90 protein-coding genes (2 of these 90 cut by a window edge) are annotated in these 115,343 nt (G+C 47.3%); 33 read left to right on the top strand and 57 right to left on the bottom strand.

The features are described 5' to 3' along the window. Both ydiJ and A1OO_RS18830 read right to left on the bottom strand, forming a co-directional pair. Positions 1-2,019: the 5' portion of a D-2-hydroxyglutarate dehydrogenase YdiJ gene (gene ydiJ, locus A1OO_RS18825; RefSeq protein WP_026023952.1), read on the bottom strand. It extends 1,035 nt beyond the left edge of the window; the window shows 2,019 of its 3,054 coding nt (coding positions 1-2,019); it begins with the start codon at positions 2,017-2,019; its stop codon lies beyond the left edge, outside the window. A gap of 194 nt (positions 2,020-2,213) precedes the next feature. Then, complete coding sequence (locus A1OO_RS18830; protein WP_241819183.1) at positions 2,214-3,650, bottom strand: bifunctional NUDIX hydrolase/phosphatase PAP2 family protein; 1,437 nt, start codon at positions 3,648-3,650, stop codon at positions 2,214-2,216. Between the two features lie 124 nt (positions 3,651-3,774). On the opposite strand from A1OO_RS18830, the gene A1OO_RS18835 reads away from it, so the two are divergent. Both A1OO_RS18835 and A1OO_RS18840 read left to right on the top strand, forming a co-directional pair. Continuing rightward, entirely contained in the window at positions 3,775-5,421 is a 1,647-nt protein-coding gene (locus A1OO_RS18835; RefSeq protein WP_017004080.1) for a VRR-NUC domain-containing protein, read from the top strand. 82 nt (positions 5,422-5,503) lie between these two features. Beyond that, entirely contained in the window at positions 5,504-5,914 is a 411-nt protein-coding gene (locus A1OO_RS18840) for a BLUF domain-containing protein (protein ID WP_016961429.1), read from the top strand. A gap of 81 nt (positions 5,915-5,995) precedes the next feature. Here A1OO_RS18840 and A1OO_RS18845 read toward each other — a convergent pair whose 3' ends face one another. The 3 genes from A1OO_RS18845 to A1OO_RS18855 all read right to left on the bottom strand — a co-directional run bounded on the left by A1OO_RS18845 (position 5,996) and on the right by A1OO_RS18855 (position 8,369). Continuing rightward, entirely contained in the window at positions 5,996-6,730 is a 735-nt protein-coding gene (locus A1OO_RS18845; RefSeq protein ID WP_016961428.1) for an MBL fold metallo-hydrolase, read from the bottom strand. Positions 6,731-6,787: 57 nt separating this feature from the next. After that, entirely contained in the window at positions 6,788-7,408 is a 621-nt protein-coding gene (locus A1OO_RS18850) for a hypothetical protein (protein WP_016961427.1), read from the bottom strand. A 211-nt stretch (positions 7,409-7,619) separates the two neighbouring features. Next, positions 7,620-8,369: a flagellar brake domain-containing protein gene (locus A1OO_RS18855; protein WP_017004082.1), complete on the bottom strand. Its 750-nt coding sequence runs from the start codon at positions 8,367-8,369 to the stop codon at positions 7,620-7,622. A 353-nt stretch (positions 8,370-8,722) separates the two neighbouring features. Between A1OO_RS18855 and A1OO_RS18860 the strand changes: the two genes are divergently transcribed. Next, positions 8,723-9,274: a hypothetical protein gene (locus A1OO_RS18860; RefSeq protein WP_241819184.1), complete on the top strand. Its 552-nt coding sequence runs from the start codon at positions 8,723-8,725 to the stop codon at positions 9,272-9,274. A gap of 57 nt (positions 9,275-9,331) precedes the next feature. Beyond that, complete coding sequence (locus tag A1OO_RS18865; protein ID WP_016961423.1) at positions 9,332-10,792, top strand: HD-GYP domain-containing protein; 1,461 nt, start codon at positions 9,332-9,334, stop codon at positions 10,790-10,792. Between the two features lie 81 nt (positions 10,793-10,873). On the opposite strand, the gene helD is transcribed toward A1OO_RS18865, so the two are convergent. Further along, positions 10,874-12,997 (bottom strand): DNA helicase IV, encoded by a 2,124-nt coding sequence (gene helD, locus A1OO_RS18870; RefSeq protein WP_016961422.1) that lies wholly within the window; start codon positions 12,995-12,997, stop codon positions 10,874-10,876. A 215-nt stretch (positions 12,998-13,212) separates the two neighbouring features. Here helD and yccS point away from each other — a divergent pair, with 215 nt between their 5' ends. The 3 genes from yccS to A1OO_RS18885 all read left to right on the top strand — a co-directional run bounded on the left by yccS (position 13,213) and on the right by A1OO_RS18885 (position 16,483). Continuing rightward, positions 13,213-15,387 carry a YccS family putative transporter gene (gene yccS, locus A1OO_RS18875; protein ID WP_026023953.1) on the top strand — a complete coding sequence of 725 codons (2,175 nt, stop codon included), beginning with the start codon at positions 13,213-13,215 and terminating at the stop codon, positions 15,385-15,387. A gap of 21 nt (positions 15,388-15,408) precedes the next feature. Next, the gene (locus A1OO_RS18880) at positions 15,409-15,678 is read left to right on the top strand and encodes a hypothetical protein (RefSeq protein WP_241819185.1); all 270 of its coding nucleotides are present in this window, start codon (positions 15,409-15,411) and stop codon (positions 15,676-15,678) included. Between the two features lie 304 nt (positions 15,679-15,982). After that, a complete protein-coding gene (locus A1OO_RS18885) occupies positions 15,983-16,483 on the top strand; it encodes a CPBP family intramembrane glutamic endopeptidase (RefSeq protein WP_017004085.1) in 501 nt (166 codons plus the stop codon). Between the two features lie 63 nt (positions 16,484-16,546). Here the strand turns inward: A1OO_RS18885 and A1OO_RS23665 are convergent, their stop codons facing one another. The 5 genes from A1OO_RS23665 to A1OO_RS18905 all read right to left on the bottom strand — a co-directional run bounded on the left by A1OO_RS23665 (position 16,547) and on the right by A1OO_RS18905 (position 30,801). Continuing rightward, positions 16,547-16,699: a hypothetical protein gene (locus A1OO_RS23665; protein WP_017004086.1), complete on the bottom strand. Its 153-nt coding sequence runs from the start codon at positions 16,697-16,699 to the stop codon at positions 16,547-16,549. Continuing rightward, positions 16,692-17,330 (bottom strand): hypothetical protein, encoded by a 639-nt coding sequence (locus A1OO_RS18890; RefSeq protein WP_017004087.1) that lies wholly within the window; start codon positions 17,328-17,330, stop codon positions 16,692-16,694. Before A1OO_RS18890 ends, A1OO_RS23665 begins: the two co-directional genes overlap by 8 nt. A 339-nt stretch (positions 17,331-17,669) precedes the next feature. Then, positions 17,670-18,146 (bottom strand): Dps family protein, encoded by a 477-nt coding sequence (locus tag A1OO_RS18895; RefSeq protein WP_017004089.1) that lies wholly within the window; start codon positions 18,144-18,146, stop codon positions 17,670-17,672. A gap of 145 nt (positions 18,147-18,291) precedes the next feature. After that, positions 18,292-19,032, bottom strand: a complete 741-nt coding sequence (locus A1OO_RS18900; protein ID WP_017004090.1) for a glycerophosphoryl diester phosphodiesterase — start codon at positions 19,030-19,032, stop codon at positions 18,292-18,294. 174 nt (positions 19,033-19,206) lie between these two features. Continuing rightward, positions 19,207-30,801: a retention module-containing protein gene (locus A1OO_RS18905; RefSeq protein ID WP_017004091.1), complete on the bottom strand. Its 11,595-nt coding sequence runs from the start codon at positions 30,799-30,801 to the stop codon at positions 19,207-19,209. Positions 30,802-31,238: 437 nt separating this feature from the next. Between A1OO_RS18905 and A1OO_RS18910 the strand changes: the two genes are divergently transcribed. Then, entirely contained in the window at positions 31,239-32,408 is a 1,170-nt protein-coding gene (locus A1OO_RS18910; protein ID WP_016961415.1) for a Card1-like endonuclease domain-containing protein, read from the top strand. A gap of 106 nt (positions 32,409-32,514) precedes the next feature. On the opposite strand, the gene udp is transcribed toward A1OO_RS18910, so the two are convergent. The 7 genes from udp to A1OO_RS18950 form a co-directional block, all read right to left on the bottom strand. Further along, complete coding sequence (gene udp / locus A1OO_RS18915) at positions 32,515-33,282, bottom strand: uridine phosphorylase (protein WP_016961414.1); 768 nt, start codon at positions 33,280-33,282, stop codon at positions 32,515-32,517. Between the two features lie 198 nt (positions 33,283-33,480). Next, entirely contained in the window at positions 33,481-35,961 is a 2,481-nt protein-coding gene (locus A1OO_RS18920) for a zinc/cadmium/mercury/lead-transporting ATPase (protein WP_017004093.1), read from the bottom strand. Between the two features lie 114 nt (positions 35,962-36,075). Next, positions 36,076-36,549, bottom strand: a complete 474-nt coding sequence (locus A1OO_RS18925) for a response regulator (RefSeq protein WP_017004094.1) — start codon at positions 36,547-36,549, stop codon at positions 36,076-36,078. An 88-nt stretch (positions 36,550-36,637) separates the two neighbouring features. Further along, complete coding sequence (locus tag A1OO_RS18930) at positions 36,638-38,053, bottom strand: SLC13 family permease (RefSeq protein WP_017004095.1); 1,416 nt, start codon at positions 38,051-38,053, stop codon at positions 36,638-36,640. 171 nt (positions 38,054-38,224) lie between these two features. Then, positions 38,225-39,703, bottom strand: a complete 1,479-nt coding sequence (locus A1OO_RS18935) for an MATE family efflux transporter (RefSeq protein ID WP_016961409.1) — start codon at positions 39,701-39,703, stop codon at positions 38,225-38,227. 171 nt (positions 39,704-39,874) lie between these two features. Continuing rightward, on the bottom strand, positions 39,875-40,294 hold the full coding sequence (locus tag A1OO_RS18940) for a CBS domain-containing protein (RefSeq protein WP_017004096.1): 420 nt from the start codon (positions 40,292-40,294) through the stop codon (positions 39,875-39,877). A gap of 262 nt (positions 40,295-40,556) precedes the next feature. Beyond that, positions 40,557-41,873 carry a DUF945 family protein gene (locus tag A1OO_RS18950; RefSeq protein WP_017004097.1) on the bottom strand — a complete coding sequence of 439 codons (1,317 nt, stop codon included), beginning with the start codon at positions 41,871-41,873 and terminating at the stop codon, positions 40,557-40,559. Positions 41,874-42,045: 172 nt separating this feature from the next. Between A1OO_RS18950 and A1OO_RS18955 the strand changes: the two genes are divergently transcribed. From A1OO_RS18955 to A1OO_RS18965, 3 genes are all read left to right on the top strand, one after another. Continuing rightward, positions 42,046-43,998 carry an ATP-binding protein gene (locus tag A1OO_RS18955; protein WP_017004098.1) on the top strand — a complete coding sequence of 651 codons (1,953 nt, stop codon included), beginning with the start codon at positions 42,046-42,048 and terminating at the stop codon, positions 43,996-43,998. Further along, positions 43,999-44,499, top strand: coding sequence for a response regulator (locus A1OO_RS18960; protein ID WP_017004099.1), 501 nt, complete (start codon positions 43,999-44,001; stop codon positions 44,497-44,499). A 191-nt stretch (positions 44,500-44,690) separates the two neighbouring features. Then, positions 44,691-45,248, top strand: a complete 558-nt coding sequence (locus A1OO_RS18965) for an outer membrane beta-barrel protein (protein ID WP_017004100.1) — start codon at positions 44,691-44,693, stop codon at positions 45,246-45,248. Between the two features lie 51 nt (positions 45,249-45,299). On the opposite strand, the gene A1OO_RS18970 is transcribed toward A1OO_RS18965, so the two are convergent. The 4 genes from A1OO_RS18970 to A1OO_RS18985 form a co-directional block, all read right to left on the bottom strand. After that, positions 45,300-45,692, bottom strand: a complete 393-nt coding sequence (locus A1OO_RS18970) for a hypothetical protein (protein WP_017004101.1) — start codon at positions 45,690-45,692, stop codon at positions 45,300-45,302. After that, entirely contained in the window at positions 45,692-46,180 is a 489-nt protein-coding gene (locus A1OO_RS18975) for a TetR/AcrR family transcriptional regulator (protein WP_017004102.1), read from the bottom strand. Before A1OO_RS18975 ends, A1OO_RS18970 begins: the two co-directional genes overlap by 1 nt. A 79-nt stretch (positions 46,181-46,259) precedes the next feature. Further along, positions 46,260-47,219: a DNA-binding transcriptional regulator DsdC gene (gene dsdC, locus A1OO_RS18980; protein ID WP_017004103.1), complete on the bottom strand. Its 960-nt coding sequence runs from the start codon at positions 47,217-47,219 to the stop codon at positions 46,260-46,262. A gap of 109 nt (positions 47,220-47,328) precedes the next feature. Beyond that, a complete protein-coding gene (locus tag A1OO_RS18985) occupies positions 47,329-47,913 on the bottom strand; it encodes a TfoX/Sxy family DNA transformation protein (protein ID WP_016961400.1) in 585 nt (194 codons plus the stop codon). 448 nt (positions 47,914-48,361) lie between these two features. Here A1OO_RS18985 and A1OO_RS18990 point away from each other — a divergent pair, with 448 nt between their 5' ends. Both A1OO_RS18990 and A1OO_RS18995 read left to right on the top strand, forming a co-directional pair. Continuing rightward, positions 48,362-49,282 (top strand): HDOD domain-containing protein, encoded by a 921-nt coding sequence (locus A1OO_RS18990; RefSeq protein WP_016961399.1) that lies wholly within the window; start codon positions 48,362-48,364, stop codon positions 49,280-49,282. 92 nt (positions 49,283-49,374) lie between these two features. Next, a complete protein-coding gene (locus tag A1OO_RS18995; protein WP_016961398.1) occupies positions 49,375-50,274 on the top strand; it encodes a lysine exporter LysO family protein in 900 nt (299 codons plus the stop codon). Positions 50,275-50,422: 148 nt separating this feature from the next. On the opposite strand, the gene ptsG is transcribed toward A1OO_RS18995, so the two are convergent. Further along, on the bottom strand, positions 50,423-51,856 hold the full coding sequence (gene ptsG, locus A1OO_RS19000) for a PTS glucose transporter subunit IIBC (protein ID WP_016961396.1): 1,434 nt from the start codon (positions 51,854-51,856) through the stop codon (positions 50,423-50,425). Between the two features lie 444 nt (positions 51,857-52,300). Between ptsG and A1OO_RS19005 the strand changes: the two genes are divergently transcribed. Beyond that, complete coding sequence (locus tag A1OO_RS19005) at positions 52,301-55,060, top strand: M16 family metallopeptidase (protein WP_017004104.1); 2,760 nt, start codon at positions 52,301-52,303, stop codon at positions 55,058-55,060. Between the two features lie 63 nt (positions 55,061-55,123). Here A1OO_RS19005 and A1OO_RS19010 read toward each other — a convergent pair whose 3' ends face one another. The 13 genes from A1OO_RS19010 to yceD form a co-directional block, all read right to left on the bottom strand. Continuing rightward, positions 55,124-55,900: a TatD family hydrolase gene (locus A1OO_RS19010; RefSeq protein ID WP_017004105.1), complete on the bottom strand. Its 777-nt coding sequence runs from the start codon at positions 55,898-55,900 to the stop codon at positions 55,124-55,126. A gap of 68 nt (positions 55,901-55,968) precedes the next feature. Continuing rightward, positions 55,969-56,934: a DNA polymerase III subunit delta' gene (holB, locus tag A1OO_RS19015; RefSeq protein ID WP_016961393.1), complete on the bottom strand. Its 966-nt coding sequence runs from the start codon at positions 56,932-56,934 to the stop codon at positions 55,969-55,971. Continuing rightward, on the bottom strand, positions 56,924-57,559 hold the full coding sequence (gene tmk / locus A1OO_RS19020) for a dTMP kinase (protein WP_016961392.1): 636 nt from the start codon (positions 57,557-57,559) through the stop codon (positions 56,924-56,926). The genes holB and tmk overlap by 11 nt, the downstream gene beginning before the upstream one ends. After that, positions 57,556-58,569 carry an endolytic transglycosylase MltG gene (gene mltG, locus A1OO_RS19025; RefSeq protein WP_017004106.1) on the bottom strand — a complete coding sequence of 338 codons (1,014 nt, stop codon included), beginning with the start codon at positions 58,567-58,569 and terminating at the stop codon, positions 57,556-57,558. The genes tmk and mltG overlap by 4 nt, the downstream gene beginning before the upstream one ends. Further along, positions 58,566-59,375: an aminodeoxychorismate lyase gene (gene pabC / locus A1OO_RS19030; protein WP_016961390.1), complete on the bottom strand. Its 810-nt coding sequence runs from the start codon at positions 59,373-59,375 to the stop codon at positions 58,566-58,568. Before pabC ends, mltG begins: the two co-directional genes overlap by 4 nt. 74 nt (positions 59,376-59,449) lie before the next feature. Further along, positions 59,450-60,688, bottom strand: coding sequence for a beta-ketoacyl-ACP synthase II (fabF, locus tag A1OO_RS19035; RefSeq protein WP_016961389.1), 1,239 nt, complete (start codon positions 60,686-60,688; stop codon positions 59,450-59,452). A gap of 96 nt (positions 60,689-60,784) precedes the next feature. Then, positions 60,785-61,021: an acyl carrier protein gene (acpP, locus tag A1OO_RS19040; protein WP_016961388.1), complete on the bottom strand. Its 237-nt coding sequence runs from the start codon at positions 61,019-61,021 to the stop codon at positions 60,785-60,787. Between the two features lie 157 nt (positions 61,022-61,178). Then, a complete protein-coding gene (gene fabG, locus A1OO_RS19045; RefSeq protein WP_016961387.1) occupies positions 61,179-61,913 on the bottom strand; it encodes a 3-oxoacyl-ACP reductase FabG in 735 nt (244 codons plus the stop codon). A 60-nt stretch (positions 61,914-61,973) separates the two neighbouring features. After that, positions 61,974-62,897 carry an ACP S-malonyltransferase gene (gene fabD / locus A1OO_RS19050; RefSeq protein WP_017004107.1) on the bottom strand — a complete coding sequence of 308 codons (924 nt, stop codon included), beginning with the start codon at positions 62,895-62,897 and terminating at the stop codon, positions 61,974-61,976. A 13-nt stretch (positions 62,898-62,910) separates the two neighbouring features. Further along, positions 62,911-63,876, bottom strand: coding sequence for a beta-ketoacyl-ACP synthase III (locus A1OO_RS19055; protein WP_016961385.1), 966 nt, complete (start codon positions 63,874-63,876; stop codon positions 62,911-62,913). A gap of 5 nt (positions 63,877-63,881) precedes the next feature. Next, the gene (gene plsX, locus A1OO_RS19060) at positions 63,882-64,907 is read right to left on the bottom strand and encodes a phosphate acyltransferase PlsX (protein WP_016961384.1); all 1,026 of its coding nucleotides are present in this window, start codon (positions 64,905-64,907) and stop codon (positions 63,882-63,884) included. A 9-nt stretch (positions 64,908-64,916) separates the two neighbouring features. Beyond that, the gene (rpmF, locus tag A1OO_RS19065) at positions 64,917-65,087 is read right to left on the bottom strand and encodes a 50S ribosomal protein L32 (protein ID WP_016961383.1); all 171 of its coding nucleotides are present in this window, start codon (positions 65,085-65,087) and stop codon (positions 64,917-64,919) included. Positions 65,088-65,092: 5 nt separating this feature from the next. After that, positions 65,093-65,623 (bottom strand): 23S rRNA accumulation protein YceD, encoded by a 531-nt coding sequence (gene yceD / locus A1OO_RS19070; RefSeq protein ID WP_016961382.1) that lies wholly within the window; start codon positions 65,621-65,623, stop codon positions 65,093-65,095. Positions 65,624-65,859: 236 nt separating this feature from the next. Between yceD and A1OO_RS19075 the strand changes: the two genes are divergently transcribed. After that, complete coding sequence (locus A1OO_RS19075; protein ID WP_017004108.1) at positions 65,860-66,444, top strand: Maf family protein; 585 nt, start codon at positions 65,860-65,862, stop codon at positions 66,442-66,444. Positions 66,445-66,536: 92 nt separating this feature from the next. Here the strand turns inward: A1OO_RS19075 and A1OO_RS19080 are convergent, their stop codons facing one another. Together A1OO_RS19080 and rluC are read right to left on the bottom strand one after the other, a co-directional pair. Continuing rightward, positions 66,537-67,178, bottom strand: a complete 642-nt coding sequence (locus A1OO_RS19080) for an HAD family hydrolase (RefSeq protein WP_017004109.1) — start codon at positions 67,176-67,178, stop codon at positions 66,537-66,539. After that, complete coding sequence (rluC, locus tag A1OO_RS19085) at positions 67,168-68,124, bottom strand: 23S rRNA pseudouridine(955/2504/2580) synthase RluC (protein WP_016961379.1); 957 nt, start codon at positions 68,122-68,124, stop codon at positions 67,168-67,170. Before rluC ends, A1OO_RS19080 begins: the two co-directional genes overlap by 11 nt. A gap of 520 nt (positions 68,125-68,644) precedes the next feature. Between rluC and rne the strand changes: the two genes are divergently transcribed. Both rne and A1OO_RS19095 read left to right on the top strand, forming a co-directional pair. Further along, positions 68,645-71,710: a ribonuclease E gene (rne, locus tag A1OO_RS19090; protein WP_017004110.1), complete on the top strand. Its 3,066-nt coding sequence runs from the start codon at positions 68,645-68,647 to the stop codon at positions 71,708-71,710. A gap of 352 nt (positions 71,711-72,062) precedes the next feature. Then, on the top strand, positions 72,063-73,619 hold the full coding sequence (locus A1OO_RS19095; RefSeq protein WP_017004111.1) for a SulP family inorganic anion transporter: 1,557 nt from the start codon (positions 72,063-72,065) through the stop codon (positions 73,617-73,619). A gap of 110 nt (positions 73,620-73,729) precedes the next feature. On the opposite strand, the gene A1OO_RS19100 is transcribed toward A1OO_RS19095, so the two are convergent. The 3 genes from A1OO_RS19100 to A1OO_RS19110 form a co-directional block, all read right to left on the bottom strand. Then, positions 73,730-74,242 (bottom strand): fasciclin domain-containing protein, encoded by a 513-nt coding sequence (locus tag A1OO_RS19100; protein ID WP_017004112.1) that lies wholly within the window; start codon positions 74,240-74,242, stop codon positions 73,730-73,732. A gap of 174 nt (positions 74,243-74,416) precedes the next feature. Beyond that, complete coding sequence (locus A1OO_RS19105) at positions 74,417-75,100, bottom strand: helix-turn-helix transcriptional regulator (protein ID WP_017004113.1); 684 nt, start codon at positions 75,098-75,100, stop codon at positions 74,417-74,419. A gap of 24 nt (positions 75,101-75,124) precedes the next feature. Continuing rightward, positions 75,125-75,442 carry a hypothetical protein gene (locus A1OO_RS19110; RefSeq protein ID WP_017004114.1) on the bottom strand — a complete coding sequence of 106 codons (318 nt, stop codon included), beginning with the start codon at positions 75,440-75,442 and terminating at the stop codon, positions 75,125-75,127. 134 nt (positions 75,443-75,576) lie between these two features. On the opposite strand from A1OO_RS19110, the gene miaE reads away from it, so the two are divergent. The 3 genes from miaE to A1OO_RS19125 all read left to right on the top strand — a co-directional run bounded on the left by miaE (position 75,577) and on the right by A1OO_RS19125 (position 77,921). Continuing rightward, positions 75,577-76,356 carry a tRNA isopentenyl-2-thiomethyl-A-37 hydroxylase MiaE gene (miaE, locus tag A1OO_RS19115; RefSeq protein WP_017004115.1) on the top strand — a complete coding sequence of 260 codons (780 nt, stop codon included), beginning with the start codon at positions 75,577-75,579 and terminating at the stop codon, positions 76,354-76,356. 153 nt (positions 76,357-76,509) lie between these two features. After that, positions 76,510-77,250 (top strand): sporulation protein, encoded by a 741-nt coding sequence (locus A1OO_RS19120; protein WP_017004116.1) that lies wholly within the window; start codon positions 76,510-76,512, stop codon positions 77,248-77,250. Positions 77,251-77,435: 185 nt separating this feature from the next. Next, complete coding sequence (locus A1OO_RS19125; RefSeq protein WP_016961371.1) at positions 77,436-77,921, top strand: acyl-CoA thioesterase; 486 nt, start codon at positions 77,436-77,438, stop codon at positions 77,919-77,921. Positions 77,922-78,014: 93 nt separating this feature from the next. Here the strand turns inward: A1OO_RS19125 and A1OO_RS19130 are convergent, their stop codons facing one another. Beyond that, on the bottom strand, positions 78,015-78,620 hold the full coding sequence (locus tag A1OO_RS19130; protein WP_016961370.1) for a TetR/AcrR family transcriptional regulator: 606 nt from the start codon (positions 78,618-78,620) through the stop codon (positions 78,015-78,017). A gap of 92 nt (positions 78,621-78,712) precedes the next feature. On the opposite strand from A1OO_RS19130, the gene A1OO_RS19135 reads away from it, so the two are divergent. After that, positions 78,713-79,735, top strand: coding sequence for an SDR family oxidoreductase (locus tag A1OO_RS19135; protein WP_016961369.1), 1,023 nt, complete (start codon positions 78,713-78,715; stop codon positions 79,733-79,735). A 138-nt stretch (positions 79,736-79,873) separates the two neighbouring features. Here A1OO_RS19135 and A1OO_RS19140 read toward each other — a convergent pair whose 3' ends face one another. From A1OO_RS19140 to A1OO_RS19150, 3 genes are read right to left on the bottom strand one after another with little or no spacing between them, the layout of a single operon-like run. Then, on the bottom strand, positions 79,874-81,385 hold the full coding sequence (locus A1OO_RS19140; protein WP_016961367.1) for a CoA-acylating methylmalonate-semialdehyde dehydrogenase: 1,512 nt from the start codon (positions 81,383-81,385) through the stop codon (positions 79,874-79,876). 23 nt (positions 81,386-81,408) lie between these two features. Next, positions 81,409-82,299, bottom strand: coding sequence for a myo-inosose-2 dehydratase (gene iolE / locus A1OO_RS19145; RefSeq protein WP_016961366.1), 891 nt, complete (start codon positions 82,297-82,299; stop codon positions 81,409-81,411). A gap of 13 nt (positions 82,300-82,312) precedes the next feature. Continuing rightward, complete coding sequence (locus tag A1OO_RS19150; RefSeq protein ID WP_017004117.1) at positions 82,313-84,250, bottom strand: bifunctional 5-dehydro-2-deoxygluconokinase/5-dehydro-2-deoxyphosphogluconate aldolase; 1,938 nt, start codon at positions 84,248-84,250, stop codon at positions 82,313-82,315. Between the two features lie 208 nt (positions 84,251-84,458). Between A1OO_RS19150 and A1OO_RS19155 the strand changes: the two genes are divergently transcribed. The 3 genes from A1OO_RS19155 (at position 84,459) to A1OO_RS19165 (ending at position 86,908) form a co-directional block, all read left to right on the top strand. Further along, a complete protein-coding gene (locus A1OO_RS19155; protein WP_017004118.1) occupies positions 84,459-85,055 on the top strand; it encodes a TetR/AcrR family transcriptional regulator in 597 nt (198 codons plus the stop codon). A gap of 140 nt (positions 85,056-85,195) precedes the next feature. Then, positions 85,196-86,230 (top strand): NADP-dependent oxidoreductase, encoded by a 1,035-nt coding sequence (locus A1OO_RS19160; RefSeq protein ID WP_016961363.1) that lies wholly within the window; start codon positions 85,196-85,198, stop codon positions 86,228-86,230. A gap of 201 nt (positions 86,231-86,431) precedes the next feature. Continuing rightward, entirely contained in the window at positions 86,432-86,908 is a 477-nt protein-coding gene (locus A1OO_RS19165; RefSeq protein ID WP_016961362.1) for a DM13 domain-containing protein, read from the top strand. Positions 86,909-87,033: 125 nt separating this feature from the next. Here the strand turns inward: A1OO_RS19165 and A1OO_RS19170 are convergent, their stop codons facing one another. After that, positions 87,034-89,577 (bottom strand): hypothetical protein, encoded by a 2,544-nt coding sequence (locus tag A1OO_RS19170; protein WP_017004120.1) that lies wholly within the window; start codon positions 89,575-89,577, stop codon positions 87,034-87,036. A 472-nt stretch (positions 89,578-90,049) separates the two neighbouring features. Between A1OO_RS19170 and A1OO_RS19175 the strand changes: the two genes are divergently transcribed. Together A1OO_RS19175 and A1OO_RS19180 are read left to right on the top strand one after the other, a co-directional pair. Continuing rightward, entirely contained in the window at positions 90,050-90,928 is an 879-nt protein-coding gene (locus A1OO_RS19175) for a patatin-like phospholipase family protein (protein WP_016961360.1), read from the top strand. Positions 90,929-91,157: 229 nt separating this feature from the next. Beyond that, positions 91,158-92,069: a DMT family transporter gene (locus A1OO_RS19180; protein ID WP_016961359.1), complete on the top strand. Its 912-nt coding sequence runs from the start codon at positions 91,158-91,160 to the stop codon at positions 92,067-92,069. A gap of 91 nt (positions 92,070-92,160) precedes the next feature. On the opposite strand, the gene A1OO_RS19185 is transcribed toward A1OO_RS19180, so the two are convergent. The 3 genes from A1OO_RS19185 to iolB form a co-directional block, all read right to left on the bottom strand. Beyond that, positions 92,161-92,727 (bottom strand): DNA-3-methyladenine glycosylase I, encoded by a 567-nt coding sequence (locus A1OO_RS19185; protein ID WP_016961358.1) that lies wholly within the window; start codon positions 92,725-92,727, stop codon positions 92,161-92,163. A gap of 290 nt (positions 92,728-93,017) precedes the next feature. Beyond that, positions 93,018-94,007 carry an inositol 2-dehydrogenase gene (iolG, locus tag A1OO_RS19190; protein WP_016961357.1) on the bottom strand — a complete coding sequence of 330 codons (990 nt, stop codon included), beginning with the start codon at positions 94,005-94,007 and terminating at the stop codon, positions 93,018-93,020. 82 nt (positions 94,008-94,089) lie between these two features. After that, entirely contained in the window at positions 94,090-94,920 is an 831-nt protein-coding gene (gene iolB / locus A1OO_RS19195) for a 5-deoxy-glucuronate isomerase (RefSeq protein WP_016961356.1), read from the bottom strand. Between the two features lie 173 nt (positions 94,921-95,093). On the opposite strand from iolB, the gene A1OO_RS19200 reads away from it, so the two are divergent. Then, on the top strand, positions 95,094-96,281 hold the full coding sequence (locus A1OO_RS19200) for a phytanoyl-CoA dioxygenase family protein (RefSeq protein WP_016961355.1): 1,188 nt from the start codon (positions 95,094-95,096) through the stop codon (positions 96,279-96,281). 92 nt (positions 96,282-96,373) lie between these two features. Here the strand turns inward: A1OO_RS19200 and A1OO_RS19205 are convergent, their stop codons facing one another. Further along, entirely contained in the window at positions 96,374-99,142 is a 2,769-nt protein-coding gene (locus A1OO_RS19205; RefSeq protein WP_016961354.1) for a calcium-binding protein, read from the bottom strand. A gap of 431 nt (positions 99,143-99,573) precedes the next feature. Further along, positions 99,574-100,941: an MATE family efflux transporter gene (locus A1OO_RS19210; protein ID WP_016961353.1), complete on the bottom strand. Its 1,368-nt coding sequence runs from the start codon at positions 100,939-100,941 to the stop codon at positions 99,574-99,576. Positions 100,942-101,237: 296 nt separating this feature from the next. On the opposite strand from A1OO_RS19210, the gene A1OO_RS19215 reads away from it, so the two are divergent. Continuing rightward, positions 101,238-103,190, top strand: a complete 1,953-nt coding sequence (locus tag A1OO_RS19215; RefSeq protein WP_017004122.1) for a HAMP domain-containing methyl-accepting chemotaxis protein — start codon at positions 101,238-101,240, stop codon at positions 103,188-103,190. A 48-nt stretch (positions 103,191-103,238) separates the two neighbouring features. Here the strand turns inward: A1OO_RS19215 and A1OO_RS19220 are convergent, their stop codons facing one another. From A1OO_RS19220 to A1OO_RS19245, 6 genes are all read right to left on the bottom strand, one after another. After that, on the bottom strand, positions 103,239-103,742 hold the full coding sequence (locus A1OO_RS19220; protein ID WP_016961351.1) for a M48 metallopeptidase family protein: 504 nt from the start codon (positions 103,740-103,742) through the stop codon (positions 103,239-103,241). A gap of 143 nt (positions 103,743-103,885) precedes the next feature. Beyond that, positions 103,886-104,932 (bottom strand): LacI family DNA-binding transcriptional regulator, encoded by a 1,047-nt coding sequence (locus A1OO_RS19225; RefSeq protein WP_017004124.1) that lies wholly within the window; start codon positions 104,930-104,932, stop codon positions 103,886-103,888. 281 nt (positions 104,933-105,213) lie between these two features. Next, entirely contained in the window at positions 105,214-106,128 is a 915-nt protein-coding gene (locus A1OO_RS19230) for a sugar ABC transporter substrate-binding protein (protein WP_016961348.1), read from the bottom strand. 175 nt (positions 106,129-106,303) lie between these two features. Then, a complete protein-coding gene (locus A1OO_RS19235; RefSeq protein ID WP_017004126.1) occupies positions 106,304-107,107 on the bottom strand; it encodes an ATP-binding cassette domain-containing protein in 804 nt (267 codons plus the stop codon). A gap of 37 nt (positions 107,108-107,144) precedes the next feature. Continuing rightward, a complete protein-coding gene (locus tag A1OO_RS19240) occupies positions 107,145-108,278 on the bottom strand; it encodes an ABC transporter permease (protein ID WP_017004127.1) in 1,134 nt (377 codons plus the stop codon). A gap of 78 nt (positions 108,279-108,356) precedes the next feature. After that, positions 108,357-109,247 carry a TIM barrel protein gene (locus A1OO_RS19245; RefSeq protein ID WP_017004128.1) on the bottom strand — a complete coding sequence of 297 codons (891 nt, stop codon included), beginning with the start codon at positions 109,245-109,247 and terminating at the stop codon, positions 108,357-108,359. A gap of 297 nt (positions 109,248-109,544) precedes the next feature. Here A1OO_RS19245 and iolD point away from each other — a divergent pair, with 297 nt between their 5' ends. The 5 genes from iolD to A1OO_RS19270 form a co-directional block, all read left to right on the top strand. Then, positions 109,545-111,398, top strand: a complete 1,854-nt coding sequence (gene iolD, locus A1OO_RS19250; protein ID WP_017004129.1) for a 3D-(3,5/4)-trihydroxycyclohexane-1,2-dione acylhydrolase (decyclizing) — start codon at positions 109,545-109,547, stop codon at positions 111,396-111,398. Between the two features lie 69 nt (positions 111,399-111,467). Next, a complete protein-coding gene (locus A1OO_RS19255; RefSeq protein ID WP_016961343.1) occupies positions 111,468-112,643 on the top strand; it encodes a Gfo/Idh/MocA family protein in 1,176 nt (391 codons plus the stop codon). Beyond that, a complete protein-coding gene (iolC, locus tag A1OO_RS19260) occupies positions 112,636-113,688 on the top strand; it encodes a 5-dehydro-2-deoxygluconokinase (RefSeq protein ID WP_017004130.1) in 1,053 nt (350 codons plus the stop codon). The genes A1OO_RS19255 and iolC overlap by 8 nt, the downstream gene beginning before the upstream one ends. 21 nt (positions 113,689-113,709) lie before the next feature. Beyond that, positions 113,710-114,567, top strand: coding sequence for a 5-deoxy-glucuronate isomerase (locus A1OO_RS19265; RefSeq protein WP_017004131.1), 858 nt, complete (start codon positions 113,710-113,712; stop codon positions 114,565-114,567). Positions 114,568-114,591: 24 nt separating this feature from the next. After that, positions 114,592-115,343: the 5' portion of a class II fructose-bisphosphate aldolase gene (locus A1OO_RS19270; RefSeq protein WP_017004132.1), read on the top strand. It continues 100 nt past the right edge of the window; 752 of the gene's 852 nt are visible here — the first part of the coding sequence; the start codon lies at positions 114,592-114,594; its stop codon lies off the right edge, out of view.

A 115,343-nucleotide genomic window follows, 5' to 3' on the forward strand; every position in this document is an offset into this window, starting at 1 on the left:
CAAACACCCGTTCATCGCTTCCATCACTTCGTGCGAGAAGTCGTAATCGTCTTTTTTTGCTAGCCAGGTGTTTTTGAAGCGAGCGACAATTTGACGTACTGATGGCGTTTTTTCGCTTAACTCTTTTTCCATCACCAATGGGTCAACACCCTGTTCGGCCAGAAGTCGCAGCCATTCACGCACAATGCCTGCACGGCCTTTTGGCGAGTGGCGACGGTCATAGGTGATTTTCATCGACGGACACATTGGCGAACTGGTGTCGTAGTTAAAGCAAAGCCCATTACCGTTACATTCCATTGCTTGACGGAAGCTATCACGGGTTACGATAGGGATTTGGCGATCGAGCGCACCGCGTTTCGGGCCTTCAACTTTGACTAAGGTGTCAGTGCTGTCATACGGGGTACAAATTTTACCTGGGTTCATTCGGTTGTCGGGATCAAACGCCGCTTTGACTTTGCGCAGTTCGTTAAACAGATCGTCGCCGAAAAATTCAGGCCCATATTCTGAACGGAAACCTTTGCCGTGTTCACCCCACATCAGGCCGCCATATTTCGCCACCAGCGCGACCACTTGATCGGAAATCGTCTTCATCAAGCGTTCTTGTTCAGGGTCACACAGATCAAGCGCAGGACGGACATGCAGTACACCCGCGTCAACGTGACCAAACATGCCGTAATCCAGATGATAACTATCGAGCAGAGCACGGAACTCAACAATGTAATCGGCAAGGTTTTCAGGAGGAACGCAGGTATCTTCGGCAAACGCGACAGGTTTGGCTGCACCTTTCGTTGCACCCAGTAAACCAACGGCTTTTTTGCGCATATTGTAGATGCGATTAATAGAAGCCAAATCATCACAAACCTGATAACCAATCACGCCTTGCTCGCCCGTCTGAACAAACACATCTAAGCGTTCTGTTAGCGCAGCAACTTGGGCAGCAATCTCTTCAATATCATTGCCGGCGAACTCGACAATATTAATGCCTTGCATCACTTTGCCAGGTACATCAGTCAGCAGTTCTTTTACTGTGTTCCAGACAATATCTTCGCGAGCAAGGTTCAAGACGCGAGAATCAACGGTTTCTACCGACAAGGCATTCGCTTCAACCATCACTGGTGCGCTTCTCAGCGCAGAGTCGAAGCTGTCGTACTTCACGTTGACCAGAGTGCGCGCTTTCGGGATTGGGGTGATGTTTAGTTTGGCTTCTGCAATAAAGGCCAGCGAGCCTTCTGCGCCGCAAAGTACACGGCCGATATCGAACGTGTCGTTTTCTGGCTCAAAGGCATTTTTGAGATCATACCCCGTCAGGAAACGGTTCAACGGCGGGAACTTAGCATCAATGTCTGCACGTTTTGAACGACAAATTTCCGAGACGGTTCTTAACGCATGGCCTGCAAAATCCTCTCGACCACTGGACGCAATTGCATCGATTGAAAGCCTGCTAGTGTCCAGGATAGAACCGTCAACCAACACCGCGGTAAGCCCGAGAACATGGTCGGAAGTTTTGCCATAACGCAGAGAACCTTGACCTGAAGCATCGGTATTAATCATACCGCCGACAGTGGCGCGATTACTGGTAGAAAGATCAGGAGAGAAGAAGAATCCATGGGGTCGCAGGGCATCATTGAGCGCATCTTTAATCACACCCGCCTGTACGCGTACCCAGCCTTCATCAACGTTGATTTCGAGGATTTCCCGCATATGGCGAGACATATCAACGACAATGTGTTGTGTCAGCGACTGACCATTTGTACCCGTACCACCCCCGCGCGCTGAAAAACGAATGTCGTTAAATTCGTCGTCCTTGCACAGCGAACCAATCAAAGATAAATCTTGAATAGACGTTGGAAAAACAACCGCTTGAGGCAGTAACTGATAAACGGAATTATCTGTTGCAACCGCGAGTCGGCTTGCGTAGAAGGTTTCTACATCACCTTGAAAGCCATTCTTTTTGAGCGCATCAAGATAGCGCCCAACAACTGGTTCAAGAATATGCTGGTGGGTAAGTGCTGGTAACATCATGCTCCCTGAGGCCAGTAAATACACCGTGGTTCCTTACGGTTGCTGGCAGATTGCGTTGAATTCGATGACCATCACTTTACCTCAGGTGTGAGGTGCATCAAAGTGGAAATGCAACCCTCACCAGAGGAAAAGCGGCTGAAAACACACAACTTAGCGGAAGAAAAGACGTGCCGTTTTCTTCTCGCGAGTTTTTAACGCATGACTTGACGGAAAACTCTTGGCGTCACCACCAAAATCCAAACCGCGATGGCCCAACCTGTCGCACAGTTCAATGCAACGATAACTTCATTAACCGCGTATTTCGCCGTCATGATGTTATCCATGAGTATCAACACCAGCACACCCACCGACGCCATAACGAAAAATGTCGCCTTCGCATGACGTCTAACCGCAGAAACATAAATCGGATAGATCTTTAAGCAAAGTAATGAGCAATATGTACCCAAACAAATTGCAGACAGATAAATGATGTGTGGTTTATGAATCCATAAGCCCAAAACAGCGGCAAACACAAACGAGAGCAACCAAAATCTGGACGACGTTAACACTCTCGTTCTGTTAGCAAATCGCCAGTTTCTAAGCTGGCGCAGCGCAAAGCTCGCACCAAGGCCAATGGAAAATCCAACCAACACATCCGACGGATAGTGCTCGCCCTGAATCAGGACCTTGCCACTCAATAACAAGACTGACACGACGCCTAACAATGCGAGTCCTCTTCTTCCACGCGAATGTTTTTCTTTCTCCCAAGTCAGCAATAGCCAGCTAAACAAAAAGGTGGTTAATGCCACCATGCTGCCAGGCAACGTATACCCCAACGTATCATGCTCACCAAAGACTGGGTCGATAAAATAAGGGCGAGGCACTTCGATAATCGTGGTCATTAGCAAAGTAAATACAGAGACAGCGAATAGACCCGCACCATAGATCAGTGTCGCGCGATGACCGTGATAAGATCGAATAAACACCAAAGATAAGAGAAAGAAGAGCGGTGTAATCAAGCTGCCCGCAGCAACAATGGCATTCGTGAAACGCGTGAAGGAGCGACTCCCCGCTCGATAATCGTGGAAAGACTGAAGTGCACTCAATTGACTGCGATAAAACGGTGTCAAATCTTCAGGCTCTCCAGGGGAGAACACGAAATCACTTGGGGTCACTAAAGGTACCCATTGAGGAAACATCCATTTGTGCTCAGGAAATCGATAGTGACTTCGAACGGCTGGCGTATTGGGTAGCAGCAAAACTCGGGTGACTTCTTTACCAAAATGGGGCGCAGACCAAGCCATCAGTACACGTCGACTATTTTCATCAATAAAATAGGGAGTGGGTGTTTTCAAGGTACAAGCAAAGATGGCTGAATTGTACGTACGCGCGATCATGTCGCCAATATCGACATGCAGCCCGGTTTCTTCAAACACTTCTCTTGTTGCGCCCATCTGCGGTGTTTCATCGCCGATGATAGAGCCTCCGGGAATGGAGTATTTCCCACTGATTGCCTCATCGATCATCAAAATATTGCCGTCACCATCAACAATCAAACAATCTGCCGCCTTTATGGGTAGCGTACTGTTAATTGCATTTACCGATGTGTTCGCTAACACATTGAACGCAAGAAGGATAAATAACCCCATGATTAAACGTAAAAATATCAAAAAAAACAAACCTCTTTCAAAATCAAACAAACCACATTCAATTGAATACTGCACCCATCGCCTGCCATAATCAGCTCAGTCGAATTAGATCGAACATTCCTTTATGCATCGCCAATACGCTGCCCAACCCGTTTTGTCACCTCGATACTATCTCGATAATTTCCTTTCCATTATCGATGTCGTATCTACGCGTTATGGCGATTTGCTGACCCAAACGGAGCAACGGTGGCTGTTTACCTTCTCTTCGCTTCCCTTAGACGCCAAGCTGCTCACTGTGCGCCTATTGTCGCGCAAAGGCTGCTGGTTTCGCCGCGACAAACTGCACTACGAAGAAATCGACGACATTGACAGCGCTATTCGCGATCTCGCTAAACACGGCTTTGTCACCGTGACTCGCACGCCTCCCTTTGTCATTGCTGCGGAACTGATGACCAAGCCAGAATTGCTGGAGCACTTCTCCGCGCATTCACTCAAAGCATCCGCTAAGAAAAGCGAATTAGTCGCCACCATTTTGGGATTACTTACGGAAGACGGTAATATCCCGCCACTGAACACAGACTGCTTATGTATGTCTCACGATGTGCTGCCTATTTTTCTGTTGTTGTACTTTGGCAACTCTCGACAAGACCTCAGCCAATTTGTTTTAAGTGACTTAGGTATTTACCGCTTCGAGAGCGTACCACTTCTTTATGCCGACAGACTGTTCAACTCCAGAGACCAAGTAGAAGATTGGCTATTTTTATCGACACTCAATGAAGACTACTGGCAATACAGCGAAAAAAAAGACATTCATTCAGCGCTAGCGCTGATCAACTCGCTGCCAAAGAAGCCATCTTGGCCGCCTTTGGCCCAAAAATGGGACAGGCTTGCCAATCGTTTGGCAAGGGATGCTGAACGCACCGGCGATTTTTCAACCGCCACTTTCTTATTTACACAATCAGGCTTACCTCCAGCACGCGAACGACTCGCCCGCATGGCTATCAAACTGGAAGACTGTCATTCGGCCAGTCAAGCTGTCGCCTCAATGCTCGAACACCCCATTAACGAAGATGAAAAAGACGTTGCTGACCGCCTTGCTCGACAGCTCGCCAAGAAAGTTTCCCCTCTTAGTTTGCCTTTTCACATTCAGCCCTTAGCTACCAGGCAATATGCAATAGAGACGCTTTCACTCACCCTTGAAGGGCGCGTTGAACGACTTGCGGCGAATGAATTTGAATCTCAAGGCTGGAAAGTCTGGTTCTGCGAAAATGCCGTGCTCAATGCCCTATTTGGTCTGGTGTTCTGGGATATCATCTTCGCCCCTATTAAAGGCGCATTTTTGAATCCCTTTCAGCGCTCTCCGAGAGACATGTATTCCCCTGAGTTTGCAAACCAAAGAAAAACATTGATCGATGAGAGGATCACCGATTTTACCAACGGCAGTTATTCAGTACTGGATATTTACGATGAGAAAGAAGGTATAGCAAACGAATGGGTACACTGGGGTATGGTTGATAGAAGCTTAGTTGAAGCGGCCTGTTCGACACTGGCATGTGACCAGATCATTGCCTGTTTGAATCGAATGCTATTTGATACGAAATCCAACCGATCCGGACATCCTGACTTGTTTATGGTGAAGGATGGTTGTTGCCAGTTTGTGGAAATTAAAGGTCCGGGTGACAAATTACAGCCACATCAAATCCGCTGGCTTAACTTTCTTAATGCGCACGACATCACAAGTAAAGTGCTTTACATTGAACCCTCTACTTAGTCGCCAACAGTCATGCATTTTTTCATTTTTAATACATACTTATAAGAAAGAATTGTTAGATGCGTGAATTGCGGAGATGGCGATGAGTAATACGTTAAAGCAGATTATTTATATTAGCAGTGCAGAGCACCCTTTCACTGATCTGGAACTCTCCAATATGTTGGCGGCCATCCGCAAAAACAATGAGCAACACAACGTAACAGGCATGCTTCTGTACAAGGACGGTGATTTCATTCAAGTGATAGAGGGCGAAGAAGAAGTACTCGAACCACTTTTTAAGGTTATCTGTAAAGATCACCGCCATTATTCCGTGGTTGAGTTAATGCGCAAAACCATTCCAGACAGACAATTCAAAAACTGGAGTATGGGATTTCATCATATCAATAGCGATGATCCAAGATTGGCCGAATTTAATCACTTCTTCGATGACACCATTAACCATCAAGTCGATGCGGGTGAAGCCCTTAATCTGTTGCTTGTTTTTAGAGAATAAATACAAAATAGAGACGTGAATAAAACAGAAAAGAGTGCACAATGCACTCTTTGCTAGTTTAAAGATATGATCCCTTGATCGCTACTTGATAGCGATACCTACATTAAGATCTTCAAACCAATCTAGAAATTTACCCACATTGTCACCCGTGAAAACACGTCCATGCTGCGGGCACATCATATCAATATCTAACAAACGCACGCGTCGTATCCAATCATTTTTTGCTTCATTCGACGGCATCCAGCGCTGGTGAAATCCGTGCATTTTCGGAATATGCTCTTCGAAATCTTCCACTTCAAGTGGCGCATCGTCATCTTCCAAAGCTGCACCAACATCACCACTCATGAGGATTTTCGCAACCGGATCATAAACATGATAATTGCCTGATGCATGAAGATAATGCGCGGGAATGAACTGAACTTCCACACCATTGATAACCAAACGCCCCCCTTCGTCAGCAATCGGTGCGTACTCAATGTTCTGCATACCAAAATGACGAATAAACCCTTCCCACAACCAAGGTGCATGCAATTTAGTGTCGAGCAAAGCCGTATCCCATAACCCGAGAGAGGAAATAATATCGGGGTCCTGATGAGACGCGAACAAATGATGGATTTGTGTGATTGGCACTTGTTTCACCACAGACGCGAGCATGGCAGAGAATATCTCCATACCACCGGGATCCATCAACAAGGCACTCTTCGGTGTGCGGATCATGTACTGGTTGGTATCAATGATTTTTTCAGGTTTAGACGGATCCCGACCAAACATAAACCATTGATGCGTTTCGCCAGAGTAAATTTCTTTTGTGATCATTTCAGCCTGTCTCCGGGACATGGTTGCCGTTGTAAATGGGGTTCACACTGCCTATGTCTAGTAGTAGTCGTCTGACAATTCGCGGCAAAGCGATTGAGAAAGCATAATGTGAACCTGGATGCGCTCTGCTGCTGTGGAGACATTGTCTGCAACCACATTGAGCCCCTCTTCAAACTTCTTGCCTGACTGCGATGCCTCAACACGCGACATGGCGGACAGAACAGACGCGGTTTTGATTTCACGAGCAAGGCTTTCAAGTAGCTCTGACAACTGAGCGACTTCTCGGTGAAAATGACGAAGCACTTTTGCGTGTTCCGCTTTCATCTGTTCGATAGGATCGATAATGCTTTGAACAAATTCTGACTCTCGGCTTATTGTCGCCGCCTGCATAAATCGGTCGATGGTTCGCTCGCTGCGTACAGCAACTGTTGCCAAACGACTAATGGTGACCGCTTTTAGGTTGATGACATCTGATGTTTTAACCGTTGTGTCAGCAAGCTGATCAATGAAATCTGTAATAGCACGAAAACCAGCTGCACCTTGACCTGCACGTAAAGCAAGTGCGCGGGCATTGCTAGCCGTCAACGATATATCGTTAGCAATCTCACGTGCTTTATACAATTCAGCAGCCACAACAGCAGCGGTCACAAAGTGGTTATCAACATTTAAGTCAGTCATGGATATATCTGATTTATTAGGGTCTTTGCTAAGTTTAGACAAGATCTAGCGTGTAATCAGAAATGAGACATCTTTTATTAAATATTTGATTCAAAGCATGTATCTCCTATTTTAATCGCCAACTTGTTTGCGAATTCCATAAAAAAAGCACCGTGAGTGTTCGGTGCTTTCTGCTGTCTTTTAATCACCTTCTATGGTGAGTTTTTAGCGGTTAGCTTGCACCTGGACCAGCATCTTTTTTAGGATTTTTGAACACGTATTTGGTGCCGTCGTAAATCAAGGTCGAAAGGAGTCGTCGGCAATTTGCCTTACCGGGTTCATCAAATATCATCCCGTATGTTTGTTTACCGCGTTTGGTTCGACCATTTTTCACGCCACCACTCAATGCGTAGGTATCGCCATTCGCCTTGTTAACAACCTCGAGAACAATCTTTTGGCCAACATCAAATTCGGGAGATATGGCGTCATAACTAAAGCCACAACCCCCAGACGATACGTCTGTCAATATCACGCCCAACTTACGATTCGACAGTTGAATGTCACCGGGTAACCGCAGCTCATAACGAACTTCATTTCTGAGTAGAACCAATTTTGCCTGCTGAGGTACAGGAAAAACGAGCACTTGAATAGGTCGTAAAACGACATGCGCGATGCGCGTTCTAAAACGTATTAACGCACCTTCCCCCTGCTCAGAGATCCCCTCAATGTCTACATTGAATCCTTCCATGAAGAATTCTTCATAATCTTTTTTGGTGAGTCTCGGCATGGTGAAAAAGATATGCTGCTGATCATCAAAACCAATAAAATTTGATTTAAAATTAAGGTGTTGTCCCAATGGGGTTACAATTTCAAGCGATGCTTCAGTGCCATGCTGAATGAAGTCCATGGCTTGAAGTCCCATGATCACGCGTTCTCTCGGTCGTGCCGGCGGCTTTTTCGCTGGTGCTGAGTTTGTATTCATTAATATCCCTCGCCGGAAATACACTTAGATGATGTTCAATGCTCGCGTTCTTCACGCGTAAATGATCATTTTCGCCAAAATGTCGGAAAAACTTACACACCAATTACTCTTGGTATTCAACAAAAACACTTTCTCTCATAGTTAGGTATAGGCAAGAGTTCAGTTAAATTCAATGTGGACAGTGCCAATTTTCAACAAATAAAGTTCATCTTTCACCTTGTAATTTAAAGGTTTTACTCATCTTTAACACAAAGACGAAGAACTACTAATGCGCCTTTTATTGGCTTTTGTGACTCAGAACATAAGAGAAACATCTGATTCATTTTTATAGTTTTATAAAGTTTATGAAGCAGATGTCTACACTTACACTATTCAGCGATATGAAATATACGTGGTGCGTATTGGCTATAAACGTAACAAAACGTCTCTATCTTTCATGGCTAATGGCGGTTAGTTTTGCGATCTGGCCGCTATTTATTGTGCCTACGATAAGCGCACAGCAATTGCATTATCCTGCGCCTCAAAATATGAAAGACGTGCTAGAAACCTTGGGATTTGAAGATCCTTGGACGGACATGAATGATGGAGAAAAACTCATCATTCACAACGGAGAAATCTGGCTGCGAGATGGTGATTACTTTGCCGTATTGGATGTCAGTGATACTAACGAAAATACAATGCGCTTATCACTAATGAATAATCTCACCGTATGCGCAAAGCTTGGTGTTGCGGTGACAGGCCAATCATCCTCAGACGTTTTCAGCACCTTTGGCACACTAACAAAAGATGCCCTTGTGAAACCCGAGCAACAAATGCTGGCTGGCAATGCACCGTTTCATTTTCATGTATTAGTGACAGAGTTATTGGCGGGAAGAACAACGATGCAGTGCGGTGTTAAACGCTAATAAAGACAGATTGGGCACTCACCTGCACCATTGAAAACAGAGAGAGAGAAAGCGGACATGACTGAAACTTCATTTGAGCAGCCCCCAAAAAGAGCTGCTATTCACTACATTGTCGCGGTCATTGTTTTTACTTTATATGGTGCAAAAGTTTGCCCATTCATCGATTCGTTACCGACGGCGGTTTTGCTTATTCAATCCGCCACCGTGTTTATTCTGCTCTTTTTTGTCCGTTTGATGCTTCGTGCGGTATATCACGCAGAGGTGAGCTTGCTGACCAACGTGGCCATTTTCACGCTCGCTGGTGTTGGCTTCGCGACATGGTATGGCACGCTTTATGGTTTTCCTTTAGACAGTAATCTCAAAGTGGCGCTGGGTATGACTTTACTGGGAATCGTGATCAGCCTAGATTTAGCCATTGATAATGCACGCTACAAGTCTGCCACCTCAACCAACGAAAACAATGCGCCACAAAAGTTCACCCCATTAGCTGGCCAAATTGGTTTGGGCGCCATGTTTTTGGTCGTGATGGTAACGGTGCTGCTTGGGCTGGTTGTCACTAAAGATTTACTTTGGCTGGTTGAGCATACTGAACACAAACCTGCTATTGCCGACATTGATAGCATTCTTAAAGAGTTTGTCTTTGTTGCACTCGTGGTTTTGGGTTATATCGCCGTCATTTCAAAAAACGCGACGCGTTTGATTCATCAGCAATTGGAACGTCAAACCCACGTCATGGTGCTCGCAGCTGACGGGCAATTAGAGCAAAGGCTGCCTTCAAACCACGCAGGAGAATTAGGCGTTATTGCGTATTACACAAACAAAATGCTGATTGATCTACACACCAGTTACGACGAGATAAACCGCACTCGAGATGCCACCATTATTGGACTTTCTACTTTGGCAGAAGTGCGAGACAACGAAACTGGTGCCCATATTCTGCGTACGCAAAACTATGTTCGCGCACTGGCTTACACATTGCGTAGACAAAGCAAATATGCGGCCTACCTCAGTGACGACACGATTGATCTGCTCTACAAATCAGCACCTCTTCATGATGTAGGAAAGGTGGGCATTCCGGACGCCATTTTGCTCAAGCCGGGCAAACTGACTGACGAAGAATTTGTCATCATGAAGACACATGCTCAGTTAGGTGCGGATGCGTTGTCGATGACAGAGAAAAGCGTTGAAGGCATTGCCTTCTTACGTTTTGCTCAAGAAATTGCCGCAACGCATCATGAGAAATGGGATGGTTCTGGTTACCCACTCGGGTTGGCGGGGGAAAAAATTCCGCTGTCAGGCCGCTTAATGGCACTGGCTGATGTGTACGATGCCTTGATCTCAAAACGGGTTTATAAACCCGCGTTTAGTCATGAAAAGGCCAAGGAGATCATCTTGCAGGGCAAAGGAAGCCATTTTGACCCTGCTGTGGTTGACGCATTTCTAGCATGTGAACATCAGTTTGTTGAGATAGCCGCACAGTTTGCCGATGAAGGCATGCAAACCGCCCACGCCAGCTAATCTTAGGACCATTTGGTTTTGGCTTATTAAACTTTGCCTTATTAAGCTCTGGCTTATCAGCCCTGTCTTGTTCCGCCTTGTCTATTCCGACATGGCTGACTGTTCGATAGCAGGCGGCGCTTGTTCGAACTCAAGCGCTTTTTTGGGTAACTTTGACATCACGGGATAATCTCCCTGCCAAAGCTCCTTAACGAATACAGATGGCTTTTCTGGATGGCAGAAAATCCAACACGCTTGCCGCGCTCGGGTCAGCGCCACATAGAAAAGCCGACGCTCTTCGGCATGCTCCATTTCCCCGTCAACAGACAGCATCGCCACTTCTAGCCCTTCGCTTTGGCCTTTTGCTGGGAATACGCCCTCGTTAACATCGAGTAAAAACGTAAAATCTGCTTCTAATCCTTTGCTCGCATGTGCCGTAACAAACACAATATTGAGCGATGGCCAACGCGCTTGCCATGATGAAAATCCCTCTGGTTTACTGGCATGATTGCGCCCTATCATCATGAGTGTTGCGTCACGCTCCCCCTTTGATGCTGCAAGCTTCGTCAGTGTGTCTTCTAGCGTTTCTGATGACACAAGGTGCACGGCCTTTTTCTTCTGCGTTTTCACACTATTCAGCGGTTTAGCCAACTGTCTTGGATTGACCTGAATAAACGGGTTTGCCACCGCACCTATTTGGGAATGGAAACGGTAAGTCACGTCCAAATAGCGAATAACGCCAGCGGGGAATCGTGCGAGAAAATCCGTGGTCAAACTGACATCGGAGCCCGCAAAACGGTATATCGCCTGCCAATCATCACCCACCGCGAACAACGAAGGCGCACGTTCTCGCTTACCGCCACACAGTGCTTCAAGCATTTCCATGCGTGACGGGGAAATATCTTGGTATTCGTCCACCATTATGTGGTCATATTGCGCCGAAAACGTCGCGCTTTTTCGTAAAAGTAACTTGGTGGCTTCTTTAATCAATCCGTTAAAATCGACTTCATTCGCTTGAGACAAATGAGTTTGATAACTGCGCATCAAAGGCCATACCAACGCGAATTCACTTTCAGCGCGCGCATCACCGTTCACTTGCGAGCGCATCGCCGCCTGCGATTTATTTTGTTGGATCAGCAGATCAACCTGACGCCACAACCATTTGTGTAAACGCGGTTCATGAGCCTGTTCAGCCAATTTTCTCTCTGCGTTCAAGCCAGGTAATTTCCACTGAGAAAGGTGCTTCAGCCAGCGTTTTTCGACCGCAGGTTGAGTGAGATGCTCAGCGAGCCATAGCGTCATCCAACTGAGTTTCGCTTCTTCATCGGTCGCGAGTGCAGACAGCACAGGTGCGTTACCTGTGAGCGCCTTGATGACTTTTGTTGCAAAGCTATGGAACGTAGACACTTCAACATTTCGCAGCCCCGCACTGGCTAGCCGTTGCGCCATTTCTTCGCTGGCTTTCTTGCCAAATGCCAACATCACGATGCGTTCTGGTGTGGTTTGCTCGCTGGCTACCAAGTATTGGGTGCGCGCCATCAACACGCTGGTTTTGCCTGAGCCTGCACCAGCCAAAAGAAGATTATGGTTGTCATCCATCAACACGGCTTGACGCTGAGAAGGGTTAAGCGGCGAAGATTCAATGCCATCAAACCACTGAGACCAACGTTCTAGTTCGGTTTCCCGCCATTGGGTGTTTTTGGCTTCACGCATCGCGCTGCCATTTTGCAGCCAACCGAAGAACCCTTGATACAGCGCAGGATTGGCAATAGAAGCCACTTGGGGGTGTACACCAAATTCCGCCACGGCTATTCCCGCTTTGCTGACCCATTGTTGTAAATCGGCGTCACGCAGGTAGCCTTTATGCCCTTCAAGTTCATCGCGCAGCGCCACCAACTCGTGTTCAACCAGCATGAATGTGTTCTTCTGCTTTGCCAGCCAATCTTGATAGCTTGCTGTCAATTGTTCGACCAAGGAAGAAAGTTCAAACCATGGAAGACCATAAACAGAGATTGACCGTGCAGGTTGATCGGCAGGGGAAACAATAAACGTCAGCTTACCCCACAACAAACCGCGAGATAGGCGACATTGCCCGTCCCAAATGGCGAAGGGGACAGTTTCTGTCAAATGTTTGGATTCAAACACAAGGTGGTGTTCTTCAAGTGCGATGCTGTAGTGATCGCCTTGCACACACCATTGAGCCAACTTACTGGCTGATAATTTCATCAAAGGCTTCTGTTACGTAAATTTCAGTGTGTAGGATAGCAACTTCTGACACGCATCTCACGACCTTCAGTCATGCGTCGTTGAAGAACATAGGTGAATGAAAAATCAACAAAAGGATCTTATGAAAGGGAAAAAACCCTCGTTTTTGATCTCACCCCTTGGATGAAGGTTTCAATCTGCTATCTTACTTCCATTCTTCATCTAGTTTCGTTCTCATGATATCTAAACGCACTTCGCTTACATTCCGTGAATACTGGGCAAACAGCCGAATTAATTACAGCGTCCGCGTGTTTATCGCCTTGGTCGGTGTTGCTCTTCCCTGTTGGTGGTATGGTGCATCTGAAGCGATTACCCCCTTGGTGTTGGGTATCATTGCTTCTGCACTGGCCGAAACGGATGACAATTTCTCGGGTCGACTCTCCGCCCTTCTCACCACCCTATTCTGTTTTGCTATCACGACCTTCTCTGTCGAAATCCTTTTTGAATATCCCCTTTTGTTTGCGTTGGGAATGGTCGTTTCCACCTTCAGTTTTATCATGTTGGGCGCCATTGGCCCTCGCTATACCAGCATTGCTTTTGCTTCTGTGCTGACCGCGATTTACACCATGCTAGGGGCGCAAGAATCCCCCTCTCTTTGGTTCCAGCCGATGCTGCTCATCGCGGGCGCGGCTTGGTATGGTTTGATTTCTCTCGTCTGGCTTTTGCTCTGGCCGCTGCAACCGGTTCAGCAAAGCATTGCTTTGGTATTCAACACCCTTTCTCACTATCTCGATCAAAAATCAGAGATGTTTCACCCCAGTCGCAGCTTGAATCCGCAACCTTTGCGACTGCGTGATGCGAACGAAAATATCAAAGTGGTGAATGCGCTTAACGGTGCCAAAACCGCCTTAATGAACCGCATTCGTCGCGGTCGGGTCAACGACAACACACGACAACTGCTGAAAATTTACTTTCTTGCCCAAGACATTCATGAGCGCGCGAACTCGTCCCACTATCGCTATCAAGATCTAGCCGAAGTGTTCTTCCATAGCGATGTCATGTTCCGCTTGCAGCACCTATTGCACTTGCAAGCTAAAGCCTGCTTAGAGGTTTCACACTGCCTCACCTTGTCTCGCCCTTATCGTCACGGCGAGCAAAGCGTCAAAGCATTGGATGAATTGCAAGAGTCGCTCATTTATATCAAAGCAGAAAATAACCCTGAGTGGAACCCGTTACTTAGTCAGTTAGACTTTCTATTCAGCAACTTAGCCACGGTAGAGCGCCAGCTTTCCAACATCAGTAATCCTGATGCCATGCTCAATGACGAAGACAAAGAAATCCCAGATTCAAACGCACACAGCTTCCGTGAAAAGTGCGCCCGTGTTTGGGCACAGCTAACGCCTAAATCATTGCTGTTTCGCCATGCGGTGCGTTTGAGCCTGGCGCTGGGTGTCGGCTATGGCATTATTCAGGCGTTTGATTTAACGCGCGGCTACTGGATATTGCTCACCATCTTGTTTGTGTGTCAGGTCAACTACTCTGCCACCCGAAGTAAGCTCACTGAGCGTGTATCCGGCACCTTAATTGGCTTACTGGTTGGTCTCCCCCTACTCACATTGTTCCCTGATTTAACAGGGCAACTGGTACTGATGGTGTTATTTGGCGTGTTGTTCTTCGCCTTCCGCACCACCCACTATGCCGCAGCGACCGCGTTTATTACCTTGTTGGTGCTCATGTGTTTCAACCAACTCGGTGAAGGCTATGCGGTGATGCTACCTCGCCTTGGGGATACGCTAATTGGCTGTTTATTGTCAGTCGCGGCAGTGCGTTTTGTTTTACCTGATTGGCAAGCACACCGTTTACGCGGGATCATGAAAGATTCTGTCACGGCAAACCGAGATTATTTGGGGCAAATCATTGGCCAATACCGCATTGGTAAACGCGATACCATGGCCTATCGCGTGGCTCGACGCGAATCCCATAATCAAGATGCACAGCTAACCACCGCCATCAGTAACATGTTGGCAGAGCCAGGACGCTACCGCACCGCCATTGATGAAAGCTTCCGTTTTCTGTGTTTGAACCATGCCATGCTGAGTTATATCTCAACCCTTGGCGCACACCGCATGCAAATGGATGATGACAGCATTCATGAACTGGTATCCAAAGCGCACCGTGGCATACACGAAGAGCTGGATTGTCTGATCACAAAACTGGCGGGGGATGCGGTTGAAACGACACCTTGCTTAGATGACGCGCTTGGCAAGCATTTAGAACGATGGCGTGAAGAAGAAAGTACATCAGCACGTATGGTGTTGCAGCAACTCCATTTGATTCATCGTATCTTGCCAGAAATGCACATGCTGACAGACGAGCTTGCAAAGAAAGCGCTCAAGAGTTCAAAGTCGTAAGGGAACATGATGAAAGGCCTAATGCTGTTCATATTACTTTTTGCGTTCAACGCGCACGCTGGTAACAACCACAATGTGGAATCCCTCCCCCGCATTGTCTGGCTAGACCAACAAGGCGAGGTCGTTCCAGACAACGTGATTGATGCCATTACTGACAGCTGCGGCATTGACCAAGCCGCCCACCGTATCGCCAATCTCAACGGCGGCGATATTGAATCAGCGATTGATGAGTACAAAGCCGCCGTCGCCTGCTTCGAAGAACACGCATTCATCAAACAACGCGCGGAATAACGCTCCGCGTTTTTTCAAAAGCGTTTTTTGTTCTATCTGCATTGGCGAAGATACATCCAATCAGTTTCAATCCGAGATCCTTCAATAGATTGTCTGATGGCAATCCGTGATGTTGGTAGAAACATCCAAACTTGGCGTATTCCCTCGTTCGCACTGACAACACATTTAGTTATACTCGATTAAAAACAGATCCTTAAAGAAACCTCCAGTGATTATTGGTTGTGTGGAAAACCCCAAAGCGGAGGGTTTCAGCACCCCACATTGGGATCTAATTGGCTGTTAGGCAACCTTCGGTAGAATTTTAATGATGTATCACTTAACAACCAACTTAATTTATCGTTCATTTGAAATGAAGCCTGTTAAGTTTTTACTTGCCATGTATACGTTTGCGGCATTATGGGCTGTATGTTTTGGTTTAATAATTGACACTTTCATAGTTACAGATAAATTTATTATTCCTAATGGCGGCTTCATGAGTTTATTATTGTCAATCCTAATAATCGCTCCGATTATTGAAACTGTTATATTTCAATTTCTAATGCAAGGTATTTTCAGACGGGGCACTAAAAATATAATCACCTCAGTTTTACTAACTGCATTTCTATTTTCAGCCTCACATTCACTTGTGGGAATAGATACTGTATTTATCGTTGCAGGTCTTGGTATTGTGCTTAGTCTTGTTTATGAATACTTCCGCTCAAGAATCAATGATTTAGCAGCAATATTTTCTGTTATTTTTTTTCACTTATTTTGGAATGGTGTAATTGGTTTCATTATTTGGTTAGATTATAGTCACATTGTCTAACCAAAACTTCCATCGGAACAAAAACAGTTGGCTACGTTTCGCTTTGCTCCACAATTTTCAGGGTTAAATAAATTCATATGTGCTGATTGTGTTGTTGGCGACACCGTTAAAAAAGCCAAACGCATAGCCTGATACTTCGCATTCATTGACCGTTGCAGCCCGTGACGGCAGTGATGCTAAAACAATGAGCATCACCGCAATGAGGTGTTTATTCACAATACTCCTCCTTGTCGTCAAGGAGTACATAGGTGTTTCCATCTAACAGCCTGTTGTAGGCCAGAAATGCCATGGTGCGTGCTTTGGTGTTGTAGGTGAGTGCGACGAGCGTCTTTGACGTATTGGTCATGTCACGCACAGGCATGCCTAGAAAGCCCTCGCAAGCAATGACTTTGACGTAGTTCTTACTGATTTCAAACGCGAGATCTTCATTCTCTGGCGTATCTTCGGTGAAATCATAGTGAAGGTTATCTTGAACATGACGTGCATTTTGTTTGAGGGCATTTCTCACCGGCTCTTCCACTTCCAGCATGTTTAAAAAGGCTTCAATGTCGTCACGAATACCGTCTTGATTGTCATCAGTGCCTGTCAACGAATCGGTTCTGTCGAGGGTATGGTCAAAATGTTGGTAGATAAGCCCAAGTTGATCGTCTACCGACGGTTGCGCTCTTAGTTCCATGGAAAACGATGACGTTGATTCTTCTTCCTGATTTTCAGTATCAGTGTCGGGCTCTGATGACGGCTGCGCATCATTGGAAGGGGGCGTCGAACGGGTATTTGGGTTTGACGTTGAATGATTGCAGCCCATCAAAGATAAAATGATGGCAATGGTGAAGAGCGTTTTGGACATCCGTATCCCCTCTGCATTAATCAATGCGATTAATAGAAATGAATTGCTTATCAGTCTGTTACGAGTGATGTGATAGAGAGGATAGTAATGGGCGATGGCGGGTTGTTTTGTCTTATTGGTGGGAAGGCTGGGGCTGAGACATATGAGGGACACACCCTGAGAAAACCATAATCTTGTCAGTTTTACAGGTGTGTTTCCCATTTAAATGCTTGATGATTTCAAAACCGCTGTCGCCTGCTTCGAAGAACACGCATTCATCAAACAACGCCAGAAACACAAAGGCTGCCCCATCGGCGGCCTTCTACTTACGGTACATTGCTTACTTTTAATCTTTGCGGCTTAACCGTTCTCACGCATGGCGCGGAGCATCCACGCGGTTTTCTCGTGCTCGCGCATGCGGTCTGATACCAGTGATGCGGAGGATTCATCATCGGCTTGCTGTGCCAGTTTGAGCACTTCACGGGCGGTGCGAACCACCTGCTCGTGACCTTTGGTGAGTATGTCCACCATGTCATCAGCCGATGGGACCCCTTCCACTTCTTCAATCGCGCTCAGTTCAGCAAAGGCTTTATACGTGCCCGGTGCGGCGACGCCTAGAGTGCGAATTCGCTCCGCGATTTCATCGACTGCCAGCGCCAGCGCGTTGTAGTGCTCTTCAAACATCACGTGGAGTTCGCGAAATTGTTTACCCGTAACATTCCAGTGAAAATTGTGCGTTTGTAGGTACAGGGTGTATGAATCCGCTAATAGGCGTTTTAGGCCTTCTGCAACCACAATTCTGTCTTGTTCTTGAATACCGATATTAATGCTTGTCATAACCCCTTCCCCATTCTCTTTTGGCATTTTGTTTGGCCGTTGGCCTTAATGTCTATGGGGGTAGTTTATGACGAGATAAGTGATAGGTATAATCGTTGAAATTTATAGATTCAATCTGTCATACCTATCACTTTTGGGTGGGGATTTATGCGTTTCGGTAGCGAGATGGGAAAGTATGCCCGACATCGGTAAACACGCCATCAACACCCCAGTTAAACAACTGATTGGCGCGAGCAAGATGATTCACCGTGTACACATTCACAGCGTAACCGTGCTCTTTGATTTCAAGTACCATCTCTTTGGTCAGCCCTTTGTCTTCCACGTTAACCGCGTTTGCTTGGCAAGCCTGCAACACCGCCAGCCAATCAGCTTCCAACGTTTCTGTGCTGAATAGACAAGCGATAGAAATATCAGGACAGCGGCGTTTAAACTCTGCTAACGCCAATACATTGAAGCTGGATATCAGGAGATCGCGATCTTTGTCCAGCTTCTTTAACTCTTCAATGACGCCATCAATCAAACTTTCTGTCTGCGCCCAACCGCCCGTGCATGACTTGATTTCGACATTGATGTTTAGCTTAAGCTTGTTGGCCAGTTCAATAAACTCGGCGAACGTTGGGATTCGCTCGCCGATAAAGGCATCACCAAACCAACTTCCCGCATCAATATCGTCGAGATCGTCCACGGTCAAGTCATACAAACTGCCGGGTCTGTCGGTGCAGCGATCTAATGTTTCATCATGACTGAGGACAACCGTGCCGTCAGCCAATACATCCACGTCGCACTCTACCCAGTTGAGGCCATATTCTGGCGTTAATGAGAAAGCTGCAAGTGTGTTTTCTGGCGCAAGTGAGGACATTCCTCGATGGGCAAAGAGTGTTTTCATGGCTCTACTTTTTAAAGGCTATTTCAAGCAACTATGCGCAAAATGACGCAAGGTGCCTGTTTCAACAGGAATATAAACAGATATATACCACACATAAAAAAGCACTGCATGATGCAGTGCCTTTCTTTGGTGGTAATTCGCGTGTCAAAACTGACGCATTCTAAACAATTAGCCTTAGTCTAGTTTCAGCGCTTGCTGTTGGATCAATTGATTCAGAATATCCGTGCCTGTTGCGCTCACATCTAAGCCAAGTTCACTCCAGCCTACGTCGTGCAGAACAATGTCTTGCACTTCCATGCCGCCCGCGGTTCGTGACACGTGAAGGGTCAAGCCATCGTCTGTCATTTCAGGGCGAATGTAATCCAGCAATTCGCCAATGGAAGAACCACTGCCAATGGCATCCGGCAGAATCGCAGAGACATCTAGCTGATCGGCTACCGTGACCGTGTCACCCAGCTCAAAGTCTGCCACCGTATCTGTATTACTTGACGTAGCGCTGACGCTATCGGCTGTCCACGCATAGACATCATCGCCCTCGCCGCCCACGAGAATATCGTCACCTAAGCCCGCTTCGATGATATCGTCACCATCACCGGCTATAACACGCGCACCGGCATCGTCTGCTTCGAGGTTATCATCCGCTTCTGTGCCAAATTGCGTTGAGTTTGGATCAAACACCACCAGCTGACCCGTCATCAACATGGACTCAAGAATTTCATCTTGTGTCAGACCGGATGCATCCATCCCCAGCAACTCATTCAGCGTGTGGCCTTCAATGAGGATGTTTTGGATCGGCGCGCTGGCATCATCAAACACTTGAATGCGCGTATCACCGCCCACCGTTTGGATATCAAGTCGATTCGCCAATTCGGTAAAGGTAAACACGCCTGTGGTATCAAATGCGTCGGAAAGATCGATCACATCAATCCCGTTTTCAAAGTCTTTGATCACATCATTGGCAACGTTTGCAGCCGTACCGAAATCACCGGATTTCCACGCAAAGGTATCGGCGGCACTGTCTCCCGTGCCATCGATATCACCACCCCACATTTGGTCGTCACCCGCGCCGCCTGTGAGAATGTCTTCGCCTAAACCACCCGCGAGAATGTCCTCGCCCGCACCGCCGTGAACTTGCGTTGCTTGGTTGCCATCGACTACCAAGTTATCACCGGTGTTATCTGTATCATTGAGAACAGGCGTTGCTGCTGTGTCTACCACTTCGATATTAATGGTGAGTGAGGCTTCTTTTGGATCGCCATCACCGACATCAGACAGCGCAGTGACGGTCACATCACCCACTGGCTGCGCACTAAATCGAAGATTGAGATCCTCAAGCGTGACCGATGCTAAATCCGTTTGGCTGAGTGTCCAATTCCCATTCCCATCATTCGTGCCAACCGGGTTACCTGCGCTATCAATTAACTCTCCAGACGTACCGAGTCCGCTAAAAGTTAAGGAGAATTCGTTATCAATCGGGTCAACCAACGTCGCCATCAGCCCCAATAACGGAACAATCGCGCCAACTGCTGCGCGCATAGATGCAAGCTGAGTGGCATAAGTAAGCGCTGGCATGTCTGATTTAGGCGCAACAACAATGGAGACAGTATCGCGATCGAATTTCTGACCGCCAGCACCAAAGTTTCCGCGATCACGCGTGGTCATGGTTAAGGTGTCATCACCCGAGGTATTGTCACCTGCAAATTCATAGTTAACGCCACCAGCAAGTAAGGTATTAATGGCGTCGATGTCACCGGTCAGCGTTAACGTATTTGACCCTGCTCCTGAGACAGTGATTCCCGTGGTATCACCAACAAGGTTAAGCGTACTGCCCGCGCCCACTGCCAATTGCACATTCACCACGCTGCTGCCGTCTCTTGCATCCACATCTTGGACTTGCAGGTCGGTAATTGTGAGCACAGTGTCCTCTTCTGCGGCGTAGCTATCCGCTAGGATGTTCACGGGCTCATCATTCACTGCTGATAGGTTGACGGTAATTTGTTTATTCACCACATCAGTAGACACCGCACCGTTATCCACGGTCTGAATGGCAAGATCCAACACCAATTGGCCGTTAACATCTTGCGGCGGAATAAAGGTCAGATCCTCAAGACGCGTACTGTCGATGGTCACGACAATATCACCGCCGTCCGAGGTTTCCGGTGTGACGATGCCGACCACACCATCAGGCAGAACAATTTTGCCGCCACTAGGGACACCTGAAATCGTAATAAGTAAGGTTTCAGGTGGGTTTTCAGTGACATCAACACCTGATGGCTGCCCTGTATCGCTAACACTATCGCGGTTATCTTTCGCCGTGATTTCCATTTCAAGATGAACGGCGGTGTCTTCCGTGCCGGATGCCGATGCGTTCACATTGGCGTTCGCCCCATCACCCACAGGATCGACCGTGAGTGAAACGACTTGGCTGTATCCAACAGGTTCGCTCAAGTTGTCTTCTTGGGTAAACACGGTAACCGTAAAGTTAACCGTGCCACTGAAGTTGCCCGCTGGCTCCACCGTGATTTGCGACAGCGATGTGTTGTCTGTTATCGCGCTGGCAGGAATGATCCACTGCCCTTCTGATGCATTGACCGCAGGGGCAGACAAGGTAAACCCGTCTGGCACATTTTCCACGATAATAGACGCAAGGGATTCGGAGCCATCAATATCACTAAAGCTAAAGCCAAGATCGGCCAGTGAAGCGCCGCTGGTCGTATCTTCATCCACAGTGATCTCAGCGACGTCGGTGTCGCCTAATTCCGTGCCATTTTGGGTAAAGGTGACTTCGTCATTTACAGCCGTCACTTCAACGTTCATGGTGGTGTTCACCGTGCGGCTGTCAGTACCGGTTGTTGCTGTGTCTGTAATCGTGATGGTCGCAGAGACTTCAACTTCACCACTGAAATCGGGTGAAGGCTTAAATTTGATGTCATTAAGCTGGCTTGCATCAACAACCAAGGTGCTTGATTCACTGCCATCGGCCAATACAAACATGCCCATACCCGCAGGCACTGTCAGTGTCGCCGCGGTGATTTTCTCTTCACCATTGGCCTGATCATTGTCGGCCAACGAAGCACTCAGACTGAGGATAATAATGCCATCTTCAAGTGCCTGACCGGAAACAACCTGTTCCGTTTCACCCGCTTCGAGTGGTTGCTGCTCCGCGTTCAAACCTTGCGTTTCTTTGATGCCCAGTGAGAACGAGAAATCTAGCGTATTGTCACCCGGTTGCGCGGCACCGTCTGGCTCGGGTAGGTCAACCAATGGCTTGACGTCAATATCAACGGTCATTGCTGTCGTTGTGGTATGACCGCTAACGCTGTCGATATTGACCACGCTAATCGGCACAGACATTTCACCCGCAAAATCTTCTGGCGGCGTAATAGTCAGTGCGGATAAATCCAATCCACTTGGGTAAGGGTTACCCGATTCTTGTCGACCTGGCGGAGTGAACACATAGATATTGTCTTCGACATGGTAGTCGGCCCCTCCAACAACCGACCCTGCCGGCAAGTCTTCGCCTTTGATCACGATGGTGATTTGGTCGTTAAGCTCGTCACCTGTACCCGCACTTGGCCAGTTGATTGCTGTACCCACGTCTGCTAGTGAAATCGGGTTGTCTTCATCTCCCGTCAACACTACTGTGGTGTCCGTTGGCGTCACGGTTTGCGCCAATTCAGTGTCAGTCGATGAGTTTTGGTAGTTCAGTGTAATGACGCTAGTTACCACTTCAGGAAGGCTTTCATCTCCTTCGCCGCCGTCACCACGGTCAATGACCATGGCACTCAGTGTAAATGTGGTTTGCTGAAGCGCGCTGTTAGGTGGCGCAACGATGGTAAAGTCATTTGGATCGTCAAGAATCCAGCCCATATCACCATTAAACTGCGCGTTTTCTACATAGAAGCCTTCCGGTAAATCACTGATGTAAACTTTGATGATTTCTTCAGAGCTTGATGTGTCTGGATGTGTGAACACCACGGCATTCAGGAATGCGGCACTGCCCGAGGTGTCGGTAGACACTTCAGTGACAGGCTGGTTTGTGCTATCTAGCAAGGCCAAGGTGCCATCTACCGTTTCAACCACCGCCTGAATATCAATATTGACCGTGCCGGTAATCTCTTTCTCGGCAGATGTCTGCCCTTCAAAGTCGTCTTGTCGAATCGTCACTGACGTCGTCAACGTGAGGTCTTCGTCGCTATGAGGCGCACGCTTCACTTGTAGTTGATAGCCATCAGCAATCTGCGCTTCCGTCAAGGTCACTTCACCGCCAACAGGTGTTAACGCGATAACATCGCTGCCTTTGACCAATTGCACACTGTCTGTATCAGCGAACCCAGAAATGGTCGCACCAACAACAAACTCTTTCACGCCTTGCGCATCAGAATCAGGCACACCTGCAACGGTAAGATCAGGCTGCCAATCTATGTTCACCCATGCATCTTCGTTGCCTGTTGTCGTTGATGTTTCGTAAGTATCTGCCGCATCAATCACTGGCGGGCCGACAATCACTTCAATCGTGGTGCTGATCGCTTTGTCATCGCCATCGTTTTCTGTCGCGACCAATTTGGTCTCAATGCGCAGATCTTCGGTGGTATTGGGCGGAAGCTTGAGATAGACATCACCCGATGCAAAGGCATCAAGCGCGACGGAATAGGTAGGAATTGACATACCGCTACCGTCTGTTTCCCAGCCAGCAAATGCCAGTTCAACATCGGTTAATGAACCATCCGCATTTTTGACCACAAACGATACGCCATCAGGCAGATTCGAGACGATCATGGTGAGTGATTCTGAGCTATCCGATGGCGAAAGTGCCTTCTCACCAGACGACACATTGAAATCAACTGCCACCAAACCATCGCCGTTAATACCGTCTTCTGGGACTGTCGTTGTCACAACACCAGTAGCAGCGTCGTATTGCCACTCGCCCGGATTAGTTCCTGGGTTTTCAATCGAAAATTCCGGCGTATCAGCAACACCAGCAATCAGTACATTCAGGGGTTGAGCCGGCAAAATGCGTTCGTCATCCGGCGAGTTCGTGGCAGAGTCAACAACAATGCCTTCGACCATCAATGTGATGTTTTCATTGCTGTGAACTGGTGGAATAAGTTCTAGGTTCGCTAAGTCGGCAATCGCGATACGGTCAGTGTCGGTAATGGGTGTAATCGTACCGCCATCATTAAGTTGCAGTGTCGCGCCCGCTGGTATGTCATAAATGCGCACGAACATGGCTTCTGACCCATCGGCATCACTGCCAAGCGTGGTCAACGAAATCGCGCTAGCGAGTGAAATTGCCTCCCCTTCCGCGACATTGGTATCTGGGTTACCCGCATCTTCATTCCCTACGACGGTGCGCACCACCATTCTTGCCTCGTCAGCAACAGGTTCGACGCGCAAGATAATAGACGACGTTGTTTCGGCCGTTTCTGTGCTCGTTGGTGCTGATTCGGTGGATATTGCTTTAATGCCGAGTGCGATGTCTCCGCTGAATTCACTGTTGGGAATAAAGCGAACTTGGCTCAATCGCGATGGGTCATCCAGCTTCCAAACGCCGTTATCTTCATAGATAGCACCACCTTGGAATCGTCCTTCGCTTGGCGACAGCGTGAATTCCAGCGCAAGTGTTTCTGAGCCATCAGTATCCTGCAGACCCGCTGACAGAAGATCTGACAGTACGAACTGTGCAGGGTCATTAATCGACGTGCCGAATGGGTTGAAGTCTTCTTTGAGCTCGAATACTCCATCCGCTGCATCGCCAATCAATGTGATGGTTGGCGCATCGGCAACGCCGGAAACCGTCACTTCCATCGGCGAGGAGGTGAAAATAGGCTCATGACCGTTTAGTTCTAACTCAACATCAAACTGAATCAGGTCGGTGTCGTCATAGGAGGAGTAGTCAGGGTCAGGAATAAATGTTACGCCTGACAAATCAAAGATAATCGGCGCAACGGTGCCGGAAGCTTGAAACATGCTGCCCAAGAACACGATATTCCCATCGCCGTCTGGCAAGATTTCAGCGCCATTAAAGTAGAATTTTCCGCCAATGTCGCCAGCTGGGTCCTTGCTCATGAGGGTAACTTCACCGTCAAGCACCAAGGTTCCTGCGTCTTCGTAGGCTTCGCCTAAGTCATTGTCACCAATATTCAGCTGAACATTGATGGCAACGCCAGCGGAAGCATCAATGCCAGAAGCCTCTGTATTCGTATCATTCTGCCCCTGATCTTCGGTACCTGTTATCACGCCACTCGTTGCTGGCGCAATAGTGATCGTCGGCACTTGATCGTTTAGCGTCAGCGCAATCGCACCTTCGGCTGTGTCACCATCGTTATCGGTCACTTCATATTGAATCGATTGATTTAACACAGCCGATGGGTTGTCTAAGTTAGCGACAAAGGTGAAGGCAATTTGACCCACAGGTTCATTGCGCGGATCAATACGCATGGTGGCCAGTTCAAGCGCCGGATCTGTGTCGGAATACAGCGTGATGCTCGATGGTCTAGTGGTCGATACGTCAATCCACTCAACACCATTGTGAATGCGGGTTATCAAGGCCCCATCAGCGCCTTGCAAGCTTTCAATATCGGAGGGCACTGATGGATCAGTGGCTTCAAATACATCAATATTGACCATGGTGTCATCGGTTGGTGAATCGTTTACCGCTAATGGAATCGCACCTTGTGCGGTCGGAATATCGTCTTGCACTTCAATCGGTACGCGGATTTGCCCTGATTCATCACCATCGGCATCTACCGTGTGTGCAATAAGGTTAAAGGTGAGAGCGTTCTTGCCATCGCCAGTGTCGTGATCTAACCCCGATAACAGTTCAAACCCAAACGTGCCATCTTGCGCTAAGGTCACTTTGAACACATCACGATTGTCGCCTGTACCGTCATCAGCGACACCAAAATAGGTTTTAGGGTAAGCATCCGTGGCAGGTCGTTGCTCTAGACTCACAAGAAAACCATCCGCCAAAACAGGTCTGCCATCGGAATAAGTTAGGTAGTCTGTTTCAAAGAAATAGTTCGTAAAATCATCGCCAAGCGCTTTGTCTACATCGAGAGTATTCGGCTCGCCACTGTCATTAGTGGTATCAATATTCAGCGTGCCGCTCGACTGCGACCCCTCACTCTTACCGGTTGTCGCATCAATACTGCTTTCTTGAACAGACACCGTATCGATAGATGTTACGCCTCCGTTTGTTGAGTCATCATCTGCCACGGTAAAGGTAACAAGACGCGCCAACTCACTGCTCGCATCATTTGGATCAACCAATTTATCGCCATCCGTATCCTCGACTTGGATCGGTAGCTTAATGCTAATGCTATCGCCGTCGGCGCTAACATAGTTTTCATTGATTTGATCGCCCGCTTCTTTCGGATGGATCAGCGCTTGATATTGGGTAAATGCGGCATCCACCTCTACACCTAAACCATCAGCAGCTTGTGTCGATGTCAGCACGAACTGCAACGCGGGCTCCCCATTGATGGATGCCAAAATGGTCAATACCGGATTGCCAGCACCATCCGTGCTTGGTGTCATTGTCACGTCATCAACAAACTCGCCAAGATTATTGGAGAGTAATTTGAGCTCACTGATCAACGTGGCATTGTTGTTACCATCATCAATCGAAATCGTATCTGGTACTAAACGATCTGAAATCGCTGCCAGGCTAATCGTGCCAGATTGTGTATTTTCAGTTGCCGAGGCGTCATATTGATTTGGCGTGCTGGTTTCTTCCAACGCAATCACATCTACTGGTGCACCTGAGGCATCTAAGCGCTCTCCACCTGAGGCTGGCGTGCCATCAATAATATTGAACGTGATAGACGACGAATTACTTTCGTCACCATCAGCATCTGTCACGGTGTACGGCAAGGTAAAGGTGGATTTTTCATCGTCAGCGTCGCCATCACTGGCTTGATGCTGGTCGATAGGTTGATATTGCGTGACAGAGAAAGTCGGCTCACCCGTCGTTCCCGATGGTTCAAAGGTGATTTCGAGTACTTTTTCTGGCGTGCCGTTGTTGTCGGCATAGACCGTAATCACTCCGTCTACTGACGTATCAACCGTGGTTGGCATCCCATGACTGGTGAGACCTGAAAACGCGGTCTCTGCAGCTGTAGTGTCGAAGGCAATACTGCTAACTTCGTCGCTCCCTACATCAATGCCGGTAGATGATGAGGCGCTCTTGGCATCACTCGGATCCGTTTGTGGTTCAACCAAATCAATGCTTGATGCGCTAATCACCGGCGCAGCACCATCAGTGCTTTGCAGTGTCAGTTGCGCTGGGCTGTGCATCAAGTCACCGCCCGTGTCAGTCACTTGCAGCGGCATGTTGACCGTGATTTTATCGCCATCGATATTGACATAGGTACCTGAACCAGAGAGGTGATCAAGCGGTGCATTTTGCGTGAGCGTTGCGGAGATATTGACGTCTTTGCCATCTTGAGTCGCGGTGACAACCAGTTCAAGGACCACCACACCGTTTACTGTGCCTGTCCACGTTAATGTCGCCACGCCATTGCCATCAACGGTGGTTTGGCTGGTGAAAGTAACGGCGTCGCCATTGGACGTTATCTGCGCAAGCTCGCTTTCAATCGCGGCAAGATCGTCAGGCGCGATTTGTAGCGAATCTGGAAGCAAGCGTTCAGTGCCCGCTTCTATCACAAAGCTTTCCGTGTCTGGCGCGCTATACGTGGCGTTGTCCAAATCCCCTTCAACCACAGTTAATGATGCGTTTTGCCCGCCTTGCGCATCAATATCAATTGATAACGAAATTTGACCGGACGCTTTATCACCATCAAAGTCCGTGACTTCATATTGAATTGTCTCGGTCGTGACGTCTTGCGGGTCAGTAAGGTTAGGGTTTAGCGTAAACGTGATTTCGCCCACGGGCTCATTGCGTGGGTCAATAAACATGGTGCCAAGCTCAAGACTTGGATCAGCTTCAGAATACAAAGTAAGGGTTGTTGGGCGTGTGGTTGACACCTCTTCCCATTCTTTACCATTGTGAATGCGCGTGATGAACGCGCTGTCAGCACCTTGTAAGCTTTCAATGCCTGGAGGGACCGAAGAAGAATTAGTGATTTCAAACACATCAACGGTTGTTGTATTTCCGCCTACGGATGCATCGTCTAAAGACGCTGAGATATCACCTTGTGTTGTGGGAACATCATCTAGCACCGTGATTGGCACGGTGATGCGACTCGATTGATCACCATCCGCATCAACGGTATAGGCGCTGAGGTTAAAGCTCAGCGAGTTATTGCCATCACCTGGCTCATGATCTAATCCTGATAGAAGCTCAAAACTAAAGGTGCCATCTTCTTGCAAGGTGACTTTGAATGCATCACGGTTGTCGCCCGACCCATCATCCGCGATACCGAAGTAGGTTTTCGGGTACGCATCTGTTGCAGGGCGTTGCTCCAAGAAAATAGGGTAGCCGCTGGCGAGAACAGGTTGCCCATCAGGGTAGACAACGTAGTCGCTGACAAAAAAGAAGTGACCAATATCGTCCCCCGTATCGCTATCGGCATCTAACGTATTCGGGTCACCGGCATCGTTGGTGTTATCAATATTTAGCGTACCGCTGGATTTGGAGCCCTGACTGACACCAGTTCCATCATCAATGCTGCTTTCTTCCACAGAAATAGGATCGGTGGTTGTCAAACCAAGCGTTGTGGCGTCATCCGCCACCGAAAACGTCACTATTCTCGGTGACTCTGTATTGGCGTCGTTGGGATCAACCAGTTTATCGCCATCGGTATCTTCAAGTTGAATGGGCAGCTTGATGTTAATTTTATCGCCATCGGCACTGACATAGTTACCGGAGATTTGATCGGCAGGGTCGATTGGATGAATGAGCGCCTGATGTTGGGTAAACGACGTATTCACATTAACACCCAAGCCATCCGGCGCTTGAGCAGGAGTCAGCACTATTTCCAGAGCGGGATCGCCGTTGATAGAAGCTAGAATGGTTATCGAGCCATCCGCAGCGGTTGTCAGCAAAACCGAATCTATGTTCTGACCAAGATTATTCGTCAGTAGTTTAAGCTCTGCTTCCAGCGTGGAGAAATCATCGATAGATAGCGTGTCATGCACTAATCGATCGGATGTCGCTGCAAAATTAATCGTGCCCGTTGTCGTATTCTTTGGTGCAGACGCGTCATATTGGTTTGGTGTTTCTAATTCATTAACAGAAAAGAAATCTGTTGGGGCACCTTGTGCATCAAGTCGCTCACCACCCGGCGCGGGTGTACCGTCGATGATAGTAAAGGTGACAGAAGATTGATTGCTGACATCACCGTCTGCGTCGGTCACTGTGAACGGTAAAGTAAAACTGGATTTTTCATCATCGCCATCGCCATCGCTGGCCTGATGCTGATCGATCGGCTGATATTGTGTCACCGTGTATTGCGCTGGCTCTCCTAGCGTACTGGACGGCTTCAGGGTGATTTCCAACACTTTTTCAGGCGTGCCATTGTTGTCAGCATAGAGGGTAATCACACCATCAACCGACGTATCGACAGTTGTTGGCATACCATGGCTGGTGATGCCAACGAACGCTGCTTCCGCTGCGGCCGCATCAAAGTCAGCACTGACGATTTGATCACTGCCCAAATCAATATCAACAGAGGTTGTTACTTCTTTGGTTTCACTCGGATCGGTCTGCGGTTCTACTAGTTCAAGGCTTGCATCGCCCACTACCGGTGCTTGACCATCATTGCTAACCAAGGAAATAGTGGCGGGGCTTTGCATCAAATCACCACCGGTATCCGCGACTTGCAACGGCAAATCAATCGCAATGCTATCACCATTGATAGTCACGTAGTTGCCCGTGCTGTCTAAGTGATCTAATGGACCAGATTGCGTCAAAGATGCAGAAACAGAGAGTCCGTTTCCATCTTGGGTGGCCGTTAAAGTTAAGGTAACGACAACCTCGCCATTCACCGTTCCCACCAGCGTAAATGTGCCAACGCCATCACTATCCACACTCGTTTGACGAGTAAACAGTACGGGTTCGCCATTTGATGTCACACCAGCTAACTCAGCTTCGAACGCAGCTAAATCGCTCGGCGCGATCTGAAGCGAGCCGGGTAACAAACGATCGGTGCCACCTTCAATGACAAACGACTGAGTTTGAGGGACACCATAAGGATTGACGTCTAGGTCGCCTTCGGTAACTTCGAGCGTAATACTCTGTCCACCAGCAGCATCAATATCAACGGCAGGCGACCGAGAAGACCCGAAGAGATCACCACCAAGAAAGTCCACGTCATCATTATTAGCACCTAACGGGCCAGCGGTATCGAACCCCGCTTCAGTTAACGACGATGCATACAGGTAATCAATGACGACAAAGCCTGCGTTCGACGATCCAAGATTTTCACCCGCAGCGGCTTCTTCAAATAATTCGGTGGGGTCAATGCCTTCTAAGATCAGTCGCTGCAAATCAGCCACATCAAGGTTTAAACCTTGGTTTATATCCAGACCGTCCGCATCAAAGCGAACCCCGATACCTGTGGTAGCAAGTTGGGCATTACCTTCGGAGATAGGAATAAGGCAGGAGGCACATCGACTGTCGACATAGAACTGCTGTTCACTTTGGCTGACGACAACCGCACTGTTATCATTGGTCAGTAACACTTGATTGGGCGCTATTTGCATACCGGGAACCGCGGATACGATACCCGATTCATTGGAAACTAAGAATGCTTGTCCTTTAACGCTGTCAATATTTAACTTCGTGTCAAACTCATGACCAATCATATTTTTACCCCAACCTTTTATCGCAATTTTGGCGCGAATCCGTGTCTCTAAAAGTGATGCATAAACCTGAGCATCCTCAACCTAGAAGCTACCCAGCTATACAGTGTAACCAGCCGCCATATCACGGTGTTACCCCTAAGCCAGCTAGTTTCATGGCTCGCTCAATATTGAGACAGCCTGAGACAGAATCTTTCATCTCTTACTCGTCAATGTTTAACTATTGACACAAATGGCACTATTAATATTAGGAAAATCAGCGCTATTCGCACCGAAATTTACATAGCAATGTCATTTGACGAACTCGAGTCCATACTTCCTCTGGGGATAAATATGACTAAGTACTTGAATATTCCCAATCAAGCCCTGATATTAGCCAGAAGAACAACAAAAGATGGGTGAGCAGGTCTACTGTTCGAATGCATCTACATGGAGTAAATATGGCCATTCACGTCGGTATAATTGACCAAGATCCAGTTCGATTGGTCACCGCTTTGCTACACCGAAAATTCAAGGCCGAGAAAGTCATATTCATTGGCGTTGAATGTCAGCTGCAACAGTATGAACAGCTCAGTAAAGTATTGACGCCAAAAGGCATCATCACTGAATTTTTCCAGATCCCTTCTGACATCAATATTCCGCTGATCAAAAGCAAAATCGTTGAACTCGCGGAAAGGTTGAAGCAAGAAGGTGCGGAGGTGTGCTTCAATGCCAGTTGTGGTTTGCGTCACCGCCTTCTGACGGCTTATGAAATTTTCCGCACCTATCACTGGCCCATTTATGTCATCGAACCTTTCAGTGATGAATTGTGCTGGCTGTATCCATACGGTCTTGAGCAACAACAAGTCGAAGACCATATCAACATTAGCGACTACTTAACGATTTTTGGTGCGCGTTGTGAGTTGCAAGATGAAGATATCCGCAGCGTATTGGATACCACCATTGAAACACTGGGCCAAAAGTGGGCAAGTAACGCCTATGAGCTTGGCCCAGGTCTCGCCACACTCAACTACTTAGCGACAACCTGTCGTAAAGAACAGAAGCTTGATGTTGAGCTGAGCGAGAAGCAACAGGGTTATCGCGAACTCAAGATGTTGATTGATGACCTTAACGACGCAGGTTTATCCAACTTTGAGAATGGCATACTGACGTTTACAAACGAAGCCGCTAGGCGTTTTGCCAATGGTGAATGGCTTGAGTGGTATGTACACCATGTGGTTGAAGCCATTAAGCACGATCTTCTCACCATCCAAGATTTGTCCCTTGGTGTGCAGGTTTATCGTAAAATTGGCGAGAAAGAAGTGCGCAACGAACTGGATGTTGCCACCGTTGTGAACAACAAACTCCATATCATCGAATGTAAAACCAAAGGAATGTCGAGCGATGGCGATGATACGCTTTATAAGCTTGAATCAATTCGCGACCTGCTTGGCGGTTTACAAGCACGTGCGATGCTGGTCAGCTTCCGTCCTTTAAGGCATCACGATATCACGCGTGCCACAGACCTTGGATTGGCGCTTATCGGCCCAGATCAGCTTGCTGACCTGAAAACGCATCTCCATGAGTGGTTTTTGGCGGCAGGCGGGACAGAGAAGGCGTCTTTCTCGTAACCTGCGATGCTTCTTCGTTTCCCTTTTGGGTGAGAGAAGAAAATCATGCAAATACAAAAAAGCCGGCAAATTAGCCGGCTTTTCGATGTTATCGCCGATCAGCGTATTACTCAGTGAGCATTTTGCGTGCGGATTCCACCACGACTTTAATTGAACGCGCTTCAGTCGCAGCCATCGTCGCTTGGTCTGGGATTTCTTTCTGGGTGCGATTAATAATCACGCCCGCCACACAACCCGCTTTCAGTCCTGAACTTGCACACATGGTCAGCAACGTCGCGGATTCCATTTCAAAGTTCAATACACCCATGTCTTGCCATTCTTTCATTGAACCCTGAAAACGACGAACTACGCGACCACTGAAGGTATCGTATCGCTCTTGCCCTGGGTAGAACGTATCGCTTGAAGCAGTTACGCCAGTGTGCACCGCCGCACCAGACTCATCAGCCGCTGCTTTCATTGCTGTCGCCACATCAAAGTCCGCAACCGCTGGGAATTCTAGAGGCGCAAAATGGCAACTCGCACCATCTAATCGCACTGAACCGGTCGTCACAATCATGTCACCGACATTGATGTTTGGCTGAATAGCGCCGGTTGTACCCACGCGCAAAAATGTGCGTACACCGAGTTGTGCCAATTCTTCAACCGCAATTGATGTTGAAGGGCCACCAATCCCTGTGGAGCAAACCACCACTGACTGACCTTCCAATTTCGCCAAATAAACGGTGTATTCACGATGGCTCGCCAAAAATTTAGGCGAATCCATCAAGGCTGCAATCTTTTCCACTCGGGCAGGATCACCCGGAATAATGGCCAATGTTGCACCGTCTAGATCCGATGCGTTGACGCCCAAATGGAATACGTTTTGCTCAGTCATGATTGTCTCCTCACTGTATCGTGCCCCTCAGCTTTGTCTACATCGAAAAGTGCTGAGTACGATTGCCACGAATGATTAGGTGGCGATGAATTCAGCCACCACCTTAACGTTTGGAATGAAAAATAAAGTGACGAAATTCAAATTTAAAATATTTTCATTTCATTACATTGCACATATGAGTGATGTAGATCACAAATGCTAATTCATTTGTCCATGAGAGCCATCGCGGTCATCTTGTGGCCGAACTAAACCGTTTTCCGGCCTTTGCCCCTCAGGCGCGACTCGACGCGTTTTGGCTTTATAACGCAACAAACGTAGCGCATTCATGGTGACAATGGCCGTTGCCCCACTGTCTGCCAGCACGGCCACCCAAAGCCCGGTGAAACCCATTACCGTGGTCACAAGAAAAATGGCTTTTAATCCAATGGCTAGCGCGACATTTTGGCGAACATTCGCCATGGTCGCTCGAGCGAGATCGATGATCTCTGGAATACTTTCAATACGATTATGTCTTAGGGCGATATCGGCGGTTTCAAGCGCAACGTCTGTGCCGCTCCCCATCGCAATGCCAATTGTCGCCGCCTTCATTGCAGGTGCATCGTTGATCCCATCCCCCACCATGGCAACTCGAGAATGATTCGCCAATACATTGATAGCATCAACTTTACCTTCCGGCATCAAACCCGCTTGGTATTCCATATTCAAAATACCAGCCAAACCTGCTGCGGCCTTTGGGTTATCCCCTGTCAACATAAGAGAGCGAATACCTGCATCTTTTAAGCTCTCAATGGTATGAACCGCCGTTTGACGTAGTTCATCACGCCATGCCACTGCGCCATTCGCAACATCATCGATAAAAACAATCGCAACGGTTTTTCCACTATCCGCTAACTGCTGTGCACTCTCAACATTTTCAGCCTGCACGACTTGCGTGTCATTACGTTTATCGAGCGCAACAATGGTTATCTTCTTACCGTCCACATTGCCCGACACGCCTTTACCCGCATCTGTACGTACATTGTCGGCGGAAAGAATGCTCACTTGCTGACGTTGCGCTTCGATAACAAGCGCTTTTGCCAGAGGATGATGTGAGCCTTGCTCCACCGCAGATGCGAGTGCAAGCATGTCGTGACTGCCACCCTGCCAACAGAGTATGTCAGTGACCACCGGCTTACCTTCCGTTAAGGTGCCCGTCTTATCAAAAGCGACCCATTCAACACGGCTCAACGCTTCTAGCGCTGCACCGCCTTTTATTAATGCACCGTGTCTCGCCGCCGCCGCAAGCCCTGATGTCATTGCCGCTGGTGTTGAAATCACCAGCGCACAAGGACAAGCAATTAACAGCAACGTGAGTCCGCGATAAATCCAAACATCCCAACTTTCTCCAAACATAAGCGGAGGCACGATGACAATCAATGCAGCAATGATGATCATCAAAGGTGTATACCAACGGCTAAATTGGTCGATGAATCGCTCGACAGGTGCTCGTCGAGATTCTGCGTCTTCTATCAAGGTTAATATGCGGTCTATCGCACTTTCACCCTGTTTGGATACCACTTCCAATTCGACACGTTGGTCAACAGCCAACGCGCCCGCTGGTATTTTCTCACCTGCACTTTTTTCAACAGGAATAGACTCTCCTGTCAATGCACTTAAATCAAAACTCGCGTTTTCGGCAACAAGCGAAGCATCGGCTGGAAGCCTGCCACCCGGCGAAATTTCAATAATATCTCCCGGCTGAAGTGTGGATACAGAGACGTCTTTTCGGCCTCCATCTTTTTCAATTCTGACCACATTTTCTGGTACCAATGCCATCAATGATTTTATGCCTGCACGCGCTTTTGCTGATGCATAACCTTCAAGTCGCTCGCCAATCAAAAAGAGCACCAGAACCATGGCAGCTTCGACCGTTTCGCCAAGGTAAAGCGCACCAATGGCGGCAATCGACATCAACATTTCTATCGAGAATGGCGATCCACTTCTTGCTAGTACCACCGCTTTTTTAACAATGGGAATAAGGCCAATGACGGTAGCAACACTAAACAATATGCGCGACAGGTCAGGCACCCAAATGGAGAGAATGCCAGCAATGCTCATCACGCCGATAAGCGAGAGGAGAACGCCTTCTTCTTTGATGCGCTGGAGTGCACTTTTAGGCTCTGATTTTTTAGAAGGAAGAGAGAGATCTACCAGAGGGAATCCGGTTTTCTTAGCGCGAGCATTGATTTGTTCAAGCTGAATCTGTGTGGGTTCACGATCAAAGCTGACAACGAGTTTTTCTGTCGCGAATCGGACATTTACCTGCGTCACACCCTGTAGGCTTTTAATCGCGCCTTCAAGCTTACCCGCACAACTAGGGCAATCCATGTTGGTGACACGCCATGCATGGCTTTTGGCAATCGGTGATTGTTGTTGCGGCTCATCGGGAGCATGCACGTGCGAATGGACGTGGCCATCGTGAGAGTGCTCTGAATTAACATCATGGCTGCTGTGTTCGTGGTCACAACAGCCTTGTCCTGCGGGGTCGTCGCAATCCTCAGGTAGAGCATCACTGCTGTCGCTGACTGACGCAGAAGCACTGGCATTACAGCATGTGTTTGTTGACACTGGTGCGGCCTGAGAATGGGCGTGTTGATGACTTGGTTTGTTACAATGACCCGATTTACATGAATGACACATAAGGCTATCTCCCTATTTGAAATTACACTCAGTGTAAACCTTGGAGCTAACTCCAAGGTCAAGTAAACAAGATCATTATTTGGGACTTTCTCGCCGGCATTTCTATCTGATAAGTTACTTCAGTCGATCTAAAATAACTTGGGTATCCAACGCTGCCTGATAATCGCGATAGTCTAATCCTGCATCAAACACGAAATGGGTAATCAGTTTCTTTGCCGCTTCTTGCAGAACAATTGCTTGCCAAGGTTTTTCAAAGTATCGCTCAATACAGGCGTTATTGATGGCTTCAATCGTATCAGCATGCGTTGCTTGTCCGGTCAGCAGTACCTTGCGTGTGCCACGAAAACGTGGGTCCAAGGAGACTTCGGTCAGTAACTCAACACCGGTTTTCTCGGGCATCACATGATCAGAAATGATCAATGCAATGTGCTCGCCTTCTGCATCAAGATCATCCATTAACGCCAACGCTTCATCGGCTGACTCACAATCTTCAATATGAAACGCAACCGCAAGGGGAGCGAGATCTTTGAGCACAGCATCTAACACTTCACGCTGATCATCAACGCAGATAATGTTCACTTTTTCCATCTGTTTCCCCTTTCTAAAAACCTACTGTAAAGGCAAGTGACTCGTCGCCCTCGCCCATTGTTAGAAACTTGGCATCACTGAATTGATGCTATAAGAAATTAACCAGTCGAAGTATCCAAACCATCACAAAACTTAGTGCGACACCCACAATGCCAAGTACCACACCGACTTTTGCCATTTGATTGCTATTTACATGCCCAGTGGCATGCGCCAGTGCATTTGGCGGCGTACTTATTGGCAGTGACATACCCAAGGATGCAGCAAAAGTAACAATGAGGATTAATGTCGCTTCACCACCAAGAGATGACAATGAAGTCATGGACATACCCAGCGCGGCCATAATCGGCATCAACAAGTTAGCCGTTGCCGTGTGGGACATGAAGTTTGCCATTAGCAGACAGAGTGCTGCTGCGCCCAACAGGACAATCTCAGGTGCAAAGTTCTCAAACGGAATGCTGTGGACAATCAGTCTTGCCAAGCCCGTTTTGTCCAATGCTAAACCTAACGCAAAGCCACCCGATACCAACCAAAGCACATCCCAAGAGACCTTTTTCAGATCTTCTTTGTTAATGATGCCAGTCATCGAAAACACGGCCACGGGAATAAGTGCAACCGTGTAGGAGTTCATGCCATGGCGTGAGCCCATCAACCAAAGCAACACCGTCGTAGCAAACGTGACATAGACGGTGATGGCTTTAGGCGTTTTAAGAAACTTGCCTTTAATACTTAGCGAAATCGATTGTTCATTTGATGGGAATAAATAGCTCAACAACGCCCACGCCAATACCAACATGACAGCCACAAACGGCACACCAAACGCCATCCATTCGCCGAAGGTGATCAAATTTTCGCCGGTTAAATATTGCAGTGCAATCGCATTAGGTGGCGTACCAATCGGTGTACCAATACCACCGATGTTGGCGGCAACAGGAATGGATAACGCGAAAGCAATCTTGCCTGGGTCGTTCGGTTTGAACACCATGAGAATGGGAGTAAGAATAGCCAACATCATCGCTGTCGTGGCCGTATTAGACATAAACATAGAAAACACGGCGGTGATGAGCATGAGCCCAGCCATGACCATCTGAGGTTTATGACCAAATGGTTTGAGCAATACACGGGCAAGGTTGACGTCTAAACGGTATTTTGTCGCTGCCATCGCGAGAAAGAATCCACCAAGAAATAGCATGATAATGGGGCTGGCAAACGTTGCCATGATATCGCTGTAGTGGAGTAGCCCGCCAAACTCTGGCGTTCCAGCATCGGTTCTAAACCAGATCAGTCCTTTGTCTGAGAGAAAAAGCAATTCAAGCACAATCACCAGAACGGACGTGGCATAGATAGGAATGGGCTCAAGTACCCAGCATAACGCTGCGAGTAAAAACAAAGCGATAGCCCGCTGCTGCATCACAGTCAGGGTTTCAAATGGAAAAACAGACGCTGGTAGTAGCATCACCACCAGCGGTATAAGAATAGGAAGTATGTATTTCGCCTGAACGCGCATAATCGCTTGTAATCCCTTAAAGCTAAACACCCACATTCCGTGGGCAACACGCTTATTCTGCGCTACTTGCTTTCAAGGAGTACTGAATTAGATCAATAAATTGGACTCATTTCTAAGTGAAAATATCGAATAGAAAAAAGGGACGTTTCGTTAGAAACATCCCTTCATCGACTAGCGTTTGGGAGCGGCGTCTTTTTTGTCTGTATCGGTGTTGATTGCGCTCTCGCTTTCTTCCGCCATGACGGCTCGGAAGCTGCTAAACGCTGTCACGGGTACAGCAGGTTCAATCGCAACCACATCTTCTTCTTTTTGCTCATGGTCTCGGGCAAGCTGTGCGATGAGTTTTTTAACCAAGATGTATCCTGCAATGCCGAAGAGAACAGAACCAACGGCTTGACCAATCAACACGCCTTCTGCCCCTCCCATGTAGCCGCCAACGTAAACAAAAGGAATCGTGCCTAGTGTTGCCTTTCCGACATTTAATAACGTTGACCATGTCGGTCTGTTCAGGTTGTTAAACGCGGCATTAGACACAAACAAGGTACCGTTGAAAATGAAGGTAATGGCGATGTAAGTACAGAACAATGTCACCATGGATGAAGCATCACCATCAAGGCTAAATGCATCAATGATGAACCCTTGTGCGAGGAACAAAATCAGTGCCACAACCACACAATACGCAGTGACAAACTTTACCGAGTCACTTAACGTTTGCTGAACTCTATCGAATTTTTGCGCGCCATAATTCTGCCCTAGAATCGGGCCAACAGCACCTGACAACGAAAAAATCAACGCAAATGATACAGGTAACAATCGGCCCATCACGGCATATCCAGCCACGTAATCCGCACCGAATTTGGCGATTTGAGCGGTGACGATCGCATTACCAATCGGCGTTGCCGTGTTAGTAACAATCGCGGGGCCAGCGATATTCATGATGGCACGAAAGTGCTGCGAGAGATCTGCAAAGGTAGGGCGAGCCACCAAATCATGTTTACGGTGAACGGCATGGAAAGCGACGCCAAACAACACGAAACGAGACAGTAGCGATGCCGTCGCTGCCCCCTCTATTCCCATAGAAAGTCCAAAGATGAAAATAGGGTCGAGAATGGCATTCACCGCGCCGCTAATCAGGGTTGCCGCCATTGATAGCTTCGCGTCTCCCACTCCTCTTAGCGCCGCCCCCGCTGACATGCCCATTGCCATTAAGGGTGCTCCGGGAAGGAGAATAACGAGAAAGTCTTTCGCTTTTTGTGCCGCTTCCCCTTGAGCACCAATCAACGCGAGGATCGGATCAACAAAAAACAAGATAATTCCCACGGTGACTGCGCTAACAATAGCCGCGAAAACCATAATGCTGCCCGTTAACTTTCGAGCCTCCTCTCGATTTCCTGAACCCAAAGCGCGGCTAACCAATGCTCCCATAGCAATCGAGGTGCCAATAGACACTGACGTTGAGAAAAAGACGATGGTGCCAGCAAAACCAATCGCCGCGGCTAATTCAACTTGACCGAGTAAACTGATAAAAAACATATCAACTAAATCGACCAAAAATAGAGCCATAAGCCCCACCGCGCCAGACGTCGACATGACGGTGATATGACGCATGATAGAGCCATTAACAAACTTGGCTTGTTGCTGATTGGGCATACTAATTTCCGTATTAAGTAAGAGAGACTGTCAGCCATCCTTGCGGCGTGATGAGAGAAAAGACTGAATCACAATGTGCGGGTAGATGTTTCTGTCGGTAAGTATTGTGCCATTAAAAAGAGGTGCTTCAAGCACCTCTTTTGATACGACACATTCAAAAATGTTTAACCATTATACGGGATGGTGAAAGCTGTCATCAATTTGAGTGGCTATCGCTTTCAAAATGTCGCGACGCGTAATGATACCCACTAGGCGATCATCTTCATCAACAACAGGGTACAGCTTAGGTTTGCCCGGTAGCATTTCTTCTGCCAGCTTAATAATACTGTCATCGGGTAATACGGCTGATACCTCTTTGTGCATGCAGTCATCTACTGTATTTGTATCATGACAGTAATAACCCATTCTGAGCAATTTATGAATCATATCTTGTTCAGACAAAAAGCCCACAACATGATGGTTTTCGTCCAGCACGGGACCGCCGGATTGGTTTGCATTCAGCATTTTTTCTAGCGCGACAGACAGAGACATGGAAGCCTTGAAGGTCACGGGTCGTTTGTTCATGTAATCTTTTACTTTTATCGATTCCATGCATCCCCCAATAATTATTCAGCAGTTATATCGATACAGCGAAAAATCTCTGTTTATCTCACTATTAGTGTCGACCAAGCTGACCAAATTACTAGCTCATGCAGAAGTATTTTTATGCTTTGTCACAAATGAAAGAGTGTTTTTCATTCAAAACCTTTCATTGGCTTACAAAAAGGCACAAAAAAAACCAGCATCTATTGATGCTGGTTTTAATAAAAATAGTGAAGATATTAAACCGTGCGTATATAAATCTTACGCGCGATTACATCAGCATCATCATCAACAGACCTAGCGGAATTTTCTCACCACTAGGCGATACTGCTTGATCACCTTCAATTTTCGCTGTCAGTGTCACGCCATTCTCAGCTTGAGAAATGAAGCCATAAGGTTCTAAGTTCGACAAAGACGCCTCCACTTCAGGGACACCTTCAACGTATGCTGTAGGAACATTAATGAAAAGGTTGCCCTTCAGCTTCGTCATGAGTGCACCAACATTTTGGGTCACACTGCCAAGCCCAGGCTCGACGGATAAATCAAACTTTGCGTCAATATGCCCTTCTGGTGTATCAAGTTCCAATGGAATAATTTCGAAGGTTAGGCCTTTCTCGACCAGACCATCTAACGCTGTCACCAACTTCATCATTTCTTCTTCAGTCGGCTCAGCACTCATCGAATCTGCCGTTGTTGCCAAGGCGATCATTGAGTTGTAATCAAGTGCATTGAAATTTACACCCATCTTAAAGTTATCAACGACCAGCGTGTCTGGCATATCAAACTTTTCGAATGAGATAACATTGGTGTTATCAAAACGAAGATCATCAGGCGCTGCTGTTTTCACATCACCGTTGTTGATGGCAGATAGCGCGTTCTTCACATCCACAGCAAGCTTATCAATCGTCACCGTTGAGCCTGACATATCACTGAATGTACTGGTTGCGACATTCACCCTTTGCGACCCGACCCAAACGTCATCAACCAGTTGGCCATCGCCGCTGCCTGTGATGTCTTTCAGCGCGAATTTCTCACCTTCAGGGCTCGATAATTCAATAAACGGCATCTCCAACTGGAACACCATCACGCCATCTTTATCAGCCGTTCCTGATACATTCGCAGGTGAACTCGTCACTTTGATTTCGTCGTTTTCGCCATTCATCGCTCGCACTGTCACATCATACTGAGTGGCGCCCAGCAATGAGGTCTCCGTGACAATCGTAAGTGGAGACTCGCCCGACGGCCAAAGCAGATCGGTAATCACTTTGATCTCAGGTGTCATTTCTAGCGTGGACGTGGTGCTAACACCTAGGAATCCATGACTCACGTGACTCAACACAGAATAAGATGTTGGTAGGCCTTCGTCTTCATAGACTTCTTTCATCGACCCGATGACAGCAACTCGCGTGATAACCTCAGAAGAGAGGTAACCTCGTTCATAGGATGTATTTTCGACAGCAAGATAAGGCGACTGGATTTGCTTAATCTCATTATCATAAAAAGACTGACCAATTTGACCTGTTGCAAATGGCCACAACACACCTACCGCGACGGCTCCAGCTATTGCCGTGTACTTTCCAAAAATCATTTTTGCTCCATTGGGTCCGGCATTAATTTTAGAAGAGTTTAAACCATCCCCATCTATAACCCCATGGCCAGAAGAGGTTTTCTTTCAATATGTGCCAGTTTGCAGCGCTCTTCTCAGCTTAAAGACGGTGAAAACGATACACTCATAAAAAATAGTGATAATAGATAAACGTATGAATCTACAAGTCATCTTATGTCTTGATGATGACCCCACCATCTTGACCAAAATTGAATCCGAATTGTCAGCGTTTGGTGGGTTATTCGACATCATTTGCGCGGACAACACGCACACTGCGAGTGAAATTCTTGAAGAATTGCAGCGCAATGAGCGTCGTGTCGCCCTGTTTATCTGTGACCATACACTGGGCGAAGACCAGGGCATTAATCTGCTGATAAACATCGACAATCACCCCGCTTCACACGGTGCGCGAACCATATTGCTGAACGATCAGCCAAATTTAGACATTATCATGCAGGCGGTTAACGAAGGCCGACTCAACTATTGCATGACAAAGCCATGGGCGCCGCAAGCCATGGCTGACACGGCCAAGAGAGAACTGACCCAATATGTGCTTCAGCACAACAGTGACGAATTATTGAAGTACTGCAGTGTGCTAGACCAAAAAAGGCTGCTAGATGCTCACATTGAGAACAAGCTCGCTTCTTACCGTAATGGTTTCATCGAATCTGCGCTGGGCGTCAGTGATGAAGTTTTAGCACAAGAGTTGGTTCAAGGCTTACACGAGTATTTTGCTCAGAACAGTGAGCACAACGTGACTCGCTTCTACAGTGAAGATCATCTGCTGACACACGAAGGCAAACCCAATTCATTCCTTTGGTTCGTCGAAGAAGGTGAAGTGGCACTGTTAAAACGTGACGAGACTGGCGCGTCTCATGAAGTAGCAAGACTGGGGCAAGGAAGCTTGATTGGCGGAATGTCATTTGTCACTGGTGATGTGTCATTTTCAACGGGCATTACCTTAGAGCCCACCAAAGTTATAAAACTCAACCGCACCTTGTTTTCTCAGGTTATGCAGGCCAGAAATGATTTGCTCCCGCTTTTTTCCAGTTACCTGCTTCGCCATTTTAACCGACGACTCAAGCGCAGCATTTCTACTGAAGTGAAATTGCAGCAAACGCTTCAATCACTCGAACTAGCGCACAAGCAACTTATTGAAAAAGAGAAAATGGCGATGCTTGGGCAACTCGTGGCCGGCGTGGCGCATGAACTGAATAACCCAGTCTCTGCGATTCTCAGAAACAGTGACACGCTCAGAGATAATATTGGTCAATTGATTAATGTCGAACTCAGTGATGTAGCGCGAGACAAAGCAAACCAAATCATGGCGGAAGCACTGCTCTCTCGTCCCATGTCCACGGCAGATGCTCGCAAAAAATCCAAGGCAATTGAATCCCTTGTTGGCAACCGGAACCTTGCGCGAAAAGCCGTTAACATGGGGCTAGATAAACCTGATGACATTCAACTTTGGCAGAAAAAGCTCGCGCCAGAATTCACGGATACATTGAATCAATGGGACATGTTCTATCAAGCGGGCAGCTTACTGCGTTCAACCAATGTGTGCGCTCAACGCATTGCCGATATGGTCAAGAGCTTGAAAACCTACGCGCGACAAGATGACGAAACCATGCATGAAGTAGATATTCATGAAGGTATTGAAGACACACTGGTTATGTTTGAAAACCAACTAAAGCGCATTCAGCTTGTCCGTGATTATGGTGAGCTAAGGCCCATTCGCTGTATGCCCATCGCCCTTCAGCAAGTGTGGACAAACCTCATTTCTAATGCTCTTGATGCGGTAGGCAATGACGGTGAAATCCATGTCACAACCCGAGAGACGGTATATCGCAGTCGTAAAGCCGTCAAAGTAACCGTACGGGACAATGGCATGGGGATCCCTGCGTCAATTAAGAATAAGATCTTTGAACTCAACTACACGACTAAACGAGAAGGTCACTTCGGCTTGGGTATCGGTTTGTCTGTGTGTCGTCAAATTGTGGAGCATCACGGTGGGTTGATTGATGTTAGCTCTTCGGCCGGTGAGTTCACGGCGATGATTGTTACCCTACCCTATTCCCCGTTACTCACGCCCCCCAAGGAGGACTAAATGAGCCAATACCTTATTTTGTGCGTCGATGATGAACGTGACGTACTCGACAGTGTCACCAATGACCTCGCGTCACTCGAAGAGCACTTTGTTATCGAGGCCGCTGAATCCGTTGCTGAGGCCAGAGAAATTCTTGCTGAAGCCGCCGCTGACGAGCTTCAACTCGCCCTGATCTTGTGTGATCACATTATGCCGGAAGACCTTGGGGTCGACTTTCTTATCGAACTCAATCGCTTTGATATTACCGCCAAAGCAAGAAAGTTACTGCTCACGGGTCAAGCTGGATTAGAAGAGACCGTTCAAGCTGTGAATCATGGCAGCCTTGATTATTTCATTGCGAAACCGTGGCAAGGTGAAACCCTACGACAGGTAGTGATCGACCAACTAACTACATTTATGATCGCACATGACGGTAACCTATTGCCTTGGGTTAGGGTTTTGGATGCAGAGAGAATCATGGAATCGATCAGTAATAATCGACTCAATTATTCTGACGATTAGCGAGTGTGATTTAATGATAGGCGCAGTAATGGTCGGACAATTTATGATTGCAGCGCCTGTCTAACAGACTTTTTCGTATTTTTTGCTTAAATTTGACTCAGTAGTGCTTTAAATGCTCGCTATGCTGTTGTTTAGCAAAAGCGACTTCTATTAAACTACACCATAACTCCTTTTTCATCACGAGACCTTTCATGCGCAAAACCAAGATTGCTGGTATTTTACTGGCCGCAGCTTCTTCTGCTGTATTCTCTGCCGCAAGTGCTGCTAATGATGGCAGCATGAGCAACTTCAGCTACGACTACTTTGAAGCTCGTGTTGGTATTAGCCCTGTGACCTACGGCGTTGGTTTTAGCACGTCAATTCACCCTAATGCACACATTCGTGCAGAAATTGATAGTGAGTTCGAATCTGATTTCGATGCGACTGCCGCTATTGGTTTCCATGCGCCCGTTAACAACTGGGCTGACGTCTATGGCGAACTCGGCCTTCGTACCATGAAGCAACGCGGCCGTTACGACCACGACACAGAACTTGGTGTTGAAGTTAACCTAGGTGTGCGTCAATGGTTGGGTCCACAATTAGAAGTAGGCGGTGAACTCGGTCACGTCTCCATTGATAGCGATGAAGATATTTTCGGGTCAGTTTTTGGTCGCTTCCACGCAACCGAATTGTTCTCTCTTGGTGCTCAGATTCGCTTTAACGAAGCATATGGCGATCAATTTATGTTCACCACACGTTTCAAATACTAAGTTAGCATCATCAAAAAAGGCCTCAATGAGGCCTTTTTTCATCTCACGTTTCTATTCGCACGGAACAATTGTATAACCCGTCTCACTTTCTGCAGACTCAAGCTCACGGATCAATGTGAATCCCATCTCTTGCACAATTTTTAGGTCTCTCGCGTTTACGCTGTGAACCAAAATGTCCGCGGTTTTACCACCACACACACTCGCAAACATAAGATCATTTAATCTCGCACATTGGGACGATTCGACATTCACGCCAATCGACATGAGTTTGTCACGACTTTCTTGCGCGGTACTCCCAGTCGTCTCACACTGAACAACCCCGCGGCTCTGATAAACAGTCACATCTTTGCTTTGCTTAATCGCGCAGCCCGCAAGGCTGACTGTGATAAACAAACAACCTGCGACAATAAATTTTGAGGGGGTATTCCCTTTTAGTAAACGCATTAACCTTCTTCCTTGTTTAGGCCGCTCGGACTTTCATTCCAATCAACATTCACCTCGAGTAAATGAGCAACAGACAAACCTAATAACTCGATAACAATGCTCTGACCGTATAAATCGAACAGTTTTTCCAACGCAGCTGCCGCCTTTTCTTTGCCGCTAGAATCAACACCAGTCGCGCCAAGAAAATACTTAATACAGTGAATGAATTTTGCTTCTTGGAGTGCCGCACACCACGTTGATTTAATTGTTTGATGTGACGTCGAGTCAATCAACCCAACAACATAGTGGAATACTTGCCCTTGAAAGGCTCCAGTCATTGATTCCTTCGTAGGAACAACACGCTGGATACCACTTCGACTTAATCCGGTGCGCTTAGCAATACTGCCATAGGTGACCGCATCCCAGCCATGTTCCATAAAAATATCAATAATGGTTTGATATATCAGTGCTTCCGTTTGCTGTGCACCTTCTTTGGTATTTTTCGCCATCAGTCCATTGTGCCCGCGTTAACATACTTCGTATCTTATATTTTAATGACTAACATAGACAGAAAACACACCCAACTCATTAACAATTCAATCGACATTTTGTCGACTTTTCGAGTTGCTCAAGCAACCACTGCCTAAACGCGACAATCTTTGCATTGTTCACGTGCTCTTCGCGGTATACCAGATAAAAACTAAAGGGAGACTTAACCGACTGTGTAATCGGCGTCACAAGACGGCCAGAGTGCAAGTAATCTTGAATATATGCGGTACGGCCGATGGCGACCCCCATCCCTGAAGTTGCTGCTTCTAGCGCAAGATCGGCGCGGTCAAAACTATGATTCGTGCCATTTAACTCAACACCATTGGTATTGGCCCAGTAAAGCCATTCGTCACTTAAACTGGCGCTGGCCCAGGGGGCTGCATCATGAAGCAGTTGGCACTGAGCAAGTTGCTGGGGATTGTCATAAAGATTGTGATTCTTTGCATATTCAGGGCTGCAAACCGGCACGATGAAGTCATCAAGTAGATGATGAGTCGCTAGCCCAGTGTAACGTCCATGACCAAAATATATAGCACAATCAAAAGCTTCGGCTTTGAAATCAACCAAATCATTTCGAGTTCTAAGATGAAGCGTAACATCTGGAAATGTATCGGCGAATTGAGAAAGTCGAGGCACCAGCCATTTTTGCGCGAAAGTCGGCGGCGCAGAAATGATGAAATCACCAAATGGTCTAGCTCGATTGAGTTCCAATAACTTTTGGCTAATAGCCGAAAATTGCTCTGCGACCACTTGTTTTAGCTGCTCACCCTCATTAGTCAATGACAGGTGACGTGGACGTCGAATAAATAACGACACCTCTAAACGCTGCTCGAGTTTTTTAATACGATGGCTAACAGCGCTTTGCGTTAGATGGAGCTGCTCTGCTGCACGAGTAAAGCTCATTGTTTCCGCGACAATTGAAAAGCAGTGCAGGCCTGCGAGCAACGAGGAAGATAGCTCAGGTAGTTTCATGACAAAGCCACTGTTTTTGATACGCATTTAAGGGACTGTAGCAATATTGGCTATGTACGTATAGGGGATGATTAACGATGTCATAAAGACAAAAAGCTGCACAATGCAGCTTTTTTGGGGTGAGAATGGTGTGAAATCACACTGCGCGAAGAAGGTTTTGTTTGGTCTCTTCACTTAGCAAGGTGTAATGAACGCCCGTTTGAGCACCGGCAAACATCCACAGCAGTTTGATATCAACATCGTATCCGTGTGCTTCCTGCACTTTTCGGAACAATTCTTCAGGGCTCATTGAGAAGAAAGTATCAACATCTTCTATCCCTGCTTTTTTAAGCATTCTTTCAATGGTCAAACGCAGATTAGGTAAATCACGAAGACGCTTGTTTAGCTTGGAATCGCGGTATTCTTTCTCTGCTACAGAGTTCAACACGGACTTTTTTACCATCGCGTCTAAACCTGTATCTGCTGCGTCATAAAGATCCGTGATGTCGTAGTAATTAACAATCGCGGTTGAGCTCTTCTTTACATGAACAAACTTTTTACACTCTTTTGCCAACAACGCGTCCGTTAAGTCTGCGCCGCCGCGTAAGTAAATACGTTCTTCCTTAACCAGTGCAAACATTGCACCGCTCACAAAAAAGCCGGTTCCGCCAAACATTGAACGTTTCTCTGTTTCGCCAAACTGAGATAAGTACTCTACAAAGCCACTTTTAACTTCAAGCACAGGTGCCTCCTTTCTCCCCAACAGCCAATTCCTCGGCCAACATTCTGTAATTTCTCAACGCGAAATAATGATGCCGCATAAAGGCATAGAAAACCATGCACCAGATCACCCACGGCGCGAAACCGTAGCAAAAGTGCAACATCCGTCACGTTTGTGGTGTGTAATTTTTATGTATACACAATGTTAAATGAGCTATTGGACTCGCAATTTAGTGCAACCAATTGCATCAAGCTTGGCTTGCAAACGTTAATTCACTTCAAGTTTTGTCTTGAGACAGCCCTTAAACTTGCGTTTTCACCACTAATAATATTGTCAATTACTGGTATGACAAATTTATTGGACAGCACGTATTCAATTGGTGTCTTTCGTTCAAATTTATATACATATGTGTTCCAATTAAAACGTAAGAGATCTACTATTTACACAGCGTTTTTTCGAGTCTAAAAAAATGGATCACCTATCGTTATTTTGGGTTACCCCAAACCGTGAAAAGCACCTCAAAGCTATAGAAACTGATTTCTTCCAACGTGTTTATCGTTCTTTAAAAGACGGTACGTTAGCATTGCCCCCTATTCCCGATGTGGTAGTCAAACTCCAACAAGTATGTAACTCCCCGAATACCACAGTCAGAGATGTATCAACACTTCTCCTTGATGATGCAACGCTGACCGCTGCCGTGATTCGCTCGGCAAACTCTGCCGTCTTTAGTCCTAGAACGAATCGTCCATGCCATGATATCAATATGGCCGTTTCTCGATTGGGCATTCAACGCGTTCTCGGTATCGCCACGGCACATGCGATCCAATCATTGAAAAACAATGCTCACTTCAGCGTTGAATGTAATGGGCTGCTCAAGAAAAGTGCACAGGCGTCGCGAGAATTTGCCTCTACAATGGCTCTCCTATGTCAGAAGGTTAAAAACTACGATGACGATGGGATTGCTCTTGAGGTAGAAAAGTCGCTACTCATTGGGCTTCTCGCAGACATTGGTATCTACAGTGCTGTAAAGGCTTATCAGCAGTACTCTAATGAAGGCAATTACCTCGATTTTGATATTGCCAGTCACGTTTTCTACGCAGTGAGTAAAGAAGCCAGTCGATTTATCCTTAAGAGTTGGGGATTTGATTTAGACTTTGTTGAAGTATCTTTAAATCGCCACATTCGCCGAACTGGTGAAGACATCACCTATCTAGATGTTGCAAAAATGGCCAATCACTTGCTCATGTTCCGTGCGAATGATGAAGACATTGATGATCACGACGTTGAAATAACCCTCGCAGGTGCGGAAGCCCTCTATGAACTATCCAACCTGAACGAAACAGATTTTCGTCACCAGTTGAGCGGCATTATTAACAACTGCGGTTTTTAAGCCGCTCTTTGCCGGGACAAAGATTGACCTAGTTGGAAGACCACTGATACTCTCATCTCGGTTTTCTTTTTTATCAATAAGGTCTTAACTCGATGCTCCCCGGCATGCTTTATATTTTCCTTCCACTCGTTGTTGGTTATTTAATCCCCATTAAAAGTGCCTCATTGCTTGATACCATCAATCGATCTACGTCTCGATTGGTGTTTGTCATCCTAGGTCTGATGGGTCTGAGCCTGGCTGGTTTGGATAACCTCAGTAGCAACTTAAATCAAATTCTTTTGCTTAGCGTTACCTTCTTTTTCTGTATAGGTGTCGCTAATCTACTGGCGTTGCCAATCCTAGATTTCATTCTGAAAACCAAAACTGAACAACACAAACAAACGATCCCACTTTCACAAATGGTGATGGAATCTGTGAAGCTTGTATTTGTCGTTGGCGGCGGATTGATACTAGGACTTCTACTTCCTATTCCCCTAGATTGGGTTGACCCTGCGAGTGAAGGTATCCTGCTAATATTGCTTTTCCTGATCGGTATTCAGCTCCGAAACAGCGGTATGACACTCAAGCAAATAATTCTAAACAAGAAAGGACTCAGTGTTGCCTTGGTCGTCATTGTCACGTCTCTATTGGGTGGTCTTCTTGCCGCATGGCTTCTCGAGCTTCCCTACAATCATGGTCTTGCTATGGCATCCGGTTTTGGTTGGTATTCTTTGGCAGGTATATTGATGGGTGATGCGTTAGGCCCAGTTTATGGCGGCGCGTCTTTCTTACTTGAGCTCACTCGTGAGCTTGTCGCGATTATCCTTATTCCTATATTTATTGGCCGTTATCCGTTAACCGCCATCGGTTATGGTGGTGCAACATCCATGGATTTCACGCTACCCATCATCCAAACCACAGGTGGGGTAAAATGCGTTCCTATTGCGATTGTCAGCGGTTTTATCCTGAGTCTTCTCGTACCCATACTTATGCTATTTTTTGTATCGCTATAGTGTGTCGCGCACAAAAGAAATAACTGAACAAGAAATAGAAAAATGAAATAAAGAATAAGAAAAGGAAAAGAAAAAGAAAAAGAAAAAGAAAAAGGAGAGCATTTGCTCTCCTTTTTATCATCAAACGTTGGGGGAATAACGATTGATATTAATTATTGCGAATCCACTCATCCATGTCTGATTTCAAGTTGTCAGATTTAGTACCGAAGATTGCCTGAACGCCGCCGCCAGCGATAACTACGCCTGCCGCACCCAGTTTCTTCAATCTGTCTTGGTCAACAGCATCAACACTTGCTACAGCAACGCGCAAACGTGTGATACATGCGTCTAAGTTAGTGATGTTTTCTTTACCACCAAACGCCATCACCAACTCTTTCGCCATATCAGAACCAACACCAACTGCCGCTGTTTTTTCTTCATCATCATCTTCACGACCTGGCGTTTTCAGATCCAGCTTCACGATAGCAACGCGGAATACAACGTAGTAGAACACGGCGTACATCATACCCAGCAGCGGGAACAACCACATTTTCTGAGAGTTTGCAGACAATACAACGAAGTCAATCAAACCGTGTGAGAAAGACGTGCCATGAACCATACCCAAGGTGTTAGTGATGACATACGCAGTACCAGCAAGGATAGCGTGGATAACATACAGCACTGGCGCAACGAACAGGAATGCAAACTCGATAGGTTCTGTAATACCTGTTAGGAATGAGGTCAGCGCAGCAGACACCATGATACCGCCCACTTTCGCGCGGTTTTCTGGTTTTGCGGTGTGCCACATTGCGATAGCAGCAGCAGGCAAGCCAAACATCTTGAACATGAAGCCGCCAGCCAACTGACCAAAGCCGTTACCTGCGGCACGTGTTGCTTCATCAGCAACCATGTAGCAAGTCAGGATACCAGTACGTGCTTCACCAGCAGGCGTCACACATTGACCCGCTTCATAGAAGAATGGTGCGTTCCAGATGTGGTGCAAACCAAACGGGATAAGTGAACGCTCGACCAGACCATAGATACCGAATGCCACTTGTGGATTTTGAACGGATGCCCAGTTAGAAAAAGACGCAATCATCGCACCGATTGGTGGCCAGATGAAAGACAAACCAATTGCCAAGAATATGCTCAGAAAGCCAGTAATAATGGGTACAGAGCGCTTACCCGCGAAGAAGCCTAGGTAATCTGGAAGTTGAATACGGAAGAAACGGTTGAACGCCCATGCGGCAACACCACCAGCAAGGATACCACCCAATACGCCAGTTTCAATCGCGCCTACACCGAACACTTCACCCATAACACCTAGGGTGTTAACCATGATGTAGTAACCAACAATCGCAGCAAGGCCTGCCACACCATCATTGTTAGTGAAACCCAGTGCAACACCGACTGCAAACAGAAGGCCCATGTGACCGAAAACGGCGTCACCAGCACTCATCATGATGGTTGAAACGACACTTGGTAGCCAAGAGAAATCGGCAGCACCAACACCTAACAAAATACCGGCGACTGGCATAACTGATACTGGAAGCATCAGCGCCTTACCGACTTTTTGCATATTCGCAAAGAGGTTTTTAAACATATGTAGCTCCTGAAATATGTAGGGTTGAGCTTGAACTCAGATCCGATTCTAGCTCTCGACAACCCGGAAACAATGTTATTCGCTGATTAATATAGGCCTGCTGTTACAGAGACTCTATGTAACATGACATGGGTATTCAGAAACCAAATATAGATCACATCAGACACTGAGATAATAGCATTTTTGATACTATCTAAATCATTGATTAAAATTAATTTTTTATGAATATGGAGTACTTAACACCCAAGTGGGTTTGTGCCAGGGGATCGAGGAAGGAACGTTATTTCATGTAACGAAATAACGCTTAATTTTATCTCTTAGTTACATAGTATTGCACAGATTTTAAGACTTGCCTGTCGCATTTTCAGACCAATAACATGATTGCGATGTATTCGATTGTGTAGATTACGTTGAACTGCTTATGGAAGAGAAAAGACCAACGTGATGAAACGACTATTTGTATTGCTCCCCGTTGTTTTTATTGTCGCATGCAACACAACACTGCTTAACGACCCGATCGCACCTGACACATCTTGGCAGCACACAACATTAGAAAACGGTTTGAACGTGCACATACGAAATCAAAAAGGTGCGCCAGTCTCCATCCGCCTTCTCGTTCACACGGGTTCAATCGACGAAGATAAGGACCAAAAAGGATACGCGCACTTTCTTGAACACATGGCATTCAATGGCAGTGATAACTTCCCAAAAAACGATGTCATTAAGCTGTTTGGCGATGCTGGGCTCAACTTTGGACAACACCTCAATGCGTTCACTTACCATGATTGGACGTTCTACAAGCTAGATTTGCCAGATAACAGCCATTTGCCGCATGCGCTCGATTGGTTCAAAGATATTTCCACAGGCTTAACCCTGTCTCCTGATGCGGTCAACGCAGAAAAAGGGGTCGTACTCGGCGAACTTCGTCGACAAGAGGCATCTAAAGGTTCAATCAATTTCAAAGCCCACATGGCATTAGCGGAAGATGCTTATGAAGGGAATGTTAATGTCCTTGGCTCTCGCGAGTCGATAACCAATATTTCCACGGAAAGATTACAAGACTACTATCAGGCCAACTATACACCTAATCGCACCGAGCTAGTCATTAGCGGTGATATTGACAAAGCAAACATAGAAACGCTTATTCGCTCAACATTTGGTCGCTGGACCAACCAAGAGAACACCAATAGAAACAGTCAACTCGCCCAATTTAATCCCGAGCCACTCACTCTCACCACTGCCGACAGTGAATTCCCATCTTTCACGCTCATTTTCAAACCAGAACAAAATGCGTTAACTGAAGGTGTTCACTTTGAGCAATATGCCAATCAAGTGATGCTTGCCAACGCCATCAACACACGTTTGAATGACAGAGCATCAGACACACAAGCCCCCGTTCAATTCGTTTCAAGTTCGACGGCTTATTGGCTTGGTTTACCCCAGCTAACAATTAGTGTGGCTTTTGAACCCAACAATCGCGACGCGGCGATGACATTTCTAGCACATGAACTCGCTACCCTCAGGGATCATGGCCTCAGCTCACTTGAAATCGATGCGCAAGAAACCGCTTTTGCCAATAAAGAGCAAAATATGAAGGAAAACTGGGCAGCGAGGGATTTTGCTGACGAGAAATTGAATAACCTAATAAACAACACTCAAACGCTTTCTCAAGATCAGCGCACTGAACTTTCTAAACGCTATGTCACTCTTGCGGACAAAGAATACTTCAACAAACAGTTGCGTCTTCTGCTAGGTAAAAAAGACGTTAAGCCCATTACGGGACTCGCGTTCAACCAAGCCCTAGATGGAAACACGAACAAGCAAGTCGCTGCTAATTTAAAAGCCTTTAACGACACCTTCCAAGCTAAAGGCCAACGACTGATACTCCCTGACGCCATTGACGCATTCCCTCAACCTGAGACAAAAGGCGATATTACCGCGATGGTATCCGTTGCGCCGGATACCACCAAGTTCACGTTGAGCAACAATGTCACGGTGTATCTCAGACATATGCCTGATGCCGGAGACACCGTCTACCTCTATGCCGGATCGCAAGGCGGTATCGCTTCGCTACCCCAAACATTAAGGCCTGCCGCTTATATGTCACCTGGCGCCTACGCGCTGACAGGATTAGGTGGAATGTCATCCACTGACTTCAATCGGTTTATGGTCAAAAACAAAAGCTATTTAGAACCCATGATTGATGAAAATAGGCATGGTATTTACGGGGAAGCACCGCGAGAATCTTTGCCAGTGCTTTTAGCGGCTCTTCATCAAGCCTATCAGCATGCAACCGTGGATAAAGTAAAGTTTGAACAACACAAAGCGACGTTTGTGGCCAACCAAAAGCAATTCCATGATTCTCTCGATGGCAAGTCGTACTCTTCTTTTAACAAAAGCATATATTCGCCATCGTCACCGAGATATGGCTTCGATCCAGAACAATATCAAGCAGTCACAGTAGAACAAGTCAAAGATGCCTATCAACAGCTTTTTCAGGTTAACCGAGGGCTAACCATCGTGATCGCAGGTAACCTCTCAGAAGACGAGCTAAAGCCATTGGCACGCACATATCTCGCAGGTATTACGTTTGATGAAAAAGCCCCCAAGCCGAAGTACGACCTAGGCATCAAAACGTCGAAAACTGAGATCGTCTACGCCTTCGGCCCTCGCGGTAATAACGTCGAATTTGTTACTGTATTGACAAATTCAGCCCCAGCCAAAACAACCCGCGATCGGTTCATTGGCGATATGGCGGGCCGTATTATGACGCAAAGATTACTTGAAGATATTCGCGAAGAGGCGAGTTTGGACTATTACCCGTACTCCTTTGTAATGTGGCCTGATGGCGCAAAACAGCAGATGTTTATGTTTGTATCGAATGTGTCATTGCTCAAGCGCGAGCAGGCGAAAGATCGCATTGGTCAGGTCGTTGACTCGTTAGGAGATGGCATTACAGAACAGGAGTTCTCAAGCACCGTCGCCCAGCTTTCTCAAGCACTGAAAGATGGACTTATTCTCCCCAAAGAACAAGCGAGAATGATGCTTGACTACGTGCTATACGGTTCAGATCCTTTAGCCGTCATCAACCCTGACGCCATGCTGGAAGCCATTACTAAAGAAGAGTTAGAAAGCTATATGGCAGGTTTCGTGAGTAAAAATGCTATTCGCTATGAGATAACAAATTTGCCTTCAGCAAACTAAAAAGAAGCCGGGCATCAGCCCGGCTTCTTTTTATCAATCTGTAAAATCAAACTTTCAGTGTCTCTATCGCTTCGCTTGAGAGAACAACTTAAAGAAGTTCTCAGTGGTGACTTTTGCCACTTCCTCACCGGATACGCCCTTCAGCAAACCGACATAGTCAGCAACTTCTTTCACGTAAGCAGGTTGGTTTTCTTTGCCGCGATACGGGATCGGCGCCAAATACGGTGAATCTGTCTCCACCAGCAGTTTTTCCAGCGGCAGGCGGCGCACCACGTCTTTCAGTTCGGACGCTTTATTAAACGTTACAATGCCTGAAATTGAGATATAGAAACCCAGCTCAATCGCGGCTTCTGCCATCTCAAAACTTTCAGTAAAGCAGTGGAGCACACCCCCCACATTCTGAGCATTCTCTTCACGCAGTATTTGCAACGTGTCTTCACGGGCCATGCGTGTGTGAATAATAAGGGGCTTATTCAACTCTACTGCAATACGTACATGCTGACGAAAAGCGTCTTTTTGTTTATCTGCTAACTCTGGCTGATAGTGGTAATCCAACCCCGTTTCACCAATAGCCACAACGCGGTCATCAGACGCCAATTGTTTCAAGATCTCGTAATCGAAGCCTTCTTCAATATCGAGCGGATGAACCCCACAAGACGCAAACACGTTATCAAACGGGCGAATCAACTCCATCATGTTTGGGAAGCTTTTTAGCGTCACGCCGACAGACAGTAAATAATCAACACCGCGCACTTTGGCCTTTTCGACCACGTCAGCAACATCGGTGTGTAATTCGTCATAGTTAAGTTTGTCGAGGTGGCAATGCGAGTCGACTAGCACGTCACTTTCTCCGGTTAGCAAAATGATTGAAGCGCGGGATTATACGGTAATCTTCGCGCTAAATTAATTTATTCATTGAAGCCTGATAACCAGCGACTCAGGAGAAGTTCACTGTTCAGCCCTGTGTGTCTGGCAAGTTCAGCTTTCAACTTGTTTAAGGCCATCAACTGAGACGTAATCTTCGATGGGTTAACAGCCTTACTAATGGCATTGAGTTGTGCGGTTGAATCACAATGCACAATAGCCTCTTGAGACCCTTGCTGAGTCTTCATCACATCAAGCAATAAGAAGCTTAGCCAGTTCAAGCCATCTCTCTGGGCCTTCGCCAGCAGATCCGTCAGCGTAAATAAGCCTTGTTGTGTAGAAACAAAGCTAACGAAAGCACTCAGCAAGGCTTCGTGTTTACCAACGTTGCCATTTTCTATAAAGGCTTTCGCCGCCAAAGGAGCGCCACGGTTGATGCGAATAACCTGCAAAGGCACAGAGTCAAACAACCCACTTTCAACCCAACGCTTCACCACCGCTTCTTCTGGCAGTTTAGGTTTCCATTTATTACAACGACTGACAACTGTAGGCAACATGCTGTCCATGGACTCGCAAAGCAAGATAAAGTGGCAGCTTGCAGGCGGTTCTTCGAGGGTTTTGAGTAGCGCATTCGCAGCAGCTTCACCCATACTGTCTGCGTTTTGAACCAAGATGACGCGTTCACCGCCAAGTTGCGACGTTTCCCACGCATACTTGTTTCCCGCTCGAACCGCATCGACGCCCAGCTGTTTGCCTTCCGCTTCTGGCTTTAGCCAATGGAAATCAGGATGGGTGTCGGCATCAAATAACTGGCAGCTATGACAAACACCGCAAGGTTCGGTCACGCCATTTTTACACAAAATCGTTTTTGCGAGCGTGGCGGCAAGCGCTAACTTACCACTCCCTTTCGGGGCGCTCAGCAATACTGCATGGTGCAGGCGATCTTGACCCAGCAAGTGTTGCCAGTTTTGCCATAGCTCTTGATGCCAAGGATACAGGTTAGCCTGCATGATTCAGCCACGTTTCTAATGCATTGCGAATGTCTTTAGTGACGTTTTCAATCGACTGTGATGCGTCGATAATCACAACACTGTCATCAGCATTCGCCATTTCTAAGTAACGCTCACGAGTACGGTGGAAGAAATCAAGTTGCATTTTTTCAATGCGATCGAGTTCTCCACGTGCTTTAGCACGAGAAAGGCCAATCGCAGGATCGAGATCCATGTATAAGGTAAAATCTGGACGAAAGTCCCCAAGCACGGTATCACGCAGGTTTTGCATCAAGGCTTTATCAAAGCCACGACCACCCCCTTGATAGGCTTGCGAAGACATATCATGGCGATCACCCACTACATAAGCGCCGCGTGTCAACGCAGGCTTAATGACATTGTCGACCAATTGAATCCGTGCCGCATAGAGCAACAACAGCTCAGCCATGTCCGTCAAAGGCTCATCAGGGTGCCCTTCTTTGACCAGCGCACGCATTTGCTCAGCCAACGGCGTACCGCCGGGTTCGCGCGTTGTTTCAATATCTGAAATCCCACAGTCTTTCAGGGTTTCAATCACGTTATGGATAGCGGTAGTTTTCCCCGCACCTTCCAAACCTTCTACGACGATAAATTTTCCGTTATTCATTGGGCTCTTAATATCTTGAGATACTGTCTTACTGCACGGTTATGTTCCGCGAGCGTTCTAGAAAACGTGTGTCCGCCGAGACCATCGGCAACAAAATAAAAATACGGGGTATCCGATGGATTAGCGGCAGCAATAATGGACGCCTTACCCGGCATCGCAATCGGTGTAGGTGGCAATCCGTTAATCGTATATGTGTTGTAAGGCGTTGGCGTGCGCAAATCTTTCTTGCGAATATTGCCATCATACTTATCGCCCATACCGTAAATCACTGTTGGGTCCGTTTGTAGTCGCATACCCTTGTTTAATCGGTTAACGAATACAGACGCCACCTTTTCACGTTCTCGGTCTACTGCCGTTTCTTTTTCAATGATCGACGCCAGCGTTAATAAATCATACTCCGATTTAATCGGTAGGCCTTCTTCACGTGTTTCCCATGCTTGTTGTAACGCATTTTGAAGCTGGCTTGATGCACGTTTCAGGAGCGCCATATCACTTTCACCCGCCACATAATGGTAGGTTTCAGGTAGCAGCAGCCCTTCAAGTTTATCAACGTTCACACCCAATGCTTTAGCAATGTCAGCTTCTGACATGTCCGCGGTGTCATGCGTAATTTGAGGGGTTTCAGCTAACTGCTTACGCCATTCTTTAAACGTACTGCCCTCAACAAAGGTAATCGCAAACTGGTGCTCTTTGGCTGAAAGCGCTACAACAAACACATCAGCTAATGTCATACCCGGCTGAATTTGATAGGTACCCGCTTTTAGTCGCGTCAGTTCCGGATGTGTTTTTGCTGCCCAACGTGCCCACTGAGAGCTTGGAATAACGCCTTCTGAGACAAGCTTACGCGTGAAAGAGTGGTAGTTTGAGCCTTCTGGTACTTTGATCAATTGGCTTTGTTCAATTTCAATGGGCTCATTCACATAGCTTTCAATTTGACCATGTACCCAATATGCGCCGCCCATTGCAGCTACAACGAAAAACAATAAAATCAGGGCGATTTTTTTTATCACGCACTCAACCTCAAGGTAATTGCTCTACATGCTAAAAAACTGCTGTAGAATGTTTTTTCTACACAACGAACAGGCACTAATCCCATCACTGCATTGGTTATAAATATTTCATCTGCATCGATAAGCACGTCTGGTTCAGCAGAAACAATACTGACGTGAAACCCTTCTCCGGGCGCCGCGTTGATCACTTCTGCGCGCATTGTACCTTCAACGCCCGACAACGAAAGGTCAGGCGTAAACAAGTTATCGCCTTTTCGCCAAAATAAATTAGACGCAGACGTTTCAATCAACTTGCCATTGAGATCGCAAACCACGCCGTCATCAAGACCTAAAGCGTCGACTTCTTGCTTAATCAACACTTGCTCAAGCCGATTAAGGTGTTTTAGACCAGCAAGAGGCGACAAACCAAGACGCTGCTGCAACATTCCCATCTGAATACCCTTTTCACGCCATTGTTTATAATGCGCAGGGGAAGGATGGGACGATACGACAACATTTGGGGTTTGGCAGCCTTGAGGGCTGTATCCTCGCCCGCCGCTACCGCGCGTGATCAAGATTTTAACGATCACCTCTGCCTTATCCTTCTGAGAAAGCGAGACTGATTCAGCCCAAGCGGTCAGCAAATCCCAATCTATGCCTTGAATACCGAGCGTTTCAGTATTTGACATCAAACGCGCCAAATGAAGTGGCCATGAACGCAACACGCCGTGGTTTGACAGCATGGTGGTATAACATCCATCACCATATTGCAGCCCCCTATCCGACAACGGCAGGTGATCAGAAGCTTGTCCGTTGAGCAGGATCATCGTTCATCCTTGAAATGCAGATAAAAAAACGGCCCGATATCAACTATCGAGCCGTTCTAGTCTATCAAAAAAACTTACATTTTTTTGAAGATTAACGAGCCATTTGTGCCACCAAAGCCGAAAGAGTTACAGAGTGCATACTCCATGTTCACTTGGCGTGCTTCGTGAGGAACGTAATCAAGATCACAACCTTCATCAAGATTATCGAGGTTAATCGTTGGCGCTACCGCCTGATCAACCAAAGACATGATGGTAAAGATAGATTCAGCAGAGCCCGCAGCACCCAACAAGTGACCGGTCATCGACTTAGTCGAAGACACCATAGTTTTGTCAGCCGCTGCACCCATTGCTAAACGAATGCCTTTGGTTTCAGCCACATCCCCCGCTGGAGTAGACGTACCATGCGCGTTAATGTAACCGATATCTTCCGGTGTGATGCCTGCATCGCGGATCGCTGCTTTCATTGCCAGCGCACCGCCTGAACCGTCTGCACTTGGCGACGTCATGTGGTACGCGTCTCCGCTCATACCAAAACCGACTAATTCACAGTAGATTTTCGCGCCACGTGCTTTAGCAAACTCGTATTCTTCAAGAACGATCACACCAGCACCATCACCCAGAACAAAACCGTCACGGTCTTTATCCCACGGGCGTGATGCCGACTGTGGATCATCATTACGGGTAGACAGTGCTTTAGCCGCGGCGAAACCACCGATACCTAGCTCTGTAGAGGCTTTTTCTGCACCACCGGCAACCATTGCGTCAACATCACCATATGCAATCATACGGGCAGCGTGACCGATGTTGTGAAGTCCAGTAGTACAAGCCGTTGAAATCGCGATGTTTGGACCGCGAAGACCGTAATTAATTGAAACGTGACCGGCGATCATATTAACGATGGTCGACGGTACAAAAAATGGACTAATTTTGCGTGGGCCTTTTGCGACATACGCACGGTGGTTGGACTCAATTAAGCCAAGGCCACCAATACCAGAGCCGATGGCAACACCAATGCGCTCTGCATTCTCTTCTGTGACTTCTAAACCTGAATCTTCAAGTGCTTGCACACTTGCAGCGATACCGTACTGGATAAACAAATCCATTTTTTTGGCATCTTTCTTAGAGATGTAATCTTCACAGTTGAAATCATTCACCATCCCAGCAAATTGGGTTGCGAAACCAGTGGTATCGAAATGTTGGATGGTTTGAATGCCGCTTTGGCCAGCCAGCAAGGCTTTCCAAGAAGATTCAACGGTGTTACCTACAGGTGATAACATCCCCATGCCAGTGACTACAACACGACGCTTAGACACGATGATATTCTCCGAGAAAAGGTGTTATTTGAAATTTTCGGGGTCTTAGAAAAAACTCAGGCGGTCAAGTGACCGCCTGGAAGGATCTTGTTCTGATTACTCAGACGCGCCTACAACGTAATCAATCGCTGCTTGGACGGTAGTGATCTTCTCTGCTTCTTCGTCTGGAATCTCGGTATCGAATTCTTCTTCCAGAGCCATTACCAACTCAACGGTGTCCAGTGAGTCTGCACCTAGGTCGTCTACGAAAGATGCTTCGTTTTTAACTTCAGCTTCGTCTACGCCCAATTGCTCAATGATGATTTTTTTAACGCGTTCTTCGATGTTGCTCATATTAATACTATTCCTTACAAGATTCGCAGATGCGATATGTGCAGTAGTTTATTCAATAATGTGGACTTTGCAACACCCTATATGCTGGTCAAACCACGATATGCTCGATAAACAGCCGGAGTTTGACCTGTATCATTTAGTGTTGCAACTTTAATGTTTAAATCATGTACATGCCGCCGTTAACATGAAGTGTCTCACCTGTGATATATGCTGCATCCGCAGACGCAAGGAATGCGACTGTGGCAGCAATTTCACGTGGGTCACCCAATCGTCCAGCAGGTACTTGAGCAAGTGTTGCTGCACGCTGATCATCGTTCAGCGCTTTTGTCATATCGGTTTCGATGAAACCTGGAGCAACAGTATTTACGGTAATTCCGCGCGATGCAACTTCACGTGCCAGAGATTTGGTGAAACCCACAACTCCAGCTTTTGCCGCTGAGTAATTCGCTTGTCCTGCATTGCCCATGGTACCAACAACAGAACCCACGTTGATGATTCGGCCATTACGCTTTTTCATCATTGCACGCAGTACTGCTTTTGACATGCGGAAGATAGACGTCAAGTTGGTGTCCATAATGTCCTGCCACTCGTCATCTTTCATACGCATCAGAAGGTTATCGCGAGTGATACCTGCGTTATTTACCAGAATATCAATGTCACCAAACTCTTCTTTAATCGCTTTCAACACATCGCCAACAGATTCTGCTGATGTCACATTCAGTGCGAAACCTTTGCCATTTTCACCCAGATAATCGCTGATTGCTGCGGCACCGCTCTCAGAAGTGGCAGTACCTACGACCGTCGCACCACGTTCCACGAGAAGTTCAGCGATAGCACGCCCAATCCCGCGGCTTGCGCCCGTTACAAGAGCAATTTTTCCATTCAGGTTCATGAGTTTTCGTTCCTTTATAACAGCGGTTAGCGATTTAACACTTCCCGCAATTCCTAGAAATTACTTCGCGGCTTCCAGCGATGCTGGATCATTTACCGCCGCCGCATTTAGGTTGCGATCGATACGTTTTGCTAGACCGGTCAATACTTTACCTGGCCCCATTTCCAACAGCAGCGCTACGCCTTGACCAGCCATTTTCTCAACACTTTCAGTCCAACGAACAGGACCGTATAGCTGATGAACTAGTGCGCGTTTAATCGCAGCAGGATCAGTTTCAGCAGCAACGTCAGCATTGTTAATGACAGGAATCGATGGCGCAGAGAAGTCAATGCTTTCAAGTGCAACTGCAAGTTTATCAGCAGCAGGCTTCATCAGCGCACAATGTGAAGGAACAGAAACGGGCAAAGGAAGCGCACGTTTAGCACCCGCGTCTTTACACAGTACGTTCGCTCGTTCCACCGCTTCTTTATTACCAGCGATAACAACCTGACCCGGAGAGTTAAAGTTAACCGGTGACACGACTTGACCTTGTGCAGCATCTTCACACGCTTTCGCAATCGCGTCATTGTCCAAGCCGATGATGGCCGACATTGCGCCCACACCCGCTGGAACTGCTTCTTGCATCAACTCGCCACGAAGTTCAACCAACTTTACCGCTTGTTTGAAATCGATAACGCCCGCACATACCAATGCTGAGTATTCACCAAGGCTATGACCTGCCATGACAGATGGTTGCGCACCACCTTGTTCCAGCCAGACACGCCAGATTGCAACAGAGGCTGTCAACAATGCAGGCTGTGTACGATTGGTTTGGTTTAGATCGGTGTCAGGTCCGTTTTGAACCAATTCCCACAAATCGTAGCCAAGTACGCCAGATGCTTCAGCGAAGGTTTCTTTAACTACCGCAAACTGCTCTGCCAGTGCTGCCAACATACCCACAGCCTGTGAACCTTGGCCTGGAAAAACCACAGCAAAGTTAGACATAACGTTTTCCTTATTAAAATTTAATCAGTGCAGAGCCCCAGGCGAAACCACCGCCAAAGGCTTCCAGCAAAATCGTTTGGCCGCGCTGAATGCGTCCGTCTCGTACTGCTTCATCGAGCGCAGTAGGAACAGAAGCGGCTGACGTATTGCCGTGTCTATCTAGAGTAATCACTACCTGATCCATCGACATTGCGAGTTTCTTCGCGGTAGCTTTGATAATGCGAAAGTTTGCTTGGTGTGGCACAAGCCAATCAATCTCTGATTTATCCATTTGATTTTCATCAAGCGTTTCAGACACGATATTGGCAAGTTGATTGACAGCGACTTTGAACACGTCATTGCCCGCCATTTCCAACCACGCATCTTGCGCAGTAGGGTTGCTCGCAATATCACGTGCTGGATATTTCAATTTCAGCAATTCACCAAACTTACCATCGGCACGAAGATGCGTTGAAATAATGCCTGGTTCATCACTTGCGCTCACAATAGCGGCACCGGCACCATCACCAAACAGGATAATGGTAGAACGATCAGTCGGATCACACTTGTGCGAAAGACGATCAGCACCAATCACCAATGCATTACGCGCCATGCCTGATTTCACGTACTGGTCTGCAACACTCAACGCGTAAACAAAACCAGAACAGGCGGCAGCAATATCAAATGCAGGGCAACCGCTGATCTCCAACATTGCCTGAACATCACAGGCCGATGATGGAAACGCATTTTCACCACTGGTTGTGGCAAAAATAATTAAATCAATGTCTTGCTTGTCAATATTTGCCATTTCAATGGCACGACAGGCAGCGTGATAACCCATAGTTGCCACTGATTCATCTTCAGCAGCAATACGGCGCTCTTTGATACCAGTACGAGCCATGATCCACTCATCACTGGTATCAACCATTTTTTCGAGATCCGCATTCGAACGGATTTGCTCAGGCAAATAACTGCCTGTGCCTAAAATCTTACTAAACATGACGACTAATATTGCCTCTCGAGTAGTACGGCTTCCAAACGGTCACATATTTTTCTAGGTAGTTGCCGTTCGACTTCGTGTACCGCTTCTCCGATAGCGTGTTGGAAAGCGGATATATCAGCACGTCCGTGGCTTTTCACTACAATGCCGCGCAATCCTAACAGACTTGCACCATTGTACTGGTCGGGGTTCAGGTTATTTAGCGCTTTAAATAGGCTACCGAATAACCATTTAGCCACCAGTTTCTTAATTGGGTTCACCAGTATATGCATTTTTAGACTTTCTAAAAATAATCTGGCGACACCTTCACTGGTTTTCAGGCTGACATTACCGACAAATCCATCGCAGACAATCACGTCGGCCTTACCTGTATAAAGTTGATCACCCTCTACATAACCGATGTAATTGACCGCCGAGCACTGTTGTAACATTTCTGAACAGCGCTTAACTAAATCGTTGCCTTTTATTTCTTCTTCACCAATGTTCAACAACGCCACTGACGGTTTATAACCTAGCTGCTCTTCAGCAAGGACCGATCCCATCACGGCAAACTGAAACAAGGTATCAGCATCCACTGACACATTTGCGCCCAGATCGAGCAACCAGCTTTTATGGCTTCCAATCGTTGGGAGCTCTGATACCAAAGCAGGTCTGTCTATACCAGGAAGTAATTTCAGTAACATGCGGGAAAGCGCCATCAAGGCACCGGTATTTCCAGCACTGACGCAAGCATCGGCCTTGCCTTCAGCGACAAGTTCGAGAGCGACACGCATAGAGGTACCTTTGCTCGCACGAAGTGCTTGCGAAGGACGTGTGTCATTGGCAATAGAAGATTCCGCATGAACAATTGATATGCGGGAGGCATTATTTTGACCCAGCAATGTAAGCTGGCGAGTGATCTCAGTGTGATCACCGACGAGTACGACTTTTAACGAAGGGAAATACAACAATGCCTGCACGGAGGCAGGCACTGTTATCTGAGGACCGAAGTCCCCACCCATCGCATCAAGTGCAATGGTTAGACCAGACAAGGCTCAACCTTACTTGTTGATTACCTTGCGGCCACGGTAGAAACCGTCAGCAGTCACATTGTGACGCAGGTGAGTTTCACCAGAAGTTGCATCTACAGACAGTGCACTAGTAGTTAGCGCATCGTGTGAACGACGCATACCACGCATTGAACGTGATTTCTTGCTCTTTTGTACGGCCATTGACCCTACTCCTCGTTACTTTGCTTTAAGTTCTTCAAAACGGCAAATGGATTCGGACGCTCATCAGCAAGCGGGATTTCCCCGAAAACCATACCATCAGCGGTGACTTCGCAGTCAACCTCATCGTGCATGGCAACCTGTGGCAATGCCACCATCAACTCATCTTCGATGAGGTGAAGCAGGTTAATCTCACCATTTTCGTCGACTAATGCCGGCTCATAAGCTTCCGGTAAATTGCCAACCTGATCTTCATTGAAAACCGGGCTGTAAATAAATTCGATATCACAGTGATGCGAGAAAGGCTTCCAACAACGCTGACATTCAAGAGTTACATCGACCTTGGCGTTACCGCTTACAATCTTCAGACCTTGAGCATCAATGTCAAACGAAAGCTTTACATTAGCATCACTAATCACACCTTCAGTTGCCTCAGCAAGACGCTCGAGTTGCTTTCCTGTGATGATGCCATCATAGTCCAGCCGCTTTTGCGCATTCTTAAACGGATCAACCGTCAGTGGTAGCTTTACCTTCTGCATAGGGCGCGAATTCTAGCCTCCAAAGTATCCCGAGTCAAAGAGATTTGTACCTTAACTTCCATATAGATGACAAAAAAAGCCACAATAATTCAGGAAAGGTTAATTTCTGTGCAACAGGTACTTAGCGAAATTAATACCAGAATGGACGCAAACAACGCATGTCCACTCGCCTACGCAAGTGTAAAACATTACACTGACCGCCGTATACGAATAATCTGACAAAGGTGCACCGTTAGATGAATAATCAAACAGTCGTGCTGGCATCTGGCTCTAAATACCGCCAAATGCTGCTTGAAAAACTCCGCATTCCATTCAAATCACATTCACCTGACATCGATGAAGCTGCTTTCGCTGATGAACCCCCCACTGAATTGGTCAAGCGCTTGTCCTATGAAAAAGCCCTCGCCTGTCGTGACGTTTATCCTGAAGCACTCATCATAGGATCCGATCAAGTCTGTGTGATCGACGGAAGGATCCTCGGGAAACCTCACACGCATGCACGTGCTGTTGAACAACTAAAAGCGGCCTCAGGCAAACATGTTACCTTTTATACAGGCCTCACCCTACTCAATGCCAAAAGTGGTCACACACAGACGGATGTTGAGCCTTTTCACGTGCATTTTCGAACGTTAACTGACAGTGAAATTGAAAACTATGTGCAGAAAGAGCAACCTCTCGACTGCGCAGGCAGTTTTAAATGCGAGAGTTTAGGCATTGCGTTGTTCACTCGATTAGAAGGAAGGGATCCCAACACTTTGGTGGGTTTACCCTTGATTAGGCTGTGTGAAATGTTGAAAGAAGAAGGTATGAGCATTCTGTAGCATGAGGCTTATTTCTTGCCAGTAGAACGAAGAATCACATGAAAAATCAAATAGAGAGGGCGATTGCCCTCTCTATTGTTTAACTTGAGTGCTTATCTCAATGCATCAAGTGACGCAATAATCGCAACAGGTGAGTAATCCGAAAGTACAGCTTCATCATGTACTCCCCATGTTATGCCAATAGCATCGACGCCTGCCTTTTGTGCCAACAGCATATCGTGAGACGTGTCGCCGACCATGATGGCCTCATGGGGCTGAACATTTAGCTCGTCTAACAACTCAAGGATCATCAAAGGATCCGGTTTTGAGGCCGTAAGATCCGCCGTTCTTGTGGCCGCAAAGAAATGTCCCGTGTCCGTTTCCAGCATGACACGGTCTAAGCCAATACGTGACTTCCCTGTAGCAACCGCGAGCACATAGCCCTTCTCTTTTAATGCAGTTAAAACATCCACCACACCATCGTAAAGTGCATGCGGCGTCGTATTAAAATCACGAAACTGCTCGCCGTAATGTTTTTTCCACTCATCAAGCTTATCTAGCGGTGCATTCGGATAAAGATAGCAATAGCCTTTATCTAAACTTAACCCGATCATTTGCTTGAGTTCATCAGCTGACAATTCAGGCAAACCACCCGTCAAACGGGCAGCCTCCTTCAAACTCGACACGATGCGGGCAACAGAATCCATCACTGTGCCATCCCAATCGAAGATCACTAACTTGTAGTTAGTTAACACGCGGCAATTTCCTTAAGCCTTCTAGGGCTCTCTCTAATTGTTTATCCAACGGCGCAGAGATATCCATCACCTCTTCCGTGCCCGGATGCGTGAACTTGATGTTTGCTGCGTGCAGGAACAAACGGTTTAAGCCAAATTTCTTGGTGTAAGCATCAAAACGCGGATCACCATAACGGTCATCCCAAGCAAGCGGATGCCCAGCATACTGCGCATGAACTCGAATTTGATGGGTACGACCTGTGATTGGGCTCGCTTGAAGCAAGGTCGCCTGATCAAACTGTTCCAGTATTTTAAAACGTGTTTCAGATGCCTTACCATTGGGGTTAACACGAACAATACTGTTTACTTCGTTTTTAAGCAGTGGCGCAGTCACCTTCTTCATCGACGGCTTCCAGCGACCCATGCCAAGAGCGAAATAATATTTCTGTACGGTTTTTTCACGAAACTGCGCCTGAAGATGACGAAGTGCCGAACGTTTTTTTGCAATCAGCAAGATACCAGAAGTATCACGGTCAATACGATGCACCAGCTCAAGAAAACGCGCGTCTGGACGAAGTGCGCGCATAGCCTCAATGGCACCAAAATGGAGCCCACTGCCGCCATGAACCGCAGTTCCGGAAGGCTTATTGAGAACAAGCATGTGATCGTCTTCATAAATCACACATTTTTCTAGCTCTGCCACTCTATCAAGCTTGGTGCTGGGAGCCGCAACCTGCGCCACCTCTGGGATCTTGATAGGTGGAAGACGGATAACATCGCCCGCTTGGAGCTTATACTCCGGTTTTATGCGTTTTTTGTTAACTCGCACCTCTCCTTTACGAAGAATGCGATAAATCATACTTTTAGGTACGTTTTTAAGCCTATTTCGGAGAAAGTTATCGATCCGCTGGCCAGCAATGTCATCAGAAATGTCGATGAATTGCACTTGGGGTTTGTCTGTATTCATAGGACTTCGATTCTACATTGCATCAAAGTAGTTTGCTGCAAAAAAGTGTCCCTGCTATAGTTGCGCCGTAATGCGAGAAAGTTTGCAGCTTTTTTGCACGTCACGACTACAAAGTCGACAAATAGAGTAAATCTTTACCGTTTTTTCCAAGACACTTGACCATTCACGGCACTATCTCTGAGTAGTATCTGATTCGCTGAGAGTTCAAGACGTCCTAATCATGCAGCAATTGGCGTAAGACATGAGGAATAAAGCACCCGTTAGTTTGTTGGCACGACGGGATAAATAACCAGTGTCAAAGAGACTATCGCCATTTGTGGCGAAGAGCCGACTGAATAAGGCGGAGTGATTTCTGATTTCCGCATCAGTGGGTCGATGAGTAGTGCCCTAGAGCGTCCCTGATTTTCCAGCCGTGAGGTTGCATTAATGTCAGACTTGGGACCTGGCAGCATTGCGTATTTTGTCTCGTATCCGACGACTAATAACAACAAATAATCGAGAAAAAATTGATATGAAAAGAATGTTGATCAACGCAACTCAGAAAGAAGAGTTGCGCGTCGCATTGGTTGACGGTCAGCGCTTATACGATCTAGATATCGAAAGCTCTGGTCATGAATCGAAAAAAGCAAACATCTATAAAGGTCGTATTACCCGTATTGAACCAAGTCTTGAAGCAGCATTTGTAGACTACGGCTCAGAACGTCACGGCTTCCTTCCTCTTAAAGAAATTGCTCGCGAATATTTCCCTGCCAATTATAGCTACCAAGGCCGTCCCAACATCAAAGAAGTGTTGAAAGAAGGCCAAGAAGTCATTGTTCAGGTTGATAAAGAAGAACGTGGTAACAAAGGCGCAGCCTTAACCACTTTCATTTCTCTCGCGGGTAGCTATCTGGTTCTTATGCCTAACAACCCTCGTGCTGGCGGTATTTCTCGTCGTATCGAAGGTGAAGAGCGTAGCCAACTAAAAGAAGCGATGTCCGGTCTTACACTGCCTCAGGGCATGGGTTTGATCGTTCGTACTGCGGGCGTTGGTAAATCAGCTGAAGAACTCGAGTGGGACTTGAAATATCTACTGAATAACTGGGAACGTATCCAGGGCGCAGCAGATACCAAAGTGGCCCCTTTCTTGATCTATCAAGAGAGTGATGTTATCGCTCGTGCATTCCGTGATTACCTTCGTCGTGACATTGGTGAAGTGCTGATCGACAGCGAAGCTGTATATAATCAAGCACGTGAGCGCATTCAGGCTACCCGTCCTGATTTCCTTCAACGTGTCAAACACTACGAAGGCGAAGTTCCGCTATTCAGCCACTATCAAATTGAGAGCCAGATTGAATCTGCGTTCCAACGTGAAGTTCGTTTGCCATCAGGCGGTTCAATTGTTATTGACCCAACCGAAGCACTGACCTCTATCGACATCAACTCTGCACGTGCAACAAAGGGTTCTGATATCGAAGAAACCGCACTGCAAACTAACCTAGAAGCTGCTGATGAAATTGCACGTCAATTACGTCTGCGTGATCTAGGTGGTCTGGTTGTTATCGACTTCATCGATATGACGCCAGTACGTAATCAGCGTGAAGTTGAGAATCGTTTGCGTGAAGCTGTTCGTATGGACCGCGCTCGCGTTCAAATCGGTCGTATCTCTCGCTTTGGTCTGCTAGAAATGTCACGCCAGCGCTTGAGCCCGTCTCTTGCAGAAGCTAGCCACCACATCTGTCCTCGTTGTACGGGTACAGGTGTAGTACGTGATAATGAATCACTGTCATTGTCTATCTTGCGTCTGATTGAAGAAGAAGCACTGAAAGAGAACACGTCACAAGTCATGGCGATCGTTCCTGTTCCTGTTGCTTCCTACCTTCTGAACGAAAAACGTCGTTCTGTTCAGCACGTAGAGAAGTATCACAATGTTCGCGTTGTGATCGTACCAAACGCCAACATGGAAACGCCGCACTTTGAAGTGGTTCGTGTCCGTGGCGGTGATGAAAACACAACATTGTCATACGAACTGCCACAGCATCTTGATGCCATTCGTGAAGCTGAAAGCAAAGAAGAAGCACCTGCAGAACGTATTGTTAAGAAGCGTGAAGAACCTGCATTGCAAACTTTCGCTGCGCCTGCATCGCCAACACCGGCTCCTCAATCAGCGGCGCCTGCACCTAAGGCTGTTGATACAACACCTGGATTGCTTTCACGCGTTGTTTCTTTCATCTCTGGCCTGTTTGCAGGTAAAGAAGTAGAAGAAGAGAAACCGCAAGAGCCTGTACGCGAAAGTCGTAATCGTCGTGACCAAAATCGTTCACAAGATCGCACTCGTCGCGGTTCACGTGGCGTCCAGCGCGATGAGAATGGTCGAAACAATGAACGTAGCGAAGGCCGCAAACCTCGCCGTAACAATAGAGAGCGTCCAGAAAACACTGAGCGTAACGTCGAGCGTCAAGAGAAGCCGGCGAAGAAGCAAACTCGCAAGCCAGTTGAGAAGGTTGAAAAAACCGAACAACGTCCGCCAGCGAAAGTCGCTAAGCCAGTAAAAGAAGATGCCCCTGTTGTTAAACAAGAAATTGTTAAACCAGAAGTTGCTAAACAAGAGAAAGTGGAAAAGACGGAAAAAGTGAAACAACGCCGTCAACGCCGCACCCTCAACAAGAAAGTGCGCCGCGCTGATTCTGCACAAGAAGCAGAAGCCATTGCAGCTAGCCCACTACTAGAAATGGGTCAAGCGGTTGCGACTGAGGCGAAAGCCGAAGTACAAACCACTGAGTTTACTCATTCAGTAGATGCGGCAGAAAACACAGAACAACGTGATGAGAAGCGTCGCAACCGTCGTTCTCCACGTCACTTGCGTGCTAGCGGCCAGCGCCGTCGTCGCAATAATCGTGAAGAAAACGAAACGTCTTCGACTGAACAAGCTCTTGATCAATTGGACATGATGGAGACCTCGGTTTCTGTTGTCGAAAAACGTAACCAAGTGGTGTTGAAATCAGGCGTTGCTTCTCCAGAAATGGCGATGGGTAAAGTATGGCCGTCAAAAGCTGCTATCAAAGCCCCTGTCGTTGCTGAAGTTGTTGCTGAAGCACCAACAGCTGAACAAGCCGTTGTTACTGAAAAACCTTCTTTGGGCGGTGTGGCCTTCCCTGAAATGGCAATGGGTAAAGTATTCCCACGTCCTTCTGCACCAAGCGTGCTGGAAGAAAAAGCCAAATCAGAAGGCACTGAAACACTGAGCGAAGAGCTTCCTGTTACTATCAACGCGCCTGCAGAAGCACAGCCAGAAACCGCTGTGGTAGACGCTGCCGAATCACAAGAGACAGAAGCAGCTAAGCCAGAAGCTAAAGTTAAAGTTAAAGAAGTGATGGAGGCAAGTGAAATCCCAGCGGTTGAGCCAGCTAAGGCTACAGAAACCCCTGTGATTCGCTATCGCCAAGTTGCTGCGCCAATGGCGAAAGCACCCGCACCGGAAAGCAACACTGCAGCACTTAACGTTGCTATTGCTGACTTCCGTAGTGATGTTGCACAAACCAAACAAGCAGGCAGCGATACCGCGACAAGTCGCGCAACAGCACCTGCCACCAAACCGAGTTTCTAAAGAAACAAGGTTTGACGAAAAGAGCCATGCTTGTCATGGCTCTTTTTTTATTTCTATCTTTATCAAGCCGACTTAAGGTAAAGACTGGACGTATGATATCGCTTCAATGACAACATCCCCTTTGATGCCTAACGAAGCTTTCATTCACCCTATCGCTCCGACATGACTAACTTATTGTTCAATCTGCTAATTTTTCACCACCACTGTTTACAATAACGTTACTAACATTGAACAAAATCACACTTTTCGGTAGTATTCGCAGGCGATTTACCTCTGCGGCACTGTGATTTCGCAGAGTCATACTTTTTTGGCGATAGCCTTTAACTCAATATTTAAGAAGTAATCCAACACGATGTTTGAATTTCCTAAATTCCCCCAACACTCGGTTAAAAACGACGTACTGTCTGGACTGACTGTTGCATTGGCTTTGGTGCCAGAAGCTGTTGCTTTCGCCTTCGTCGCTGGTGTAGATCCCATGGTTGGTCTCTACGCTGCCTTTATTATGGGTCTGCTGACTTCCATCCTTGGTGGTCGTCCTGGCATGATCTCTGGCGCAACAGGTGCAATGGCTGTCGTCATGGTCAGTCTGGTTGCTCAACATGGTGTTCAGTATCTTTTTGCTGCTGTCATGCTCGCCGGTCTTATTCAAGTTTCTGCAGGTGTATTCAAGCTGGGCAAGTTTATCCGCATGGTGCCGCATCCTGTGATGATTGGTTTCGTAAACGGCTTAGCCATTGTCATTTTCCTTGCACAACTTGGACAATTCAAAGCGCCTGACGCTTCTGGTGCCCTTGTTTGGCTTCAAGGTGAGCAAATGTTCTTGATGCTTGGGCTGGTCGCTATCACGATGGCTATCATTCACTTCCTGCCGAAGCTAACAACCTCTGTGCCTTCTTCTCTGGTGGCTATCGTTTCTGTTACCGCCGCGGTGGTATTGCTTGATTTAGATACCCGCAACGTTGTCGACTTCCTGCGTTCAATGAGTGGCGATGAGAATGCAACATTGGCAGGTACACTGCCAACGTTCTCCATTCCATCCGTTCCGTTTAGCCTTGAAACGCTCTATATCATTCTGCCTTACGCACTCATTCTTGCTGCGGTTGGTCTAATCGAATCACTGCTGACGCTAACTGTGATTGATGAAATGACGGGCACTCGTGGTCGCGGAAACCGTGAATGTGTCGGTCAAGGCGTCGCTAACGTCACCTGTTCAGTGTTTGGCGCAATGGGTGGCTGTGCCATGATTGGGCAATCAATGATTAACGTTAACTCAGGTGGTCGTGGCCGCTTATCAGGTATTATGGCAGCCATTGCCCTGCTCTGTTTTATTCTGTTTACCTCGTCACTGATTGAAATGATCCCACTAGCAGCACTCGTTGGTGTCATGTTCATGGTGGTGATTGGCACATTCGAATGGGCAACGTTCAAGCTTGCACGTCGTGTGCCTAAAAAAGATTTCTTCGTGATCGTACTTGTGACTGTCGTGACAGTCATGACCGACTTGGCAATCGCCGTTATCGTAGGTGTCATTGTTTCTGCTCTGATGTTTGCGTGGGAACATGCTAAACACATCTTTGCTGCCAGCCACATTAACGAACAAGGATCAAAAATTTACGAAGTAAATGGTCCTTTGTTCTTTGGTTCAGTTGCGAATTTCCTTGAGTTATTCGACACGCAAAACGACCCAGATGACGTCATTGTTGATTTTGGTAAGTCACGTGTTGTTGATCACTCGGCCATTGAGGCAATCGACACGTTGGCAGACCGCTATAACAAAGCGGGCAAAACACTGCACCTTCGTCATTTATCACATGACTGTCAGGCATTGCTAACCAAAGCAGGTAGCTTGGTTGAAATTAATCATATTGAAGATCCAAACTACAAAGTTGCAGATGACCTATTGGGCTAACCCTCTGCATCACGTATCGGTTTGAGGTCTGAGCAATGAAAAAAAGCGAGCTATTTAGCTCGCTTTTTTTTATTTATGAAACAATATTTAACTCGGATTCAATTAGAAACTCACTGAGGAATAATCACGTTATCGATAACATGAATTACCCCATTTGACGCTATGATGTCCGTTGCGACCACGTTAGCGTTATCTACTTTGACGCCATTAGATGCATCGACTTTAATCATGCTTCCTTGTACCGTTGGCGCTTCAGTCATACCGATCACATCAGCAGCCATGACTTTTCCAGGGACCACGTGATACGTCAGTATCGAAATCAATTTATCTTTATTTTCTTGCATTAGGAGACTTTCAACCGTGCCAGCGGGAAGTTTAGCGAAGGCTTCATTGGTCGGTGCAAACACCGTAAAAGGTCCTTTTCCTTGCAACGTTTCGACTAAGCCAGCAGCCTCAACCGCAGCAACGAGGGTACTAAAGTCAGGGTTGCTTGCTGCAATCTCAACAATGTTCTTTTTCATTCCATGATGGTCAGCCTGGACGCTAAATACACCAAACATTAATGCACACACTGTTGCCAACAGGGTAGATTTTACTGACGACAAAACCTTTGCAGAAATCATAAGATTTCTCCTTCTTCAATACGCTATCTAAAATGGGGCGGACGCCCCAAGCCTTACTGATCAGCAGAGATGAATACGAGGGTGTCGGTGAATTAGATTACGCATACGGTTTGTTTTTTCATCGAAAGGCATCGTTTCATCAATATATTCTGTCGATCATTCGATTGAGTAGCGCTAGGTCTCGCAGCAAAGAGACATGAAATGTTGGAAGTTTTTCGTCGCCGAAGTGTCAAAGCTCTCATCCAACACGGCAACGCTTTTAATTCGATCTAGACGAAAATTTCGGTATTCATCGCGCAGTTCGCACCAAGCCACGAGTGTCCATACTTTCCCCCAGTACACTTGTCCAAGTGGATGAATAACCCGTTTGCTTGTCACCTTTTCGCCAGTTTCATATTCAATGCGCACTTTGGTTTTTTCTGATGCTGCTGCGCGCAATACGTCACCACGCGCTGCATGGTCACTTTCAACATGAAACGCTGGCACAGCAAGCGGAAACGCTTCAATTTGCGCTTTCAAATGTTCCGGTAAGATAGAGTGAATTTTACGAGAGGCAGATTCCGACGCAGAGGCAAGGCGTTTATCCGACCAAGCTTCAACCATCTTCATACCCAGTTCCAGTGCTAGCATTTCTTCTTCGGTGAACATCAACGGCGGCAAATGAGACCCTTTGCCAAGCAAATAGCCAACCCCTGCTTCACCTTCAATGGGCACACCCGAAAGAAGCAGAGATTGAACATCACGGTAAATCGTGCGCTCACTGACACCTAGCTCGTCAGCCAGTGCATTTGCTGTCACCGCGTAACGTTTAGAACGTAACAGTGTCAGCAATTCAAATAAGCGCTCCGATTTACTCATTCATCATTCCTGTTTGTTATTTCGTTATAGAGAAGAACTACAGATACTCATTTTGACGAAATCGGTAGCCATAACAAGCGATGCCTCATCGATATGAGAGACCATCTTCTGTGCAGACTCATTGCTCATAAAATGATTAGAAGCCGCTTTCGCATTTGCCATACTGTCCCAGTAAATCACATCAAGCCACTCTAGCGTTTCTTCGTTCAAGCTTAGTGAGCGATATTGAAAGCCAGCACTTCCCTTAACAAAAGCTGTTGTACCTTCAGCGTCAGACAAGAAACTTTGCACATCCGTGCCTTCATTCAATTTAAAGCGAACGGTTTCGACAATGTTTTCCATGGTGCTTTCTCCTTCTGTTTGGGTTAGAAGAAGCTTACTGCCAGCTACTGACAGAACATGTCAGGAGTGTTTCTCTCTGCCTCAGGGATTTGTATAATCGCTGTCTAAACACCTAATAAAAGCTAAGAATATAGATGTCGCTAAGCCAAGAGTTAGAAAAATTGCTCGAACCTATTCGCGGATTTCTGCATTGCGAAACCCCTCAAGCATGGATTGATGAAGCGATAAAGCCTGAGAATGAAACTATTTTGTTGCGCGATCATGCCAACTGCGAATTAAAAGCCAGCCAGACCGCCATGTGGCTGATCCGCAAATACGCCATCGACGAATCAAGCGGTGCGCTACTGCTGGAATGGGCTAAACCCTATGAGGATTTTGTTTATCTCTGCAAAAAAGACGGTATTTCCCAATCCAAAAAAAATGGCCTGAGTGCTCCTCTCACGCCAAAAGCAGGCTTTGCACATAGCCAAGATCTGATTGATAAAATGGTTCGCCTCATCAAAGAAGAATTCCATCATTTTGAACAAGTTGTCGAAATTATGGAAAAGCGCGACATGGCTTACTCATCACTGCCAGCCGGTGGTTATGCTCGCGGGCTGATGAAAAGCGCGCGTACCCATGAACCCGCTACGCTGATCGATAAGCTGATCATCGGCGCGTATATCGAAGCGCGTTCGTGTGAACGTTTCGCCAAAGTTGCCCCGTATTTGGATGAAGAGCTGCGCAAGTTCTATATTTCCTTACTGCGCTCAGAAGCCCGTCACTATCAAGATTACTTAAAACTGGCGGAAGCCATTGCAGGTGGCGACATCAGTGATCGCATTAAAATCATTGGCGAGAAGGAAGCCGCGTTGATTCAAGCGCCTGACAATACATTCCGCTTCCACAGCGGTGTTCCTGCTCTGGCTGCTTAATCCTTCTGGCAGTAGACCTTGTCAGCTGTCTTATTTCACGGCTTTTTCTTTTGAATTCAAGCAATCATGGATTTGTATCAAGGTTGCGGCTTGCACCAACCCTTCAGGGCGTGTAAACAGAGATCTTAAGTCTGAACGAGAGCAAGGATAAACATGTTCAAACAACTCAAAGCGTCTCTAGGCATTGGCGCTACCACGGTCGACACACGAGTAGAAAATGAATCCCTCTATCAGGGAGAAATGCTCAGAGGTGTCGTTCGCATTAAAGGTGGGAACATTGAGCAGCAGATTGAAGCAATCTCGTTGAAGCTATGCACAGAAGTGAAAGTGGAATCTGATTCAGGGGTGAGTTACGAATCATTTATGCTTGGATCAATGCAAGTAAACGACCCGTTCGTGGTCCAACCGGATGAAGAAAAAGACGTGGCATTTGAATTAAAACTGCATGATGAAACGCCAATCACAGCAGTCAATGCACGTTCCAACAAATGTCACGTTTGGCTTGAAACCACCTTGGACATAGATTTTGCCATTGACCCAAGTGATCGCGACTTCATTGAAGTCCGCCCATTGCCCGTGGTTCAACGTGTCCTCAATACGCTAGAACGTGAAGGGTTCACCATGGTCAAGGCAGACGTGGAGAAAGGCCAACTTAATGGTGACGGATTCACTTCACTCTCAGGTTGTTATCAAGAACTGGAATTCAAAAGCAGCGGCATGTTTAACCGTAAAGAAATTGAACTCTCGTTCATTCTCGATGGCAATGTGATTCATTGCTTGGCGGAAATCGACCGCTCATTCGGTCGCGGTGATATGTTCCGCTCATTCACCATTTCACTTGATGCATCAGAAGGAGAAGTCGAACAAGCATTGGCTTCAACGCTGCACGCATGATTTGACAATAGCGCCCAACTTTATCATTCGAAAGGTCAGCGTAAGCTGGCCTTTGTTGTTTGTCCCCGTTTTAAACACTGGGAGTGGCATTTAAACAACAAACTCGATTTAATCAGCAGAAATCTCAACACCTTGTTAATGTCTTTGTTATAAATAAGGTAATTCACGCAGTAAGGATGACAACGATGAGTGCAAAACAGCGAGACATAACATTACGCTTTCTGGCAGAGCCGAGTGATGTGAATTTTGGTGGGAAAGTTCACGGAGGGGCAGCCATGAAGTGGATTGACCTCGCTGCGTATGCCTGTGCTGCAGGATGGAGCGGTAAGTACTGCATCACAGCTTATGCGGGCGGTATTCGTTTCGTTGCGCCGATTCACGTTGGTAACTTGGTCGAGGTCAGTGCCAAAGTGATTTATACCGGCAGCTCATCGATGCACATTGCCATTGATGTGCAGGCAAGCGACCCCAAAGAGCTTAAAAATCGTCTCACTACCCATTGCATCGTGATCATGGTTGCGGTAGATGAAAACGGAAAGCCAACACCCATTCCAAAATGGATTCCTGAGTCAGATGAAGACAAAGAATTGGAACAATCCGCGATTCGCTTAATGAACATGCGTAAACAAATCGGCGAAGAAATGGAAGCGCATGTAAAGCTGTATAAATAGCATCAATATTATTCACAGCAAAAAGACCGTATCTGCGGTCTTTTTGCTTTTGTCAGTCACTACCATTCAGTTCCATATCTAAACAGAGTCGTGCTATTTGAAGACAGAGAATGCCACTTTGAGTACGTCTCTCACCTTTTCAGGGGCCTCTCCTCGCGCTCGCTGCGCCAATGCTGCGGTAAGTTGAGCATCAATGTAAATAGCCGCAAGCTGATTCGACATCGTACTCGACATATCGCCAACTTGTCTGGCTTGCTCTACGCGCTGCTCGATAAAACCCAGAAATTGCAGATGCGCGTTTTCGAGTGCTGATTGGGTGCTTTTTCCCAGTAGATGCTTCACCTCATTCATTTTCACCATCATGCAGCCATCAGGAGAATCACATCGCTCTTCAATGGCAAATTCAACAAGATCATCAAGCACATCATTAAAAGCAAGTTTACTACCTAGCTCGTTTAACTTTGGTAAAAGAAAAGTTTCCAAATAGGCATTTAGCGCCGCTTTCATCAATCCGTCTTCGTTATCAAACTCTCTATAAAGGCCAGGTTTAGAGACTTGCGCCAGTTTACAAATCTCATTGATTGAAACGCCCTTTGCTCCTTGCTTCCAGTAAGCCAACATTGTCACATCGAGGATATGATCACGATTAAGGGTTTTGGGTCGCCCTCTTGATGCTTTCACTGTGGTCTGATTTTTCATTTGGTACCACTTGGTATTTTATTATTGACACACTGAACTGAGTTGATTAATGTACCACTTAGTATTTAATTAAACAATCAAGGATGTCTACCATGACTGAAACAACACGTGGATTAGTACTGTTAACGGGCGTATCAGGATTTATCGGGCTTCATTGTGCAAAAGAGATGCTGCAACAAGGTTATAGCGTGAGGGGGTCTGTTCGAAGCAAAGAAAAAGAAGACGAAGTTCTGGCAACACTTCATGCCGCATCCGTTGACACCACTCATCTGAGCTTTGTCCGATTGGATCTGACCTCAGACAACGGTTGGGCGCAAGCTGCTGAAGGCTGTGACTACATCATGCATGTCGCCTCTCCGTTCACGATCGCAAACCCAAAGACTGAAGATGAAATGATCACTCCTGCCGTTCAGGGTTCGATTCGCGCTCTAAAGGCTGGCGAAAGTGCTGGTGTTAAGCGTGTTGTTCTAACGAGCTCTATCCTATCGATGATGGGTTCGATGAAAACGGGGACATTTGGACCTGAAGATTGGACAGACACCCAATCCAAAACCATCAACACGTATACCAAAAGTAAGGCCCTTGCCGAACGCGCTGCTTGGGAGTTCATGGCGAGCCAATCTGATAAAAATAAAATGGAATTGGTGGTGGTTAACCCTGGTGCCGTATTCGGCCCATCACTAGGCAAAAATATGACCGGTCAGACCATGACACTGTTTAAACAAATGTTACAGGGGAAAATCCCTCTTGTTCCTAACTTCGCCTTTCCTATGGTTGATGTACGTGATGTCGCCAAAATTCATGTTGAAGCACTGACCAACACCGAAGCAAACGGCAAGCGCATTATTGTTGCAACCGCAGAAGCACACAGCTTTCTTGAGATCGCGCAAATACTAAAAAATGAAGGCTATAAAGGACCAAGCACCAGAAAAGCGCCTGATTTTCTATTGCGCATTACGTCTATTTTTGACCGTGAAGCAAAAGGAATGCTGGGAATGTTAGGCATGAATATACAAGCAAACAACACTGAAACCCGCACCCTATTCAACTGGACACCTCGAACAATGAAAGAATCGGTTCTAGACACGGCAAAGTCAATTAAAGCCATTCAGTAGTCATTCTTTTGAACCAGCTCAGCTTTAACTTCATTCGGCGCTTTAACGTCACTGCTTTTTCTGGTTAACGAACAAAAAGGCCGCATCTGCGGTCCTTTTGTATCTACAGCGAACGGTTGTTGGTACACGTTCGGCATATTAACCCATTGTCGGCATCGTAAAGTGGCTTCTGTGTTTTTCGAGGCGAACACTGGTCGGCCAACGTGTTGTGACAGTTTTCATCCGGGTATAGAAACGCACGCCGTCGTTACCGTGCACGTTTAATGGGCCGAAAATTGAACGTTTCCAGCCACCAAAGCTGTGGAAGGCCATTGGAACGGGAATCGGCACATTCACCCCAACCATACCCGCCAACACGTCTTCGCTAAATTGACGCGCGGTTTCGCCATCACGCGTAAAGATAGCGGAACCATTGCCATATTCATGGCTATTGATGAGTTCAAGTGCCGTTTGATAGTCAGGCACACGCACAACAGATAATACGGGGCCGAAAATCTCTTCTTGGTAGATGCTCATGTCTGGTGTGACATCATCAAACAAGGTCGCGCCAACGTAGAAGCCATTATCATGGTCTTCGACTTTACAGTTTCGACCATCAACCACCAGCTTCGCACCTTGTGCTTCACCCGCGTTGATGTAGCCGACGATTTTCTCTTTGTGCTGCGCAGAAATCACTGGGCCCATATCGTTTTCTGGACCATCGATAATGCCGGGGCCCACGCGCATTTTGCTGATGCTTTCGGACAAAGAGGCGATTAGCGTATCCGCCGTTTCATCGCCAACAGCAACAACGACGGACAACGCCATGCAGCGCTCCCCTGCAGCACCAAAGCCTGCGCCCAAAATTGCACCACTCGCCATCTCCATGTCCGCATCTGGCATCAGAATACAGTGATTTTTTGCGCCGCCTAGTGCTTGGCAGCGTTTGCCGTGCGCAGACGCTGTGCTGTAAATGTATTCTGCAATAGGTGTTGATCCGACGAAACTCACCGCCTGAACACGCGGGTCTGTCAGCAGTACATCCACAGCTTCTTTGTCACCGTTCACCACATTGAAGACACCATCTGGCAAACCTGCTTCTTTGAGCAATTGCGCCAACGCAATCGCCAAAGACGGATCTTTTTCAGACGGTTTTAATATGAAGGTGTTACCCGTAGCAAGGGCAATAGGAAACATCCACATTGGCACCATTGCGGGGAAATTGAAGGGCGTAATCCCAGCACAGACACCCAAAGGTTGCATGATGGAGTGGCTATCGACGCCAGAGCCTACATTGGCCGAGCTTTCGCCTTTTTGCAGATGCGGAATGCCGCACGCAAATTCCACCACTTCTAAGCCACGCGTCAGCTCGCCGACTGCATCGGAATAGACTTTACCGTGCTCATTGCTGATCAAGCGAGCCAGTTTGTCTTGATTGGCTTCTAACAACGCTTTGAATTTGAACATAACGCGCGCACGACGAAGCGGCGGCGTTTTTGCCCATTTTGGGAAAGCAGCTTGTGCCACAGTAATTGCCTGCTCCACTTCTTGTGCTTTGCTCAATACCACTTGACGAGTTTGTTCGCCGGTTGCTGGATTGAACACGACACCAAAGCGGTCAGTGGTGCTTTCGGTGATTTCACCGTTGATAAAGTTGTGTACGGTTTCCATGTCTTGGGTCTCCATGCTTTCAATTATATCAATCCGGCATGACGAGCAAACGCAGCCAAATTGTTGTATCCCATTGTTGCGTAAGTGAGAGGATCAGCGATAGACGGGTCTTGTTCCGCTTCTACCACCAGCCATCCTGCGTAATCGCTTCGCTTCAACACATCCATTACTGGGGCATAATCAATACAGCCATCCCCCGGTACAGTGAACACGCCATTCAATACCGCATCAAGAAAGCTCAGCCTGCGATTTTTCGCATCATCAAGCACCGCTTGGCGCACATCTTTGCAATGAACGTGGTTGATGCGGGCGGCATGGCGCTTTGCGACCGCAACCGGATTACCACCGGCATAATGAAGGTGCCCCGTATCCAGTAATAATCCAACTTCTGGCCCTGTTTCCGCCATGAGTCTATCAATGTCGCTTTCACTCTCTATTACCGTACCCATATGGTGATGATAGGCAACTTGCACGCCTTGAGACTGCGTGTATTTAGCAAACTCTGTGAGTTTTTTGCCGTAGTCATCCCAACACTTTTCTGGAAAGGCAGGGCGACGTTCAACGGGCACAGCTTGATTGCCATGAATACAGCCCGTGACTTCAGCAAACACCATTACTTTCGCGCCGAGGGCTTTAAGCAATTTAAGGTGCGATTGCGCAGCCTCAATTTCTTGTTCCACTGAACGGCTCAATAACTCGCCTGAGTACCAACCCGAAACTAGCTTTAGTCCGTGTTTGTCTAAAATCGGCCCAAGCACGAAATCATCACGCGGGAATTTATTGCCCAGTTCAAAACCTGAAAACCCCGCCTGTTTTCCTTCCGCTAAGCAAACATCCAGCGGCGTTGCAGCGCCCAGCGATGGAAGATCGTCATTTGTCCACGTCAGTGGGTTTATTCCTAATTCAACAGCCATGATGCTCTCCTTATCAACGCTGACGCCATGTTTCTATGAGTTCGAGATAGTTAGCCTTAACCGCATCTACGAAGCGCTCGTTATCCAGTTCCCCACGCATCCACTGACGACTTGGCTCACCAAAGATAGTTCGACCCACTGCAAAGCCTTTCACCGTTTGTGATTTTGCTGATGCTGAAAACCCTGCTTTGAGTTCATCTGCAGGCGCATCGAGTCCTAATAAAACAACACCACGGCAATGTGTATCGCGATCAAGGATCAGCGCATCAACATGCTGCCAGCCATTTTCTGTTAAAGGAGGAAGTTTCCACCAATCAGGTTTGATGCCGAGGTTATAAAGCCTTGTCATGACGCGAAGATAAAGCGAGTCAGACACCTCTGGAGATACCACATCAATATCGCGAGGCAGGATCACTTCAACCAAGAGTTCATTACCCGTTGCACAACATGCTTGATAGACCTCTAGCAATGTTTGCTCTTGCTCCAATTGCAGTTCGCGCTGATCGTCTGGATGATAGAACATCAAACATTTCACCACCTGCTCTCTCGGCCAACTGGCGAGTTGCGTACCAATGTTGCCATGTTCGAGACGCAGGGGGCGTGAGCCTGGCAGTTCAATAGGTCGCGCCACCCAGTAGCGCTTATTCACTGTATCACCCGCGCCCGTTGCCGCATTCAGCACGTTCATGCCAAAGGTTGAATCACACAAAATGCCGGCTTTGCCTTCCAGCCCTGCACTCTCTGCCACGTCTTGTGCCGCTCGCCAAATCAGACTTTTCAGATACGAAATGTGGTCGATATCAATGCCCGCTTGTTGTGCCATTTCGACAAACTGAGCACGATGGTCAAACGCCAACACACACAGTTCTGGCCACCCTTTTTCTCGTGTCGTAACACGATGGAGGTGATTCAAATCGGCATCGCGATCAGGACGTGGAATGTTGTGTTCGTGGAGCAAGTAATAATCAAGCTCCTCTTTGGTCGGCATGGCTGGTGAGCAACCATGACGAGACACAACCAACGCGCCACACGCATTGGCGTAACGGCAACATTGCTCCCATGATTCTTCATTGATATATCCGCGCAGCAAGCCAGACATAAACGCATCGCCAGCACCCAGCACATTCAGTACTTCCACTCGCACGCCTTTTACCGTAATGCCTTCATCAAGATGGTTACCGATATCATCAGTAAATACGCTGCACCCCAGCGGGCCGCGCTTACATACCAAAGTGGCATCGGTAAAACCGCGCACAACTTTCAGGGCTTCCACTGAATCGACAGATCCCGCGGCAATATGGAATTCTTCTTCAGTGCCTACAATCAGGTCAAACAGCCCAAGTACATCTTGGAGTTGTTGCGTCACAGCTTGCGATTCAATAAAGCGCGTTTCCCCATCACCCAAGGAGGTCAATCCCCAAAGGACGGGACGATAGTCCACGTCCAGCGCCGTTCGCACACCGTGTTTTCTGGCGTAGTTGAGCGCGGTGATCACCGCTTCACGAGAGCTAGGGTTCGATAAGTGCGTACCCGTGATCGCCAAGCATTTCGCCGAGGCAATGTACTCTTCGTTGATATCATCAGGCGTAATGGCCTGATCGGCGCAGTTATCGCGATAGAAGATCAGAGGGAAAGTGTCTTCATCTTTAATGCCAAGCAGCACCAAAGCAGTCAGGCGTTCTTTGTCAGTAATAATATTGCTGGTATCGACGCCCACTCGTTCGAGTTCTTCACGAACAAAACGCCCCATGTGTTCGTCGCCAACACGCGCTAACATGCCGGATTTCAATCCCTGACGCGCCGTGCCATGCGCCACGTTGCCCGAAGACCCACCAAGGTATTTAGCAAAGGTACGCATATCTTCTAGTCTTGCGCCGACTTGTTCGCCATAGAGATCGACGGCGACCCGCCCAAGGCAAATAACATCCAATGTTTTTTCCTGCGTTGACATGTACCGCTCCTGTCAGACTGAATGGTTGAACTGCTTTTTGATAAAATGAAATGGATATTTCATTTAATAGTAATTACGAACCGACAAAGACGCAACCAGTGAAACAAACATTTCATTGATTGAAACGACATTTATGTAAACACCTTGATTCAATATTGGCTTAACTTGGCACTAGACGACTGGTCTAGTCTTCTGTATGGTACGCACCATGAATACAGAAACGCACTCTACACGTCAGCACATCCTTGATGTCGGCTACCAGCTAGTTGCAGAAAAAGGCTTCTCGAACGTCGGCCTTTCACAATTGCTGAGTCAGGCCGGTGTGCCCAAAGGCTCCTTCTATCACTACTTCAAATCCAAAGAGCAATTTGGTGAAGCACTGATTGAAGACTACTTCTCCGGCTATCAATCTCGTCTTGATGTTTTGTTCAGCGATCCTTCAATGAATGGCTACGACAAACTCATGGCATATTGGGCAAAATGGATTGAAGTGAATAATGGCTTGTGTGCGAATCAGCGTTGTCTGGTGATCAAGCTCAGCGCAGAAGTCTCCGATTTATCGGAATCTATGCGTTGCTCTCTACTCAAAGGCGCAAATGGCATTATTTCCATGATTGCGAATTGCATTCAGCAAGGCGTCGAAGACGGCTCAATCAAGGTTCTTGATAGTCATAAAGCTGCGCACCAGATTTACCACCTATGGGTGGGCGCCGGGCTTATGAGCAAATTGAATCAAAATACTGAATGCTTAACCCAAGCATTTGATACCACTGCGCGTGTGCTGAAAGGCCACGTAGCTTTTTAATCTGTCACGCGAGTACGCCCGAAAATTTTGGACTCACTCTCAGGTACGAACAAACCAGTGATTGGAAAAACCGCCACACTCTGTTGGCGGATTTTTTTGACCAATCACTAGACGACTGGTCTAATGATAAGGAAAGCACAATGTCAGCATCCATGAAAAACACTCGAATCGTCCTTGCTTCTCGCCCTGTTGGCGCGCCTGTTACCGATAACTTCCGCCTTGAATCTTCAGACATTCCCGCGGTACAAAAAGGCGAAGTTTTACTCCGTACCATTTACCTTTCGTTAGACCCATACATGCGTGGCCGCATGAGCGACGCCAAATCCTACGCGGACCCTGTTGCTCTTGATGATGTCATGGTTGGTGCAACCGTTTGTCAGGTAGAAGAATCTCAACATGCAGAATTTGAAAAAGGTGAATGGGTACTGGCATACACAGGCTGGCAAGGCTTCGCCATTTCTGATGGTAAAGACCTTCTGAAACTAGGTAAAACGCCGTCTCACCCTTCGTTCGCATTGGGCATTATGGGCATGCCTGGCTTCACTGCTTACATGGGTTTGCTGGATATCGGCCAACCAAAAGAAGGTGACACACTGGTTGTTGCTGCAGCAACGGGACCTGTGGGCGCGACAGTTGGTCAAATCGGTAAACTCAAAGGCTGTAACGTGGTTGGTATAGCAGGTGGTGAAGAAAAATGCCGCTATGCGGTTGAAACATTAGGCTTTGATGTGTGTATCGATCACAAGGCGGGTGACTTTGCTGCGCAACTAGCAGCAGCTTGTGACAAAGGGATCGACGTTTACTACGAAAATGTGGGCGGTAAAGTGTTCGATGCTGTCATGCCTTTGCTTAACACTGGCGCACGTATTCCCGTGTGCGGCATGATTTCACAATACAACGCGACCGAATTGCCAGCTGGCCCAGACCGTATGGGCATGTTGATGGCAACGCTGCTGATCAAGCGGATTAAGATGCAAGGTTTCATCATCTTTGATGATTACGGTCACCGTTACAACGAGTTCGCGGCTGATATGTCCAAGTGGCTTGCGGAAGGGAAAATTCAGCACAAAGAACAAGTCATCGACGGCCTAGACCAAGCACCAGAAGCCTTTATGGGACTGCTTGAAGGCAAGAATTTCGGCAAGTTGGTGATAAAGGTGGCTGACGCTATCTAAATCAACATCTAACTTCTGAGAACAAAACGCAAAAGCCCGCCTGTGAATTCACAGGCGGGCTTTTTCTTTATCGCATACCCGAGTAACCTCAAGATACAGGATTCAGAGCATCTTGAGGTTGCTCAGGTATGGCATCAAATCAACGTGTTATAGTTACTTTAGAGTCTGTTTAGTATGGATACGCAAGCAGGAGCAAACAGAATGAAAACCCGACACACACTTTTATTGATGTTCTCACATGCCTTCGCCATTTTTATTGGCTTTGCGGTGGGTATCTACGCTTTGCCTATTTTGATCGCCCCACCCGGTCCAAGTATTGATGACGTTTCAGCGACGGCGGCAAACTCCACCTACAACGGCGAGTTTCGAAAAGACCTCAAGGACAGTGACACTTTCCATTGGGGAGAAGGCACGGTATCCATCGGACCAAATATGGTGTCCTTTGCTGGCGAACTCGCCCCTGGGCCTGACTACAAGCTCTATTTTTCACCTGAATTTGTAGAAACGGAATCTGATTTCAATCGACTAAAACCACAAATGGTACAAGTCGGCGATGTGAAAACCTTCGATAATTTCCTCGTCAATGTCCCCACCAATCTCGACCCTTCGCAATACAACACCGTGATTGTGTGGTGTGAGAGCTTTGGTGAGTTTATTACGTCAGCAAGGTATAAATAACGATTAGCAGAACACAAAACAGCCGCTTTTCAGCGGCTGTTTAAATTAGCCTTTATTGTCAAATCGACGTATCAGCTACAAGTAAGCACTGCGTTCTGAGCACCCTCTACATTCGCTAACAAACATTAATTAAGCGATGTATCGACACTACCCGTTTCTATTTTTATCTTGAAGTAGTGCATAAGATTTTCCCCATCGGAGTACACCAGATCTTTGTCGCTCGTATTCAGCATGGGGATCTCCACTTGGAATTTCGCATCGCCTGCAGCGTTTTTCCAAAGACGGATACGCGCTGGCATGATCAACAAAGTGGTTGGTAGTTTCATGGCAGGATTCCCCGCCGTTTTGTCTATTTCATCATAAAGATAATTCACTGACACACTGAGCATGTTCATGTCGATCTCATCAAAATCTCGCGTGGTGAAGAAATTCACCATTGATGAAATCGTGTAAATACCACCTGCAGGAATCGTTCGCCCCTTGAGGTTTTGCACAATCGTGCCGTAATACAGATTGTTCATTCTGTATTGACCCGCAATGCCAAGCGCATCAGCGGACAAGCTTACTTCTTTGCCAGCACCGGGCAACTTACTGTGTTTGGCGGAATACGTGACTTTCCAACCAAAAGGCAATTGCTTAGAAATGGGTGTAATGCCATACACCCAAGGGCGAAACAGGTAGGAACGCAACCCAGAGAACAGGCCTTGAAGCTCAGCGACGCCGCCGGGTAATCCTTGGACGTCTCCCGCAGAGCGCTCATTTTCGTCGTAAGGCGTTAAGTGCAGATGCGCGATGGAAGGCGGGCGTACTTCAACAAGCGAACCATACGAATCAGGCCTTGGGTGACAGTAATGGTTTGAACTAGTCGCGCTGTAGAGATTGCTGTCCGCGTAATTAGGATCAGGGGTTTCTTGAACCAATCTTGCTTTGCAGTAAGTCACACGACGTGAATCAGTCGGTGTACTTGTGATCACAATGTCGTTCTGACGTGCGTCAGCAGCAAAAACGACAATACTCCCCCAGCGTATCGGGTTCCAATCACTTTCTTCTTTTAGCGGTGAACTGCCAAAGGGATCGACATTGTTTGCGTCAAAATGATCTTCCATACTCCCCGTTTGCATCGAGTTCGATGATGAGCCGATATACATCGCCCCACCTCGGCTGCCATAAGTATCAAAGTTACCAAAATCATTAGAGGATGCCGTGTACGTTACTTTGCGATGAACTTTAAGCACACCCGCCGCGTTTGGCCAACCATTGCTGTCATTGACATTTCGGCTTCCAAGCACAGGTTCTGACGCATAGAGCGACCAACCGCCATTGTTCACTGCTGCACAGCTCACAAACGCATTGTGCATGTAGTCCTCATAGCCACCAGGAAAGAACCAACCATCGAGTCCATTTTCCCGCGCCATCAAATTAGTGAGCGAGTTGTAAGCGCCGTCAATGCCCACAAAGCCATTCCAAGGCATGCGTTCAACGACAATGTTCATGAATTCGTTATAAGAGGCTCGCGCAGAGGTGTAGTAATTTTCAGGAAGATAGGGGGTCATTTGAGACACTAAGGAATAGTGCGTCACCCAATTGTAAAACGACACTTCCACCGTCACTGTTTTTGCGGGTAAGCCCCCCGGCACCACAACAGTGGTGGTCGTATCATTCTTACCGATGGGTTTGTTGTATACCCGAGTCTCCCCCGTTTTTTTCGGATTACCCGTGGTTTGGCGATCGTCTGCATTGATGCCTACTGCACCACCACCTAGTTTGGAGCCTACGTTTGCGTACCTCGCAATCTCAGTACCATTCGCTGCAAATGCACGTACCCAACGTACCAGCGGCACATCCACTTTGTCGTCCAATAAGACTTCTTTAGAAGACGTGTATGCACCTCGCGCGGGTACGATAATTTCAGTATCCCCTGCACCGTTATTGAGTTTGAAAGAGGTAAGATCTGGCCATACTAGCGGATAAGTGAAACGTTTCTGCGGCAGTTGATTTGGTTGTCCCGCCCAAAATTGGGTCGTATTCGGACGTGAGGAAGCAGCAATGCTAGGTTGAGGCGGAGTATGACCGATTATCATGCCATTACCGCCATCACCCGGATCTTTCAAACAGCCACTTACAGCAAAATCTGCTACGAGTGTCGATCCGCATTGAGTCAGTACACCATTGCTATCAGTGCCACCAACGGGACAAAGGGCAGTAGGATGTTTCGCCACGCCTCGAAGTTCAGCGCTCAACGATTTACGTCGAACATAAGATCCTTGTCCACGAAAAAAACCCGCGCCAACAGGAATCACCAAATCACCCAGGATTGGGAAATAACCTTTGCCCATCACAACGTTAAACGACAAGGACAAATCCGCATCAGGCACCAGATCCCCGAGATCGTCACGCAACCCCAATGCTTGCTCAAGTTTGCGTTGATTATCCTTCGCAATCAATTTGACTGATTCACGATCCGCCACCCATCGAGCTCGAGCTTGCTCAGAAGACTCTCCGATAGACACAAGATCCAACGTTGTATCTCTGGGTGATGCCGGTGGCAATTGAATTAAAATAGGCGGTTCGGGGGTAACTTCAGGCGGAAATATCGCATTAATAATACGCTCAAACAAAACGATTATCTGTCGAAAGAAAGCGCCAAGTGCGGCCCAAACGCTGCTCATTCTTGTATTAAAGTCACTCACTACACTGCTCCATGCTTCTATCACGTAGTTCATCGAACAGATGCCAAGACATTCCTTTATCAATCCTGCATGCACCTTTAATTTGTATCTGATGGCATCCATTTATCAGAGGAAAAAGACGAATAAACCCATGAGATTTGTGCGTCTTCATTAGCACTGTACGCCACAAAAAAGCGTTAAATTGTATAATTTATGTGACATTAAAGGATTAGTTTGGCTAGATTTTTGGTGACTCAATTCTGGACCACGTGGTACGCATGAATAATGATTGTGATGGGTTATATACCCAAAGCGAGATGCGGCTCTGAAACAAGGGAGCTGTATCCTATCTAACTGAATTCACCGTAACTCATCAGCCCTGGCTATTAATAAAATAGTTATTAGCAATTTCCCTCTACTTTCTACCCAACGTATCCTTACGTCTTAAACAACAAAACAGAGAAAAGAGTCAATGGCAGACAAACGAGCATTGGTGGTTGAGGGCGGTGCAATGCGAGGCATTTTTGCCAGCGGCGTATTGGACGAATTTCTTGATGTGGGGTTTTGCCCTTTTGACTTCGCTATCGGCGTATCCGCTGGTGCGTCAAACCTCGTAGGTTACCTCGCCAAACAGCCAAAACGCAGTTATCGCGTGGTCACTGAACTGGCAACCAATACGACGTTTTTTAACCCAGCACGTTTCGTCAAAGGTGGCAATTTAATTGACGTGGACTGGCTTTGGAAAACCGCCCTAGAACGTTATCCACTCGATACCGATACCTTGTTTACCAATATCCCTTTGCTAGCCGCCGTCACCAATGTTGAAACCGCTTCTGCCGACTACTATTGGGTGAATGAAAGCAACCTGTCTAATGTGATAGAAGCAACCTCTGCACTGCCCATTGCTTATCGCCAGACTCCCTGTTTTTCGGGCGGTTGTTACACCGATGGTGGTGTTGCTGACTCCATTCCTGTGATAGAAGCTTATCGTCGCGGTGCACGTGATATTACGGTGATACTTTCTCAGCCAGAATCTTATGAAATGACGCCAATGCGTCTTCCCAGTTTAATGGATCATATTCTGAAGAAACACCCAAGTATCGCCAACGCCATGCGCCAACGAGCAGACCGATACAATGCCTCACTGGCATTTATTCGTCAGCCACCTACCGATTGCAAAGTACGAGTGATTGCGCCACCAGAAACCTTTCCTGTTGGCCGATTCACCATGAAGAAATCAAAATTGGATCAAGGCTATGACATGGGTCGTCAAGCCGCACAAACGTATCTGTTTAAAACATTTAAATCAACGATGCTTAATAGTCTTGACTGGAATGGCGCTGCCACGTAACTGACTGCATGTCTTACCAATCAATCGTTGCGCCGAGCGAATATCTACGTTAGGTTGTTTGTTCATTAATAAGGATTTTCATTCTCAATGACCACGTTCGCTCAATCACTCTGGCTCCTTCTTCTTATGCCCCTCAGTCGGTAGAGTGTTTCGTTCCCGGCTGTGAGCAACGCAGCCGGACCTCGTTCTCACAGCCTTGATTAGTAAGACAACATCAAGGAAGTTAACCATGAACGACGCCACTGTCAGTGCGCAACCCTCCTCAAATTATCGCCAAGGGATTATCTATGCCCTGATTGGTACCGTGCTATTTTCTATCAAGCCTGTACTGATCAAACTCGCCTATGCCGTAGGTGGAGATGCAACAGCGATCATGAGTTTGCGTGCCGCGTCGTCACTCCCTCTCTATATCGCCATGCTGCTCTGGCTATGCCGAGATCCCGATCAACGAAGTAAGGTACGCCGATATGGCTGGCAAGCTGCCCTGGTCGGTGTATTGGGTTACTACTTCGCCTCACTGCTCGATATTCTCGCCTTAGAATTTATCTCTGCCCAGCTTGAGCGGTTACTGATTTTTCTTTTCCCCTCATTCGTGGTCGCTATCAGTTGGATATTCCTGAAAGAAACGCCGCAGAAAGGGACGTTCATTTGCATCCTGCTTGGCTACTTGGGTGTGGCCATGATTGTGGTGCATGATTTCCAGTCCTTTGGCTCGCAAGTGTGGCTGGGCAGTATCATGGCGATTGCGTCGGCCTTGGTCTTTGCCATCTATTTGATACTGAGCAAGAAAGTCATTGGTAAAATGGGCGCACAGCTATTCACTAGCTTAGGCATGGGAAGCGCGGGCGTGGTGATCATGATGCAGCACCAAGTTCAAGGCGCAGATTTCAGCGCCATGTCGAATGAACTGGTTTTGATAGGTGTCGCCATGGGCATTTTCTGTACGGTACTTCCGTCATATTTTGTAGCAGCAGCAATGGCGCGTTTAACCCCGTCAACACTGAGTTTGACCAGTAACATTGGTCCTGCCATTACAGCGTTATTTGCAATTATCCTGCTCGATGAAACCTTTACTGTTTTTCACGGCATCGGTATGTGTTTGGTCGTGTACGCAGTGGTGCGGATGAACAAGAAGGACTAATACAAAACCAAAAAACGGGCAGTGACATCGCCCGTTTTTTCTAGTTTCTAGTTTCTAGTTTCTAGTTTCTAGTTTCTAGTAAGTATTAACCCTACTCGCCCACATCGACACCATAACGGAAGCAGGTTTTAGTATGATCGTTCACCATGCCTGTCGCTTGCATATAGGCATAACAAATCGTGGTGCCTATAAATTTAAAGCCTAATTTTTTAAGTGCTTTGCTCATGGCATCGGATTCGGGCGTCGAAGTAGGTACATCAGCCATTGATTCTCGATGATTCACGATCGGCGTCCCACCGACAAATTGCCAAATATACTTGTCGAAGCTGCCGTATTCTTTCTGAATAGCCAACACCAAGTTGGCGTTGGTCACGGTGCCATTCACTTTCAGCTTGTTACGAACAATCGCCGGATTTAACAGTAGCGCCGCTATTTTAGCTTCGTCATAAGCGGCCACAGTTTTAATATCAAAGTTATCAAACGCAACACGGTAGCCTTCGCGCTTTTTCAATATAGTGGTCCAACTGAGTCCGGCTTGTGCGCCTTCCAATATCAGCATTTCGAACAGTTCACGGTCGTCGTGAACTGGCACGCCCCACTCTTCATCGTGATAGGTTTGATCAATCGGGCTGACATTAGCCCAGCTGCAACGTTCCATGTTTTGTCCTTAACAGTGATTAGCGATGAACACCAAAATATATCCCCAAGCAACCTCAAGATGCAGGATTCAGAGCCTCTCATCTTGTTCAATTTAAGGAGAAAAGCCGAAGGAATGGTCTCCCCTTTCAAGGCTTTTCGACAATAAAGTGGACGAGATGAGAGGCTCCCAAAGGGCGAGGTTGTTTGGGTATACTGTATATATAACCATGCTTAAAAGTTGACCACAATAAAAAAGAGGATGCAATGTTAAGACTGCATCCTCTTTCTATCCATTGAAGCCTAACGAATTTACGTTAGATTAACCGTCTGATGTGTTTCTAGTGATTCCAACGAGGCTTCTGCCAGCACAAGCGCTTGCTCGCCATCAATACCTGTACATTGCGGTTCAGTTTTGCCTTCAAGTACATCGACAAAGTGTTGCCACTCGGCAATGTAGGCTTCTTTGTAGCGCTCAAGGAAGAAATACTGTGGTTTAGCGCTGCTGCAATCGTCTTCCCCCCAATGTTCAACCAAATGTTCACGTACATTGCCCGCTTTGAGCATGCCTTTACTGCCATGGAGTTCGATACGTTGATCATACCCATAACCTGAACGTCGACTATTGATGATGTTTGCCATTGCGCCAGACGGGAAGTGGAGCACGATCACAGCACTGTCGATGTCGCCAGCCTCACCTATCGCAGGGTCAACTAAGCACGCACCGTGAGCAGACACCGACACGGGATCTTCGCCCATAATAAAACGTGCCATGTCCAAATCATGGATCGACATATCACGGAAAATACCACCAGATACGCGCACATAATCCGCAGGCGGAGGTGATGGGTCACGTGATGTGATCACCAAGGTTTCTGCTTTGCCAATCGCGCCGCTTTCAAACAGATCTTTTAGCGTACGAAACTGTGGATCGTAGCGACGATTAAAGCCAACAAGGAATTTCACAGCGGATTCTGCCACGGTATCCAAACAGGCTCGAACCCGATCAAGACTGAGATCTATCGGCTTTTCGCAAAATATCGCCTTGCCTGCTTTGGCCGCGAGCTCAATGAGATTTGCATGAGTATCCGTCGCAGAGCATATACATACCGCATGAATATCAGGATCGGCCAAGGCTTCTTCTGTCGTCATCACATCGGCATGATATTTCTCAGCCAATTGCGCCGCCCCTTCAGTGTAGGGGTCAATCACAGCGCGGATCTGCGTCATGGGATGAGCATCAATATTGACGGCGTGTACTTTACCAATACGTCCGCAACCAAACAGCGCAATATTAAACATAGCCTCTCCTTTTGCTTTGGCTTTTAAACAGCGGGCGCGGTGAATGACCTCTGCGCCCCTTTGTGAAATTAAGTTAGGTTGATTAACCCGTGTGTTTATCGGCGTATTCCGACGTATTTATCCAAGCGTGGTCCTGCTCCCAGCTAAACAACCACTTACGTACTGGCCCAGCCATGACATTCAGGTAGTAGCTGTCGTAGCCTGCCATTGTTGCCACAGGGTGATAGCCACGCGGGACTTGCACAACATCACCGTCGTAAGCGGCCATGCATTCATCCAACGCTCTGTCATCGGTGTAAACACGCTGGATACAAAACCCCTGAGGCGGGTTTATGCGATGATAGTAAGTCTCTTCTAATTGGGTTTCATTGGGCGGCGCATCACGGTCATGTTTGTGACTTGGGTAGGAGCTTGTGCATCCTTCGTCAGTGTAGACCTCGACAACCAACAGGCTGTCGGCGTCTTTATCATCAGGCAAAATATTGTGTACATAGCGCTGATTATTGCCATGTCCTCTCGCTTCTGCGTCAACATCTCCTGGGGCAATAAGGCGTGAAGGAAATGTGCTTTTTCCTGGCGCATGACAAACGGCAAGCTCCAACGCTGTTGTGGCTGTCAACGTGGCAGAGTCACCGGCGGTGACATACAAAGAAAACGGTTTTTTCCGATCAAAAGGTCCTTCTCTGTCGCCAATTTCACCCAGTGTATTTCCAGACAAGACGGCTTCGGCTTTACCACCGACCAAGACAATACAGAGCTCTTCGTCGATGTTAGCGTTAAATGAGAGTGTTTTACCCGCCGCCAGCAGAAAGGCTTCAAAGCCCACATGTTTCCACCCTGCTGATTCCGGCGTGATGTGTTGATAACGCCCCTGATCATCTGGGCTCTTTCTCTTCGAAAGCAGTTCAGACATAACGTCTCCTTGTCATTTAGACTGATTTCATCGTGTTTTCGATTAACACTATTTCATGTGTCTGCCAATAATAGAACATTTTTTTCAAATCTCAATAAAATGAAATTTATATTTCATTTATCGTTTAACTTGAAATAGACTGAATGCAATTCATTTGCCGAAGGAGAAGGGAAATGCGCAGAAATGGACAAGGAACATCGACGTCTTTTTTTCAGATATCCGATGTTGATCTAGACGCGTTTAAAATAAGTTGCGAACAAAGCGTCCAGCCAGAGAGATACCCGCTGGCTGCCGACATCATCTCAAATGTCGTGATCTATGATGGTGCCGATCTTCGTGCTGCTGCGAATGGTGATTCAGACAGTGTTAACGCGTTTCAAAATGAAATGGCCGATGTGCTGCTTCATGGTCCCGGCGTGTTTGCCATCAAAGGCTTCTACGCGAAAACCAGTATTATCGACGCCATGAGTCAGGTGTTTGAACAGATCCTTGAAAATGAGCGTGGTTATGGCGCGGGTGACCACTTCGGCAAAACGGGGCCCCAAGCGAATGGACGCATCTGGAACGTATTCCAAAAAAGTGCAGAAGCCAATCCTGAGGTATTTGTTCACTACTATAAAAACCCCTTATTGCAGATCGTCTCTGAGGCTTGGCTAGGCCCGCATTATCAAATGACAGCACAAGTGAACATTGTACGCCCCGGCGGCGCAGCGCAAGTATCACATCGCGATTTTCATTTGGGCTTTCAACAACCACAAGAAACTGCACGCTACCCTATCCACATTCAACAAATGTCGGCGATGCTCACGCTGCAAGGTGCAGTGGCTCACACTGATATGCCTCTCGAAAGTGGCCCGACGAAACTGTTGCCTTTTTCGCAACACTATCCACTTGGGTATATGGCTTACCATGAGAAAGCGTTTCAAGATTACTTCGAGAATAACTATGTTCAGGTCCCGTTAGAAAAAGGTGATGCCGTGTTTTTTAACCCAGCACTGTTTCATGCTGCTGGCGAGAACCGCACGCTAGACTTTCATCGTTCTGCGAACCTGTTGCAGGTTTCGTCTGCATTTAGCAAGCCGATGGAGACAGTAGATCTGGCCCATATCTGCCGCAAAGTCTATCCGGTGTTATTGAATTTATGGCGAAACGATGCGTTATCGCCAGATGAAAAAAACGCCATTATTACCACAGCAACCGACGGTTATTCCTTCCCAACCAATTTGGACACGGATCCACCCATTGGCGGCTTGGCACCCGAATCGATGGAAGCACTGCTTCACCGAGCATTAGATGAAGACATGCAAGCCGCGACGTTTGAGGTGGCATTGGCGCAACTGCGTGAAAAGCAGCGAGCTTAATACTTGTATTGGCCTGTAGGAAATAAAAAGCACATAAAAAAACGTCCGACACAATGTGTCGGACGTTTTTGTTTTTGCTAGCATTCTACCAATTAGAAAATACTGTCACCGTCTTGTTGGATGTTTTCAGCGTCTGTCCAAACGGTAATCGATGCACCAGAACCGTTGTGGTTAAACACGTACGCTTCCAACTCGCCTACTTCTGTTGAGTTCAGCCCCATAAAAGCAATCATGTCGGCAGACAATGCCGCTGTTGGTGTAGCCGATGCATCATAGGCCCAGTTAAGCGCCTCAAGGTTAAAGGTATCATCACCTTCACCAAGGTAAGCCACAAAGCCATCCCAATCGCCAGGGTCGACGTTGGTGGTCGTTTGGAACTGATCAGACTGTGATTGAATCGCAAATGCATTCACCGTCACTGTTTGATCACCCGCATCGCCGACTACGGCTTCAACGTTAGCAATCGGCTTACTGCTGGTGGTAACGCCGTATGAAGAACCCGAGAAATCGACATTTGCATCACCTTCAACAATGATCTTATCGAATCCACGGTTACCACTATAAATATTGCCATTAGCGGTCAGAAATGACGCATCAGAGAAGTCTTCCTGATCGAAGTACATGGTGTCGTTACCTTCGCTACCAATATACAAATCTAAGCCAGTACCACCGTCCATAATGATGTCATCTTCAAAACCAGCTTGCAGTACGTCATTGCCCGCGCCGCCATAAAGTGAGTCATCACCGCTTGCGCCAAACAGTTTATCGTCGCCATCGCCGCCGTAAAGAATGTCGTCACCATTGCCGCCATTGATCACATCGTTACCCGCATCGCCATACAATACATCATCACCGTTACCGCCGTTAATGATGTCATCACCTTCATCACCGTGGACAGTATCCTGACCGTCACCACCGTAGATAACGTCTTTACCTGCGCCACCATTGATGGTGTCATTGTCAGTGTAGTTTTTATCTTGTGAAACAATGATGTTGAAACTGGTGTCGTTAAAGTCTTTATCACCCAAGTTCCAAAGGTCTTCCCAGCTTGAGCGGTCACCATCAACGTTTTCATGATCTTTGCCGTCGCCGTTTTCTGCAGCGTTAGACACATAGACCACAGAGCTTGCGCCGCCTTGAGTAATGGTTGAGCTGCTACCTGAAAGGTTTAGTTCGACAGAACCGACATCAAAGCCTTTGCGATCGCCATTTGGAATGAGGAACATACCAAAAGATTCACCGCCTGACACATCAATCTCGATGCTCAGATCTGTTACATTTTTCACGTTATCTGCAATCACAGCGGCACGAACGATGTTGCCATTTTCATCCAGCACATAGTAGCCAACACTGTTGTTGTAGGCTGCACTGTGGGTGAAGTTGCTCAATTCCAACGTCACCGTACCCTGACCTTCTAGATCATACAGAGTCGCACCGTCTTCATGACGAAGATTCAGTGATTGGGTATATTCCACGCCGCCGAAGATCGTATCATCGCCAGCGCCGCCATCAATGATGTCGTCGCCGTGCTCACCATAGATGGTGTCGTTGCCATCACCACCAAACAGCGTGTCATTGTCGCTTTCCACGTTCACTTTTTGTTTCAGTGAGACGTTATCAATCAATGCGCCATAGCTATCAGACTTGCCTTCACCTTCAAAGCGAAGAGTGATGAAATCCACACCCTTAGGAATCACCACATCTACTGTGAACGATTCGTAGTGATCGTTAGCTTGGGTGTTGTCAAAATACTTGGTGTAAATAACATTGCCTTGCTGGTCGAAAACCTTCACTTCAAACTGACTGGTTGAATGGTCACTACCGCGATAACGGTTTGCGTAATCAAATGACAGCTCTAGCACTGCATCGCCGTCGGTCGCCAAACCGGTTACATCGACGTCTTGTTGAACCCAAGTGTTTGTGTGGCTGTCTAACTCAAGTACCGAGTTACTTTTATCATTTTCTGGTGTCCCACCAAACTGGCCTTGTTGCAGTTCGATTTTATTGCTACCCGGCGTATACCAACCTGTTACTTGGTGATCGTGGAACAAACCCCACTGATTAGTGGTGTTATTGCCGTAATCTTCAAAGTCACCGTTAGTCAACAATTCACGTCCACCATTACCCCACTGGCCATCATTGCCATAGATAACGTCGTCGCCATCACCACCATAGATCGTGTCATCACCGTTGCCACCAATCAGCGTATCATCACCCTGACCACCGTCGATGGTGTCATTGCCTTCAAGACCATTGATGGTGTCGTTCACATCACCCGTTGCTGATGTGGTCAGTGCCACATTATCAATCAACGCGCCGTAGCTATCAGACTGGCCTTTAGCTTCAAAACGTAGCGTCACACCTGTCGTGCCTTCAGGAACAGAGAAGTCTATGTCGAAATCAACGTAGCTTTCATTCGACTGGGTGTTCGCGAAATATTTGGTATAAAGAACGTTACCTTCGTTATCAAACACTTTGACTTGGAATTGGCTCGTCGCGTGATTATCACCTTTGTATCGATTAGCGTAGCTAAAGGAAAGGTTAAGAGAGGCATCGCTATCTTCGGTTAGCTTAGTGACATTAATATCTTGTTGAACCCAAGTATTGCCAGTGGAATCAAGTTCCATAACAGTATTGTCAGCGGCGTTAGCAGGTGTTCCACCAAAAGAGCCTTGTTGAAGCTCAATTTTCATCGTGCCAGGTGTATACCAACCTGCCACTTGGTGATCTTGAAACAGACCCCACTTTCTTGCGCCATCATCGCCCCAGGCTTCGAAGTCGCCGTTCATCAGTAAGTTATCGCCTTTACCATCTGAACCGTAGAGAAAATCTGCGCCGCTTGTACCGTTAATGTCTGACATACCTTGTCCTCATTTTATAATGTGACGCTGTATGAATGAGCAAGGAGCAAAAGAGCGGGGATAGCAAAGAAAGACCATCGTGGCTCAAAGCTGTGTCACTGATTAGATGTCAACTCATATTAGAGACAGCTAACATTCATTCAACGTTGTTTGTGACATCAGTTTTAATCACAAGACAAACAACAACAACACTTGTTACATAGCTTCAGCTTAAACTCAGCGAGTTGAATTAATAACATTGCATGCATCGATGATGAATGAACCAGAATAATGACGAGAAAAGAATGAGATTAAAGTAACAATGCCGCAATTTTCTCTCAACCAAGCCCAAAAAATGCGTCAGAAGTGAGAAAATCACAGAGAAGTGTTAAATGCATAGACAATTAGGCAAGCTCATCTCAAGTCCGAGAACTCAAGATGAACATAATCCATTACGCACTGGCTGCTTTTTCTTGTGTGAGGTTATTCACCCACTTGGTACCAAACACACGACGAATAGTGGGATAGAGCTTTACAATCTCCTCTGATGTCATCATCAGAAACACATACTGCAGCGGCATATCGAACCACATTGCTGCCAGTGCAGTCATAGGAATTGCCCACATCCACTGACAAACAACATCCATATTCATACAGAATTTGGCATCGCCACCTGCGCGTAAAATTCCCACGATCAGCGTGATGTTAATGTTTCTCGCAACCGTACTGATAGCAATAATTGGAAAACAAAGTGCCGCTAGCGCAATGACATCTTGGCTAACTTGGGCATATAAAGACAAAACAACGGCCTGTAAAGACAATACAAGCATGGCGCAAAGCACACCGACACATGCTGATGTCACTAACGCATAACGAGCATACCGCTCACTGATGGCCAGTTTGTTTGCGCCAAGCGCATTCCCCACCACAATCGCGGTTGCTCCCGATAAACCGGATGCGACGCAAAGTGTCAGTGCTTCGAGTGACGATACAATCGCCATGGTCGCCAATTCGGTTTCACCCATACGACCCATAATGAGTTGATAGACAAAAATGCCACCGCTCCACATCAAACTCCCCGCGATAATTGGCAGCGTAATAGTCAAATAGCGATTGAAGATACGAGAAGAGAAAGAAAAATCCCGAAGACCAAGAATCAATGGAGGACTCAAGTAATAAATCACTGCCACCGACATGAAGACACGTAATACCCGTGCAATGACCGTTCCTAAGCCTGCCCCCATTAACCCCATGGCTGGCAGACCTAAATAGCCAAAGATCAAAATGAAACTCAGCCCAACGTTTAGCCCAATTTCAATGATGGACATGGTCATCGTCGTTTTGGTTTTGCCTAGTGCGCGCAACGCAGCATCCATCGAGATGCTTGGCCCAGCAACCAAAATCGCCACACTGATGATTTGCAGATAGTTCGCGGCGAGTTCGGCCGTTTCACCCGTGGCTTTAAACAAAGAAGGAATGACATCAGGAAAGAACCAGCAAAAAGCAAACAACAAAGCAGAAGCAAACGTTGAGATGGTCGTACCGAGCGCAAAGTTTCGTCTTAGGCCATGTTCATCTTCAGCTCCCCAGTATTGAGCAAGTAAAACGCCCATTCCGGTGCCCATTCCCCAGATAAAGATACCCGTAAACCAAAATACCCGCGCACCGATGCTAGACGCTGCCACTTCCTGTGTGCCCAACTGACTAACCATAAGACTGTCGATGAAACCTGCACTGCTAAATAACAAGCTTTGCAGTACGAGAGGAAAACCCAGCAGAGCAACCCGCCGCAAAAAATACCCATATGAATGTTCTGTCATCCGATTTTCCTCGCCTAGCCAGGCATATTATCTTAGTAAATATTTTTATTTACTATAACGTTCACCGACAAAGAATGCGAAGTGTAAACACATGTAACTATTTGAATTATTTTCGATTTATATCACAGGACAATCCTATCAACTGCGCTCGTAAATCTTGGGATAGCCTCTTTAAAGCAATCCTCTCATTATTTACATGGGGAAAAAGCACACGAAAAAATGGCCGCCGTCTCACTACTGAGCTATTTGTTTAATACGTTGATTTTATAAAACCGTATCGTTCTAGGAGCTATTAGATGTTACGCAACCTAAAGCTGGGCCAGCAATTAACTGTTTCTTTTTCATCAGTCATGATCCTGATGCTAATTGTGGCAACGGTAGGCTATGTCGGGCTATCTAGCGGCTTCAATAGCTTTACGGAATATCGTGGTCTGGCGAGAAGCTCTAATGAAGCCAGTGAAGTGCAATCTGCACTTTTAAGCGCACGCCTTAGCGCACTGAAGTTTCTTAAAACACAAGACCCTACACAGATAGATAAAGTGAACGAAGAATTGGCGCGTATTAGTAGCGGTATTCAAACCATTCTCTCGCACGAATCCAATCCTGAACGCATTCGCGAGCTTGAAGAATCAAAGGTCTTGTTAAAACAATACGGCGATACGTTCGCGAGCGTCGTACAAGACTTTAAAGACAGAAATGTAGTGGTCAGTGAGGAGTTAGACCCCAGCGGCCTCAAAATGCGTAAGCTCATGACAACCTTGATTGAAGAGGCTTATCAAGCGGGTGATTCGGCAACCTCTTTCTACGCCTCGCAGGTACAGGAAAAGTTACTACTGGGTAGGTTGTTTGCCTCAAAATTTCTGATCAGCAACTCCCAAAACGATTTAAGTCGTTCGTTGGACGAACTCAATGCCGCGACTAAACCTCTCAACATATTAGAATCAAGCGCGAATACCCGTACTGAGAATGAACTCGTCCAAAGCTTTAGTGATGCTCACCTCACGTATATTTCAGCACTTCAGAAAACCGCTGAAATCATCAAAATACGAAACGAAAGGATCGCAGGAACCCTCGATGTGATTGGACCTCAAGTCACCACCAACCTTGGGGATTTCAAACAGTCCATCAGGGCGTCACAAGATACCTTAGGCCCGCAGGCACAAACTCAAAGTGAGTCTGCCGTTAAAGCCGTCATCGTCGTCTCTCTTGTTGCCATTTTTGTTGGTATTACCCTTGCTTTGCTGGTCACCAAAGCCATTCGTTCACCGATTGGCGGTGAACCTAAAATCATCGAGAAAATGGCAAGACAAATTGCGCAAGGCGACCTTACTCAAAACTTCAATTCCGATAAGAAGGCAACAGGCATTTACGCTGCTATGGGTGACATGAATGATAACCTCAAAGACATTATGTCCCAACTCAATGATTCGGTTACAACACTGAGCAATGCGTCCGGCACACTGGTCACTGTGACAGACGAGACAGCCACGAACTCTGAATCACAAGCTGAACAGTTGGGCCAAACAGCCGTCGCGATGAATCAGTTAACCAGCACCGTCGACAATATTTCTCAAAATGCGCAGCAAGCGTCGGACATTGCGAATGAAGCAGACCAACATGCTCGTGAAGGGCAAGTCGTGTTAGATCAAACACGCACAAGTATTGACTCACTTGTCACCAACATTAGTAACGTGAGCAATATTATTCAGAACCTAGAAAATGAAACGAAAAACGTAGGCAGCATTCTTGATGTTATTCGTGGGATTGCCGAGCAAACTAACCTATTGGCACTCAATGCCGCCATCGAGGCCGCACGTGCTGGTGAACAAGGCCGTGGTTTTGCCGTGGTCGCTGACGAGGTTCGCAGCCTTGCAAGTCGTACCCAGCAGAGCACCGAAGAGATCCAAGAACTGATTCATAGGCTTCAAAATGAATCTAAGCGCTCTGTCGAATCCATGCAAATCAGCATGGATGAAGCTGAACAAACTTCGAGTAAAGCCGATAAAACGCGAGAAGCGTTAGAAGCCATTACACATTCTGTTGCCACCATTCGCGACATGAACAGTCAGATAGCCGTTGCCGCCGAAGAGCAAAACACCGTGGTAAATAACATTAACCAAACGGTTGAATCGCTTAACAGCTTGGGTAAAAGCACCGCTGTGGGTGCGGAAACACTGTCAAATGAGGCAAAAGGCCTGACCCGTATCACCGCCAATGTGAGTGAAATCGTCCGAAAATTCTCGCTATAAAACCCACAGATCCTGCAATTGAAAAACGCGCTCATGTGAGCGCGTTTTTTATGATTTCTTAGTCAACTCCAAATGAATTAGATACAGCCGCGCATCAAATTCCAACTGATGATAATCAGGCTCCATATGGCAGCAAAGCTGATAAAACGCTTTGTTGTGTTCTTTCTCTTTTAAATGTGCCAATTCGTGAACCACCAGCATCCGCAGAAAAGGTTCTGGCGCTTCTTTAAACATAGAAGCGATACGAATTTCATTTTTGGCTTTTAGCTTGCTGCCATGAACGCGCGACACAAAACTATGCAGCCCCAGTGCGTTATTTACCACATGGATTTTTCCGTCATACGCCACTTTGCTGATAGGTGAGGACTTTTTGAGGTATTGATTTTTAAACCCCATCACATAGTCATACAACGCTTTTTCAGTGGTGATCGCATGCTTGCCTGGGTAACGCTGAGTAAGCCACGCACCAAGCTTACCACTTTCTACAAGGCGCTCAATTTGGGAGACCAAATGCTCGGGATAACCGTTTAAATAACGAAGAGATGGATTCATTGCCGTTTCATGCTGCGCTAATCAAGAACGCTATGCTACCAGTATTCCCGCTCAAATCCCTAGCACTGCAACGAAACCGACTGTACGCCGAGCCGTTCAATGGCTTGATGATTCATTGATTCCGCGTTAATGGCTGAGTGCGGTTAACGGTGTTTTTGCGTCGAGCCACGAAGCACGGGCTCGCACGGCAGGGTAATAGATTGCGGCGGTAGATTTGGGTTAGAGATGTGTTCAAACAGCACATCCATGGTTGATTGGATCATCTCTTCATTCGGTTGTCGAATCGTCGACAAGTTATAAGAGCGACTCTTCGCAAGACGAATATCATCCACCCCCAGCACACCGACATCTTGCGGTATCTTCAACGCCAGCTCATAGCGCAACGCATCCATACCACCACAGGCCATAATATCATCGGCATAGAACAAGGCATCCGGTCGTTCAGAGTTTTTGAACACCCGCAGTGTCGCATCGTATCCAGCGTCGTAACTAAATTCGCCACCTTCTACCACCTGCCATTGGTTACACCCACGCTCCATTAAGCGGCTAATAAAGCCTCGCTGACGATCGACGGTCGCAGAGGTACCGATTGGGCCAGCAACAAACGCAGGTCTCATATAACCTGCATCGAGCAACATGTCCGCTGCCATTCTGCCTGCCAACACATTATCGCAACTGACGACTGTGACGCTGTTGTCACTGGAATCGCGGCCGAATATCACTACAGGTGTATCTTGGGATCGACACGCATCCACGAGTTGCTGAGGCAAAGACGCCGACGTGATGATCAAGCCGTCTACGTTGTATTCCATGACCAGCTCTACCGCTTCTTGAATATCCATATCACTGTTCACGTTAATCAACAGACTATGGCAATCTCGCTTTTGAATTTCAGACGTGAAACGAGAAAGGATCGGTAAGTAAAAAGGGTTATTGAAATCCGTCATTAATATACCGACAAGGCTTGAGCGCGATTTGATGCCACGTGCCATTCGGTTAGGTTTGTAGTTTAATGCCGCCGCCGCTTTAAATACTTTTTCACGCAAGGGTCGTGAAATGCTGGCTTCGGGGTTGAACGCACGAGATACCGCAGAGACAGATACACCGGCCGCTTCCGCCACTTCCACGACGGTAACTCTACGCTTTTTCACCGCTGGTGAATTCGTTGTTAGCTGTGTCGGTTTATCCATTGTCATACGCTACCCTGCTTTCTGTCTTATTCGTCATCAGACCGCTCCTAGACATCATAATGAAATTGTTTTCATCTGGACACAGGAACGTACTGCAATTGCGCGCAGCTTATCTCGGTTGCGATAAACACATCACTTGGAAATGAAAATTTTTCTGGTGTATTGAAGCAGCGAAAAGGCGCAGAGCGATACTGAGCCTCTTCACTGTTCAATTTTTAGCAATTCAAAGATAGGTGTTCAGGCAATCTGAACTCGCATCTTAAGATTACTCAGGTATACGATTAGCGATATTCGCCAGCCAGTTTTTCTACCAATTCAACGTTTTCTTTGGTCACAAAACCTGGGCCAGAGTTGATGTTGTTAGACGGCGCGACACCGTAACGATTAAACAGGGTCAACACCATTACTGGCAAGTAACCTTGAAGGAACGGTTGTTGATCAATGCCCCACTGGATATTGCCATCTTTGATGCCTTGTGCAATTTCGCCACTTAGATCAAACGTACCGAAGTAGATGTTGCCTAATTGACGGTTTTTCTTCAGCGCGCGAATAGTTGGGTGAGCAGATGTTGGACCCAGTGTTAAAACTGCTTCTGTTTCTGGGTTTGCACGCAAGTACGCCATCACTTTCTTCTCGATGCCCGTTGGATCCTGACCTGAGTCAATCATCTGGCTACCCAACTCAACACCCAATGCATCAGCAAAGCCCTGGCAACGTTCAACCGATGCAGGGTTAGTGATGTAGTGGTTGACACAAACAAAGTTTTTAACGCCGTCAGCTTTGGCACGTTTACCTGCACCATAGCCTGCATCGTATTCTGGTTGACCCACGTGAAGGATTGCGCCCAAGTCTTCACTTTCTTGTGCCGTACCTGAGTTCATGGTTACGACAGGAATACCTTTCTTACGCGCTTTCTCCAATGGGCCTTTCAGCACCTCGTAATCGGCAATAGTGGTAATAATCCCTTGTGGGTTTGACGCCACGGCTTGCTCAATGATCCGTGCCATGTCAGCCAAATCACCCGTAGGCGGATTCCGATACTCCACTTCAACGTTGAGCTGGTCGCCCGCTTCGTTAATGGCATTTTTAATGGTGTTCCACCAAGAATCCGAGTCCGGTGCGTGACTAATCAACACAAAGCGTTCGCCATCGGCTAGCGCAGTGCTGGGAAGCAATGCTGCAAACGACGCAGCCATTGCTAACACAAGGACGGACGCTCTCTTTGCTACAGATTTAAGTAGGGTATTCATCCGGTGTTCTCCAATTTGCTTATTGTTGTATCCATCGGGTAAGGCAATACTCACCCCTTAGGTTACTGCTAAGGTTTGGGCAACAACTGCCCTATGACATTACGTTTTTCTCCACCAAAGCCTAATTCGCAGGCGCAGTATCTGCGCGCTGGAATTCGGCTAATTCTGCTTCAAGCGTTTCCAACTCTTGCCCGCCAGACATCATTTCCAATATCTGTTCGCGGGTGACATCTTTCTTCATCCATGTGCCCAAACTCTTGCCGCGATTAAGCAAGGTAAAGCGATCTGCAATTGGGAAAGCATGGTGCACGTTGTGCGTGATCAAAATAACGGCGAGCCCTTTACCTCGAGCACGAGCCACAACTTTGAGTACATTAGCCGATTGCTTCACACCCAAAGCCGCTGTCGGCTCATCAAGGATCAGCACTTTAGCGCCAAAGTGAATCGCTCTCGCGATGGCCAAACATTGGCGCTCACCGCCAGACATCGTGCCAATTGGGTGCTCGGGGTCTCGAACGTCGATTCCCATGTCTTTCATACCGGCGGTCGCAATTTCGTTGGCACGTTTGGTATCAAATACCTTAATCGGGCCCCAGTTTTTGGTAATTTCACGTCCCATAAAAAAGTTACGAGTAACACTCATCAAAGGGACCAACGCCAAATCCTGATACACGGTAGCGATACCTGCGTCGAGCGCATCACGCGGTGATTTAAAAGCCGTAGGCTGGCCATTCATTAAAAACTCACCTTCAGAGGGCTTGTGCACCCCTGCTAGGGTTTTAATCAAGGTTGACTTACCTGCACCGTTATCCCCGAGCAAGCAATGCACCTCCCCCATTTTTACTTCCATATCGATATCTTTAAGTGCGATCACTGACCCGAAGTAGCGGCTTACCTTCTTCAGTTCTAGGATATATTCCGACATTTTTCTTCTCCTAAATTCCGTATCTGGATAACCACGACTAGCGAGCGCTGGTCACTTTCTTACGAATGAAGTTGTTAAAGAGCACAGCAATGAGCAGCATTACGCCAAGGAATACACGGAACCAATCTGAATCAACACCCGTGAAGAAAATCCCCATCTGAACCACACCAAAAATCAAAGCACCGAAGAAAGCACCAATGACCGAGCCATAACCGCCCGTCAACAAAGCACCGCCGATAACCGCGGCAATAATCGCTTCAAACTCTTTGAGCAAACCACGGTCAGCCGCCGCAGACCCAAACTCCAACACCTGACAAGCCGCGAATACGGTGGCGCAAAATGCAGTAAACATGAAAAGGATTATTTTGACGTTGTCAGTCGGTACGCCCACGTTCTTAGCAGCATTGGCATCACCACCTGAGGCGAAAATCCAGTTGCCAAAACGAGTACGCAACAACACAAAAGAACACGCTGCGGTCAAAAGGAACCACCAAACGACCACCATGGGGATACCTGCGACAATCGGCGAGCCATCAGAGTAGGTTTCGATCCAACCCATTTTCGCCAACCAGATAAAGAACTCAGTTCCGATTTGCCCGCCAAATATCGCGCCCAACCAATCGCCTTCCGCAAGATTACCGACACCTGAAATAATGGTTTTATTGGTAAGTGCAATAGACAGTGCAATCGTCAAGCCACGCAGAATGAAAAGGAATGCGAGAGAAACAATGAAGGAAGGTAATCCCGTTTTAACGACGATATACCCATTGAGGAAACCGACCGCCATGGCGCATGCAAATGCGAATAGAATCGCCGCCCATACAGGCCACGCCCAATAAACGGCGGGAATGGCGATCATCATGCCTGCAAAACCAATCATGGAACCGATAGAGAGATCGAATTCACCTGCAATCATGAGCAAGCAAGCGCCTACCGCGATAATACCCAACTGCGCTGAAACCGTGGTCCAGTTAAGCACACCGTCTGCATTGAACATGCCTGAGTCCCAGGCAACGAGCGCAAAAAATACAAATACTAAAATGGCACCTGATACCGAACCAAGCTCTGGTCTCGATAGTAATCGCTTGACGGAAGAAACTTTTCTGACACGCTCGTCATTGTCTCCAACCGACTTTTTTTCTGTCCCTGATGCGGTTTCTTTTACCGACATACTCGCCTCCTAATTCCTTGCGTCTAATCTGGGCGCTGGCCCGAATCCGAATGACTGTTCAACTGTTGTCTCTGTTGCTCAGTGAAGAACCGTCTTTTCAATAAAAGCGCGGCTTTGCTCTGCGTCTGTCTTCGCATCGCTTTTGGCGGTAGGGTCAGTGTCTTGTTCCACGGTCACCCAACCTTTGAAATCAATATCAATCAACGTTTGTCGAACGTCTGAGAAATCCACGCATCCCTGCCCGAGTGGACAAAAAATGTTGTTGCCAATCGCCGTGTAGAAATCGGTACCTGTTGCCACAGATGCTGCCAACACATCTGCATTGATGTCTTTAAAATGTAGATACTTAACGCGGTCTTTGTAGGTTCTTAATACATCGCTAGGATCCATGCCTGCATAAACACAGTGCCCGGTATCCACACACAAAGACATCAGCTCTGCCGGAAGGTCTCTCATTGCTCTATCCAGCTCATCGCGATATTCGATATAAGTGCCCGCATGCGCATGCAATGTGGGTGTGACATTGTATTGCGCACAAATTTCACCCACGCCGCGCAGGGTTTCCATCATCGCATCCCACTGTTCATCATTGAGTCGTGTGGCTGTTTTGGCTTGACCCGCTTCATCTGTTCGTGGAGATGAAACATGGTCAATCACGACCAAAAACTCAGCGCCTTGCTCATTGAGGATTTGGCATGTGGTATGGGTTTTCTCGAAAATGGCCTCTCGCTCTTCCGCTTTGTGAAGGTGTACAAACAAGGTGCCCGCAACCAATCCCAGCGTTCGAGCGGTTAAGGCTGAACGCAACGCTTGAGGATCTGTCGGTAAATACCCGAGAGGTCCCAACTCTGTTGCGCCATACCCAGCGCCCGCAATTTCATCTAACACTGTTTGCCATAAGGGATTGGCTGGGTTGTCAGCAAATTCAATTCCCCACGAACACGGTGCATTGGCAATTTTCAGTTCCAAGGCAAAGCCTCCTACTCATTAAAGTCCATGCGTCTTTAACATCTGGCCTTAGCGACCCATGAAAAGCTCAAACATTTAAACTATCGTTAACACTTAATAAACAATTATGGTAATGATTTCACTTTGTCAACGAAATGGCCGTCTCAAAATTGCGCATTAAACGCCCAGTCACTCTATTTGAATAAAAAGTGTGCGCCACCTCTGATTATTTTCACTTTGCCATTTGAAAACATTTTCATTACATGACTACTATTTCATCAGAGCACGGAATTTGACTTTTTAGTGGGAGAAACATGGATGGGAACAATAAGACTCACAACGGCACAAGCACTTGTCCGTTATCTGGCAGCACAACAGATTGAAAATGAAGGGAAAGTAGAATCATTATTTGGATGTGCTTTTGCCATTTTCGGTCATGGCAACGTCACTTGTCTTGGTCAGCAACTATTTGAAAATCAGTCAGTATTCCCAACCTGGCGAGGACAAAATGAGCAATCAATGGCGTTAGCTGCAACGGCATATGCACGCGCTCATCAGCGCCGCAGAATTGGCATTGCAACCTCATCTGTTGGCCCTGGTGCGACCAACATGATCACGGCTGCAGGCGTTGCACATACCAACCGACTACCATTGCTATTGCTAGCCGGTGATACGTTCCAATCTCGCTTGCCCGACCCCGTATTGCAACAAGCCGAGCACTTTTCCAATCCCTCGCTGACGGTGAATGACGCCTTCAAGGCTGTTACTCGTTTTTGGGATCGAATCAACAGCCCATCTCAACTCACCGTCGCACTGCCTCAAGCCATTGCCACCATGCTTGATCCAGCCGATTGCGGCCCAGCGATGATTGCTTTGCCACAAGATGTTCAAGGACAAGCATGGGATTTCCCAGAAAGTTTCTTTGAGCCAAAAGTGCACCGCATTCGTCGCCCTCAGCCAGAAGCCATTGATTTAGCACTGGCGGCTGACGCCATCAAAGCATCAAAACGTCCGCTGATTATTGCTGGCGGCGGCGTGGTTTATTCTGGTGCGCGTGAGGCACTGACCCAATTTGCCGAAAAGCATCAAATCCCAGTGGTTGAAACCATCGCGGGTCGCACGCTGCTTGACGACAAGCATCCACTTAACTGCGGCCCCGTCGGCGCAACAGGATCAAACAGCGCCAACCACCTGTGTTACGAGGCTGATTTGGTACTCGCCATTGGCACGCGCTTACAAGATTTCACCACTGGATCATGGACCTTGTTCCGCGATCCTGACATGAAACTAATCAGCATTAATGCAGGTCGATTTGATGCCAACAAGCACATGGCACAATCCGTGATTGCGGATGCCAAAGCCGCCATCGTTCCGTTAAGCGAGCAACTTGACACGTGGACAACCGAGAGCGGTTGGGTCGACAAAGCCAAAGCAGAAAAAGCGGCGTGGAATGACATCGTCAATGCCCGAACGGCAGCGACAGACACTGAACTGCCGTCCTATGCGCAAGTGATCGGTAAAGTGAATGCGCTGACGCAAGAAGGCGATCGCGTGATCACTGCCGCTGGTGGTCTACCGGCTGAAATCAACATGAACTGGCAAACCCGTCACCCTTATTCACTCGACGTTGAATTTGGTTTTTCTTGCATGGGCTATGAAATCGCAGCGGGCTGGGGTAACAAAATCGCCAGACCTGAGTATGAATCTATCGTCATGGTGGGCGATGGCTCTTACCTGATGATGAATTCCGACATCTACAGTTCTGTCCTCACCGGACACAAGATGATTGTTTTTGTGTGTGACAACGGTGGTTTTGCCGTTATTCGCAAGCTTCAAACCAACACGGGCAACGTCGCGTTCAATAACCAGTTAGAAGATTGCACCACTGAGCGTAACTATGACCTGCCGCGCGTTGACTTTGTCAGCCATGCACGCGGACTAGGCGCAAATGCAGAGAAACTGACCAATCTCAATGAATTAGAAGCCGCGTATGCGCGGGCCAAAGCATCGGATCGCACTTATGTCATCGTCGTCGATATTGACGACACAGTTTGGTCATCGTGTGAAGCATGGTGGGAAGTTGGCCTTCCTGAAGTGACCGACAATGAAAATATTATCAAAGCACGCGACCAGTGGGAGCAAGGACGTCAGCACCAACGACGTGGCGTGTAGTCGCTATCGGTCAAACAAAAAGAATAACAACGCGAGCAATGCGTCTAAAGATCAAGGAGAAAGCGCATCATGTTTAATGAAGAAATGCATTTGGATTCACCTATCCGTTGGGGAATGGTTGGCGGTGGTCGAGGCAGTGAAATTGGCTACTCTCACCGCGCTGCTGCGCAACGTGACCGTTTGTTTACCTTTGTCGCGGGTGCGCTGGACTTAGACCCTAAGCGCGGACGCGAATTTGGCGCTAATCTCGGCCTAGACCCTGACCGTTGCTATCCGGATTACAAAACCTTATTTGCTGAAGAAGCAAAACGTGAAGACGGTATTCAGGCAGTCTCGATTGCGACGCCAAACTCAACCCACTATGAAATTGCAAAAGCTGCGCTTGAAGCGGGCTTGCACGTTGTGTGTGAAAAGCCCGTCACCATTCATGTTGAAGATGCCCTCAAGCTAAAAGCATTGGCGGAGAAGCAAAACAAAATGGTTGCCGTCATGTATGGCTACACGGGCTTCCCTATGGTTCAACAAGCCAAAGAGATGGTTCGCCGTGGCGACATTGGCGCCGTGCGTGTGGTGCAAATGTCGTTTGCCCACGGCTTCCATAATCTCGAAGTAGAAAAGGACAATCCAGGTGCCAAATGGCGCATGAACCCTGAAGTGTCCGGCCCCAGTTTCATTATTGGTGATTGCGGGACACACCCTTTCTACTTGGCAAGCCTGATCACAGGGTTGAAAGTGAAATCTCTATTGTGTTCGCGCCAGAGCTTTATTGAATCTCGCGCACCACTGGAAGATAACGCCCACGTCATGTTCAACTTTGAAGGTGGCGCAGTGGGGACATTGTGGGCGAGCGCCATCAACTCAGGTTCTATGCACCAACAAAAAGTCCGCGTTGTCGGCGAGAAAGCCAGTTTGGAGTGGTGGGATGAATACCCTAACCAACTGAGATATGAAGTGCAGGGAGAGCCAGTACGCATTCTAGAACGTGGTATGGGCTATCTTTACAATGATGACCCTGGTGTGTCATGCAACCGTCAGGGTGGCGGTCACGCTGAAGGATTTTTTGAATCTTGGGCCAATCTCTATCACCGTTATGCTCTCGCGATTGATGCGTTCGAACGCGGCGATACTGCCTTTTTGGAAACCCATTGGTATCCCGACATTAACGGCGGTATTGACGGTGTGAAGATGGTCAATGCCTGCGTCAAATCAGCCGATAATGGCGCAGTGTGGGTAGACTATGACTGATTCTCACATTCACCTCTCTGGCTGGGAACAAAACGACACGCGCCCGCTCGATGTCATCTGCCTTGGGCGTGCTGGGGTTGATTTCTATGGCAATACGGACGGCGCGGATTTCTGCGCTGAGTCCAGCTTCAAAAAAAGTGTCGGGGGTTCACCCGCCAATGTCGCCATTGGCTTAGCCACTTTAGGTGCAAAAGCGGGCTTCATCGGATGTGTTTCTGACGATGCGCAAGGCCGCTATGTGCGCCATTACATGCAGGAAAAAGGCATCGACCTATCGGGTGTGAAAACCTTGAGCGGCGAATACCGCACGAGTCTGGCGGTGGCTGAGTTGCGCCCTGAACCTGAAGTGGTGATTTATCGCAACAATGCGGCGGATCTAGCGTTAAATGCGAAAGACATCAGTTCCGAGTATCTCGCTTCATCACGTTGTCTGTTTGTTTCAGGCACCGCGCTGTCCACCAACCCTTCGCGTTTAGCGACCCTTTCTGCCATGCAAACCGCACAGCTCTCAGGCACCTTAGTGGTGCTAGATTTGGACTATCGCGCTTATTCATGGGCATCCCCAGAAGATCCGCCGCATTTCTATCGCCTCGCGGCTTCATTGAGCGATGTGGTCATTGGCAATCGCGAAGAATTCGAGGTCATGGGTATCCCGTATGACCATGAAGAAAGTCACATCAACGCGGCCTCCGAGCTATTAAGCGGCGGCACAGCGTTAGTGGTCATCAAAGCCGGTGCTGAGGGCTGTGATCTGTTTGGTTTGGATGGCAATGGCAACTTGCTCAAACGCTCGCAAGCCATTTTCAACGTGGAAGCGCGCAAACCCTATGGCGCAGGAGACGCCTTTGCTGCGGCGTTACTTTATGCCTTGTTGTATCAGCACAACCTCAAAGACGCCGTCGCCATGGGCGCTGCAAACGCTGCCATCAATGTCACAGGGGACACTTGCGCTGACGCGATGTCCAAATTACCTGCATTGATCGCGTTTATGGAAAGCCGTGGACACACATTTTCAGCGTTGCCAAAAGTGACAGTGCAACGTTAAGAAACGATTAAGGAGTAGATCATGGGAAAACATATCCCGCCGTTTGATAACAAAAATGCGCCCGTTGTTGGCGTCAATGACGACACCACCCCCCTTTGCTATTTCAACCCCGTTCGTCTTAAAAAAGGCGAAAGCCATAGCTACAAACTAGATGACTATGAATCCGCAGTGGTACTCGCAGGTGGTACCTGCGACATCACTGTCGATGGCGAAACGTTTAGCGGCATCGGCAAGCGCGCCTCTGTTTGGGATGGCGACCCCGCGGCGGTATACGCGCCAGTGGGTAGCGATGTCACCGTGACATGCGTTTCTGACGAAGCCGATGTGATGATTGCAGGTGGACGCTACGAGCAAGAAGCAGGGCACGCGCTTTCTGCCTTCGCCGTTCAACCCGAAGAGACGGACAAAATTCAGTACGGCAGTGACGACACCAAGACCCACCGCAAAATTAAACATATCTTCGGCCAGAAAAATGCCGACAAACGCGGTCGCATGCTGGTCAGCGAATTGTTTACCGTGGGTGCTGGCGGGTGGTCAGGTTTTCCACCGCACAAGCACGATGAAGATCGTGCACCGCAAGAAACCCGTTACGAAGAGGTCTACCAATTTAGGTTTAACCCTGACTTCGGCTTTGGTGCTCAGTTTCTTTACGAACATGAAGATGATTGCGGGCCGGTTTATCACGTTCGCACTGGCAGCGTGATTGCCATCGACAAGGGCTACCACCCTTCTGTCGCCGCGCCGGGTTACGAAATGTATTACTTCACCATCATCGTGGGTGAAACGAGTAAATCATTGGTACAGCATTTTGACCCCCATCATGAGTATCAAGTGCACACGATCCCCGGCATCAAAGACATGGTTGCTAAATTTAAGTAGCCGTAATCTGAAAAGGACGAACCGATGCTAGTAAACCTGAACGACTTGCTCCCGAGCGCCGCTGTATCTGATGGCGCAGTGGCATGTTGCAATGTATTTGGTCTTGAAGAAGCCAAAGCCATTATTGCTGCCGCTGAATCCATTTCATTGCCCGTTATTCTGGCCGTCAACAAGGACATGGTGGACTTGGTGGGCGTCGAAGCCATGGGCGGCATGTTGGTGCCAATGGCAAAAGCCAGTTCCGTGCCTGTCTGTGTTCATTTAGACCATTGTTATGAAGAAGCCATTGTTTATCGTGCCATTCATTCAGGCTTTAGTTCTGTGATGTTTGATGGTTCACAACTGCCGCTTGAAGAAAACATCCGCCGAACACGCCAAGTCGTGGATGTTGCCCACGCGGTTGGTGTCACCGTTGAAGGCGAGCTAGGTTCTGTCCCCTATGAAGAAGGTCGCGACCACATTATATCTATGGCGACACTCCCAGAAGAAGCCACTCGATATACGGCAGAAAGCGGCATTGATGCGCTTGCAGTGTCTGTCGGCAATGTCCATCGGAAAACCGAAGCGAATAGCCCAATCGATTTCGACTTACTGAAGAAAATTGAAATGGCCACCACTCTGCCTTTAGTCATTCATGGCACAACGGGTATTGCTGAGGCTGACCTTCTCACGCTTAAACAACAGCGAGTGGCGAAATTCAACGTCGGCACCACCCTTCGCATGGCATTTGGTCAAGCTATTCGCGAGTCCATGCAGCAAGAGCCTGACAAATATGA

The sequence above is a fragment of the Enterovibrio norvegicus FF-33 genome, assembly GCF_000286835.2.
Lineage (GTDB): Bacteria > Pseudomonadota > Gammaproteobacteria > Enterobacterales > Vibrionaceae > Enterovibrio > Enterovibrio norvegicus_A.

Coding starts and splice junctions, on each gene's coding strand:
- A1OO_RS18830 (WP_241819183.1), bottom strand. CDS start 3,650: ATGGGGTTATTTATCCTTCTTGCGTTCAATGTGTTAGCGAACACATCG.
- A1OO_RS18835 (WP_017004080.1), top strand. CDS start 3,775: ATGCATCGCCAATACGCTGCCCAACCCGTTTTGTCACCTCGATACTAT.
- A1OO_RS18840 (WP_016961429.1), top strand. CDS start 5,504: ATGAGTAATACGTTAAAGCAGATTATTTATATTAGCAGTGCAGAGCAC.
- A1OO_RS18845 (WP_016961428.1), bottom strand. CDS start 6,730: ATGATCACAAAAGAAATTTACTCTGGCGAAACGCATCAATGGTTTATG.
- A1OO_RS18850 (WP_016961427.1), bottom strand. CDS start 7,408: ATGACTGACTTAAATGTTGATAACCACTTTGTGACCGCTGCTGTTGTG.
- A1OO_RS18855 (WP_017004082.1), bottom strand. CDS start 8,369: ATGAATACAAACTCAGCACCAGCGAAAAAGCCGCCGGCACGACCGAGA.
- A1OO_RS18860 (WP_241819184.1), top strand. CDS start 8,723: ATGTCTACACTTACACTATTCAGCGATATGAAATATACGTGGTGCGTA.
- A1OO_RS18865 (WP_016961423.1), top strand. CDS start 9,332: ATGACTGAAACTTCATTTGAGCAGCCCCCAAAAAGAGCTGCTATTCAC.
- helD (WP_016961422.1), bottom strand. CDS start 12,997: ATGAAATTATCAGCCAGTAAGTTGGCTCAATGGTGTGTGCAAGGCGAT.
- yccS (WP_026023953.1), top strand. CDS start 13,213: ATGATATCTAAACGCACTTCGCTTACATTCCGTGAATACTGGGCAAAC.
- A1OO_RS18880 (WP_241819185.1), top strand. CDS start 15,409: ATGCTGTTCATATTACTTTTTGCGTTCAACGCGCACGCTGGTAACAAC.
- A1OO_RS18885 (WP_017004085.1), top strand. CDS start 15,983: ATGATGTATCACTTAACAACCAACTTAATTTATCGTTCATTTGAAATG.
- A1OO_RS18890 (WP_017004087.1), bottom strand. CDS start 17,330: ATGTCCAAAACGCTCTTCACCATTGCCATCATTTTATCTTTGATGGGC.
- A1OO_RS18895 (WP_017004089.1), bottom strand. CDS start 18,146: ATGACAAGCATTAATATCGGTATTCAAGAACAAGACAGAATTGTGGTT.
- A1OO_RS18900 (WP_017004090.1), bottom strand. CDS start 19,032: ATGAAAACACTCTTTGCCCATCGAGGAATGTCCTCACTTGCGCCAGAA.
- A1OO_RS18905 (WP_017004091.1), bottom strand. CDS start 30,801: ATGATTGGTCATGAGTTTGACACGAAGTTAAATATTGACAGCGTTAAA.
- A1OO_RS18910 (WP_016961415.1), top strand. CDS start 31,239: ATGGCCATTCACGTCGGTATAATTGACCAAGATCCAGTTCGATTGGTC.
- udp (WP_016961414.1), bottom strand. CDS start 33,282: ATGACTGAGCAAAACGTATTCCATTTGGGCGTCAACGCATCGGATCTA.
- A1OO_RS18920 (WP_017004093.1), bottom strand. CDS start 35,961: ATGTGTCATTCATGTAAATCGGGTCATTGTAACAAACCAAGTCATCAA.
- A1OO_RS18925 (WP_017004094.1), bottom strand. CDS start 36,549: ATGGAAAAAGTGAACATTATCTGCGTTGATGATCAGCGTGAAGTGTTA.
- A1OO_RS18930 (WP_017004095.1), bottom strand. CDS start 38,053: ATGCGCGTTCAGGCGAAATACATACTTCCTATTCTTATACCGCTGGTG.
- A1OO_RS18935 (WP_016961409.1), bottom strand. CDS start 39,703: ATGCCCAATCAGCAACAAGCCAAGTTTGTTAATGGCTCTATCATGCGT.
- A1OO_RS18940 (WP_017004096.1), bottom strand. CDS start 40,294: ATGGAATCGATAAAAGTAAAAGATTACATGAACAAACGACCCGTGACC.
- A1OO_RS18950 (WP_017004097.1), bottom strand. CDS start 41,873: ATGATTTTTGGAAAGTACACGGCAATAGCTGGAGCCGTCGCGGTAGGT.
- A1OO_RS18955 (WP_017004098.1), top strand. CDS start 42,046: ATGAATCTACAAGTCATCTTATGTCTTGATGATGACCCCACCATCTTG.
- A1OO_RS18960 (WP_017004099.1), top strand. CDS start 43,999: ATGAGCCAATACCTTATTTTGTGCGTCGATGATGAACGTGACGTACTC.
- A1OO_RS18965 (WP_017004100.1), top strand. CDS start 44,691: ATGCGCAAAACCAAGATTGCTGGTATTTTACTGGCCGCAGCTTCTTCT.
- A1OO_RS18970 (WP_017004101.1), bottom strand. CDS start 45,692: ATGCGTTTACTAAAAGGGAATACCCCCTCAAAATTTATTGTCGCAGGT.
- A1OO_RS18975 (WP_017004102.1), bottom strand. CDS start 46,180: ATGGCGAAAAATACCAAAGAAGGTGCACAGCAAACGGAAGCACTGATA.
- dsdC (WP_017004103.1), bottom strand. CDS start 47,219: ATGCGTATCAAAAACAGTGGCTTTGTCATGAAACTACCTGAGCTATCT.
- A1OO_RS18990 (WP_016961399.1), top strand. CDS start 48,362: ATGGATCACCTATCGTTATTTTGGGTTACCCCAAACCGTGAAAAGCAC.
- A1OO_RS18995 (WP_016961398.1), top strand. CDS start 49,375: ATGCTCCCCGGCATGCTTTATATTTTCCTTCCACTCGTTGTTGGTTAT.
- ptsG (WP_016961396.1), bottom strand. CDS start 51,856: ATGTTTAAAAACCTCTTTGCGAATATGCAAAAAGTCGGTAAGGCGCTG.
- A1OO_RS19005 (WP_017004104.1), top strand. CDS start 52,301: ATGAAACGACTATTTGTATTGCTCCCCGTTGTTTTTATTGTCGCATGC.
- holB (WP_016961393.1), bottom strand. CDS start 56,934: ATGCAGGCTAACCTGTATCCTTGGCATCAAGAGCTATGGCAAAACTGG.
- tmk (WP_016961392.1), bottom strand. CDS start 57,559: ATGAATAACGGAAAATTTATCGTCGTAGAAGGTTTGGAAGGTGCGGGG.
- pabC (WP_016961390.1), bottom strand. CDS start 59,375: ATGATCCTGCTCAACGGACAAGCTTCTGATCACCTGCCGTTGTCGGAT.
- acpP (WP_016961388.1), bottom strand. CDS start 61,021: ATGAGCAACATCGAAGAACGCGTTAAAAAAATCATCATTGAGCAATTG.
- fabG (WP_016961387.1), bottom strand. CDS start 61,913: ATGAACCTGAATGGAAAAATTGCTCTTGTAACGGGCGCAAGCCGCGGG.
- fabD (WP_017004107.1), bottom strand. CDS start 62,897: ATGTCTAACTTTGCTGTGGTTTTTCCAGGCCAAGGTTCACAGGCTGTG.
- A1OO_RS19055 (WP_016961385.1), bottom strand. CDS start 63,876: ATGTTTAGTAAGATTTTAGGCACAGGCAGTTATTTGCCTGAGCAAATC.
- rpmF (WP_016961383.1), bottom strand. CDS start 65,087: ATGGCCGTACAAAAGAGCAAGAAATCACGTTCAATGCGTGGTATGCGT.
- yceD (WP_016961382.1), bottom strand. CDS start 65,623: ATGCAGAAGGTAAAGCTACCACTGACGGTTGATCCGTTTAAGAATGCG.
- A1OO_RS19075 (WP_017004108.1), top strand. CDS start 65,860: ATGAATAATCAAACAGTCGTGCTGGCATCTGGCTCTAAATACCGCCAA.
- rluC (WP_016961379.1), bottom strand. CDS start 68,124: ATGAATACAGACAAACCCCAAGTGCAATTCATCGACATTTCTGATGAC.
- rne (WP_017004110.1), top strand. CDS start 68,645: ATGTTGATCAACGCAACTCAGAAAGAAGAGTTGCGCGTCGCATTGGTT.
- A1OO_RS19095 (WP_017004111.1), top strand. CDS start 72,063: ATGTTTGAATTTCCTAAATTCCCCCAACACTCGGTTAAAAACGACGTA.
- A1OO_RS19100 (WP_017004112.1), bottom strand. CDS start 74,242: ATGATTTCTGCAAAGGTTTTGTCGTCAGTAAAATCTACCCTGTTGGCA.
- A1OO_RS19105 (WP_017004113.1), bottom strand. CDS start 75,100: ATGAGTAAATCGGAGCGCTTATTTGAATTGCTGACACTGTTACGTTCT.
- A1OO_RS19110 (WP_017004114.1), bottom strand. CDS start 75,442: ATGGAAAACATTGTCGAAACCGTTCGCTTTAAATTGAATGAAGGCACG.
- miaE (WP_017004115.1), top strand. CDS start 75,577: ATGTCGCTAAGCCAAGAGTTAGAAAAATTGCTCGAACCTATTCGCGGA.
- A1OO_RS19120 (WP_017004116.1), top strand. CDS start 76,510: ATGTTCAAACAACTCAAAGCGTCTCTAGGCATTGGCGCTACCACGGTC.
- A1OO_RS19125 (WP_016961371.1), top strand. CDS start 77,436: ATGAGTGCAAAACAGCGAGACATAACATTACGCTTTCTGGCAGAGCCG.
- A1OO_RS19130 (WP_016961370.1), bottom strand. CDS start 78,620: ATGAAAAATCAGACCACAGTGAAAGCATCAAGAGGGCGACCCAAAACC.
- A1OO_RS19135 (WP_016961369.1), top strand. CDS start 78,713: ATGACTGAAACAACACGTGGATTAGTACTGTTAACGGGCGTATCAGGA.
- A1OO_RS19140 (WP_016961367.1), bottom strand. CDS start 81,385: ATGGAAACCGTACACAACTTTATCAACGGTGAAATCACCGAAAGCACC.
- iolE (WP_016961366.1), bottom strand. CDS start 82,299: ATGGCTGTTGAATTAGGAATAAACCCACTGACGTGGACAAATGACGAT.
- A1OO_RS19150 (WP_017004117.1), bottom strand. CDS start 84,250: ATGTCAACGCAGGAAAAAACATTGGATGTTATTTGCCTTGGGCGGGTC.
- A1OO_RS19155 (WP_017004118.1), top strand. CDS start 84,459: ATGAATACAGAAACGCACTCTACACGTCAGCACATCCTTGATGTCGGC.
- A1OO_RS19160 (WP_016961363.1), top strand. CDS start 85,196: ATGTCAGCATCCATGAAAAACACTCGAATCGTCCTTGCTTCTCGCCCT.
- A1OO_RS19165 (WP_016961362.1), top strand. CDS start 86,432: ATGAAAACCCGACACACACTTTTATTGATGTTCTCACATGCCTTCGCC.
- A1OO_RS19170 (WP_017004120.1), bottom strand. CDS start 89,577: ATGAGCAGCGTTTGGGCCGCACTTGGCGCTTTCTTTCGACAGATAATC.
- A1OO_RS19175 (WP_016961360.1), top strand. CDS start 90,050: ATGGCAGACAAACGAGCATTGGTGGTTGAGGGCGGTGCAATGCGAGGC.
- A1OO_RS19180 (WP_016961359.1), top strand. CDS start 91,158: ATGAACGACGCCACTGTCAGTGCGCAACCCTCCTCAAATTATCGCCAA.
- A1OO_RS19185 (WP_016961358.1), bottom strand. CDS start 92,727: ATGGAACGTTGCAGCTGGGCTAATGTCAGCCCGATTGATCAAACCTAT.
- iolG (WP_016961357.1), bottom strand. CDS start 94,007: ATGTTTAATATTGCGCTGTTTGGTTGCGGACGTATTGGTAAAGTACAC.
- iolB (WP_016961356.1), bottom strand. CDS start 94,920: ATGTCTGAACTGCTTTCGAAGAGAAAGAGCCCAGATGATCAGGGGCGT.
- A1OO_RS19200 (WP_016961355.1), top strand. CDS start 95,094: ATGCGCAGAAATGGACAAGGAACATCGACGTCTTTTTTTCAGATATCC.
- A1OO_RS19205 (WP_016961354.1), bottom strand. CDS start 99,142: ATGTCAGACATTAACGGTACAAGCGGCGCAGATTTTCTCTACGGTTCA.
- A1OO_RS19210 (WP_016961353.1), bottom strand. CDS start 100,941: ATGACAGAACATTCATATGGGTATTTTTTGCGGCGGGTTGCTCTGCTG.
- A1OO_RS19215 (WP_017004122.1), top strand. CDS start 101,238: ATGTTACGCAACCTAAAGCTGGGCCAGCAATTAACTGTTTCTTTTTCA.
- A1OO_RS19220 (WP_016961351.1), bottom strand. CDS start 103,742: ATGAATCCATCTCTTCGTTATTTAAACGGTTATCCCGAGCATTTGGTC.
- A1OO_RS19225 (WP_017004124.1), bottom strand. CDS start 104,932: ATGGATAAACCGACACAGCTAACAACGAATTCACCAGCGGTGAAAAAG.
- A1OO_RS19230 (WP_016961348.1), bottom strand. CDS start 106,128: ATGGCTGCGTCGTTTGCAGCATTGCTTCCCAGCACTGCGCTAGCCGAT.
- A1OO_RS19235 (WP_017004126.1), bottom strand. CDS start 107,107: ATGTCGGAATATATCCTAGAACTGAAGAAGGTAAGCCGCTACTTCGGG.
- A1OO_RS19240 (WP_017004127.1), bottom strand. CDS start 108,278: ATGTCGGTAAAAGAAACCGCATCAGGGACAGAAAAAAAGTCGGTTGGA.
- iolD (WP_017004129.1), top strand. CDS start 109,545: ATGGGAACAATAAGACTCACAACGGCACAAGCACTTGTCCGTTATCTG.
- A1OO_RS19255 (WP_016961343.1), top strand. CDS start 111,468: ATGTTTAATGAAGAAATGCATTTGGATTCACCTATCCGTTGGGGAATG.
- iolC (WP_017004130.1), top strand. CDS start 112,636: ATGACTGATTCTCACATTCACCTCTCTGGCTGGGAACAAAACGACACG.
- A1OO_RS19265 (WP_017004131.1), top strand. CDS start 113,710: ATGGGAAAACATATCCCGCCGTTTGATAACAAAAATGCGCCCGTTGTT.